The 104,996-nt window shown below is 60.9% G+C and carries 94 protein-coding genes, 4 pseudogenes and 1 riboswitch; of the genes and pseudogenes, 55 read left to right on the top strand and 43 right to left on the bottom strand.

Annotation, left to right across the window (positions count from 1 at the left end; translation table 11 throughout):
• Positions 1 to 517 (bottom strand): alpha/beta fold hydrolase (locus ATI14_RS31090; RefSeq protein WP_157814516.1); only part of this gene is annotated, 517 nt, incomplete at its 3' end.
• Between the two features lie 209 nt (positions 518 to 726).
• On the opposite strand from ATI14_RS31090, the pseudogene fadD2 reads away from it, so the two are divergent.
• Positions 727 to 2,415 (top strand): annotated as a pseudogene (gene fadD2, locus ATI14_RS31085) (long-chain-fatty-acid--CoA ligase FadD2).
• Between the two features lie 385 nt (positions 2,416 to 2,800).
• The gene (fadD1, locus tag ATI14_RS31080) at positions 2,801 to 4,492 is read left to right on the top strand and encodes a long-chain-fatty-acid--CoA ligase FadD1 (protein WP_016973104.1); all 1,692 of its coding nucleotides are present in this window, start codon (positions 2,801 to 2,803) and stop codon (positions 4,490 to 4,492) included.
• 164 nt (positions 4,493 to 4,656) lie between these two features.
• On the opposite strand, the gene ATI14_RS31075 is transcribed toward fadD1, so the two are convergent.
• A complete protein-coding gene (locus ATI14_RS31075) occupies positions 4,657 to 5,034 on the bottom strand; it encodes a hypothetical protein (RefSeq protein ID WP_016973105.1) in 378 nt (125 codons plus the stop codon).
• A gap of 199 nt (positions 5,035 to 5,233) precedes the next feature.
• Between ATI14_RS31075 and ATI14_RS31070 the strand changes: the two genes are divergently transcribed.
• The 3 genes from ATI14_RS31070 (at position 5,234) to def (ending at position 7,081) form a co-directional block, all read left to right on the top strand.
• On the top strand, positions 5,234 to 5,419 hold the full coding sequence (locus ATI14_RS31070) for a CsbD family protein (protein ID WP_016973106.1): 186 nt from the start codon (positions 5,234 to 5,236) through the stop codon (positions 5,417 to 5,419).
• A 168-nt stretch (positions 5,420 to 5,587) separates the two neighbouring features.
• A complete protein-coding gene (locus tag ATI14_RS31065; RefSeq protein ID WP_016973107.1) occupies positions 5,588 to 6,538 on the top strand; it encodes a YihY/virulence factor BrkB family protein in 951 nt (316 codons plus the stop codon).
• A gap of 3 nt (positions 6,539 to 6,541) precedes the next feature.
• On the top strand, positions 6,542 to 7,081 hold the full coding sequence (def, locus tag ATI14_RS31060) for a peptide deformylase (RefSeq protein WP_017255449.1): 540 nt from the start codon (positions 6,542 to 6,544) through the stop codon (positions 7,079 to 7,081).
• 133 nt (positions 7,082 to 7,214) lie between these two features.
• Here the strand turns inward: def and ATI14_RS31055 are convergent, their stop codons facing one another.
• Positions 7,215 to 8,033: a class I SAM-dependent methyltransferase gene (locus ATI14_RS31055; RefSeq protein WP_016973109.1), complete on the bottom strand. Its 819-nt coding sequence runs from the start codon at positions 8,031 to 8,033 to the stop codon at positions 7,215 to 7,217.
• A gap of 94 nt (positions 8,034 to 8,127) precedes the next feature.
• Entirely contained in the window at positions 8,128 to 8,544 is a 417-nt protein-coding gene (locus tag ATI14_RS31050) for a GNAT family N-acetyltransferase (RefSeq protein WP_031320201.1), read from the bottom strand.
• A 301-nt stretch (positions 8,545 to 8,845) separates the two neighbouring features.
• Between ATI14_RS31050 and ATI14_RS31045 the strand changes: the two genes are divergently transcribed.
• From ATI14_RS31045 to ATI14_RS31005, 9 genes are all read left to right on the top strand, one after another.
• Positions 8,846 to 9,775 carry a fatty acid desaturase gene (locus ATI14_RS31045; protein ID WP_016973111.1) on the top strand — a complete coding sequence of 310 codons (930 nt, stop codon included), beginning with the start codon at positions 8,846 to 8,848 and terminating at the stop codon, positions 9,773 to 9,775.
• A gap of 9 nt (positions 9,776 to 9,784) precedes the next feature.
• Positions 9,785 to 10,576, top strand: coding sequence for a phosphate/phosphite/phosphonate ABC transporter substrate-binding protein (locus ATI14_RS31040; protein WP_016973112.1), 792 nt, complete (start codon positions 9,785 to 9,787; stop codon positions 10,574 to 10,576).
• A 108-nt stretch (positions 10,577 to 10,684) separates the two neighbouring features.
• The gene (locus tag ATI14_RS31035; protein ID WP_016973113.1) at positions 10,685 to 11,194 is read left to right on the top strand and encodes a sigma-70 family RNA polymerase sigma factor; all 510 of its coding nucleotides are present in this window, start codon (positions 10,685 to 10,687) and stop codon (positions 11,192 to 11,194) included.
• Positions 11,191 to 12,129, top strand: coding sequence for a FecR domain-containing protein (locus tag ATI14_RS31030; protein WP_016973114.1), 939 nt, complete (start codon positions 11,191 to 11,193; stop codon positions 12,127 to 12,129). Before ATI14_RS31035 ends, ATI14_RS31030 begins: the two co-directional genes overlap by 4 nt.
• A gap of 241 nt (positions 12,130 to 12,370) precedes the next feature.
• Positions 12,371 to 15,007: a TonB-dependent receptor plug domain-containing protein gene (locus ATI14_RS31025; protein WP_080520195.1), complete on the top strand. Its 2,637-nt coding sequence runs from the start codon at positions 12,371 to 12,373 to the stop codon at positions 15,005 to 15,007.
• A 144-nt stretch (positions 15,008 to 15,151) separates the two neighbouring features.
• A complete protein-coding gene (locus ATI14_RS31020; RefSeq protein WP_016973116.1) occupies positions 15,152 to 16,165 on the top strand; it encodes an ABC transporter substrate-binding protein in 1,014 nt (337 codons plus the stop codon).
• A gap of 128 nt (positions 16,166 to 16,293) precedes the next feature.
• Complete coding sequence (locus tag ATI14_RS31015) at positions 16,294 to 17,223, top strand: aliphatic sulfonate ABC transporter substrate-binding protein (RefSeq protein WP_016973117.1); 930 nt, start codon at positions 16,294 to 16,296, stop codon at positions 17,221 to 17,223.
• 103 nt (positions 17,224 to 17,326) lie between these two features.
• Entirely contained in the window at positions 17,327 to 18,331 is a 1,005-nt protein-coding gene (locus tag ATI14_RS31010) for an ornithine cyclodeaminase family protein (protein ID WP_016973118.1), read from the top strand.
• Entirely contained in the window at positions 18,328 to 19,719 is a 1,392-nt protein-coding gene (locus tag ATI14_RS31005) for an aromatic amino acid lyase (protein ID WP_080520428.1), read from the top strand. The genes ATI14_RS31010 and ATI14_RS31005 overlap by 4 nt, the downstream gene beginning before the upstream one ends.
• 97 nt (positions 19,720 to 19,816) lie before the next feature.
• Here the strand turns inward: ATI14_RS31005 and gstA are convergent, their stop codons facing one another.
• Positions 19,817 to 20,419, bottom strand: coding sequence for a glutathione transferase GstA (gstA, locus tag ATI14_RS31000; protein ID WP_016973120.1), 603 nt, complete (start codon positions 20,417 to 20,419; stop codon positions 19,817 to 19,819).
• Positions 20,420 to 20,515: 96 nt separating this feature from the next.
• Here gstA and ATI14_RS30995 point away from each other — a divergent pair, with 96 nt between their 5' ends.
• The 3 genes and pseudogenes from ATI14_RS30995 to ATI14_RS32085 all read left to right on the top strand — a co-directional run bounded on the left by ATI14_RS30995 (position 20,516) and on the right by ATI14_RS32085 (position 22,872).
• Positions 20,516 to 21,385: a LysR family transcriptional regulator gene (locus ATI14_RS30995; RefSeq protein ID WP_016973121.1), complete on the top strand. Its 870-nt coding sequence runs from the start codon at positions 20,516 to 20,518 to the stop codon at positions 21,383 to 21,385.
• Between the two features lie 122 nt (positions 21,386 to 21,507).
• Positions 21,508 to 22,329: pseudogene (locus ATI14_RS32090) on the top strand (PAS domain-containing protein); the annotation flags it as partial.
• Positions 22,303 to 22,872: a methyl-accepting chemotaxis protein gene (locus ATI14_RS32085; protein ID WP_370589146.1), complete on the top strand. Its 570-nt coding sequence runs from the start codon at positions 22,303 to 22,305 to the stop codon at positions 22,870 to 22,872. The pseudogene ATI14_RS32090 and the gene ATI14_RS32085, both read left to right, overlap by 27 nt.
• Before the next feature lie 149 nt (positions 22,873 to 23,021).
• Here the strand turns inward: ATI14_RS32085 and ATI14_RS30985 are convergent, their stop codons facing one another.
• The 5 genes from ATI14_RS30985 to ATI14_RS30965 all read right to left on the bottom strand — a co-directional run bounded on the left by ATI14_RS30985 (position 23,022) and on the right by ATI14_RS30965 (position 26,977).
• Entirely contained in the window at positions 23,022 to 23,546 is a 525-nt protein-coding gene (locus ATI14_RS30985) for a hypothetical protein (RefSeq protein ID WP_016973123.1), read from the bottom strand.
• Positions 23,547 to 23,678: 132 nt separating this feature from the next.
• Positions 23,679 to 25,088, bottom strand: coding sequence for an MFS transporter (locus ATI14_RS30980; RefSeq protein ID WP_017255813.1), 1,410 nt, complete (start codon positions 25,086 to 25,088; stop codon positions 23,679 to 23,681).
• A gap of 11 nt (positions 25,089 to 25,099) precedes the next feature.
• Positions 25,100 to 25,837 carry an NAD-dependent epimerase/dehydratase family protein gene (locus ATI14_RS30975; protein ID WP_080520429.1) on the bottom strand — a complete coding sequence of 246 codons (738 nt, stop codon included), beginning with the start codon at positions 25,835 to 25,837 and terminating at the stop codon, positions 25,100 to 25,102.
• 13 nt (positions 25,838 to 25,850) lie between these two features.
• Positions 25,851 to 26,483, bottom strand: a complete 633-nt coding sequence (locus tag ATI14_RS30970) for a glutathione S-transferase family protein (protein WP_016973125.1) — start codon at positions 26,481 to 26,483, stop codon at positions 25,851 to 25,853.
• A 59-nt stretch (positions 26,484 to 26,542) separates the two neighbouring features.
• Positions 26,543 to 26,977, bottom strand: coding sequence for a PACE efflux transporter (locus ATI14_RS30965; RefSeq protein ID WP_016973126.1), 435 nt, complete (start codon positions 26,975 to 26,977; stop codon positions 26,543 to 26,545).
• A gap of 110 nt (positions 26,978 to 27,087) precedes the next feature.
• Here ATI14_RS30965 and ATI14_RS30960 point away from each other — a divergent pair, with 110 nt between their 5' ends.
• The gene (locus tag ATI14_RS30960) at positions 27,088 to 27,963 is read left to right on the top strand and encodes a LysR family transcriptional regulator (protein WP_016973127.1); all 876 of its coding nucleotides are present in this window, start codon (positions 27,088 to 27,090) and stop codon (positions 27,961 to 27,963) included.
• Positions 27,964 to 28,329: 366 nt separating this feature from the next.
• Here the strand turns inward: ATI14_RS30960 and gntR are convergent, their stop codons facing one another.
• Positions 28,330 to 29,361, bottom strand: coding sequence for an HTH-type transcriptional regulator GntR (gene gntR, locus ATI14_RS30955; protein WP_165448245.1), 1,032 nt, complete (start codon positions 29,359 to 29,361; stop codon positions 28,330 to 28,332).
• Between the two features lie 213 nt (positions 29,362 to 29,574).
• On the opposite strand from gntR, the gene ATI14_RS30950 reads away from it, so the two are divergent.
• Entirely contained in the window at positions 29,575 to 30,108 is a 534-nt protein-coding gene (locus ATI14_RS30950) for a gluconokinase (protein ID WP_016973129.1), read from the top strand.
• Positions 30,109 to 30,192: 84 nt separating this feature from the next.
• Positions 30,193 to 31,545: a GntP family permease gene (locus tag ATI14_RS30945; RefSeq protein ID WP_016973130.1), complete on the top strand. Its 1,353-nt coding sequence runs from the start codon at positions 30,193 to 30,195 to the stop codon at positions 31,543 to 31,545.
• 134 nt (positions 31,546 to 31,679) lie between these two features.
• Here the strand turns inward: ATI14_RS30945 and alaC are convergent, their stop codons facing one another.
• The gene (alaC, locus tag ATI14_RS30940; protein ID WP_080520430.1) at positions 31,680 to 32,891 is read right to left on the bottom strand and encodes an alanine transaminase; all 1,212 of its coding nucleotides are present in this window, start codon (positions 32,889 to 32,891) and stop codon (positions 31,680 to 31,682) included.
• Positions 32,892 to 33,086: 195 nt separating this feature from the next.
• Between alaC and ATI14_RS30935 the strand changes: the two genes are divergently transcribed.
• Entirely contained in the window at positions 33,087 to 33,569 is a 483-nt protein-coding gene (locus tag ATI14_RS30935) for a GyrI-like domain-containing protein (RefSeq protein ID WP_016973132.1), read from the top strand.
• 62 nt (positions 33,570 to 33,631) lie between these two features.
• On the opposite strand, the gene ATI14_RS30930 is transcribed toward ATI14_RS30935, so the two are convergent.
• A complete protein-coding gene (locus ATI14_RS30930; RefSeq protein ID WP_016973133.1) occupies positions 33,632 to 34,135 on the bottom strand; it encodes a GNAT family N-acetyltransferase in 504 nt (167 codons plus the stop codon).
• Positions 34,136 to 34,282: 147 nt separating this feature from the next.
• Here ATI14_RS30930 and ATI14_RS30925 point away from each other — a divergent pair, with 147 nt between their 5' ends.
• From ATI14_RS30925 to ATI14_RS30910, 4 genes are read left to right on the top strand one after another with little or no spacing between them, the layout of a single operon-like run.
• The gene (locus tag ATI14_RS30925) at positions 34,283 to 34,702 is read left to right on the top strand and encodes a YybH family protein (protein ID WP_016973134.1); all 420 of its coding nucleotides are present in this window, start codon (positions 34,283 to 34,285) and stop codon (positions 34,700 to 34,702) included.
• A 42-nt stretch (positions 34,703 to 34,744) separates the two neighbouring features.
• Positions 34,745 to 35,089 (top strand): YciI family protein, encoded by a 345-nt coding sequence (locus ATI14_RS30920; RefSeq protein ID WP_016973135.1) that lies wholly within the window; start codon positions 34,745 to 34,747, stop codon positions 35,087 to 35,089.
• Between the two features lie 34 nt (positions 35,090 to 35,123).
• Entirely contained in the window at positions 35,124 to 35,600 is a 477-nt protein-coding gene (locus ATI14_RS30915) for an SRPBCC family protein (protein WP_016973136.1), read from the top strand.
• The gene (locus tag ATI14_RS30910) at positions 35,597 to 36,820 is read left to right on the top strand and encodes an RNA polymerase sigma factor (protein WP_016973137.1); all 1,224 of its coding nucleotides are present in this window, start codon (positions 35,597 to 35,599) and stop codon (positions 36,818 to 36,820) included. The genes ATI14_RS30915 and ATI14_RS30910 overlap by 4 nt, the downstream gene beginning before the upstream one ends.
• A 126-nt stretch (positions 36,821 to 36,946) precedes the next feature.
• Here ATI14_RS30910 and ATI14_RS30905 read toward each other — a convergent pair whose 3' ends face one another.
• Complete coding sequence (locus ATI14_RS30905; RefSeq protein ID WP_016973138.1) at positions 36,947 to 37,672, bottom strand: SDR family oxidoreductase; 726 nt, start codon at positions 37,670 to 37,672, stop codon at positions 36,947 to 36,949.
• Between the two features lie 111 nt (positions 37,673 to 37,783).
• On the opposite strand from ATI14_RS30905, the gene ATI14_RS30900 reads away from it, so the two are divergent.
• The gene (locus ATI14_RS30900; RefSeq protein ID WP_016973139.1) at positions 37,784 to 38,665 is read left to right on the top strand and encodes a LysR family transcriptional regulator; all 882 of its coding nucleotides are present in this window, start codon (positions 37,784 to 37,786) and stop codon (positions 38,663 to 38,665) included.
• Between the two features lie 68 nt (positions 38,666 to 38,733).
• Here ATI14_RS30900 and ATI14_RS30895 read toward each other — a convergent pair whose 3' ends face one another.
• Positions 38,734 to 39,591 carry a LysR family transcriptional regulator gene (locus ATI14_RS30895; protein WP_016973140.1) on the bottom strand — a complete coding sequence of 286 codons (858 nt, stop codon included), beginning with the start codon at positions 39,589 to 39,591 and terminating at the stop codon, positions 38,734 to 38,736.
• 89 nt (positions 39,592 to 39,680) lie between these two features.
• On the opposite strand from ATI14_RS30895, the gene ATI14_RS30890 reads away from it, so the two are divergent.
• Entirely contained in the window at positions 39,681 to 40,121 is a 441-nt protein-coding gene (locus ATI14_RS30890; protein WP_016973141.1) for a multidrug/biocide efflux PACE transporter, read from the top strand.
• Here ATI14_RS30890 and ATI14_RS30885 read toward each other — a convergent pair.
• Together ATI14_RS30885 and ATI14_RS30880 are read right to left on the bottom strand one after the other, a co-directional pair.
• The gene (locus tag ATI14_RS30885; RefSeq protein ID WP_016973142.1) at positions 40,108 to 41,013 is read right to left on the bottom strand and encodes a LysR family transcriptional regulator; all 906 of its coding nucleotides are present in this window, start codon (positions 41,011 to 41,013) and stop codon (positions 40,108 to 40,110) included. The two genes, ATI14_RS30890 and ATI14_RS30885, sit on opposite strands and share 14 nt — an antisense overlap.
• 50 nt (positions 41,014 to 41,063) lie before the next feature.
• Complete coding sequence (locus ATI14_RS30880; protein WP_080520040.1) at positions 41,064 to 41,822, bottom strand: SDR family NAD(P)-dependent oxidoreductase; 759 nt, start codon at positions 41,820 to 41,822, stop codon at positions 41,064 to 41,066.
• A 103-nt stretch (positions 41,823 to 41,925) separates the two neighbouring features.
• On the opposite strand from ATI14_RS30880, the gene ATI14_RS30875 reads away from it, so the two are divergent.
• The gene (locus tag ATI14_RS30875) at positions 41,926 to 42,822 is read left to right on the top strand and encodes a LysR family transcriptional regulator (protein ID WP_016974722.1); all 897 of its coding nucleotides are present in this window, start codon (positions 41,926 to 41,928) and stop codon (positions 42,820 to 42,822) included.
• A gap of 63 nt (positions 42,823 to 42,885) precedes the next feature.
• Here ATI14_RS30875 and ATI14_RS30870 read toward each other — a convergent pair whose 3' ends face one another.
• A complete protein-coding gene (locus tag ATI14_RS30870) occupies positions 42,886 to 43,803 on the bottom strand; it encodes a LysR family transcriptional regulator (protein WP_016974721.1) in 918 nt (305 codons plus the stop codon).
• 221 nt (positions 43,804 to 44,024) lie between these two features.
• On the opposite strand from ATI14_RS30870, the gene ATI14_RS30865 reads away from it, so the two are divergent.
• The 3 genes from ATI14_RS30865 to ATI14_RS30855 are packed head-to-tail and all read left to right on the top strand — an operon-like array spanning position 44,025 to position 46,688.
• Complete coding sequence (locus ATI14_RS30865) at positions 44,025 to 44,783, top strand: 5-oxoprolinase subunit PxpA (RefSeq protein ID WP_016974720.1); 759 nt, start codon at positions 44,025 to 44,027, stop codon at positions 44,781 to 44,783.
• 55 nt (positions 44,784 to 44,838) lie between these two features.
• Positions 44,839 to 45,717 (top strand): 5-oxoprolinase subunit B family protein, encoded by an 879-nt coding sequence (locus ATI14_RS30860; RefSeq protein WP_016974719.1) that lies wholly within the window; start codon positions 44,839 to 44,841, stop codon positions 45,715 to 45,717.
• On the top strand, positions 45,714 to 46,688 hold the full coding sequence (locus tag ATI14_RS30855; protein WP_016974718.1) for a 5-oxoprolinase subunit C family protein: 975 nt from the start codon (positions 45,714 to 45,716) through the stop codon (positions 46,686 to 46,688). Before ATI14_RS30860 ends, ATI14_RS30855 begins: the two co-directional genes overlap by 4 nt.
• Positions 46,689 to 46,797: 109 nt before the next feature.
• Here the strand turns inward: ATI14_RS30855 and ATI14_RS30850 are convergent, their stop codons facing one another.
• The 4 genes from ATI14_RS30850 to ATI14_RS30835 form a co-directional block, all read right to left on the bottom strand.
• Positions 46,798 to 48,414 carry an inorganic phosphate transporter gene (locus tag ATI14_RS30850; RefSeq protein WP_016974717.1) on the bottom strand — a complete coding sequence of 539 codons (1,617 nt, stop codon included), beginning with the start codon at positions 48,412 to 48,414 and terminating at the stop codon, positions 46,798 to 46,800.
• 233 nt (positions 48,415 to 48,647) lie between these two features.
• Positions 48,648 to 49,670: a transporter gene (locus ATI14_RS30845; RefSeq protein WP_016974716.1), complete on the bottom strand. Its 1,023-nt coding sequence runs from the start codon at positions 49,668 to 49,670 to the stop codon at positions 48,648 to 48,650.
• Between the two features lie 150 nt (positions 49,671 to 49,820).
• A complete protein-coding gene (locus tag ATI14_RS30840) occupies positions 49,821 to 50,126 on the bottom strand; it encodes a PepSY domain-containing protein (RefSeq protein ID WP_016974715.1) in 306 nt (101 codons plus the stop codon).
• A gap of 81 nt (positions 50,127 to 50,207) precedes the next feature.
• Positions 50,208 to 51,335, bottom strand: coding sequence for a glycerophosphodiester phosphodiesterase (locus ATI14_RS30835; RefSeq protein WP_016974714.1), 1,128 nt, complete (start codon positions 51,333 to 51,335; stop codon positions 50,208 to 50,210).
• Positions 51,336 to 51,567: 232 nt separating this feature from the next.
• Between ATI14_RS30835 and ATI14_RS30830 the strand changes: the two genes are divergently transcribed.
• On the top strand, positions 51,568 to 51,891 hold the full coding sequence (locus ATI14_RS30830) for a DUF2025 family protein (RefSeq protein ID WP_016974713.1): 324 nt from the start codon (positions 51,568 to 51,570) through the stop codon (positions 51,889 to 51,891).
• 68 nt (positions 51,892 to 51,959) lie between these two features.
• Here the strand turns inward: ATI14_RS30830 and ATI14_RS30825 are convergent, their stop codons facing one another.
• The gene (locus ATI14_RS30825) at positions 51,960 to 52,655 is read right to left on the bottom strand and encodes a CTP synthase C-terminal region-related (seleno)protein (RefSeq protein ID WP_165448244.1); all 696 of its coding nucleotides are present in this window, start codon (positions 52,653 to 52,655) and stop codon (positions 51,960 to 51,962) included.
• 80 nt (positions 52,656 to 52,735) lie between these two features.
• Here ATI14_RS30825 and ATI14_RS30820 point away from each other — a divergent pair, with 80 nt between their 5' ends.
• A complete protein-coding gene (locus ATI14_RS30820) occupies positions 52,736 to 53,617 on the top strand; it encodes a LysR family transcriptional regulator (RefSeq protein ID WP_080520038.1) in 882 nt (293 codons plus the stop codon).
• Positions 53,618 to 53,738: 121 nt separating this feature from the next.
• Here ATI14_RS30820 and ATI14_RS30815 read toward each other — a convergent pair whose 3' ends face one another.
• The 5 genes and pseudogenes from ATI14_RS30815 to ATI14_RS30800 form a co-directional block, all read right to left on the bottom strand.
• On the bottom strand, positions 53,739 to 54,257 hold the full coding sequence (locus ATI14_RS30815) for a DUF1003 domain-containing protein (RefSeq protein WP_016974710.1): 519 nt from the start codon (positions 54,255 to 54,257) through the stop codon (positions 53,739 to 53,741).
• Between the two features lie 76 nt (positions 54,258 to 54,333).
• Positions 54,334 to 54,768, bottom strand: a pseudogene (locus ATI14_RS32120) (methyl-accepting chemotaxis protein); the annotation flags it as partial.
• A gap of 114 nt (positions 54,769 to 54,882) precedes the next feature.
• Positions 54,883 to 55,653, bottom strand: a pseudogene (locus ATI14_RS32115) (PAS domain-containing protein); the annotation flags it as partial.
• 264 nt (positions 55,654 to 55,917) lie between these two features.
• Entirely contained in the window at positions 55,918 to 56,976 is a 1,059-nt protein-coding gene (locus tag ATI14_RS30805; RefSeq protein WP_080520037.1) for a diguanylate cyclase, read from the bottom strand.
• Between the two features lie 190 nt (positions 56,977 to 57,166).
• Positions 57,167 to 57,793 carry a TetR/AcrR family transcriptional regulator gene (locus tag ATI14_RS30800; RefSeq protein WP_016974707.1) on the bottom strand — a complete coding sequence of 209 codons (627 nt, stop codon included), beginning with the start codon at positions 57,791 to 57,793 and terminating at the stop codon, positions 57,167 to 57,169.
• A 132-nt stretch (positions 57,794 to 57,925) separates the two neighbouring features.
• Here ATI14_RS30800 and ATI14_RS30795 point away from each other — a divergent pair, with 132 nt between their 5' ends.
• The 4 genes from ATI14_RS30795 to ATI14_RS30780 all read left to right on the top strand — a co-directional run bounded on the left by ATI14_RS30795 (position 57,926) and on the right by ATI14_RS30780 (position 62,034).
• Positions 57,926 to 58,984, top strand: a complete 1,059-nt coding sequence (locus tag ATI14_RS30795) for an MBL fold metallo-hydrolase (protein WP_016974706.1) — start codon at positions 57,926 to 57,928, stop codon at positions 58,982 to 58,984.
• Between the two features lie 144 nt (positions 58,985 to 59,128).
• Positions 59,129 to 59,836, top strand: a complete 708-nt coding sequence (locus ATI14_RS30790; protein ID WP_016974705.1) for a hypothetical protein — start codon at positions 59,129 to 59,131, stop codon at positions 59,834 to 59,836.
• A 99-nt stretch (positions 59,837 to 59,935) separates the two neighbouring features.
• Positions 59,936 to 61,435 (top strand): amidase family protein, encoded by a 1,500-nt coding sequence (locus tag ATI14_RS30785; protein WP_016974704.1) that lies wholly within the window; start codon positions 59,936 to 59,938, stop codon positions 61,433 to 61,435.
• 41 nt (positions 61,436 to 61,476) lie between these two features.
• A complete protein-coding gene (locus tag ATI14_RS30780; protein ID WP_016974703.1) occupies positions 61,477 to 62,034 on the top strand; it encodes an AAA family ATPase in 558 nt (185 codons plus the stop codon).
• On the opposite strand, the gene ATI14_RS30775 is transcribed toward ATI14_RS30780, so the two are convergent.
• The 7 genes from ATI14_RS30775 to argH form a co-directional block, all read right to left on the bottom strand.
• Positions 61,964 to 62,344 carry a helix-turn-helix domain-containing protein gene (locus tag ATI14_RS30775; protein ID WP_031320525.1) on the bottom strand — a complete coding sequence of 127 codons (381 nt, stop codon included), beginning with the start codon at positions 62,342 to 62,344 and terminating at the stop codon, positions 61,964 to 61,966. The genes ATI14_RS30780 and ATI14_RS30775 overlap by 71 nt on opposite strands.
• A 94-nt stretch (positions 62,345 to 62,438) precedes the next feature.
• Positions 62,439 to 63,386 carry a hypothetical protein gene (locus tag ATI14_RS30770; RefSeq protein ID WP_080520036.1) on the bottom strand — a complete coding sequence of 316 codons (948 nt, stop codon included), beginning with the start codon at positions 63,384 to 63,386 and terminating at the stop codon, positions 62,439 to 62,441.
• Between the two features lie 156 nt (positions 63,387 to 63,542).
• Positions 63,543 to 64,724, bottom strand: a complete 1,182-nt coding sequence (locus ATI14_RS30765) for an MFS transporter (protein WP_026082969.1) — start codon at positions 64,722 to 64,724, stop codon at positions 63,543 to 63,545.
• Positions 64,725 to 64,888: 164 nt separating this feature from the next.
• Positions 64,889 to 65,710, bottom strand: coding sequence for an ABC transporter substrate-binding protein (locus tag ATI14_RS30760; protein ID WP_016974700.1), 822 nt, complete (start codon positions 65,708 to 65,710; stop codon positions 64,889 to 64,891).
• Positions 65,711 to 65,735: 25 nt separating this feature from the next.
• The gene (locus ATI14_RS30755; protein WP_016974699.1) at positions 65,736 to 66,500 is read right to left on the bottom strand and encodes an amino acid ABC transporter ATP-binding protein; all 765 of its coding nucleotides are present in this window, start codon (positions 66,498 to 66,500) and stop codon (positions 65,736 to 65,738) included.
• Between the two features lie 24 nt (positions 66,501 to 66,524).
• The gene (locus ATI14_RS30750; protein WP_016974698.1) at positions 66,525 to 67,403 is read right to left on the bottom strand and encodes an amino acid ABC transporter permease; all 879 of its coding nucleotides are present in this window, start codon (positions 67,401 to 67,403) and stop codon (positions 66,525 to 66,527) included.
• Between the two features lie 247 nt (positions 67,404 to 67,650).
• Complete coding sequence (gene argH / locus ATI14_RS30745) at positions 67,651 to 69,078, bottom strand: argininosuccinate lyase (RefSeq protein ID WP_016974697.1); 1,428 nt, start codon at positions 69,076 to 69,078, stop codon at positions 67,651 to 67,653.
• 228 nt (positions 69,079 to 69,306) lie between these two features.
• Here argH and ATI14_RS30740 point away from each other — a divergent pair, with 228 nt between their 5' ends.
• Positions 69,307 to 70,266 carry a LysR family transcriptional regulator gene (locus ATI14_RS30740; protein ID WP_016974696.1) on the top strand — a complete coding sequence of 320 codons (960 nt, stop codon included), beginning with the start codon at positions 69,307 to 69,309 and terminating at the stop codon, positions 70,264 to 70,266.
• Between the two features lie 97 nt (positions 70,267 to 70,363).
• On the opposite strand, the gene ATI14_RS30735 is transcribed toward ATI14_RS30740, so the two are convergent.
• The 5 genes from ATI14_RS30735 to ATI14_RS30715 form a co-directional block, all read right to left on the bottom strand.
• Complete coding sequence (locus ATI14_RS30735) at positions 70,364 to 71,008, bottom strand: HAD-IB family hydrolase (RefSeq protein ID WP_031320524.1); 645 nt, start codon at positions 71,006 to 71,008, stop codon at positions 70,364 to 70,366.
• A 71-nt stretch (positions 71,009 to 71,079) separates the two neighbouring features.
• Positions 71,080 to 71,796: an HNH endonuclease gene (locus tag ATI14_RS30730; protein WP_080520041.1), complete on the bottom strand. Its 717-nt coding sequence runs from the start codon at positions 71,794 to 71,796 to the stop codon at positions 71,080 to 71,082.
• Between the two features lie 99 nt (positions 71,797 to 71,895).
• The gene (locus ATI14_RS30725) at positions 71,896 to 72,474 is read right to left on the bottom strand and encodes a BRO-N domain-containing protein (RefSeq protein WP_016974693.1); all 579 of its coding nucleotides are present in this window, start codon (positions 72,472 to 72,474) and stop codon (positions 71,896 to 71,898) included.
• Between the two features lie 314 nt (positions 72,475 to 72,788).
• The gene (locus ATI14_RS30720) at positions 72,789 to 74,042 is read right to left on the bottom strand and encodes a ribonucleotide-diphosphate reductase subunit beta (RefSeq protein WP_100831545.1); all 1,254 of its coding nucleotides are present in this window, start codon (positions 74,040 to 74,042) and stop codon (positions 72,789 to 72,791) included.
• 560 nt (positions 74,043 to 74,602) lie between these two features.
• A complete protein-coding gene (locus ATI14_RS30715; protein WP_016973729.1) occupies positions 74,603 to 74,872 on the bottom strand; it encodes a DUF2790 domain-containing protein in 270 nt (89 codons plus the stop codon).
• Between the two features lie 396 nt (positions 74,873 to 75,268).
• Here ATI14_RS30715 and acs point away from each other — a divergent pair, with 396 nt between their 5' ends.
• The 7 genes from acs (at position 75,269) to ATI14_RS30680 (ending at position 83,180) form a co-directional block, all read left to right on the top strand.
• Positions 75,269 to 77,224, top strand: coding sequence for an acetate--CoA ligase (gene acs / locus ATI14_RS30710; protein WP_016973728.1), 1,956 nt, complete (start codon positions 75,269 to 75,271; stop codon positions 77,222 to 77,224).
• A 562-nt stretch (positions 77,225 to 77,786) separates the two neighbouring features.
• Positions 77,787 to 78,572, top strand: a complete 786-nt coding sequence (locus tag ATI14_RS30705; protein ID WP_016973727.1) for an ABC transporter substrate-binding protein — start codon at positions 77,787 to 77,789, stop codon at positions 78,570 to 78,572.
• A 91-nt stretch (positions 78,573 to 78,663) separates the two neighbouring features.
• Positions 78,664 to 79,353, top strand: coding sequence for an ABC transporter permease (locus ATI14_RS30700; protein WP_016973726.1), 690 nt, complete (start codon positions 78,664 to 78,666; stop codon positions 79,351 to 79,353).
• A complete protein-coding gene (locus tag ATI14_RS30695; RefSeq protein ID WP_016973725.1) occupies positions 79,350 to 80,048 on the top strand; it encodes an ABC transporter permease in 699 nt (232 codons plus the stop codon). The genes ATI14_RS30700 and ATI14_RS30695 overlap by 4 nt, the downstream gene beginning before the upstream one ends.
• Position 80,049: 1 nt before the next feature.
• Positions 80,050 to 81,162, top strand: coding sequence for a succinylglutamate desuccinylase/aspartoacylase family protein (locus ATI14_RS30690; protein ID WP_016973724.1), 1,113 nt, complete (start codon positions 80,050 to 80,052; stop codon positions 81,160 to 81,162).
• Between the two features lie 27 nt (positions 81,163 to 81,189).
• Positions 81,190 to 81,954 (top strand): ABC transporter ATP-binding protein, encoded by a 765-nt coding sequence (locus ATI14_RS30685; RefSeq protein ID WP_016973723.1) that lies wholly within the window; start codon positions 81,190 to 81,192, stop codon positions 81,952 to 81,954.
• 245 nt (positions 81,955 to 82,199) lie between these two features.
• Positions 82,200 to 83,180, top strand: a complete 981-nt coding sequence (locus tag ATI14_RS30680; RefSeq protein WP_016973722.1) for a GlxA family transcriptional regulator — start codon at positions 82,200 to 82,202, stop codon at positions 83,178 to 83,180.
• Between the two features lie 6 nt (positions 83,181 to 83,186).
• Here the strand turns inward: ATI14_RS30680 and ATI14_RS30675 are convergent, their stop codons facing one another.
• Positions 83,187 to 89,054, bottom strand: coding sequence for a leucine-rich repeat domain-containing protein (locus ATI14_RS30675; protein ID WP_080519889.1), 5,868 nt, complete (start codon positions 89,052 to 89,054; stop codon positions 83,187 to 83,189).
• Positions 89,055 to 89,298: 244 nt separating this feature from the next.
• Between ATI14_RS30675 and ATI14_RS30670 the strand changes: the two genes are divergently transcribed.
• The 7 genes from ATI14_RS30670 to astE all read left to right on the top strand — a co-directional run bounded on the left by ATI14_RS30670 (position 89,299) and on the right by astE (position 97,134).
• Positions 89,299 to 90,519, top strand: coding sequence for an aspartate aminotransferase family protein (locus ATI14_RS30670; RefSeq protein WP_016973721.1), 1,221 nt, complete (start codon positions 89,299 to 89,301; stop codon positions 90,517 to 90,519).
• 214 nt (positions 90,520 to 90,733) lie between these two features.
• Positions 90,734 to 91,753, top strand: a complete 1,020-nt coding sequence (aruF, locus tag ATI14_RS30665; protein ID WP_016973720.1) for an arginine/ornithine succinyltransferase subunit alpha — start codon at positions 90,734 to 90,736, stop codon at positions 91,751 to 91,753.
• Positions 91,754 to 91,802: 49 nt separating this feature from the next.
• On the top strand, positions 91,803 to 92,828 hold the full coding sequence (gene astA, locus ATI14_RS30660; RefSeq protein ID WP_016973719.1) for an arginine N-succinyltransferase: 1,026 nt from the start codon (positions 91,803 to 91,805) through the stop codon (positions 92,826 to 92,828).
• Positions 92,825 to 94,294 (top strand): succinylglutamate-semialdehyde dehydrogenase, encoded by a 1,470-nt coding sequence (gene astD, locus ATI14_RS30655; protein ID WP_165448271.1) that lies wholly within the window; start codon positions 92,825 to 92,827, stop codon positions 94,292 to 94,294. Before astA ends, astD begins: the two co-directional genes overlap by 4 nt.
• A 161-nt stretch (positions 94,295 to 94,455) precedes the next feature.
• Entirely contained in the window at positions 94,456 to 95,802 is a 1,347-nt protein-coding gene (gene astB, locus ATI14_RS30650; RefSeq protein WP_016973717.1) for an N-succinylarginine dihydrolase, read from the top strand.
• 25 nt (positions 95,803 to 95,827) lie between these two features.
• Positions 95,828 to 96,118 carry a hypothetical protein gene (locus ATI14_RS30645; protein WP_003214319.1) on the top strand — a complete coding sequence of 97 codons (291 nt, stop codon included), beginning with the start codon at positions 95,828 to 95,830 and terminating at the stop codon, positions 96,116 to 96,118.
• An 11-nt stretch (positions 96,119 to 96,129) separates the two neighbouring features.
• Complete coding sequence (gene astE, locus ATI14_RS30640) at positions 96,130 to 97,134, top strand: succinylglutamate desuccinylase (protein ID WP_017254719.1); 1,005 nt, start codon at positions 96,130 to 96,132, stop codon at positions 97,132 to 97,134.
• Here the strand turns inward: astE and ATI14_RS30635 are convergent.
• Positions 97,131 to 98,606 carry a M91 family zinc metallopeptidase gene (locus tag ATI14_RS30635; RefSeq protein WP_016973716.1) on the bottom strand — a complete coding sequence of 492 codons (1,476 nt, stop codon included), beginning with the start codon at positions 98,604 to 98,606 and terminating at the stop codon, positions 97,131 to 97,133. The two genes, astE and ATI14_RS30635, sit on opposite strands and share 4 nt — an antisense overlap.
• A gap of 145 nt (positions 98,607 to 98,751) precedes the next feature.
• Positions 98,752 to 99,258: a 6,7-dimethyl-8-ribityllumazine synthase gene (locus tag ATI14_RS30630; protein ID WP_016973715.1), complete on the bottom strand. Its 507-nt coding sequence runs from the start codon at positions 99,256 to 99,258 to the stop codon at positions 98,752 to 98,754.
• A 115-nt stretch (positions 99,259 to 99,373) separates the two neighbouring features.
• Positions 99,374 to 99,543: riboswitch (FMN riboswitch) on the bottom strand.
• A 192-nt stretch (positions 99,544 to 99,735) separates the two neighbouring features.
• Between ATI14_RS30630 and ltaE the strand changes: the two genes are divergently transcribed.
• From ltaE to ATI14_RS30615, 3 genes are all read left to right on the top strand, one after another.
• Positions 99,736 to 100,740 carry a low-specificity L-threonine aldolase gene (ltaE, locus tag ATI14_RS30625; RefSeq protein WP_080519890.1) on the top strand — a complete coding sequence of 335 codons (1,005 nt, stop codon included), beginning with the start codon at positions 99,736 to 99,738 and terminating at the stop codon, positions 100,738 to 100,740.
• 146 nt (positions 100,741 to 100,886) lie between these two features.
• Complete coding sequence (alaS, locus tag ATI14_RS30620; protein WP_016973713.1) at positions 100,887 to 103,505, top strand: alanine--tRNA ligase; 2,619 nt, start codon at positions 100,887 to 100,889, stop codon at positions 103,503 to 103,505.
• A 95-nt stretch (positions 103,506 to 103,600) separates the two neighbouring features.
• A complete protein-coding gene (locus ATI14_RS30615; protein WP_016973712.1) occupies positions 103,601 to 104,842 on the top strand; it encodes an aspartate kinase in 1,242 nt (413 codons plus the stop codon).
• Positions 104,843 to 104,996 lie beyond the last annotated feature (154 nt).

Raw genomic sequence — 104,996 nt, 5'->3', positions numbered from 1 at the left:
ACAGAAAGTCGATCAGCGCACTGCGCCCGCGCAACCCCTGGCGTGCGCGCTCAATGCGGGCAATCAACTCGGCTGCGCGGTACAGCGCGACCGGCTGGAAATTCGAACCGCTCAGGATCGCCCCGTTCAGGCTGGCGCTGTGGTGCAGCAAATACGCCTGGGCGATATAGCTGCCCATGCTGTGCCCCAGCAGGATGATCGGCAGGCCAGGCGCTTGGTGCGCGATGTGCTGGTTGAGGCTGGCGAGGTCGCCCACGACTTTGTTCCAGCCATCCTTTTCAGCGTACAACCCCAGCGTGCCTTCGTCGGCGGTGCGGCCATGGCCACGCTGGTCCAGCGCATACAAGCCGTAACCGGCAGCACACAGCGCCTCGGCCAGACGCCCATAGCGGCCACTGTGCTCGGCCATACCGTGGGACAGCATGATCATCGCCCTGGCAGGGCCTTCCGGCAGCCATTGATTGACGTACAGCCGGGTGTGGTCGTTCGCGGTCAGCCAGAAGGTGCTGTGGTTCATGGCGCTTCCTTTGCTCGGGGTCGATGCAGTGTATAGCTCATCCGTCAGGGGGCGGGGTATCTGCCTACACGTTAGGGCAAGATTCATACAATAAATGACACAGTTGGGCGTATTTGCCTGTTTGGTGATAGCTGCTAACGTCCCAAAGCTCCGCTTTTTATAGCGGACGAAAAAGCGGCCGGACACACTCAGGTAAGAGGACAAGAATAATGCAACCTGATTTTTGGAATGACAAACGCGCCCGCGGGCGTTCCCAATGACATCGACCTGAGCACCTACAAGTCCGTCATCGAAGTGTTCCGAGCGTTCCTGCAAGGCCTTTGCCGACCGTCCGGCGTTCAGCAACATGGGCATCACCTGACCTACGCCGAGCTTGAGCGCCAGAGTGCGGCGTTCGCCGGTTACCTGCAAAATCACACGACCTCAAGCCGGGCGAGCGCATCGCGGTCCAGATGCCCAATGTGCTGCATTACCCGATTGCCGTGTTCGGCGCGCTGCGCGCCGGGCTGATCGTGGTCAACACCAACCCGCTGTACACCCCGCGCGAGATGCGCCACCAGTTCAAGGACGCCGGGGTGCGTGCGCTGGTGTACCTCAACCTGTTCGGTTCACGGGTGCAGGAAGTGTGTGCCGACACCGAGATCGACTACCTGATCGAAGCCAAAATGGGCGACTTCATGCCCGCCGCCAAAGGCTGGCTGATCAACACGGTGGTCGACAAGGTCAAGAAAATGGTCCCTGCCTACAGCCTGCCACGCGCCGTGTCGTTCAAGCGCGCCCTGCGCATGGGGGCAGGCCTGGCCGTGACCCGCCACCCGGTGACCCTGGATGATATCGCCGTGCTGCAATACACCGGCGGCACCACGGGCCTGGCCAAGGGCGCGATGCTCACCCACGGCAACCTTGTGGCCAATATGCAGCAGGCGCGAGCGTGCATGTCCCAGGTCGCCGACGACGGCCAGCCGCTCGTGAGGGAAGGGCAGGAGGTGATGATCGCGCCGCTGCCGCTGTACCACATCTATGCCTTCACGGCGAATTGCATGTGCATGATGGTGACCGGCAACCACAACGTGCTGATCACCAACCCGCGGGACATCGGCGGCTTTATCAAGGAACTGAAAAAGTGGCGGTTCTCTGGCCTGCTCGGGCTGAATACGCTGTTCGTCGCGCTGATGGATCACCCGGATTTCAAGACCCTGGATTTTTCCCACCTCAAAATCACCAACTCCGGCGGCACGGCGTTGGTCAAGGCCACGGCTGAGCGCTGGAAGGCGGTGACCGGTTGCTCCATTGGCGAAGGCTACGGCCTGACTGAAACCTCGCCGGTGGCCAGCACCAACCCTTACGGCAGTCAATCACGGCTGGGAACGGTGGGCCTTCCGGTGCCGGGCACGGCGATGAAGGTTATCGATGATGAAGGCCGCGAGTTGCCTTTGGGCGAGCGTGGCGAGCTGTGCATCAAGGGGCCGCAGGTGATGAAGGGCTACTGGCAGCAACCGGTGGCCACCGCCGAAACCCTGGACGACGAAGGCTGGCTCAAGACCGGCGACATTGCGGTGATCGATGTCGATGGTTTTGTCAGCATTGTCGATCGCAAGAAAGACTTGATCATCGTGTCGGGCTTCAACGTGTACCCCAACGAAATCGAAGACGTGGTGATGGCGCACCCGGCCGTAGCCAACTGCGCCGTGATCGGCGTGCCGGATGAGCGCACGGGCGAAGCGGTGAAGCTGTTTGTCGTGGCGCGGGCCCAGGGCGTGAGCCTTGAGGAGTTGAAGACGTACTGCAAGGCCAACTTCACCGGCTATAAAGTGCCCAAGCATATCGTGCTGCGCGAGTCGTTGCCGATGACGCCGGTGGGCAAGATTTTGCGCAGGGAATTGCGCGACATCGCCTGACATAAAACACCGTCAAAAATGTGGGAGCTGGCTTAACTGCGATAGCGATCTTTCAGTCACCGGATATATCGACTGAAGGTCCGCTATCGCAGGCAAGCCAGCTCCCACATTCGTGATCTGTGGTCCTCAAAGCCTTATTCCAGAGCCTTTTGCTGGGTTATCCTGGCCTGATTTAAAGTGTGACCAAATATTGTAGGACAGTCATGATTATGACTGTAGGGCCCTCTTTTGGCTCTAGGCGGCCCTTGGCAAAGCTGCTACTCTCGGCGCGCTTTGTGACTTCTAGGCCTGCTTTAAAGCGCCAGATTCACCTTAAAAAAACATACACCAATAATAATCGCATCAAATGCGATGATGAATTCGCGTCGCTGAGGAGTGGGCTTCCATGAACGAAGACTTTTGGAAGGATAAGTACCCCGCCGGGATTGCTGCCGACATCAATCCAGACGAGTATCCGAATATTCAGGCGGTACTGAAGCAGTCCTGCCAGCGCTTCGCCAACAAACCGGCTTTCAGCAACCTGGGCAAGACCATCACCTACGGTGAGTTGTACGAATTGTCCGGCGCCTTCGCCGCGTACCTGCAACAGCACACCGATTTGAAGCCCGGCGACCGCATCGCCGTGCAACTGCCCAACGTCCTGCAATACCCGGTCGCCGTGTTCGGTGCCATCCGCGCCGGCCTGATCGTGGTCAACACCAACCCGCTGTACACCGCGCGGGAAATGGAACACCAATTCAACGACTCCGGTGCCAAGGCCCTGGTCTGCCTGGCCAACATGGCCCACCTGGCGGAAAAGGTCGTGCCCAAAACCGGCGTCAGGCACGTTATCGTCACCGAAGTCGCCGACCTGTTGCCGCCCCTCAAGCGCCTGCTGATCAACAGCGTCATCAAGTACGTGAAGAAAATGGTCCCGGCTTACCATTTGCCGAAGGCGATCAAATTCAACGACGTGCTGGCCAAGGGGCACGGCCAACCGGTCAACGATGCCAGCCCTGCCAGCAGCGATGTAGCCGTGCTGCAATACACCGGCGGCACTACCGGCGTGGCGAAAGGCGCGATGCTCACCCACCGCAACCTGGTCGCCAACATGCTGCAGTGCAAGGCGCTGATGGGCTCGAACCTCAATGAAGGCTGCGAGATCCTGATCACGCCGCTGCCGCTGTACCACATCTATGCGTTCACCTTTCATTGCATGGCGATGATGCTGATCGGCAACCACAACATCCTGATCAGTAACCCGCGTGACCTGCCCGCCATGGTCAAGGAACTGTCGAAGTGGAAGTTCAGCGGGTTCGTTGGCCTGAACACCCTGTTCGTGGCGCTGTGCAACAACGAAGGTTTCCGCAAGCTGGATTTCTCTGCGCTGAAAGTCACCCTGTCGGGCGGCATGGCCCTGCAACTGGCGGCCGCCGAGCGCTGGAAAGACGTGACCGGCTGTGGCATCTGCGAAGGTTACGGCATGACCGAAACCAGCCCCGTGGCCACTGTGAACCCGATCCAGTACACCCAGATCGGCACTATCGGTATTCCGGTGCCCTCGACCCTGTGCAAAGTCATCGCCGATGACGGCACCGAGCTGCCCCTGGGCGAAATCGGCGAGCTGTGCATCAAGGGCCCGCAAGTGATGAAGGGCTACTGGCAGCGCGAAGACGCCACCGCCGAAATCCTCGACAGCGAAGGCTGGCTGAAGACCGGCGACATCGCGATCATCCAGCAAGATGGCTACATGCGCATCGTTGATCGCAAGAAAGACATGATTCTGGTCTCCGGTTTCAACGTCTACCCGAACGAACTCGAAGACGTGCTGGCGACCCTGCCGGGCGTGCTGCAATGCGCCGCCATCGGCGTGCCGGACGACAAGTCCGGCGAGCACATCAAGATCTTCATCGTGGTCAAGCCGGGGGCCACCCTGACCAAAGACCAGGTGATGGAGCACATGCGCGCCAACGTCACCGGCTACAAGGTGCCCAAGGCCGTGGAGTTCCGCGATGCCTTGCCGACTACCAACGTGGGCAAGATCCTGCGGCGTGAGTTGCGTGATGAAGAGCTGAAGAAGCTCGGTCTTAAAAAATAACCCCATAAAAAACCCGCGATTGCGGGTTTTTTTATGGGCTGGATTGAAATGCAATCCACTGTGGGAGCTGGCTTGCCGGCGATAGCGGCACATCAGTTACACCCGTGTTGACTGGCCCATCGCTATCGCAGGCAAGCCAGCTCCCACAATTTTTAACCGCGTGCTTACAGGGCAAACTGCGCGAAGCTCACGCCCGCACCCGCCGGGCGTACATCCTTGAGGAACGAATCCTTGTCCGCGCTCAGCTCCAGGGTGATCTCCGGCTTGCGCTTGCCCGCGTTGCGTACCACCAGCCCTTCGAGTTTCTCGCGCAGGAACACGGTTGGCACCTTCAGGTGCAGCAACTGGTCAGTCTCGGCGTTATGCATCAACAGGTGGATCCACTCGTACTGGCCCACGGCAATGCGGCCCACCGGCAGGTCGAACCACCAGATGTTGCGCTTGCGGTCCAGGTCGGTGAAATGGCAGTTGTTGACGCCGAGTACGGCACCGCCCAGTTCGGTGTTTCTGCGGGCGATGGCCTGTGCTTTATTGAGTTTCATAACCTTCCTACGGGATCTGTTATTCAGCGTTATAGCCTGAATGTGCCGCGCATTCTCATGGGTTGGCTGCAAAACATAAAGCCAAACCTGCGAGCGACGATGAAATGCAGCCTGAAAATAATTGAAACTCTGCCGAACCGGCCCGGGTCAATCTTTACGTAATGACCAAAACCCTTGATTGTTCTTCTGGAGAAATACCATGGGCAGCACAGCGGATAAGGCAAAAGGTTTGAAAGACGAAGCCGTCGGCAACATCAAGCAAGGCGTCGGCAAAGTCACCGGCAACGACAAACTGCGCGCTGAAGGCGTGGTGCAGGAAAAGAAAGGCCAGGTCGAAAAGGCCGTAGGCGATACCAAGGATGCAGTCAAGAAAGCCACCAAATAGGCTTTCCACCTGCAGCCAGCGGCCATCCACGGATGGCCGTTTTTATGTCGCACGCTGCAACTAAAACCCTGTCATTGTTTCAAAGTCGCCAAGTAGGCTACTTTTGATGTAGAAAACGGCCCCTGAGTCGCCCACGACCTCATCCTCTTTGCGGCGAAAGGAGACGCTATGATTTTTCCGGTTCTAGACGGGCTCAAGCTACACCAGGTGCTGATACGCACCGTCAAGGAATTCGTCGATGACGAAATGCCTACCTACGCCTCGGCACTGGCCTACCAGATGCTGTTCTCGCTGTTCCCCTTCCTGCTGTTCCTGATTGCCCTGATCGGTTTCCTGCACCTGCCGGACTTCTTCACCTGGCTGCGCATGCAATCGGAGCTGGTGTTGCCACCCCAGGCGCTAGAGCAGGTCAACCCGGTGATCGACCAGTTGCAGCAATCCAAGGGTGGCTTGCTCTCGGTGGGTATCGTCATCGCCCTGTGGACTGCCTCCGCGGGCGTGCGCCTGATGATGAGCGCGATGAATGCCGCTTATGACGTGGTGGAAGGCCGACCGATCTGGAAGCGTTTTCCGCTGTCGATTTTCTACACCGTCGGCATCGCCGGCATGTTGCTCGCCGCTGCGGCGCTGATGGTACTCGGCCCGCAGGTCATGGAGTGGCTGGCCGGACAGATCGGCATGCAGGAATTCGTGGTTACGCTGTGGACCATCCTGCGCTGGCCGCTGATCGTGATTCTGCTGATGTTCGCCGTGGCCCTCATGTACTACGTGATGCCTGACGTAGAGCAGAAATTCCGCTTCATCACCCCGGGCTCGGTGCTGGCCGTGGTGGTCTGGATTGTCGCCTCCCTGGGCTTCGGTTATTACGTAAAAACCTTCGCCGATTACAACGCCATGTATGGCAGTATCGGTGCGATCATCGTCCTGCTCCTGTACTTCTATATTTCTGCCGCCGTGTTACTGCTGGGTGCAGAAATGAATGCCGTGATCGAACACATGTCGGCTGAAGGCAAGGACCCGGGGGAAAAGGAGTTCGATGAACATGCAGGCATGGATGAGAAACAGCACGTCTCAGGCCTGGGCCGGGACCACTCCAAACCCACTACCGACGAAGTCTGATCGATGATCCGTGAAATCCTGAAAATGGGCGACGAGCGCCTGCTGCGTATCGCGCCACCGGTTCCGCCGGAAATGTTCGACAGCCCCGAGCTGTGGCAATTGATTGATGACATGTTCCAGACCATGGAGCACGTGGGCGGCGTGGGCCTGGCCGCTCCGCAGATCGGCGTTGACCTGCAACTGGTGATCTTCGGCTTTGAGGCCAGCGAACGCTACCCGGATGCGCCGCCGGTGCCGCAGACCATTTTGATCAACCCTTTGATTACGCCACTGAGCCCGGTGCTGGAAGAGGGCTTTGAAGGCTGCCTGTCCGTGCCCGGCCTGCGTGGCGCGGTGAACCGCTATCAGCAGATTCGCTACGAGGGTTTTGACCCCAAGGGCGAGCCGATTGTGCGGGTGGCCGAGGGTTTCCACGCGCGGGTGGTGCAGCATGAGTGCGACCACCTGATCGGCCGGTTGTACCCCTCGCGGATTACCGACTTCAGCAAGTTCGGGTTTATTGAAGTCATGTTTCCGGACATGGACCCCACTGCCGACGAATAACCCCCTGACACAATGAAGTCAAAAATGTGGGAGCTGGCTTGCCTGCGATAGCATCCCCTCGGTCTGCCTGACACACCGAGGTGCCCGCATCGCAGGCCAGCCAGCTCCCACACTCGTTTTGCGTTGAGCCTGCTTACCTTGCAGGTTTGACGAACCGCAACGTCATCCGGTCCGACTCCCCAATCGCCAAATACTTCGCCTTATCCTGCTCGCCCAACCTCAGCGACGGCGGCAACGTCCACACCCCGCCCGGATAATCCTTGGTGTCTTTCGGGTTGGCATTCACCTCACTTTGCCCGGCCAGCTTGAACCCGGCGTCCGTTGCCAGTTTCACCACCTGCGCGGTGGTCAGGTAGCCGCTGTCCTTGATCGCTTGCAAATCCGCCCCGTCCTTGGCCCGGTGGTCTTCCACACCCAGCACGCCGCCCGGTTTCAGCACTTGGTAAAACGCGTTGAAGGTGGCCGGCGCGGTGCCAGCCTCGACCCAGTTATGCACATTGCGAAAGGTCAGCACGGCATCCGCTGATGCGGGTTTGCCGAATACCGGCGCCTTGGGATCAAACTCCACAACTTCAGCCTTGCCGTAACGCAGCGGGTCGGCGGCGAATTTCTTTTTCAGGTTCTGTTCGGACGTCGCGGCATACGCGCTGGTGCTGGCGGCCTGAACGGCAGCGATGTAATGCCCGTGGTCCTTGAGCAGCGGCGCCAGCACTTCGCTATACCAGCCGCCGCCGGGGGTGATCTCGATCACGCGTTGTTTGGCGCCCAGGCCGAAGAACTCCAGGGTTTGCTGCGGGTGACGGTAGCCATCACGCGCGCTGTTGGCCGGGTCGCGCCAACTGCCCGCGAGCACGCTGGCGTATTGCTGGGCGGTAATCGGCGCATCCGCTGCCTGGCTCAAGGCCGGGACGAGGAGGGCAGTGAGGGACAGAGCTGCAAGCGTCTTTTTCATGATCGTCCTGTAAGGGGCCACTGTGCCAGCGAGGCTAGCACGGGCCCTGTTCGGGCCGATCACACATTATCCGCAGTGGTCCTAACCAACGGTTCTAAGCACTGGTTTTCAGGCCCATGGCGATCATCGGCTTGTTGCGTTTATAGCGGACCAGACGCTCGCTGAGCGATTGAGGCAGCACCGTGTTCTGGGTGAAGCCCATGCGCTGATACATACCTTCCAGGTCCGGATGGCACAACAGCCAGACCGTGCCTTCCACCTCCGCCACGGCCGCGTCAATCAACCGCCCGGCCAGCCCCCGGCCGCGATACGCCGGGTCCACAAACACCCCGGTCAACCACTGTCCGCCGACCACCGGCGTCAGGCACAGCCCGGCGATAATCTCGCCATCGCGCGCCACCCACAAACGCCCGCCCTTGAGCGCCTTCATCGACGAATCATGGCGGCGATAAAACTTGTTCAGCAGCGGCCACAGGGGCTCTGCCAACAGATCGAGAGTCAATTCAGGCATGGTGTTCAGCAGGTGCGTTGACGGGTCGGGGATTATAAGCGCCTTCTGCCGCCCAATAGGTGGTATACCCAATGCTACATCCCGTTTAAGTGGAGTACGCATCATGGCCAAAGGTATGGATTCAAAGAAAGCCGCGAAGAAGAAACCGGCCAAGACCGCCGATGAAAAACGCGCCGACAAGAAAGCCAAGAAGTCCGAAACCGGCTTGTTCGGTCACTGAGTTACAAGCTTAGAACCAAACGATCTGCAAGATTTTCCGGCCTCATTGCACAGAGCAGGAAACACCTGCTCTGAGCTGCCGATGGCCAACTACCTTGATCTGACCCAACGCCGGGAAATCGAAGCCCTGGCCGACTGTTTTATGGCCCGTACCGAGTGGCCGACCTGGCTGTTGTTGATCGGCGTGTATGCCGGTTGGTTCGCCGTGATGCTTGGCAGCCACTGGCTGGGTCTGTGGCTGAGCACGCTGTTGCTGATCCCGCTGGTGACACTTTGGCTGTCGGTGCAGCATGAATTGCTCCACGGCCACCCCACGCGATCCCTTCTGATCAACAAACTGCTCGGCTACGCGCCGTTTGCCGTGTGGTATCCGTACACCCTGTACCGTGACAGCCACTTGCTGCACCACAACGACGAAGACCTGACCCTGCCGGGCGTCGACCCGGAAAGCCGTTACCTGACCCAGCTGCAGTGGAACAACAGTTCATTGTTTGAACGTGGCGTGCACTGGCTGACCAAAACCGTGCTCGGCCGCTTCCTGCTCGCTGCGCCCCTGGCGATCAGCCGCCTGGCGCGCCACGAATTCCAGCGCCTGCCCCAGGTGTGGCCGATGTGGCTGACCCACGGCGCGGTCACCGTGCTGATGTTGTGCTTCATCGCCCACTACAGCGTCTTGCCCGTGTGGCATTACCTGCTGCTGGTCACCGCGCCGGCCTTGTCCCTGGCGTCGATCCGTTCCTACTATGAACACCGCCCGCACCCGCAGCCGGAACAGCGCACTGTGCTCAACGAAGCGTCCTGGCCGTGGACCTGGCTGTTCCTCAACAACAACCTGCACCTGGTGCACCACGATTTGCCCAAACTGCCCTGGTACTTACTGCCCACGGTCTACCACGCGCGCCGCGAACAGTGGGTGGCGCGCAGCGGTGGTTTCCTGGTGCAGGGTTACGGGCAGTTGATCGGCCGCCATGGCCTCAAGGCCATCGACAGCCCCCGGCACCCTTTTGCGTGAGAAATGAGCATGACCGACCATTACGCCGAGCTGTTGATGTACGTCGCGCCCGAGCCCGTCCTGCAGGCCAACGCGCTGTGGCTGGCGCGTATCTTCGAGCATTTGAACCTGCGCCGCCGCGACGCCGGCCACCTCGACCTGCACGGCCTGTGGCTCGCCCCCGAATTGCTCGTCACCCAAACCTGCGGCTACCCGCTGATGACCCAACTGCGCGGCCAGGTACGCGTGATCGGCCGCCCGCGCTACGAACTGGCCCACAGCAGCGGCGGTGAACATTGCAGCCTGTTGCTGACCCGCGACGACAACCCGCGCACCGCACTGCCCGAGTTCTACAACAGCCGCGGCGTGATCAACGGCCACGATTCCAACAGCGGCATGAACCTGCTGCGCGAACGCCTTGCGCCGTTGCAGCGCGACGGGCGTTTCTTTGCCAGCGTCGGCATCAGCGGCGCCCACCGCGAAAGCCTGCGCTGGCTGCGTGAGGGCCTTGCCGACATGGCGGCCATCGATAGCGTGACCTTCGACTACCTCGCGCGGTTCGCCCCGCAGGAAGTCGCAGGGCTGCGCGTCGTCACCCGCAGCGCGCCGAGCCCGACCTTGCCCTACATCGGCCCGCTGCATTTGACTGATGAACAGGCTGCAAGCATTCGTGGGGCGATGAACCAGGCCTTGCAGGATTTGCCGCAGGTGGCTCAAACCCTGGGCGTGCGTGAAGTTCTTCCCGCCAATGAGGACGACTATCACGTATTGCTGGGCTACCAGAGGCAAGCTGCCGACGCAGGTTATCCGGTTCTTCAATAAGGTTATATAAAAATACCTTTTAAATATTATTAAAGAATAAGAGGCCTTGCTAGGATCGCCCCACCGGAACACCGGACATAACGCGCAACCAACTCAGATGGAGCCACTATGTCCGGCGCCGACACTTCTCACAGCGATTACGTGGGCGGATTGTTCCGCAGTCATTACGACTGGCTGTGCAGCCGCTTGCACCGCCACCTCGATTCCCGTGCGCATGCTGAAGACATTGCCGCCGACACCTTTGTCCAACTGCTGAGTTCGCCGGGCGTACAGCCGATCCGGCAACCCCGCGCCTTGCTCACCACCATCGCCCAGCGCCTGATGTACCAACTGTGGCGGCGCCGTGATCTGGAACGTGCCTACCTAGACGCCCTGGACAACGACGAAACCGCTGCCGCGCCCTCGCCCGAAGACCTGGCGCAAATGCTCGAAGCGCTGCAAGCCATCGACCACTTGCTCGACGGCTTGCCGGCCAAGGTCAAGGCGACCTTTTTACTCTCCCAGCTCAACGGCCTGACCTACCCGCAAATCGCCGCCGAACTGGGCATATCCCAGCGCTCGGTCAGCGACTACATGGCCCGTGCCCTCAACCGTTGCCTGCGGCTGTGCCTGGAATGAACGACGAACTGATCGACAGCGCCACGCGCTGGTACGTGCTGTTGCGCTCGGGCCAGGCCACGGCGACGGACTGGCAGCGCTACCACCAATGGCGCGCAGCTGACCCGCGCCACGATGCGCTGTGCCAGCAACTGGAAACCCGGCTGGGTGTGTTTCAGATTCCCCAGGCCCAAGGCGTCAGCGGCCAAGTGTTGCAGCAGGCGCTGGATGCGCCAGCGAGCCGCCGCCACGTCTTGCAGATCGCCTTGGCGGGCGCGGGTGTGGCTGTCGGCGCCGCTTTTTTAGCCAAACCCATGGGCTTGTCCGAGCTGACGGCCGATATCCATACCGGTACCGGCGAGCGCCGCAGCGTCACGCTGGCCGATGGCAGCGAGCTGTTGCTCAATGCGCAAAGCGCCGCCGACATCCAGTTCAACCCGCAGCAGCGCCTGGTGCGCCTGCGTGAAGGCGAGTTGCTGGCCAACGTGGCCAGCGATCGCAACCGCCCGTTTTTGATTCAGACCGACCAGACCCGGCTGCGCGCCTACGGCAACCGCTTTTTGGTGCGCGAGCGGGAAGGGCAGGGCCAGGTCGTGGCGCTCAATGGCGCGGTTGATATTGACGACCAGCGCGGCGAACGCTTGCAGCTCGCCGCCGGCCATGAAGTGCATTACGACCGCTCGGGCTTCGGTCCGGTCGAAGCCAGTTCCTCCGGCGCCACCGCGTGGGTCGATGGCTTCCTGCAAGTGCGCGACCGCCCCCTGGCTGAAGTCATCGAAGCCCTGCGCCCGTATCACAGTGGCGTCTTGCGCCTCGACCCCGCCGTGGCCGGCCTGCGTGTGAGCGGTCTGTATCGTCTCGACAACCCCCAGCAAATCCTCGACACCCTGGCGCGCACCTTGCCGATCCACATTACCCGCCGCACTGGCTTGTGGGTGACCGTCAATGCCGCCTGACGGATTCACTCAGCCTCTGTGGGAGCTGGCTTGCCTGCGATGGGATCGACTCGGTTCAGCTGTCAGCCCGAGTCGCCTGCATCGCAGGCAAGCCAGCTCCCACATTGAACGGGTTTCCATTTCAAAACCGGGTTCTAAGGACATAACCAAACGATCTGCAAGTTTTCCCCCGGCCGGCCCACATCACTCCCGTAAGCGCTGCGGGGAGCAGCGTTCAGGAGTTTCCTTGGGGGGAGCCAATGTGAGTCAGTTCAACCGTGTGCCGCTTCGAACCTTTGCCCTGGTGCCGTTGGCCAGCCTGTTTTTTTCGTTTGCCGCCAGCGCTGAAGAGGTGCGGCAGGTCTACCACATCGCCCCCGGCCCGCTGGATGAGGTGCTGCTGAACATCAGCCGCCAAAGCGGCCAGGTGATTTCCTTCACGCCGCAACTGGGCAATTACTCGTCGGCCACGGTGGATGGCTCGCTGTCCGCGCACCAGGCCGTGGACGCCGCGCTCAAGGGCACCGGCCTGCACGTGCAGGTCAGCCCGGACGGCGCGTTCATCATCAAGGAAGGCGCAAGCAACGCAGCCACCAGCGACGTAAAAGCCCAAACCAGCGCCGCCCAGGCACCGACCCTCGACCGCGTGGTCGCCATCGGTACCCGACGCAGCAACGCCACCGCGCTCACCAGCAGCGCGCCGGTGGACGTGATCAACGCCGACGAACTCAAGCAAACCGGCGCCACCAGCCTGAACCAGGCGTTGTTCCAGCTGCTGCCGTCGTTCAACTTTCCACAGAACAACAGCGCCACGCGCGGGCAGGACCCGAAGGGCGCGTCCCTGCGCGGCTTGTCGCCCGACCAGACGCTGGTGCTGATCAACGGCAAGCGCCGCCACACCTCGGCAGTGGTGAACATCTCCGGCGGCGTGCCGTTCATTGGCGCCCAGCCGGTGGACCTGGACATGATCCCCATCAGCGCCATCGACCACGTCGAAGTGCTGCGTGACGGCGCCTCGGCGCAGTACGGCTCCGACGCGGTGGCCGGGGTGGTCAACATCGTGCTCAAGGAGCGCGACAGCGGTGGGGGTATCAACACCCAACTGGGCAAATACGCCCAGGGCGACGGTTTCAGCAAGACCACCGATGGCTGGTACGGCATTGGCCTGCCGGGCGATGGTTTCCTGACCCTGAGCTTCAACACCCTGAACAACAAACCCGACGACATCGGCGACAAATACGTCGCCGACGGCCAGACGCAAGACCCGCGCTGGGGCGGTGCCGGCCGCGACAAATACAACCTGGCCGCCAACGCCGAGATCGGCCTCAACGATAAATGGCGCCTGTACAGCTTCGCCACGTTCGGCCAGGACACCTCGGTCAACAACACTCCGCCGTTGCTGGCGAGCAGCCCGAACAACGTGGCCTCGATCTACCCCGGCGGCACCATTCCGAAATACCGCTACCGCTACGAAGACGGCGCCGTCACCGTGGGCACCCGCTACGAAGACGACAGCATCGGCCGCTTCGACTTGAGCGCAACCTATGGCCGCGACGAGCACGACGAGTTGGCCTTCAACACGGTCAACCCGAGTTACGGCGCCAACAGCCCGACCAAATTCAACGTGGCCACGCTGGTCAACGACCAGACCAACATCACCCTGGACTACGCCAAGGACCTCGACGTGAGCTGGTCCAGCCACCCGCTGACCGTGTCGGGTGGCGTGGCTTATCGTCACGAGCAATACCGTCTGGAAGCCGGCGATTTCGACTCGTATTCCTTCGGCGGTATCGACGGCGTGCAAGTCGGCGCGGTGCAAGCATCCGGCCTGACCCCGGACGATGCCGGCACCTTCAAGCGTGATGTGGGCGGCGTGTATTTCGGCCTGGAAAACCAGGTCACCGACAAGCTGCAAGTCGGCGTTGCCGGGCGCACCGAGCACTACTCGGACTTCGGTTCGGCCACCACCGGCAAGCTGTCGGCGCGCTATGACTTCACGCCGCAAGTGGGCGTGCGCGCCACGGTCAACAACGCTTATCACGCGCCAAGCCTGGGCCAGATCGGTACCTCGTGGACCACCACCACCAACCTCGACGCCAACGGCAACCCGGTGCTGACCCGCATGCTGCCCGCCGACAACCCGGCGGCCCGTGCCCTCGGCGCGCAACCCCTGAAGCCGGAAAAATCCACCAACTACTCGCTGGGCCTGGTGCTGCGCCCGGCTGAAAACGCCTCGCTGACCATCGACGCTTACCAGATCTCAATCCGCGACCGGCTGCTGTTCAGCGGCGGGATTTCCGGACCCTTGGCTGAGCAGATCCTTACCAATGCCGGTTACGGCCAGTATTCCTGGGCGCAGTTCATGACCAACGCCGCCGATACCCGCACCCGCGGCGTCGACATCGTCGGCAAGTACAACCTGGACCTCGCGCAATTCGGCAACCTGGCGCTGTCGGCCGGCTACACCAAGGCGCGCACCACCATCGAGAAAATCCACGAAAACCCCAATGGTTTTGAAGTGCTGACCCGCGAAGCCCGTGGCTTTATCGAGCACGGCTACCCCGAAGACAAACTGGTGTTCGGCGCGGTGCACAAGCTCAACCAGTGGACGATTTCCCTCAACGAAACCCGCTACGGCAAATACCGCAAATACGCGGCCAGCGAGACCAACGCCCAGTACGACCAGGAGTTCAGCGCGCAATGGACCACCGACCTGGACGTGAACTACGCCTTCACCAGGCAACTGCGCGTGTCGGTGGGCGTGAACAACCTGTTCGACAGCAAACCCGACGACTTCAACAGCCGCCTGCGCCAGACGCCAGGCCAGCAATACAGCTACCTCTCACCGACCGCGCCGGAAGGGGCGTTCTACTACACGCGGCTCAGTTATGACTTTTAAGAACATGGCGTAGATCAACTGTGGGAGCTGGCTTGCCTGCGATGGCGGTGGTGGCTTCAACATCGCTATCGCAGGCAAGCCAGCTCCCACATTGACCGTGCCCACTTTGAATGTGTTGTGAATCGAATCTCCAAGAGGCTACTCATGAGAACACTAAAAAACCTGCTCGGTGGCTCGCTCCTGGCACTGGCCCTGGTGGCCCAACAAACGCCCGCTGCGGAGGCGGTCAAACCCATCCACTTCGGCGACATCACCTGGGAAAGCGGCAGCCTGATCACCGAAGTGCTGCGTGTGATCGTCGAGAAAGGCTACGGCCTGCCCACCGACACCTTGCCCGGCAGCACCGTAAGTCTGGAAGCCGCACTGGCCAAGGACGACATTCAAGTGATCGGCGAAGAATGGGCCGGGCGCAGCCCCGCGTGGGTCAAGGCTGAAAGTGAAGGCAAGGTCTTCGGCCTGGGCGACACCGTCAAAGGCGCCACCGAAGGCTGGTGGGTGCCTGAATACGTGATCAAGGGCGACGCCGAACGCGGCATCAAACCGCTGGCGCCGGAGTTGAAATCGGTAGCCGACCTGGCGCGCTACAAGGACGTGTTCCGCGACCCCGAAGACCCAAGCAAAGGCCGCTTCCTCAACAGCCCCACCGGCTGGACCTCGGAGATCGTCAACAGTCAGAAGCTCAAGGCCTATGGCCTGACCGACACCTTCGTCAATTTCCGCACCGGCTCCGGCGCGGCGCTGGATGCCGAAGTGGCCTCGTCGATCCGTCGCGGCAAGCCGGTGCTGTTCTACTACTGGTCGCCGACGCCGCTGCTCGGCCGCTTCAAACTGGTCAAACTGGAAGAGCCGCCGTTCAACGCCGATGCCTGGAAAACCCTGGCCGACGCCAACAACCCGCACCCCATCGGCACCCGTTCGCTGGCGGCACACCTGGCGATTGGCGTGTCGGCGCCGTTCAAGGCGCAATACCCGCAGTTGGTGAGCTTCTTTGAAAAAGTCGACCTGCCGATCGACCTGCTCAACACCACCCTCGCGCACATGGCCGAGAAACGTGAACAACCACGCGAGGTCGCGCTGGCGTTCCTCAAAGCGCAGCCGCAAGTCTGGCAACAATGGGTGCCGGCGGACGTGGCGGCCAAGGTCAAGGGAGCGCTCTGATTGATCGTTCCCACGCTCCGCGTGGGAATGCATCCTGTGACGCTCCGCGTCACGTTGTTAAAGCGGGACGCAGAGCGTCCCTGGCGGCATTCCCACGCAGAGCGTGGGAACGATCGGAGGTGGTAGAAATGGTTAAGTTTTTAAGCGCGATTCTGGCTTCACTGGTGTTCAGCGGGGTGGCATCAGCGGCCGAACCGGCCACGTTGCGCATCGGCTACCAGAAAAGCTCGGTGAGCATGGTGCTCGCCCGCGAGCACAAACTCTTCGAAGCCGCGCTGCCCGGCACTCAGGTGCAGTGGATCGAGTTTCTCGGCGGCCCGCCGCTGATTGAAGCGCTCAATGGCGGCAGCCTGGACATCGGCAATATCGGTGACATCCCGCCGATCTTCGCCCAGGCCGCCGGCATCGATTTGCAGTACTTCGCCGTGGAGCCCAACGAGGGCAAAACCGAAGCGGTGCTGGTGCCCAACGCCAGCACGATTCACAGCGTGGCCGAGCTCAAGGGCAAGCGCGTGGCGCTGCTCAAGGGTTCCAGTGCACACAACCTGTTCCTCAAAAGCCTGCTTCGCGCGGGCTTGCAGTGGAAGGACGTGAACGTGGTCTACCTGTCACCTTCGGACGGCCGTGCGGCGTTTGAGCAAGGCAAGGTCGATGCGTGGGTGGTGTGGGACCCGTACTACTCGGCCGCCGTGGTCGACGGTTCCGCCCGTGTGCTGGGTGACGGTCAGGGCCTCAACCCGGCGGGCAGTTTCTTTGTGGTCAGCAGCCCATTTGCCAAACAGCATCCGCAGGCCATCGCCACGATCATCCAGACCCTGGCCAAGGCGCAACGCCTGTCCCTCGACCAACCCGAAGAAAGCATCGCCTTGATGGCCAAGACCCTCGGCCTGCAACCGGCGGTGGTGAAAAGCTATTTCGAACACCGCTCACCTGCGCCGATCCGCCCGCTGGAAGCCGTGGATGTCGCCAACCAGCAACGCACCGCCGACCTGTTTTTCGCCAACGGCCTGATTCCGAAGAAGGTTGATGTGCAGCAGGCCGTGTTCAAGGCCCCCTGACACTGCACTTCTGTAGCGAACGGGCGTGTTGTGGCGAGCCCGCTCGCCACAGGAAGCGGGCTTGCCACAAAAATCGCTAAAACCTTTAATCAGTGAGCAGACCATGCAACCGATCTACATCGACTTTCTCAACGGCCTCGACATCAATGAGTTAAACCTGGGCAACGACGAAATCCTCAATGCCATCGAAGCCAGCCTGGCGATTCAGGGCCGTGGCGAGGCGGTGATCGAGCCGCGCACTCACCTGATTCCCGGCGGGGATATCAACGGCCACTTCAACGTCTTACGCGGCGTGCTGGGCGGCGACATTGGCTATGCGGGCGTCAAGGTGGTGGGGGATTTCGTCGACAACTACCGCCAGGGCTTGCCGTCTGAACTGGCGATTCTCAACCTGCTCGACCCTGCCACCGGCATTCCCGAAGCGATCCTCGACGCCTCGGCGATCACCGACATGCGCACCGGCGCCGTCACCGCCATCGGCGCCAAATACCTCGCCAACCCCGACAGCAAAGTGCTGGCGCATATTGGCGCGCGCGGCACGGCGTACTGGAATGTGCGCCTGCTCGATCACCTGTTCGACTTCGAGGAAATCCGCGTGCACTCGCGTCGCAGCGAAAGCCGTGAAGCCTTCGCTGAACGCCTGCGCCGGGACCTGGGCAAACCGGTGATCGTCACCCACGATTGGGAAAGCACCGTGCGCGGCGCCGACATCGTGGTCGAAGCCTCGCGCCTGGATCAGCCCGAGCCGTTACTGCGCACCGACTGGATCAAACCCGGCGCCTTTGTGGTGCCCTACGGCACCATGAGCGCGGTGGAACTGTCACTCACCGACATCATGAGCAAGCTCGTGGTGGACGATTGGGGCCAGTGCAAAGGCGGGATGTTTGGCGCATTGCGAGCCCATGTCGATGCCGGAAAACTCAGCGCCGACACCTTGCATGCCGAGCTGGGGCAAATCGTTGCCGGGCTGAAAAACGGCCGGGAAAACCCCGAAGAAACCATCCTGTTCTGGCACCGTGGCCTGAGCCTCAGCGACATCGCCCTGGGCCACGCGCTGCTGGAAAAAGCCAAGCGGTTGGGGATTGGCCAGCGGCTGCGTTGGGCATGATTCACCTCGACCCGCAAGGCCTGACGCTGGCGGATTTGCTGGCGATTGCACAGCAAGACGCGCCGGCAGATTTCACCGCGCAGGCGCGCCAGCGTATCGACGAAGGCCACCAGTTGTTGCTGACGCTCGCCGCCGGCGGCACACCGATTTATGGCGTGACCACGGGCCTCGGGGCGGCGGTGGATACGTCGGTGGCGCCGGTGCAGGAGAGCATTCCACTGGGGCGCGCGGTGGGTGTGGGCCGCCTGGCCAATCGGCAGGAGTTGCGGGCGATCACGGCCGCGCGTTTGGCCGGGTTGGCTCAGGGGCGCTCGGGTATTTCACCGCAGGCGGCACAGGCTCTGCTGGATTTGCTCAATTCGGGCGTCGAGCCTGCGGTGCCGTTGCTGGGCTCGCTGGGCGAAAGTGATTTGGCGCCTCTGGCGCACCTGAGCCTGGCGTTGACCGTGCCATTGACCGGCAAGGACGGCCTGGCACTGGTCTCGGCCAATGCGGCCAGTGTCGGCCTTGGTGCATTGCTGGTGGCGCAAGCGCAGCAAGTGCTGCATGCCTTGTTGTCGGCATTGGCATTGTCGTGCGAAGGCTATCGCGCCAACCTCAGCCCGTTCCAGCCGTGGGCTTCGCGCTTGCGCCCGGCGCCTGGGCAAACCGAGCAATCGGCAGCGTTGTTGGCGTTGCTTGACGGTGGCGAGTTGGCGGGCAGCCCACGCCGCCTGCAAGACCCGTTGAGCTTTCGCTGTGCCACGGTGGTTCAGGGCGCGGCGCAACAGGCGTTGCAGCAACTGCAGGAACTGGTCGAACTGGAGCTGCGCAGCGGTGCCGATAACCCGGCGCTGATCAGCGAAGAGTCGCTGGTGCTGGCGACGGCGAATTTCGACAGCACGCATCTGGCGCATGCGGCTGAGGGACTGGGGCTGGCCTTGAGCCGGGTCGCCGCCTGCAGTGCCGAACGCATTGCCAAGTTGTTGTCGCCAGCCTCCAGCGATTTACCGCGTTTTCTGAGTACCCGGCCTGGGCATGTCGGCATGGCGGCCTTGCAGCGCACCAGTTCGGCGCTGGTCGCGGAGATCGGGCATCTGGCCAACCCACTGCCGGCCGTCAGCGTGCCGGTGGCGGATCGGGTGGAAGACTACGCGGGGCAAGCGCTGGCCGTGGTCGACAAAACCCGCCGGTTGACCGAACGGGTGTTGTGGTTGGCCAGCATCGAGTTGATTGTCGCCGCGCAGGCGGTGGACCTGCGAGGAACCGTGAAGCTGGGGCAGGGCGCCCGGCAGATCCACGAGGCGGTGCGCAGCCAGGTGGCGCATCTGGATCAGGACCGTTCGGGTTCGGTGGATGTGTTGGCGTTGAGTGCCTTTATCGCCAGTAATCGCCTTTCAATCCACTGAAGATCAACTGTGGGAGCTGGCTTGCCTGCGATAGCGGTCTGTCTGATGTACCGCCATCGCAGGCAAGCCAGCTCCCACAAGTTAATTGCATTTCAGGTCAGGCGGCTTCGGTGGCCAGTGCTGCAACGACCGCAGCCCGTTCACCCACGCGTTGCTGAAACGCCGTCAGCGCCGGCCAATCACCCAGATCAATGTCGTTGAAAGCCGCCCAGCGCAGCACCACAAACAAATACGCATCCGCCACCGAATACGCCGAACCCAACAGATAATCCTGCCGCTCCAGCGTCTGCACCAGCACCGCAAAGCGCTTGAACAGCGTGGCCAGGAACATCGCCCGCACTTCCCCTTGAATCACCGGGTTGAAGAAAATCGCCAGCCCGCCATGGATTTCACTGGCGATGAAGTTCAACCATTCCTGCAAACGCACGCGCTCCCAGCTGCCGTTGGCCGGGGCCAGGCCCGCCTCGGGTTTTTGGTCGGCCAGAAATTGCAGGATCGCACTGGCCTCGGTCAGCACCTGGCCATTGTCCAGTTGCAGCGCCGCCACGTAGCCCTTGGGGTTGATCTGCAAGAAGTTCTCGCCATCGGCGGTGGTTTTGGTCTGGTTATCCACCCGCACGAGTTCGAACGGCAATGCCAATTCCCGCAGCACGATGTGGGGGGCAAGGGAGCAGGCGTGGGGGAAGAAATACAGTTTCATCTAAAGGTACTCCGTTGAATTTGCGCCAGTCTCGTGGGCATGGCACCGTGCGTAAAATTAAACCTTCAGACCCTATCCATAAGGACAGCTACTGCCATGATGAACCTGATGCACTGGCGCTTGCTGGTGGCCGTGGCCGATCACGGCAGCATTACCGCCGCCGCCGAGCAGGTGGGCATGACCCAATCCGCCGCCAGCCAGGCCATGGCGTCCATGGAAAGCACGCTGGGTGCGCAACTGTTTACCCGCGAACCGCGCAAGACCTTGCCCACCGCGTTGGGGTTGACTGTGATTGAGCAGGCGCGGGTGATGATGGCGGCCCTGCAGACGATTCGCACCACCGTGGACGAAGCGCGACCTTCGTTGCGTGGGAGCATTCGCATTGCCAGCTTCCCGATGGTGCTGGCGACGTTTCTGACGCCCTTGCTGCAACGTTTCCGCCAGCTGCACCCGGGTATCGACGTCACCACCCTGGATGTGACCGACAGCGAAGTGCATGCCTTGCTCGACGCCGACCTGATCGATCTGGGCGTCGTACTCAACCCCAAGCCCGAGCGCAACGCCACGGTGCTGGGCCGCGACTTCTGGATGGCCGTGTTGCCCGTCGGTCACCCCATCGCCCAACGCCCGGCCGACGCAACCGTGACCCTGGCCGAACTGCTGGAGCAACCCTTCGTGCTTGCCACCGGCGGCTGTACCGCCAACGCCCGCAGCCTGGGCACCGCAGCAGGCCTGGCCCTGCGCGATGTTCGCGTGGAGGTGCGGGAATTCAACAGCGCCTACAGCCTGGTGCGCGAAGGCGTCGGCGTGACGCTGGTGCCGGAAATGGCCCTGCCCACCCAACGCAACGGCCTGCGCGTGATGCCGCTGACGGAGCCGTTGCATCGTGAGTTTGCCTTGGTCGGTTCACAAACCCGCCCGCCTTCTGCGGCGGTTAATGCATTGTTAAAAATGCTCGCTGACTAGTGGCCTTGCATAGCGTCAAGCCCTGTCTATGCTGACTCAGAACCGTTGATGACGTTTGGCATTTAAAGCGTTTCGGATGGTTATTTCCCCATGAAGGTTTGCCAGCACTATCCAAAAAATGAATGGAATGCGCCTTCAAGGCGCCGGGAATCAAGGGTGATCTGACCATGTTTAACCGCCAGCACAAATCCGACCTGCTAGAAATCGAACGTTTCTCCTGTGCCCTCACCGAAGCCAACGCCAAACTCGCCGCCATCAGCCGTTCCATGGCAATGATCGAGTTCGACCGCAACGGCGTGATTCTCGATGCCAACGAAAATTTCTGCAAAGCGATGGGGTATAGCGCCGAGGAGATTCGTGGCAAACATCACCGGATCTTCTGCGACGAGGCCTACACCCATACCGAGGCCTACGCCAAGCTATGGCGTGACCTGGCGCGGGGCGAGGCGCTCAGCGGCACGTTCATGCGCCTGAACAAGCGCGGTGAGGAAGTGTGGCTTGAAGCCAGTTACATGCCGGTGCGGGGCAGCGACAACCAGGTGCAGAGCGTGATCAAGGTGGCGTCGGACATTTCCGCCCGCGTGCACCACGAACATGAAAACCAGAGCCTGATCGACGCCATCAGCCGTTCCATGGCGGTTATCGAGTTCACGCCTCAGGGCCAGATCATCAACGCCAACGAGAATTTCCTGCGCACCGTGCAGTACTCGCGTGAAGAAATCATCGGCCAGCACCACAGCATGTTTTGCCATCGCGCCGAGGTTGAATCGCCGGCGTACAAGGCTTTCTGGGCCTCGCTCAACCGTGGCGAATATCACTCCCACCGTTTTGAGCGCAAAAACAAATACGGCAAAACCCTGTTTCTGGAAGCGTCCTACAACCCGATCTTCGACACCAACGGGCGCCTGTACAAAGTGGTGAAGTTCGCCAGTGATATCACCGACCAAGTCACTACGTTGCGCACCGCCGCCGACTCTGCCCACGCTACGTCGGTACAAAACGACGCTTGCGCGCGCAAGGGCTCGGAGGTGGTGCAGCAAACCGTGCAGATCATCGAGGAAATTTCCCACGACCTGAATCAGGCTGCCCAGAGCATTGACGCGGTGAGCAAACAGTCGGACATCATCGGCGCCATCGTGCAGACCATCCGCAGCATTGCCGAGCAAACCAACATGCTGGCGCTCAACGCAGCGATTGAAGCGGCGCGGGCCGGCGAACACGGGCGTGGCTTTGCGGTGGTGGCCGACGAAGTGCGCAGCCTTGCGGCTCGGACGAGCCAGGCGACGGTGGAGATTGTGGACGTGGTGCGCAAGAACCACGACCTGTCGCTGAGCGCGGTGTCGAGCATGCAGTCGAGCTTGAGCCGCACGGGGCTGGGGGTGGAATTGGCGAACGAGGCGGGGCAGGTGATCCAGGAGATTCAGCAAGGGTCACGGCATGTGGTGGATGCTATCAGCCAGTTCAACTCGACGTTGCAACTGCAATAAACCCAAGGCTTATGTGACAACCGAAGTCATGTGGGAGCTGGCTTGCCTGCGATGCAGACACCTCGGTAAAACAGGTAGACCGAGTTGATGCTATCGCAGGCAAGCCAGCTCCCACACAAGCCGGTCCTGCATCTTTATTGCGGTGTGGCTTAGATCGCCGCCAGGGTTTCTTTCACCGCCTGCGCCGGGTCGCTGGTTTTCGCGGCGACCTGCTGCTCTTGCTGCTGCTTCACCCGGTCAGCCACTTCCTTGGCGATCGCGTCCTGCTTTTCCTTCGGCATTGCCTGCACTTCGGCTTCCGTCAAACCCTGTTCCTTGAGCAGTTGTTCGCGAATGCGTTCGGCGGGCGATTTGTTCATGTAATCGGTGAAATCAGCCCGCGCGGTGCTGGAAGACGAACCGTTGGCCGGTACATCCGTGGCCGGTGGGGTCGCCGGCGCAGAGGCTGCCGTGGTGGCTTGCAACTGAACGCGAGTCTTGGCAAACGCTTCGTCGATACGGTCGTTGGCCTTGTCCAGTTGGGTTTGCGCCGTCGGCACCGTAACCGATTGTTGCGCCGCTTGCAGGGCGCCGCTGTACAGCGTGCTGGCGGCAGCGTTGGCCGGGTCCAGGTCGGGGCGCTTGAGCTGTTGCACAGTGGAGGATGCGGCTTGGGTGTTGTTGTTGATCAGCATGATTGCTCACCTGGGATGTGTTCGGTCCGACAGGAGGAGCAAATAGCATGCCGGGTGCGCCACCCCCGGTTTTATTGGGGATGGCCAGGCCAGCGCGGCAATGATTGTCCCGCCGGCGGCTAACCCTTGCCGTCAGTGGGCGATGTTTTCCAGCGCCAGGTTGCGCGTGCGCGGCCCGAACCAGCTGATGGTGACCATCACGATCAACATGCTGCTGGCAATAAACGCCAGTACACCCGGCGTGCCCAGGTGTTCGAGGATAAAACCGATCAACAAACTGCTGAACACCGTGGACAAGCGGCTGAACGAATAACAGAACCCCACCGCCCGCGCGCGGATGTTGGTGGGGAACAGTTCGCTCTGGTAGGAGTGATAACTGAAGCTCAGCCAGGCATTGCAGAACGTGATCATCACCCCGCAAATCACCAGCCCCACCGCCGTGGTTTGCAACGCGAACAAGCTGCCGAACACCATCGCGCCCAACGCCGAGCCGACAATCTGCCATTTGTTTTCAAAGCGGTTGGCCACCTTCACAAACAGCAACGGCCCGAGCGGGTAGGCGAGGGTGATGATGAAGGCGTAAAGCAAACTGTGGGTCACGCTCACGCCCTGGCCCGACAGCAGCGCCGGCAACCAGTTGCCGAAGCCGAAAAAGCCGATGGCCTGGAACACATGGAACACAATCAGCATCAATGCGCGACGGCGGTACGGCGGTTGCCAGATATCGGCAAAGCGCCCGCTGCCCTGCACGCTGACAGCTTCCGGTTCGGGGGCGTCCAGCGGCTTGCCATGATCCTGCTCACAGCGTGCCTCCAGGCGGTTCATGATCACATCGGCTTCGTCAAAGCGGCCTTTTTGCGCCAGCCAGCGCGGTGACTCCGGCAAGCGTTTGCGCAGTTGCCAGATAAACAGCGCAAACACCGCACTGCTCAACACCACCAGGCGCCAGCCGGAAATGCCGAACGGCGATTGGGGCACCAGCCACCACGACATCAACGCCACCGCCGGCACCGACAGAAACTGGATGAAAAACGCGAAGGCAAACGCCGAGCTGCGCATGCGTTTGGGCACCAGTTCCGAGAGGTAGGCGTCGATGGTCACCAGCTCGATGCCCAGGCCGATGCCCACCAGAAAACGCATGCAGATAATGCCCAGTGCGGAGGTCTGAATGCCCATCAGTACCGTGGCGACCGTGTACCAGATCAGCGCAAAGGTGAAGATCGCGCGGCGCCCGAAGCGGTCGGCAATCGGGCTGAGCAGGCTGGCGCCGAGGAACAGGCCGAGAAAGGTTGCCGAGGCGAAGGCGGCCTGGTCGGAGAAGCCGAACACGCCCTCGCTGCCGGTGTGAAAGAGCCCGTCGCTGATCAGGCCGGGGCTGATGTAGGCGGTCTGGAACAGGTCATACAGTTCGAAAAAACCGCCAATCGACAGCAGCGCCACCAGGCGCCAGAGGGTCGCCACGGCGGGCAGGCGGTCGATGCGTGCGCTGATATGGGCGGCGCGGACCGGGTCGATGCCATCGGCGGCAGAGAGTACGGGCATGAAGGTCAGGCTCAGTAGGTGATCGGGATTTCGAAGGTCTGGAAGGCATCGTCCACGGGTTGGTAGCCCAACACGCGGGTGGTTTCGCTCAGGTCCAGGCGCTTGAAACGGTTATTCGAAATGCCGTGGGCGATCAGGTGTTTTACGCCTTCGGCTTCCACGGAACGCTGCAGCAGTTGCACGGCATCACGCGGGCTGAGCCAGGCGCTGAGGTCGCGGGCGTTATTCAGGTCGGGGGTTTCAGGGAATTCGAAGGCGCCGATGCGCAGGGCAATCGTCGACAAGGACGTTTTCGCCGCGTAATAGCTGCACAGCGCCTCGCCGTAGCATTTGCTCACGCCGTACAGGTTGGCGGGCATCACCTGCATGCCCGGTGTGATCTGGCGGTCCACCGGGTAGCCTTCAATGGTTTGCGCGCTGCTGGCAAACACCAAACGGTTCACGCCGGCGGCCACGGCGGCTTCGAACAGGTAGGTGGTGGCGAGGATGTTGTTGGGCAACAATTCGTCGAACGCGGCGCTGGCGTGGGGGATGCCCGAGAGGTGCACGATCACGTCGATGCCGTCGAGCAGGGCCGCAAGGCTGGATTTGTCACTGAGATCGGCGCTGACAAAGCGGTGCTCGCCCAGGGCGAAATCCGGCGCAACGCGGTCGGTGAGGGTGAAGCGGTAGCGGTCTTTCGAGGCTTCGAAAAACGTCTTGCCGATTCTGCCGCAGGTACCGGTAAGCAGTACGTTGAGTCCTTTCACGGTGAGTCCTGTTTTAGTTATGGCCGTCGAGGGCAAAAGTCTTGAAGCCTTGGCGCCCGCTCAGGCGTTGGTAATAGGCTTCAACGGCGGGGTAGGGCGGATGCTCCAGCGGCGCATTGCGCCAGCGGTGTACCGAGAGGCCGACGAGGATGTCGGCCAGGGTGAATTCGTTGCCGGCCACGTAGGCGCCGGTCTTGAGCAACTGCTGTTCGAGCAGGCCCATCTTGTCATTCCAGGCTTGCACGCCCGCTTTCAGCCGTTGCGGGTCCTGGTAATCCGGGTTTTGGCGCACCAACGCGTGAAAGGCATAACCCCACGAAGGGTTGAGTTCGGTGGCTTGCCAGTCCATCCACTGCTCCACCTTCGCCCGGGGCGCGGGTTCGGCGGGCAGCAGGTCGTGGCGTTGGTAAAGGCTGACGAGGTAGCGGCAAATGGTGTTGGATTCCCACAGCACACCGTGGTCGTCGATCAGCACCGGCACCTGGGCGTTGGGGTTCAGGGCCAGGAATTCCGGCGACTGGGTGGGGCTGAACCCCATGCCCCAGTCTTCGCGGGTGTAGTCGATGCCCAGTTCCTGGCAGGTCCAAAGGACTTTTCGTACGTTTATGGAGGAGGTGCGACCCAAGATTTTCAGAGAATGTCCCATGGTGCTTTCCTGGCAAAGGAGATGACCCATGGGAATCTAACAGCGGTGCCCGGTTGGCGCTACGCAGATGTTGCTGGCAGCGCCGAGGCGGGCAGGCCGAAAGTGCGGTCGAACAGCCAGTTGAAAACAAAGGTGTAGCAGGGGATGAACAGGATCAGCGCCAGGTCGAGGAGGAAGGCCTGCGCCAGGCTCACGTTCATCCACCAGGCGATCAGCGGAATCAGGAACACGATCAACGTCAGCTGGAACCCCACGGCGTGGGCAATACGGCGTTTGACCGTGCGCGTGCGGTCACGCTGGCGGCTTTCCCAGCGCTCGAACAGCGAGGTGTAGATGAAGTTCCAGGTCACGGCGATGGTGGTGATCACCACGGCCAGTGGCCCGGTGCTGGACGGGTGCGCGCCGGACAGCAGCGCCAGGCCGAGGGCCGAAAAGGTCATGCCGATCAGCTCGAACAGCGACACATACACCAGCTTGCGTTTCACGCCTTGCATACCATTTCCTCTTTTTTCGGGTGACAGGAACGTCTGATGGCGCGGAAGATAGCGTCAATGTGGCTGACACAAAAAGCCAGCAGCTTTCAGTTTTATTGACAGGTGGCGTGATGAGTTTTTCCAGCGACAGCGTTGAAGTGTTCCTGGCGGTGGTCGAGCGCGGCTCGTTCTCGGCGGCGGCGCGGGCCTTGGGCAAGGTGCCTTCGGCGGTGAGCATGGGCATTGCCAACCTTGAGGCTGAGTTGGGTTACGCCTTGTTTGATCGCAGCCATCGCGAGCCGGTGCCGACTGATTTGGCGCTGGCGCTGATTCCTCACGCGCGCTTGATGGCCGAGCAACTCAAGCAGTTGCAAGTGCATGCGTTGCAGCTGTCTCAGGGGCTTGAGAGCAAGCTGTCGATTGGTGTGGGGGTGGACATCAATACCCGCCGTTTACTGGCCGCCATCGGTGACATCTGCGAGCAATTCCCGCTGCTGGAAATCGAAGTGCTGACCGCCCCGCAGGATGATGTGTTGCAACTGCTTCACAGCGGGCGTGTGCAGGTTTGCGTGGTGTTTGCCGGGTTGCGGGTCAATGTGCTGGAACGGTTTCAGTTTGTTGGCAGCGAGCAGTTGATCGCGTGCATCGGCCCGCAACATCCGCAGGCCGGTGGTGAGCCCTTTCTGGAAGACCTGGTGCGGGTACGGCAGATTCTGGTGGCCGGGCGGGACATGCCCCTCAGTGATCGTCGGCCGCTCGTGGGGCAGTCTTATTGGCGCACCGACAGCCTGGGCATGGCGCTGGACATGGTCGAAGCGGGCCTGGGCTGGGGCAATTTCCCGCAGTCAGTGGTGGCACCGCTGCTGACGGCAGGGCGGCTGCGGCGGTTGAATTTCAAGAACATCGAAAACGGGTTGGCGATGGTGGTGAATGCGGTGTGGTTGAAGAACCAGCCGTTGCAAAAGGGGGCGTCGGCGCTGGTAGCGCGGCTGGCTTCAGCACCTTAATTGAGCACAGTAACTGTGGGGCTGGCTTGCCTGCGATAGCCATAGGGATCTACACAACGTTCACAGGCTACCGAATCCCTCTGTGGCGAGCGGGCTTGCCCCGCGTTGGGCTGCGTAGCAGCCCCAAAACCAGCCTCTGCGGAGTACCTGATACTCCGCATTTTTCTTATTGGGGCTGCTGCGCAGCCCAACGCGGGGCAAGCCCGCTCGCCACAACAGCTATATTTCCTGCAGTTTAAGCGCCGTCTAAAGTGTGTAGATGTCTATGCTCGGATAACGGCAGATCAGTCAGCCCATCACTGCCAGATACACCGCCATCGCAGGCAAGCCAGCTCCCACAGGTTGACTGGGGTTGGCCCTGGAAGGTCAGGTGCTCTCGCGCACCTGCAACTCAAACCCCATGTCCACCACCGGCTTGGCGATTTTGTTGCCGGCCATGATCGTCAACAAATGCTCCGCCGAGCGCCGCCCGATCGCTTCGCGCGGGGTGCTGATGCTGCTCAAGCGCGGCACCATAAACGAAGAGGCGGGCAAGTCGTTAAAGCCCAGCACGGCCACCTGCTCCGGCACTTTGATGCCGTGGCGCAACGCTTCCAGCAGGGCGCCCTGGGCCAGGTCGTCGTTGCCGAAGAAGATCGCATCCACATCCGGATGCGCCGCCAGCAGTTGCAAGAACAACTCGCCACCCAGGCCCACGGAAGAGGGGCGCGGCGTCAGCAATTCCAGCGCCGGGTCATACAGGCCCGCCTGTTGCAACGCGCGACGGAAACCCTCGCCACGCAGCAAGGTGCGCTGATCCAGCTGCGCGCCGATATACGCCAGGCGTTTGCGCCCACGGGACAGCAAATGCGCCGCCGCCGTTTCGCCCGCGTTCAACTGCGAGAACCCCACGCAGTTCACCCCGGCATTCGGGTCCAGGTCCATCATGTACACGCACGGCACATTACTGGCCTCGACCATCCGTCGTGCGCTTTCAGTCCGGTCAAACCCGGTCAGCAGCAAACCACGCGGCTGATACGCCATGTAATTGCGCAGCAGGTTTTCTTCCTCGTCGCGCGAATAGTGGGAATTGCCGATCAGCACTTCAAAGCCTTTCGGGCGAAGCACCTGGTGGATGGCTTCCAGGGTTTCGATAAACAACAGGTTCGACAGTGACGGCACAATCACCACCACCGAATGGCTCTGCGCCGACGCCAGCGCGCGGGCGGCGGGGTTGACCACGTAGTTCAGTTCGGCAGCGGCGTGCTGCACTTTTTCCACCAGTTCGGTGGCCACCGTGCTGATGCCGCGCAAGGCGCGGGAGGCGGTAATCGGGCTGACGCCGGCCAGGCGGGCGACTTCGTTGAGGGTCGGGCGACCCGTGGTGCGCAATTTTTTATCGTTCTTGGAGGTCATCAGGCGGCTTGCCAAACAAAAATCGAGGCACTAAGGTAGCGCTGTCTCCAAACGGCTGCAAATGCTTGAACGTTGGGTTGCCTGATCCCGTTCAAATGATTGGAGCGGATGCACGCGTCACTCCATAAAAAAAGACAAGACGGCGCGGGAAAAGCCTGTTTTTGCACTAGCCTTACAGCGTGCAAAGGTAGCGCTATCTGCGTCCTGAGGTGTTTCATGAGTCAACCTGTTACCGCCCTGGTCATCATGGGTGTTTCCGGCTGTGGCAAGTCCAGCGTGAGCGAGGCCTTGTGCCGTCTGAACGGCGCCACCGCCATTGAAGGCGACAGCTTTCACCCTGCCGCGAACATCGAAAAGATGAGCGCCGGCCACCCCCTCAACGACGACGACCGCGCCGGCTGGCTCGACATCCTCTGCGATGAACTGCGCCGCTCGCTCAAAGCCGGCGAGCACCCGGTGCTCACCTGTTCCGCCCTGAAAAAGAAATACCGCGACCACCTGCGCGAAGCTGCGCCAGGCCTGGGGTTCGTGTTTCTGGAGCTGACCCGCGCCGTGGCCGCCGACCGCGTGTCCCATCGCCCCGGCCATTTCATGCCCGCAAGCCTGATCGACAGCCAGTTCGCCACCCTTGAATCGCCCGTGGGCGAGCCGCTGACCCTGGCCCTCAATGCCAGCGAAGACAGCGTCGAGGAGCTGGCCGAGCAAACCCATGCCTGGTGGCTGCAACACGGCTTTGAACCAACCCATTAATTTTTTGCCGGAAAAGATAGCGCTATCCCCGGCGAAAGATTCAACACCGGCTTTAATAACAACAACAAACAGGAGAGACCCCCCATGTTTGGCATGTCCCACGAGTCCTACCTGCTGCTAGACGCAGTGGTCACAATCATCGGGCTGATCTTTTTGATCACCAAGTTCAAGGTGCACCCGTTCATCGCGCTGATCATTGCGGCCGGTTTCCTCGGCCTGACCTCGGGCATGCCCGTGGACAAGATCATCAAGGCGTTCCAGGACGGCTTCGGCGGCGTGCTCGGCTTTGTCGGCATCATCCTTGCGCTGGGTACGATGCTCGGCAAGATGATGGCCGAATCCGGCGGCGCCGATCAGATCGCCCAGACCCTGATCCGCGCCTTCGGCAAAGAGAAAGTCCAGTGGGCCATGATGTTCGCCGCATTCCTGGTGGGCATTCCGCTGTTCTTCGAGATCGGCTTTGTATTGCTGATTCCGCTGGTGTTTATCGTGGCGCGCCGCACCGGCGTGTCGCTGATCAAAATCGGCATCCCGCTGCTCGCCGGCTTGTCAGCGGTGCACGGCCTGGTGCCGCCGCACCCGGGCCCGCTGCTGGCCATCGGCGTGTTTGGCGCTGATATCGGCAAGACCATTCTCTACGGGCTGATCGTCGCGCTGCCGACCGCCATCATCGCCGGGCCGATCTTCGGTACGTTTATCGCCAAGTACATTCCGGGCAACCCGTCCCAGGAACTGGTCGACCAACTGGCCCGCGAGCCGGAAAACAAAGACCTGCCCAGCTTCAGCGTGACCCTGATCACCGTGCTGCTGCCGGTGTTCCTGATGCTGCTCAAAACCTTCGCCGACATCGCCCTGCCGGACGGCCACGCCATTCGCAACTGGATGGACATGATCGGCCACCCGATCACCGCGCTGCTGCTGGCGTTGCTGTTGTCGCTGTACACCTTTGGCCATCGCCAGGGCATCGGCTCCAAGCAAATCCTCAAGCTGCTCGACGCCAGCCTGGCGCCGACCGCCGCGATCATCCTGATCATCGGCGCCGGCGGTGGCTTCAAACAGATGCTGGTTACCAGCGGCGTGGGTGACGTGATCGGCCACATGGCGGTGAACGCACAGATCAACCCGATTCTGCTGGCGTGGCTGGTGGCGGCGGTGATTCGTGTGGCCACCGGTTCAGCCACCGTGGCGACCATTACCGGTGCAGGCATTGTGGTGCCGGTGGTGGGGATGATTCCGGGGGTTAACCGTGAGCTGCTGGTGCTGGCGACGGGGGCGGGTTCGTTGATCCTGTCTCACGTCAACGATGCGGGGTTCTGGCTGGTGAAGCAGTACTTCAACATGACCGTGGCCGAGACGTTCAAGACCTGGACGGCGATGGAGACGATTCTGTCCGTAGTGGCGCTGATCTTCATCATGCTGTTGTCGTTGGTGGTGTAATCACCGACTGATCGTTCCCAATGTGGGAGCTGGCTTGCCTGCGATAGCATCACCTCGGTACATCAGAAACACCGAGGTGTCTGCATCGCAGGCAAGCCAGCTCCCACTAATCCGGTTTCTTCAGTTACTTAGAGTCAGGCCTTGGGGCCGAGACCATCCGCGCGGAACATTGTCCGAATCCCGCGCACCGCCTGACGAATCCGGTCCTGGTTCTCGATCAGCGCAAAGCGCACGTGGTCATCGCCATACTCGCCAAAGCCGATCCCCGGCGACACACACACCTTGGCTTCCAACAGCAGCTTCTTGGCAAATTCCAGCGAACCCAGGGCGGCGTATGCCTCGGGGATCTTCGCCCAGACGTACATCGACGCCTTCGGGTTCTCGACCATCCAGCCCAGCTCATGCAGACCCTTGACCAGCACGTTGCGGCGCTGGCGGTATTGTTCGGCGATGTCTTTCACGCACTGCTGGTCGCCTTCCAGTGCCGCAATCGCGGCCACTTGCAGCGGGGTGAAAGTGCCGTAATCGTGGTAACTCTTGATGCGCGCCAGGGCGTTGACCAGTTCCGGGTTGCCCACCATAAAGCCAATGCGCCAGCCGGCCATGTTGTAGCTCTTGGACAGGGTGAAAAACTCCACCGCAATGTCCTTGGCGCCCGGCACCTGCATGATCGACGGGGCTTTCCAGCCGTCGTAGACGATGTCGGCGTACGCCAGGTCATGCACCACCAGCACGTCGTACTGTTTGGCCAGGGCAATCACGCGCTCGAAGAAATCCAGCTCCACGCACTGCGCGGTGGGGTTGGACGGAAAACCCAGAATCATCATTTTCGGCTTGGGGATCGAGCCGCGAATCGCCCGCTCCAGCTCGGCGAAGAAGTCCACGCCGGGCACCAGCGGCACCGAACGCACCTGGGCGCCGGCAATCACGGCACCGTAGATGTGAATCGGGTAGCTGGGGTTGGGCACCAATACGGTGTCACCCTGGTCGAGGGTGGCCAGCATCAAGTGCGCCAGGCCTTCCTTGGAACCGATGGTGACGATGGCTTCCGACTCGGGGTCGATGTCCACTTCGTAACGGTCCTTGTACCAGCGCGAAATCGCCCGGCGCAGGCGCGGAATGCCTTTGGAGGTGGAGTAGCCGTGGGTGTCTTCGCGCTGGGCGACGGTCACCAGTTTTTCCACGATGTGCGGTGGCGTGGGGCCGTCAGGGTTACCCATGCTCAAGTCGATGATGTCTTCGCCGCGCCGACGCGCAGCCATCTTCAGCTCGGCAGTGATATTGAAAACGTAAGGGGGGAGTCGATCTATGCGCGCAAAGCGGCGCGGCGAACCTTGGTCTGCCATTGTGGCCTCGAAGTACGTAAGCGCCCGGAACCGTCCGAGCGACGTCGGCCACTGCGGTGGCCTGCGGGGCAGACAATACGGTCGATGATGGCCAGTTGTCCAGATACGTAGGAAAAATTTCTGCTTGGAGTAACGCGTGGATATCCCCCTATACTCGATGCGGGTTTGTTCCCTCATAAGAAGGAGACTGTTCGTATGGATCAGCAGACAAAACAACCGTTAGAGCCACGCATGGAAGCAGGCAAGGCACTGGTGATCGCCGGTGTACAAGGGCGTTACTCGAAGGCCACCATCGGCGATATTCCCAAGCTGTGGGAGCTGTTCGACACCTGCATCAAAGACATCAAAAACCGCGTCGGCGGTGTGACTTACGGCGTGTGCCATAACCCCCATCACGGCGAATTCGATTACCTGGCCGGGGTTGAAGTACCGGGCAAGGGCGACGTACCGCGCAACTTCGAATTCATCGAAATCCCGCCGCTCAACTATGCCGTGTTTCACCATTACGGGCCGGTGCAGGCGCTGGAGCAAACCTACGAGCGCATCATGTTCGAGTGGCTGCCGCACTCGGGCTACAAGGTGATGGGCGCGGATTTCGAGCGCTACAGCGCCGACTTTGACGGGCGCAAGGGCACCGGGACCGTGGAAATCTGGTTGCCGGTGGGAGAGCGCGGCTGACGGCGGTTTCTGGCAAGAGCCGGCTGGCCGGCTCTTGTTGTCATCTCAAACCCCCCAGGTGCTCATTTCCCGGCTGAACTCACCACCAGCGCCAGCCGGCGTTCGTAACCGATACGCCCCTTATACGCCTCCCCGCTATCCACCCATCCCGCCCCAAGATACAACCCCATCGCCGCCACATTCTCCGCGTCCACCGACAATTCCAGCGCCTTGATCTCTGGCCAGGCTTGGCGCGCCGCCTCCGGCAGCGCCTGCAAACACGCCTTGCCAAACCCTCGGCCCTGCTGCGCGCGATCCACTTGCAGCGCGTGCAGCGTGGCGCTGTGTGCATCCGCCCAGTGGGGCAGGCACGGCGGGCGTTTGAGCAGCAGGAAGGCCACGGGGGTTTCATCGGCGAGCAGGGCGAAGCCCTTGACGGCGGCGGGGTTGGGGTTGACCAGCAGGCTGTTCAGCGCGCAGTGGATATCGCCGGAATACGCCAGTTGCTCGGCGTGCACTTGCAGGGTGTCGAGTTGCTGTTTTTGCACAAGGCTCAGCGTCTCATAGGGGACGAGGCGGGTTTCCATCGGGGGTACATCCCAAATCCTACAAAGAGGCGTGGATTCTAGCGGCTTTGCCAGGGGCGAAATTATTTTTCAACGGGCTGTCGATTGGCCGGTGGGCCATTCGACCAAGGGTGTCTTCCGTGATTTTCCACCCAAAGGAGTACCGCCATGAGCACTGCCATCAACACCCTGATCGAGCAATGGAAACAAGCCGTACTGGCCCGCGACATCGACAAGATTGTCAGCTATTACGCCGACGATATCGTCTCGTTCGACGCGGTGACCGCGCTGCAATTCAAGGGCAAGGCGGCCTACCGCGCGCATTGGGACGCCTGCATGAAGCATTGCCCCGGCCCCGGTATTTTCGAGTTTCACGAGCTGCACATCGTTGAAGCGCCAGACAGCGCCTTCGCCCACTGGCTGGCCCATTGCGGCGGCGCCGGGCCGGATGGCGTGGTGAATGCCTGCTGGATGCGCGTGACCGCCGGTTATCAACGCATCGATGGCCAGTGGAAAGTGGTGCATGAGCACTGGTCGGCGCCGTTCGACATGGAAAGCGGCACCGCGCTGTTCGGGCTGGAACCCTGAACGCGCAGGACTATAGTTGATAAGCCGAAAACGGAGCCTCCCATGAAATACCTCTGCCTGATCTACAGCAACGAACAGGTGCTGCACACCTCGCCCGACAGCCCGGCAGATCCGGAATGTTTTGCCTACGCCGAGGCCATTGCGGCCAGCGGGCGCATGCTCGCAGCCGAGCCGCTGGAGTCGGTGAGCACCGCCACCACCGTGCGCATGCGCAATGGCAAGTTGTCGATCACCGACGGGCCGTTCGCCGAAACCAAGGAGCAGCTCGCCGGGTTTTACCTGATCGAGGCCAAGGACTTGAACGAAGCGATCCAGGTGGCCGGTGGCATTCCGGCCGCCCGGGTCGGCAGTGTGGAAGTGCGCCCCGTGCGCGAATTGAATCTCTGACCCCAATAATCATAAGACTCAGGAGGTTGACCCCATGACCCCGCAAACTGCCGAATTTGAACTGTCCATCAGCCGCGTGATCGACGCCCCGCGCGCCCGCGTTTTCCGTGCCTGGACCACCCCCGAGCTGTTGCAAGAATGGTGGGGCCCCCACGGCATGACCACCCCCGAGTGCGAAATGAACCTGTGGGTTGGCGGCCTGTTTCGCACCCTGATGCGCGCGCCGGATGGCGCGGAATACCCGACGTCTGGGGTGTTTCTGGAAATCGACGCGCCGAACCGTCTGGTATTTACCGACGCCTTCGCGCCCGGCTGGATTCCGTCCGGCAAGCCGTTTATGACCGCCGAAGTGACCTTTGAGGAAGTCGACGGCAAAACCCTCTACACCGCCCGCGCCCGGCACTGGAGCGCCGAAGACAAAGCCGCCCACGAGGCCATGGGTTTCCATGATGGCTGGGGCCAGAGCCTGGACCGCCTGGTGACGCTGGTGACCGAGCGTATGCGCGATTGAAGTCCCGGCTCGAGGCGATTTACCGCAGCGAATCACGGCGCGTATTGGCGACGCTGATTCGCTTGCTCGGTGATTTCGATTTGGCCGAAGAGGCGCTGCACGAGGCATTTTTCATCGCAGTACAGCGCTGGCCGCAAGACGGCGTGCCCGATAACCCACGGGCGTGGCTGGTCTCCACCGGCCGCTTCAAAGCCATCGACCGTCTGCGCCGCCAGGCGCGGTTCACCCCGCTATTGCAGGAACAGGCCGACGCGCTGGAAGCGGCTGACTGGAGTGAAGACGACGTGGAAGACGACCGCCTGCGCCTGATCTTCACCTGCTGCCACCCGGCACTGGCCGCCGACGCCCAGGCGGCGCTGACCCTGCGCGAGATCTGCGACCTCACCACCGAGGAAATCGCCCGCGCGTTTCTGGCCAGCCCCACCACCATCGCCCAACGCATCGTGCGCGCCAAGGGCAAGATCCGCGAGGCGAAAATCCCCTATCAAGTGCCGTCCCGTGCCGAGTTGCCCGAACGCCTCGACAGCGTGCTGCGCGTGATTTACCTGGTGTTCAACGAGGGCTATTCGGCGTCCCTCGGCGCCGACGTAACCCGCGGAGAGTTGACCGGCGAAGCGATTCGCCTCGGCCGCCTGCTTGTGGAGTTGCTCCCCGAGCCTGAAGTCATGGGGCTGCTGGCGCTGATGCTGCTGCACGAATCCCGCCGCACCGCGCGCACCTCGGCTGACGGAGAGCTGGTGTTGCTGGAGAAACAGGACCGCAGCCTGTGGGACGCCGCCTCGATTGTTGAAGGCTGCACGCTGGTGGAACAGGCGCTGACCACCGGGCGGTACGGCCCGTATTGCCTGCAAGCGGCCATTGCCGCGGTGCATGCCGAGGCGGCCAGTGCCGAGGAAACGGACTGGCAGGAAATCGTCGGGCTTTATGATGTGCTGCTGGGGCAAATGCCCTCGCCGGTGATCGAACTGAACCGCGCCGTGGCGGTGGCGATGGGGCAGGGCGCGCTGGCGGGGTTGCAGTTGGTGGAGGGGCTTTTGCTGCGGGGTGAGTTGCAGGATTACCACCTGGCACATTCGGCGCGCGGGGAATTTTGCCGGCAGTTGGGGCGGGTTGACGAGGCGCGGGACGCCTATGAAAAAGCCCTGTCACTGACCGGGCAAGCGCCAGAGCAACGCTTTTTAGAGCGGCGCCTGGCCGAGCTCAACCCCCCCAGACAATGAAGATCACCTGTGGGAGCTGGCTTGCCTGCGATGGCGGTCGGTCAGCCAATACACTTTCAGGCTGACCCACCGCCATCGCAGGCAAGCCAGCTCCCACATTGGAAGGCGTTATCAGCAGGTTTTTGGTTACGGCTGCTGGCGCGTCGCCGCCAACACAATCTCGCGAATGCACACATGCTGCGGCTGTTGGTAGGCATAGGCAATCGCCGACGCCACATCATCAGCGCTGAGCACCGTGCCGCCCATGTCCTGCTTCCAGGCCTGATACCCGGTTTTGATCGCCTCATCCGTGGTGTGGCTGAGCAACTCAGTCTCCACCGCGCCCGGCGCAATGGTGATTACGCGCACATTGCTGGGGGACAATTCCTCGCGCAGGTTTTCCGAAATCCCGTGCACCGCGAATTTGGTGCCGACATAAGCGACGTGGTTGGGGAAGGTCTTGCGCCCGGCCACCGAGCTGACGTTGATGATGGTGCCGCCCTTGCGCGCGACCATGCTGCCGGCCACCGCGTGGATGCCGTTGAGCAGGCCCTTCACGTTGACGTCGAGCATCTGCTCCCACTGTGCCGGGTCTTGCTCGCTGACCGCGCCCAGCAGCATCACACCGGCGTTGTTGATCAGTGCATCGGCCGGGCCGAATTGGGCTTCGGCTTCTTTCACGGCTGCGACCAGGGCGGCGCGGTCGGTGATGTCCACGCCACGGTTGAGGGTGTTCGGCAGGGCCAGTTTTTCAAGGCGGTCGATACGGCGCGCCAACAGCAGCAGCGGGTGACCGGCCGCCGACAACCGGCGGGCGGTGGCTTCGCCGATACCGGAACTGGCGCCGGTGATGATGATCAGTGGCTTGCTCATACATGCACTCCTGGAATAAGAAAAATCGATAACGGGATCGTGATCGCAGTATATTGACCCCCGCCAAGGCTGAAAAATGCCTTATTTCTCTGTCTGCCATCGGATCTAGCTATGGATGTGCGTCACCTCAAAGCCTTTCTCGCAGTGTTCGAAGAACGCAATATCACCGGGGCGGCCCAGCGTTTGTTTATCAGCCAGCCGACCTTGTCGGTGACCATCAAGCAGTTGGAAGACGAGCTGGGCGTGGCGCTGTTTGTGCGTCAGCCGCGAGGTGTGGAGGTGAGCGCCGAAGCGCGGGTGCTGTACCCGCAAGCACGGCGCATGGTGGCCGAAGCGGAGGCGCTGAGCCGGCTGTTTCGCGGACGCGAAAACCGCATCGCCCTGGAGCTGGGCGTGGAAGGTGATATTGCCGACAGCCAGATCGAAACGTTCCTGCGCATGGCGCACCAGGGGCTGCCGGGTTTGCTGCTGACCTTGCAGGAGGGCTGTGAAGGGCAAGGCCGTCTGGCGGTGGAGGAAATGTGCTGCGAGGACGAATTATTCCTGCCGCTTTGGGAAGAGTCCTACGTGATGGCGCTGCCCCAGGCGCATCCCATGGCGCTGGCAGGCAAGGAGCAGGCGTGGGCGCCGATTGAAGACTGGATCACCTGCCCGCAACACGATTCCCATCAGCGTCTGATGGCGCTGTATGGCCGCTCGCCGCAAGCGGTGGCCGGGCATGCCGGGTCGTTGACCCAAGCCCTGCACATGGTGGCTGCCGGAGTGGGGGTGGCGATGTTGCCGCAGTCGATGGCGGCCGAGCGTGCCGGCGTAGTGATCCGCGAGTGGCATTTGCCCGCGCCGACGCGTCGGGTGGGCCTGTGTTTTGCCGCGCAGGCCCTGGAGTTACCCGCACTGCGCGCCTTGCACGAATACTTTCAAAACAATCGTCCGCCGCAGCTTTCATATATGGGAGCTGGCTTGCCTGCGATGGCATCACCTCGGTACATCTGAAACACCGAGGTGTCTGCATCGCAGGCAAGCCAGCTCCCACACAAGCCAGTTCCCACAGGTTTGATCAGTCATCCTTCGAGCATCTTGGCCAATAACCAACTCCCCGCCGGCCCCGGCGGGTGGTGCCGTGACCACAGCGCATCCACCGCCACCGAGCGCGGCCAGCTGCGGGCCTTGAGTTCCACCAGATGCCCGCCGCCAAAACGTTCCACCAGCCAGCGCGGAATCGGTGCCCAGCCAAACCCCAACTGAGCCATTTCCATCAGCATCAAATAACTCGGCGCCGACCACACCCGGCCGGTGGGGCGCGTTTCCGTCGGGTTGATGATGCTGGCCAGGCGCAGTTCGCGGTGCTGTTGCAGGGTGTCGGCCGAAATATTTTTCAGGCTCGCCAGCGGGTGTTTCGGTGCAACGAACAACGCGATTTCCGTGCGTTCCTCCACCGGTGCGCCGGTGAGGTCGGGCGGGTAGACGTCCTGCTTTTCGATAAAGGCGATTTGCGCGCGGCCACTCTGCACCAGGGCAATCAAGTCTTCGCATTCGGCGATCAGGCACTCCAGCTCCAGGTCCGGGTAGCGCTGCTCGAAGGCTTTGAGGGCGATTTCAAAGCGGTCGGACTGGTAGGTGTCCGACATGGCGATGGTCAACCTGGGTTCCAGCCCCCGGGACAACTGGCTCGCCGCCAACTCCAGCCGGCTGCTGGCCTCCAGCACCTGCTCGGCGCGCTGCAGCAACACATGCCCGGCGGGAGTGAGGGTGGGTTTGCGGCTGCTGCGGTCGAACAGCTCCACATCCAGATCAATCTCCAGGCTCGCCACGGCCGCGCTGACCGTGGACTGGCTTTTGCCCAGTTTGCGCGCCGCCGCAGAAAACGAGCCTTGGGTGGCTGCCTGCACAAACGCCTGCAGCACTTCGTTTGAGGCCATGACTATCGCCTTGGTCGATGGTTATTAGTTATGAAGTATCGATCGAGAGGGTAATGATGGCAACCATCGTCACTCACGGAGCACGGGTTATGAACCCTACCAAGTCGATTACTGAACGTGTTGGCCAAGCCCTGGGGTTTGAAGGGCTGGCCTTGTTGATCTGCACGCCGTTGTTGGTGTGGATCACCGGTCGCCCTGCTTTGGAAATGGGCGCGGTAACCCTGGGGCTCAGCCTGCTGGCGCTGACCTGGAACATTATTTTCAACAGTTTGTTTGACCGCCTGAAAGTCCGCCTGCAATTGTCCGGCGGCGTGTGGACTCGCGTGTTGCATGCGTTGATGTTTGAAGGTGGACTCATCCTCGTTGCCGTGCCGTTGATCGCGGCCTGGATGAACATCAGCCTGATGCAGGCGTTTATCCTCGACATCGGCGTGTTGCTGTTTTTCCTGCCCTACACCTATGTGTATCACTGGGGGTACGACGTGATTCGGGAAAAAATCGTACAGCAACGCCTGCCTAGTCAAGCTTGAGCGAGGCGACGAAATCCAGAAACGCCCGCACCTTGGCGGCGGGCAAATGCCGCGACGGGTAGTAGGCGTACAACGGAAAACGCTCGTCGGGCCAGTCCGGAAACAACTCCACCAAGCCGCCGGCTTTCAGTGCCGGCGTCAGGCCCAGGTCAAGCATCTGCGCCACCGCATGCCCGTGTTCACACACGCTGTACAAGGTGCTGGCGTCGTTGACCACCAGGCGGCCACTGGTGCGCACGGTGATTTGTTCGCCGGGGCGGTGGAATTCCCAGGCAAACGGGCGGCCGGTTTGCGAGTCGCGAAAGTCCAGGCACATGTGCCCGCTTTCCAGGTCCTGCGGCACGGCAGGCCTGCCGTAGTGTTCAAGGTAGGCGGGGGAGGCGACGGTGAGCACGCGCACTTCCATCAATTTGCGCGCGATCAGCGATGAGGATTGCGGAATGCCGAAGCGGATGGCCAGGTCGAAACCGTCGGCCACCAGGTCGCCAAGTTGGTCGCGGGTATGCAGGTCCAGTTGCAGTTGCGGGTAGCGGCGCATGAACTCGCCGAGCACCGGGCCCAGCACCAGCCGGGAAAAGTACGGGTCGATATTCACCCGCAAACGCCCGCGCACGGTGAGGGCGCTGTCGGCCGCCGAGTTGGCGGCCTCTTCGAGACCGGCGAGCAGCGGGGCGATTTCCTCATAGAAACGGCGCCCCTCGTCGGTCAGTTGCACCGAGCGCGTGGTGCGGTCGAACAGGCGGATTCCCAGTCGTTTTTCCAGGCGGGAAATGGCGCGGCTCACGCCCGAGGGCGTCATGTCCAGGCTGTCGGCGGCGCGGGCAAAGCTGCCACAGTCCACCACTGCCGCCAAAACGCCCATGCCGCCGGCCAAACCTGGATCAAAACTCATGAGTGGTTGCCTGTCAGTGATCTGAGGGCATGAATGCTAACGCAGAATGTTTAAAGAAACATGCCGCCTGAGGCTTCGATGCGTTGCCCGGTGATCCAGTGGCTGCCGTCGGCCAGCAGCGTTGAGATGGCGCCGCCAATGTCGTCCGGCAAACCGGCGCGGCCCAGGGCGGTATTGTTGGCCACCATCGCATTCACATCCGGGTTGTCGCGCACCACGCCGCCGCTGAAGTCGGTGGCAATCGCGCCGGGTGCCAGGGTGTTGACGCTGATGCCGCGTGGGCCCAGTTCCCTGGCCTGGTAGCGCGACAGCACTTCCACCGCGCCTTTCATCGAGGCATACGCCGAGTAACCCGGCCGGCTGAACCGCGCCAGACCGCTGGAAATATTGATGATGCGCCCGCCATCGCTGATCAATGGCAGCAGCTTTTGCGTGAGGAAAAACGGCGCCTTGAAGTGGATCGCCACCAGTTGGTCGAACTGTGCCTCGGTGGTGTCGGCAAAGCTGGCGTGGGCGCCGATGCCGGCGTTGTTGATCAGAAAATTGAAGTGGTCCTGTGCGAAAACATCCTTGAGCACGCCGGCGACTTCGCTGACGAAATGATCGAAGCGGGCACTCTGGCTCACATCCAGTTGCAGCATGGCGGCGCGGCCACCCAGGGCTTCAATCTGCGCGACCACGGCTTGCGCCTCGGTGGCTGCGCTGTGGTAAGTGCCGATGATGTCGACGCCCTGAGCTGCCAGGTGCAGTGCGGCGCTTTTGCCCAGGCCGCGGCTGGCGCCGGTGATGAGTGCGATTTTGCGGGTCATGGTGAAGTCCTCGGATTGATCGTGGGACTGAGTGTATTTATTCGTCCATAACGTGATAAACAGCGCTATGCCGGAATCACTGGCCGGAAAAGGCGAACAATCCATGAACAAGCTTGAGCTGTTGCGCACCTTCGTGCGGGTCACCGAATTGTCGAGTTTTACCCAGGCGGGCGAGAGCCTGGGCCTGCCGCGCTCCACCGTGTCCGAGCATGTGCAGGCGCTGGAAGAGCTGCTCGGCGCCCGCCTGTTGCAGCGCACCACGCGCAAAGTGCAGGCAACCCAGGACGGGCGCGTGTTGTACGAGCGCAGCAAGGATTTGCTGGCGCACATGGAAGAACTGGAAGGCCTGTTTCGCCAGGATGAGGCGCAGCTCACAGGGCGTATTCGCGTCGACATGCCCCACGTCATGGCGCGGGAATTGATCCTGCCGCGCCTGCCCGAATTCATGGACGCGCACCCGCTGATCGAACTGGAAATCAGCAGCACCGACCGCCAGGTGGACCTGCTTGCCGAAGGCTTCGACTGCGTACTGCGCGTGGGCGCGCAACCGGACCAGTCGGTGGTCGCGCGGTGGCTGTGCAGCCTGTCGATGATCAACTGTGTGAGTGCCGGCTACGTTCAGCGCTATGGCAAGCCCGAAACCCTGGACGACCTGGCGCAGCATTATCTGGTGCATTACGTGCGGCCACTGGGCTCGCGCTCGCCGGGGTTTGAATACGTGCAAGGCAACAAGGTGCTGCGGGTGCCGATGGCCGGGCGGATCACAGTCAACAGCACCGATGCTTACAGAGCCGCTTGCCTGGGCGGGTTTGGCATCACTCAGGTGCCGATACTGGGCATACGCGAGTTGCTCGACAGCGGTGAGCTGGTGGAAGTGTTGCCCGGTTACGTCCCTCCGGCGTTGGACGTGTCCATGCTGTTTGCGGGCCAGCGCCATTTACCTCTGCGGGTGCGGGTGTTCATGGACTGGCTGGCGGCCACGCTGCAATCACGCCTGTAACGTGAAGGGGAAGCAGGTTCCCTGTGGCAAGCCCGCTCGCCACAGGCAGGGATGGGTTTGTTTTTAACGCCGTGCCGACAGCTGCTGCGGCGCGAGAAACGCGTCGTGGAAGTAATCCCGAAACGCCTGCATCGCCGGGGTAAACGTGCGTTCGCGGTGCCAGGCCAGGCCGACGCTCATGGGTGTGACCGGGTCGGTAACCGTCAGGGTTTCGATGCGCTTGCCTTCAAGGGACCAGGGCCGGTGCACCAGGTCCGACAGAATCGCCACGCCGCTGCCATTGGCGACCATGCTGCGCACGGCTTCCACCGAGCTGGTGCGCAGCCGCACATGGGGTGTCTGCCCGGCCTGTTCCCAATAGCGCATGGCGCTGTGTTCGGCTTCATCGACGGTGAGCAGGATGTAGGGCTCCTGCGCCACATCCGCCAGGCTCACGGCGCCGCGCTCGCACAAAGGGTGATGGCTGGGCAGCCACAGGCGGCGTTCGGAGTTGAACAGGATTTCCGAGACGATATCCGGGTGAGTGAGGTTGGCGGTGAGCACCACGGCCATGTCGAACTGACCGTCGAGCAAGCCATGCTCGATGGCCTGGCGTTCCTGCTCGAACACCTCGATGGTCACGTCCGGGTGCCAGTGCTCCATGCGTTGCAGGTGGTGGGGCAGGAAATAACCCAACACCGTGTAGCTGGCCGCCACCCGCAACACGCCACTGGCGCGGTAGTCGGGCAGGGGGCTGTTGAGCGCGTCTTCCACACTGCGCGCGATCACGTAGGCGCGGTTGAGAAAGTGCCGCCCGGCGTCGGTCAGGTTCATGCCCTGGGCTGAACGCACAAACAGCTGCACGCCAAGCATGGCTTCCAGTTCCTTGATCGCCGTGGTCACCGCCGACTGGGAGATATTCAGGTGAATCGCGGCCTGGGAAATCTGGCCGATCTCGGCGGTGGCGATGAAGTAACGCACCTGGCGCAACGTTAATGACATACACACTCCACTCGTTCCCACGCTCTGCGTGGGAATGCATCTTGTGACGCTCCGCGTCACGCTTTGGGACGCGGAGCGTCCCGGCCGGCATTCCCACGCTGAGCGTGGGAACGATCTTAAGGTATCTGTTTTTCAGAAGATGGGTCATCTGATAATAGATCTTCCCAAGGGGTCAAGCCGCAGCCTACTTTCAGCCATCACTTTTTTGGCGGAGCCGTTCGATGCAGGCAGTGGATTTCAATTCAGACATGGGCGAAAGCTTCGGCCCCTGGACCATCGGCGACGGCGTAGACGCCGAACTGATGGCCCATATCAGCTCGGCCAATATCGCCACCGGCTTCCATGCCGGTGACCCCGGCACCATGCGCCGCACGGTCGAGCGCGCCAAGCAATTGGGCGTCGCCATCGGCGCGCACCCAGGCTTTCGTGACCTGGTAGGGTTTGGTCGTCGACACATCAATGCACCGGCGCAGGAGCTGGTGGACGACATGCTCTACCAACTCGGCGCCCTGCGTGAAATCGCCCGCGCCCAGGGCATGAACCTGCAACACATCAAACCCCACGGCGCGCTCTACATGCACCTGGCCCGCGACGAAGAGGCCGCGCGGCTGCTGGTGCACAACCTGCAACTCATTGAGCCGACGCTGTTGCTGTACTGCATGCCCGACTCGGTAATCTGGCGCGTGGCCAAAGAACTGGGGCAGCCGGTGGTGCGCGAGTTTTATGCCGACCGTGAGTACGATCTCAGCGGCTCCATCGTGTTTACCCGCAACGTGCGGGCGCTGGATCCTGCGACTGTGGCGGCGCGTGTCCTGCGCGCCTGTCAGACCGGGCGTGTACGAACCGTGGAAGGCGAAGACCTGCTGATCGAGTTCGACTCCATCTGCCTGCACAGCGACACCCCCGGCGCGCTGGACCTGGTGGAAGCCACCCGCGAAGCGTTGGACCGGGCGGGCATTACCGTCAGCACACCCCGATAAGATCGATTCCTTAATTTTTGCCTGCCTTTCTACAATGATTCCAAGAGGAACAGACATGGCTCAAATGTCCCCCATTCGCTACAGCTTCGGCGGTGATGAACACCTGTTTGCCGAGGTCAGCGACAGCATGTCCCTGGAGGCGTTTTTCAAGGGCATGGCCGTGACCCGCGCCGTGGAGCGTCTGGCCCTGGAGGGCGTGCTGGATGTGTGCCTGGCCAATGCGTCCTTCCAGATTCGTTTCGACCCTGACCGCATCGCGCCCCACGTGTTACTCGACGCCGTGCAAGGCGCCGAAGCCCAGGCTGTGGCCGAGCGCACGCTGCACACGCGCATCATCGAAATCCCGGTGCTCTACAACGACCCGTGGACCCATGAAACCCTGATGCGTTTTCGCGACCGTCATCAAGACCCCACGGGCACCGACCTGGAGTACGCCGCGCGCATCAACGGCCTGGCCGACGTGGACGCGTTTATCGCCGCCCACAGCGGCGCGCCATGGTTTGTGTCGATGGTCGGGTTTGTGGCGGGCCTGCCCTTCATGTTCCAGATGGTCGAGCGTGAACGGCAGTTGCAGGTGCCCAAATACCTGCGCCCACGCACCGACACCCCCAAACTGACCCTGGGCCATGGCGGCTGTTTCGGCTGCATCTACTCGGTGCGCGGCGCGGGCGGTTACCAGATGTTCGGCGTGACCCCGGCGCCTATTTACGACCCGGCGCAGCAACTGGCTTATCTCAAGGAACACATGGTGTTCTTCCGCCCCGGCGACATCGTGCAGTTCAAACCCATGGACCGTGACGCCTACGACCTTGCGGTGGCCGAGGTGGACGCTGGGCGTTTCGACCTGCGCATCCGCCCGGTGGAGTTTTCCCTCGACGCCTTTCTCGCCGACCCCACCGGTTACCCGAAAACCCTGCAGGAGGCGCTGGCATGATCAAGGTGCTCAAACCCGGCCTCGCCACCTCGGTGCAAGACCTTGGCCGCGAAGGCTATTACCACCTGGGCATTCCGCCGTCGGGCGCGCTGGACCAATACGCCCTCAGTGCGGCCAACCATCTGGTGGGCAACCCGGTGAGCGCGGCGGGCCTGGAATGCACGCTGATCGGGCCGGAGCTGGAATTTAAACAGGACGCGCTGGTGGCGATCAGCGGCGCGTTGATGTCACCGCGCCTGGACGGTGAAGTGGTGCATCAGGACACCGCCTTTCAAGTGCGCGCCGGGCAGGTGTTGCGGTTTGAATTTCCGCTGGCGGGCGCGCGGGCCTACCTGGCCGTGGCCGGTGGCATTGATGTACCGCTGGTGCTTGGCAGCCGCTCGACCTACACGCTGGGCGCCGTCGGCGGGTTCGATGGGCGACGTTTGCAGGAAGGCGATGAATTGCCCATCGGCGAGGCCAGGGGCCAGAGCCGCGCAGGTAACAGCTTGCCCATGGCACTGCGTCGCTCGGTGGGCGGCGACGTGACCCTGCGCGTGGTGCCGGGGTTGTATTACGAACGCCTGACGGACGCCGCCAAAAGCAGCTTTTTCGCCGAACCCTGGACAGTGGGCTCCGAGGCGGACCGCATTGGCTATCGGTTCAAGGGCGGCAGCGCGTTGAGCTTTCAGCCACGGGAGCAGCCGTTTGGGGCAGGGTCGGATCCGTCGAACATCGTCGACAGTTGCTACCCCATCGGCTCGATTCAGGTGCCGGCGGGGCTGGAGCCAATTGTGCTGCACCGTGACGCGGTGTCGGGGGGCGGTTACGCAATGATTGGCACGGTGATCAGTGCGGACCTGGACTTGATTGGGCAGATGCAGCCGAATCAGCGGGCGGGGTTTGTGGCGGTGACGCTGGAGGAGGCGTTGGAGGCCAGGCGTATCTACAAAAAGCGGCTCAAAGCGATGGCCGAACTCTTCACTCACTGAAGGAATACAAAACCACTGTGGGAGCTGGCTTGCCTGCGATGGCGGCGGATCAGTCAACATCTGCGTTGAATGTTAATCCGTTATCGCAGGCAAGCCAGCTCCCACATGTTTAGAACAGTTTGGTGAACAGCCAGTAGAGGCTGCCCGACAGCAGAATCGCCGCCGGCAATGTCAGCACCCACGCCATCACCAGGTTGCGGATAGTGCGCATCTGCAACCCACCGCCGTTGGCCACCATGGTCCCGGCCACACCCGAGGACAGCACATGGGTGGTCGACACCGGCAACCCGTACATGTCCGCCGCGCCAATGGTCAGCATCGCCACCATTTCGGCCGAAGCGCCTTGGGCGTAAGTCAGGTGAGTCTTGCCAATCTTCTCGCCCACCGTGACCACGATGCGCTTCCAGCCCACCATGGTGCCGAGGCCCAAGGCGATGGCCACGGCGATCTTCACCCACAGCGGGATAAAGCGCGTGGAGTTGTCGATTTGGTCCTTGAACAGCTTGAGCTTGCCCTGGGTGTCGGCGTCGAAGTTGCCGACTTTGTCCTTGTCCATCAGGCGGATGGTTTCGCTGGTCAGGTACATGTCGTTACGCACGTTGCCTACAGCCTCGGCGGGCACTTTGGCCAGGGAACCGTAGCCTTTTACTTCGTCGCCGATCTGGCCGGCGAGCGCGGCCAGGGCCGGAACGAGTTCCGGGGTGGCTTCCTTGGTGCGCACATAGGTCGAGAGAATGGGGCGCGGGTCGCCGGGCAACACTTGCGGCGCGCTTTTCACCAGCGCGACCTGGGTCACCTCGGCGACGGCGGCAAATTGCAGTGACTGCTCGGCCGGCGTGGTGCGGTTCAGCGCGTAGGCCATCGGCAGGGTGCCGACCAGAATCAACATGATCAGGCCCATGCCTTTCTGGCCGTCGTTGGAACCGTGGGCAAACGACACGCCGGTGCAGGTGGCGATCAGCATGCCGCGAATCCACCAGGGCGGCGGGGTGTCGCCTTTCGGCGCCTTGTACAGCGAGCGGTTTTTCACAAAGGCGCGCAGGGCCAGCAACAGCAACGCGGCAAACACGAAGCCAATCAGCGGCGACAGCAACAGCGCGTAACCAATTTTGATCGCCTGGCCCCAGTCCACACCGCTGGTGCCGTCACGCCCGTGCATCAAGGCGTTGGCCACGCCCACGCCGATGATCGAGCCGATCAGGGTGTGGGACGACGACGCCGGCAAGCCCAGCCACCAGGTGCCGAGGTTCCACAAAATGGCGGCGATCAACAGGGCGAAGATCATCGCGAAACCGGCCGACGAACCCACCTGCAAAATCAGCTCCACCGGCAGCAAGGCGATGATGCCGAACGCCACCGCGCCGCTGGAGAGCAGCACACCGAGGAAGTTGAAGAAGCCCGACCACACCACCGCGAAGTGCGGCGGCAGCGAGTTGGTGTAGATCACCGTGGCGACGGCGTTGGCGGTGTCGTGAAAGCCGTTGACGAACTCGAAACCCAGGGCGATCAACAGTGCCACGCCCAGCAACAGGAACGGCGTCCAAGTGGTCACCACCGTGCCCAGTTCGTGCATGTCGTGCATCAGGCTGTAGGCGGTGAACAACAGGCCCATGGCGAGCACGGCGAAGAAAATGATCACCGTCAGCAGGCCGGGTTTCTTGTCCAACCGGGGTTTGGGGTCTGCAGGTGAGGCGGTGGTGGAGGCAGTCAGGGAAGGGGTGGCCATGCCGGAGCATCCAGTGTGGGGAGGATGACGTTCATGATCATTGCAGAATGTTACAGAGATGCTGCGGTAAGTCAGTGTTTGGGAGATTGAAGTTGCCGCTGGTCCAATAAACATCGCGGATCCAACTGTGGGAGCTGGCTTGCCTGCGATGGCTGAGTGTCAGGCACTGAAAAAGTGACTGATGAAGGGTTATCGCAGGCAAGCCAGCTCCCACAGTTTGACTGCATTCCAGATCAGTAGTCTTTGCGCTTTCTGAAGGCCCAGCGCCCGGCAATCAAGGTAAACGTCGCCACCAGCGCCACCAGAATCCAGAAGCCTTCCGGGTCGGTGGAAAGCGGCACGCCGCCTACGTTCATGCCGAAAAAACCGGCGATGATGTTGATCGGCAGCGCCAGCACCGTCACCACGGTCAGGGTGAACAGCGTGCGGTTGCTTTGTTCGTTGAGGTTGGCGGCGATCTCTTCCTGCAACAACTTGATGCGTTCGCCCAGGGCCATCAGGTCGTTGATGATCAGCGCAAACTCCTCGGTGGATTTGCGCAACTCCTTCACGTCTTCCTTTTGCAGCCATTGCGGCGGGCGGTTGAGCAGACGCAGCAGCGAGCCCGGCTCCAGCGCCAGCAGGCGTTGAAGGCGCACCAGCACCCGGCGCGCCGCACCCAGTTCGGCGCGGTTGGTGGACAAGCGCGAGGACAGCAACTGGTCTTCGATCTGGTCCACGCTGATGCTGGTTTTGCGCACGATTTGCGTGAGCACTTCGCCCTGGTCGCGCAACAAATGCACCAGCAATTCCAGCGGCGAGCGGAAGCGTTCGCCGGCCTTCACCGACGAGCGCAGTTTATCCACCGAGTGCAAGGGTTGCAGGCGCGCGCTTACCAGCAGGCGGCTGCGGGCGCACACCCACAGCGTGGAAATATCCGACGACACCATGCTGCTGAAGTTGAACACCACGTCGTTGACCACCGCCAGCAAGGCCGAGTCCACGTGTTCGATACGCGTGGAGCGCGAGCCTTCGTGCAGCGCTTCAAAAAACTCGTCGGGCAATGACAAATGCGCCTGCATCCAGCGCTCGCAGGCCGCGTGGGCGAGGTTCAGGTGCAGCCACAGGAATTCTTCCGGGTCGGCCGGTGCTTGCAAGGCCTTGAGGGCGGTGGCCGAGTCAATCTGCTCACCTTTTTCGCCGGGGCGAAAGCGGAAACCGTAAAGCAAGCCAAACAGATCGGGATCCTGATGGCTGTGATCAATGCTGTGGTTCATGGAGGCTCGCAGACAAAGCGCCTGTAGGACGTTTCACAGGTTCGCGTGGGCGAATCATTGCAAGCGTGTATGACGATTTTGTGACGGTTTATCGGCGCCCACAAAAAAACCGCGCCACTTGCAGGGGGCGCGGTTTTTTGAGGGTTCAACTCAAGTGTCTTGCTTGTTTTCCAGCACCGCGCCGGTCTTGGCGTCGAGCTTCACTTCAAAGCGTTTGCCGGCGGTGTCGGTGAGGTCCACTTCGTAAACCAGCACACCGTTTTTGTGGTCCAGCTCGGTGTCGGTGATGCTGGCGCCGGCGTGGGTGGCCACGGCGGCGGCGTTGAGTTTCTCGAATGGCATGACGGCGCCGGATTTGAGCAGGCCTTCGATGTGGTCCGGGCGAACATCCGCCTGGGCCAGGCCGGCAGTCAGGGTCAGGGCAGTAGCGGCGAACAGGGCGGTCAGGGTTTTCATATCAAGCATCCTTCTGGTGAGCTGTTTAAGTGGCGCCAGATTAACCAGCGCAACTTAACTCATCCTTAATGGCCCTTTGACTCAGTAGCCGTTGTCCGTCAGCAGTTGCTGCACGCTCGAAGACGGGTAGCGCTTGTAGAACTTCAGCAGCTCGGCGGCGCGATTGGTGAAGATGCCATCGACGCCGGCTTTCATCACTTTTTCGAAGTCCACCGGTTCGTCCACGGTGTAGACGTGCACCAGCAGGCCTTTGTCGTGAGTCAGCTTGTTCATTTCAGGCTTCACCAGGTCGGTGTAGCTCTGGTCGCCATGGTTGGTCAGCTCGGCCGAAGGACCGGTGCCGATGGCGCCGAGGCTTTTGGCTTCGTCGACCCATTTTTCGAATTCGGCGGCATCTTTCGGCTCTTGCTTGGCGTAGTAGGCGGCCTTGGTCGGTTCGCCGGATTCGGCAAACGTCTGGGTGGATTTCGGCTCGATGCTGCCCGCGCCGACCCACAACAGCAGGATTTTCGGTGTGTTGGGCATTTCCTTTTGCAGCTCTTTCAAGCTGTCTTTCTCGAAGGTTTGCAGCACCACGCGGCCTCGACCCTGGCCGACACCGGTGTTGCTCTTGCCCAGCTTGGAGCCGGCGGAGCTCAACCAGCCCTTGTCCAGCAGCTTGTTTTTCAGGTCGGCTTCGATGCCCGGGAACTGCTTGGGCTCCTTGGTCTCGATGTACAGGCCGGGTTTGTGCTGCGGGTTGCCTTCGGCGATCTTGATGATTTCGTCCAGGCTCTGGATTTTCAGGCCGACGAACGACGGGCGGGCGCGGTCCGGGTAGGCGGCGTTGAACCAGCTGCCGGCGTCCAGGGTGCGCAGTTCGGCCCAGGTGAACTCGTTGGCCGGCGCGTCTTTGCGCTCGGGGAACTTGGTGGCCACGTCGGTGGTGCGCTGCAGGTTGTTGTCGTGCAAGGCGAAGAGCACGCCGTCCTTGCTGCGCTGCAGGTCCATTTCCAGGTAGTCGGCACCCAAGTCGCGCGCGGCCTTGTAAGCGGCGGCGGTGGATTCCGGCGCGTCATAGGACGCACCACGGTGAGCGATGACGGCGGGGTACGGAATGCCTTCGTTTGTCGCCAATTCAGCCGGGCTGATCGGATCGGCAGCCTGCGCCTGGCCAAGGCCGAGCATCAGTGCGAGCAGCAGGGCGCTCTTGGTAAACGTGACAGGCATATGCGAAGTCCTTTCGTGGAGGTAACTTTGAGAAGGCATCCTTTTTAACAATTGATTGCGAAAGGCGCCATCACCAAACCGACATTAACGTGCGCACGGCCCATATTTCTTGGTTTTTTTGTGCAGTGTTGCAGTACTCTTGCCCGAAGCTGCCCCGTTAGAGGGCGGTAATTTCCGCCACGCGTGTAAACCATCTTTCCAGTCCCGGTGGGACTTTTCAGTGAGGTTTACCATGCGCATCACTTCCGAGCTTATCTGCCAGGCCGCCGACAGACTCCACGGTTTTGTCGGCCTGAACCGCAAAACCGGCCATTACATCGTGCGTTTCAGCGAAGACGCGTTCGGTATGGACGTGGCCGATGACGGCATCATCCCCGCCGCCGAATTTGTCTGGTTACCGGCCACCGGGCAGACCATGACCCTGTCGCGCGAGCGGCTTCAATTGTTGCTGGACCAGCATATCGACGATCGCCTCAACATCACCGAGCCGTTACGCGTGTACATGCGCCGGGTGGAGATTCCGCCGATCAATGCGTTGCGCAGTTTGGTCAGCTAGAGCGGCAGCGGTTCGAGCCAATGAAGATCAAAATGTGGGAGCTGGCTCTGTGGCTCACAGGCAGCATTTCAACCCTGGCAGGCCTTGAGCAGCGCAACCGCCAGCGGCGGCGTGATGCCTTTGAGTGCCGCGCGTTCCGGCTGGAACAGCGTGGCGACGAAGAACGGGTGGTCGAGCAGCTCGACAGCGCGCAGGTCGCCGGTTGAATCATGGCCGCTGGGAATCAGGTCGGCTTCGAGCAGCGCGCCGGCAAACTCGGGGTTTATGCCGTAGCTGCAACGATAACCTTCGTGAAGGTCCAGGGCGCCATAGGCTTCGGCGATGCGGGTGTAGGGCGCCAGGCGCACGGTGTCGGTGGTGTCCACGAGCGCACAGCTCAGGGGCGTGATGACGGCACGCGTGGCAGCCGGGGCGAGTTCGCCGTGTTCGGCATCCTTCCAGCCCAGCACATTGCGGGCATATTCCAGAACCGCGTGTTGAAAACCACCGCACGTGCCGAGGAAAGGACGCTTGTGTTCGCGGGCAAAACGGATTGCCCGCAGTGCGCCGTCGGTGTCGCGGTAAGGGCTGGCAGGCACGCACCAGAAACCGTCGAAGGCGTGTAATGGCGTGGTGGACGTGAGGGTGTCGGTGTCGAGCCATTGCAGGTGCACTCGCAGGCCGAGCTCGTCGGCCGCTTGTTGCAAGGCGAGGGGAATGGCCTGGTGGGCCGTCACGGCAGGGTTGTAGTCGCCGATCAGGGCGAGGTGCAGCGGGGTGTTCATCGTGTGCATCCCATGGCTTGTGGTGTCCTGGTGCGCACTATAGATTGGCGTTCACGCAATCAATATTGGCATTTGCACATATGCTTAATGCAGCCACGCACTATCAACTGGACTACGCCGACCTGTCGCTGATTCTTGCGCTGGTGCGCGGCGGCACCCTGGCGCGGGCGGCGGCGCTGTTGCGTGTGGATGTGTCGACGGTGTTTCGTGCCGTGCGGCGGCTGGAGGCTTCGCTGGGCCAGACGCTGTTCGAGAAAAGCCGCGCCGGCTATCTGCCCACCGGCCTGGCCGGCAACCTGGCGCAACAGGCCGAACGCGCCGAGCAGGCCCTGGAGGCCGCGCGCATCGGCGTGGAACAGGGCGGCGAAGTGATCAGCGGCACCGTGCGCCTGACTTGCACCGACTCAGTATTGCAAGGCCTGCTGCTGCCGGCGCTGGCGCAATTCATGCCGTCCTACCCAGCCTTGACCCTGGAACTGACCACCTCCAATGACTTCGCCAACCTCAGCCGTCGCGATGCGGACATCGCACTGCGCCTGACCAAGACGCCGCCCGAGCACCTTGTAGGACGCTGCCTCGGTACCGTGACCTATCAAGTGTGCGCCAGCGCAGCATTTGCCCGGCAACACGATGGCCGCGAACTGGCCGAGCTGCCGTGGATCGCGCCGGATGACTTCCTGCCCGACCACCCTACCGTGGTGTGGCGCCGTGAGCACTTGCCCGGTGTGCGCCCCAGTTACCGTTGCAACAGCATGTTTTCGGTCACCGAGCTGGTGCGCGCAGGTTTGGGCGTGGCGGCATTGCCGGATTTTCTATTGGCCGAAGGTTTGCAGACGATGGGCCCCGCGTTGCCCGGGCGGGACACCGCGCTGTGGTTGCTGACACGCCCGGACTGCCGCGCGCTGCGCTCGGTGGTGACGTTGTTTGATGAGTTGGGGCGGCATGTGCACCTGAAAACCTGAGCATTCCACTGTTCAAGGTGGGAGCTGGCTTGCCTGCGATAGCGGTGTGTCAGCCACTGAATAATTCACTGATATACCGCCATCGCAGGCAAGCCAGCTCCCACAAGGGATTGCCTTATGTTCAGGTTTTTCTTACGAACTGGTCATGCATTTCGCACGTCAGGGTTTCGATACGCTCGGTCAGTTGTTTGGTCATTTCCGTCAGACGGGTGTTCTGTTCCAGCAATTCCAGTAACTGTTTGGTGGTCTGCTCTGCCTGGGCCTGGCGCTGGGTGTTGGCGATGGCCAAGGCTTCGCGGTGCTGGGCGTCCGCATCCGACTGGGCTTTATCGCGCGCGGCCTGGCGGGTCTGGGCCAGCAGAATCAAGGGCGCGGCGTAGGCCGATTGCAGGCTGAAGGCCAGGTTGAGCAGGATGAACGGGTACACGTCAAAATGCGTGATGCCGGTCATGTTCAACACCACCCACAACACCACGATGGCGGTTTGCGCGCCGAGGAAGGTCGGCGTGCCGAAGAAGCGCGCAAAGGCTTCGGCCTTGAGTGCGAAGGTGTCGTTGCCAAACGTCGGCGCCAGGTGGGCGTGGCCTCGGTGGAAGCGCAGGTGGTCAGCGGGGGCAGCGTCGGGTTTGTCTGGGGTCATGGCGGGCTCGAATCCTAAGCGTGAAGTCAGTCAGCACTATAGACCGAGCCCTCCGGGGGCATACATGAAGATCGGGTCAGCTGTTGCCGCGCTCATTGGCAAAGGCGCTGACTGCCTGCACGGCCTCACCGGTGCCTTCACGAATCTGCAGGATCACCGTGCCGGCCTGGTTGGCCAGTTCTACCCCCTGGGCGGCGCGGTCGCGGGTGCCGTCCATGCTGTCGATGGCCTGGCGGGTTTCCTCCTGGATCATCGCGATCATGCTGGAGATCTCCGCCGTCGAGCCGCTGGTGCGCGCCGCCAGTTGTCGCACTTCATCGGCCACCACGGCAAAGCCACGGCCTTGCTCACCTGCGCGAGCGGCTTCGATGGCCGCGTTGAGGGCCAGCAGGTTGGTCTGGTCAGCGATCCCGCGAATGGTGTTGACGATGGCGGTGATCTGCTGCGAACGCTCGCCCAGCTTGGCGATCAACTGCGATGAGCCGTCAATGTCGGCGGCAATTTCGCGCATGCCGCTGGCGGTTTGCTGAATCACCTCGGCGCCTTTTTCAGCAATGTCCCGGGTGTTCAGGGAGATGTGATAGGCCTGCGCCGCGCTCTGGGCGTCGGCGGCGTGTTGCTGCACGCGGGCGGTGACGTCGGAGGCGAACTTGACCACTTTGCACAAGCGCCCGCTGGCGTCGTACACCGGGTTGTAGTTGGCCTCCAGCCACAGCGTCTGGCCGTGTTTGTCGACGCGTTCGAATTGGCCGTTGAACAGTTGGCCCTGGTTCAGGCGTTTCCAGAACTCGCTGTACGCCGAACTGTTGGCCAGCTCCGGCTTGCAGAACAGACGGTGATGCTTGCCCTGAATCTGCGCCAGGGTGTACCCCATGCGCTGCAGGAAATTCGCATTGGCGGTAATGATGGTGCCGTCGAGGTTGAACTCGATCACTGCCATGGCGCGGTCGATGGCGCCGAGCTTGGCGTTGGCCTCGCTTTCGGCCTGCAGGCGCGGGGTGACGTCCATGGCGTACTTCACCACTTTGATCACCTGGCCTGTGTCATCGCGCACCGGGTTGTAGCTGGCTTCCAGCCACACCGATTGGCCGTCGCCCGCCACACGTTCGAAGGTACCCGACTGAAACTGGCCGTTGCGCAATTGCGTCCACAGCTGGTTGTACTCGGCGCTGCGGACGAAAGCGGGTGTGCAAAACATCCGGTGAGGCTGGCCGACCACCTGGTCGGCGCGGTAGCCCATGGCCTCGAGAAAGTTGGCGTTGGCGCGCAGCACGTTGCCTTGCAGGTCGAATTCAATCACTGCCATGGAGCGCTCGATGGCGTCCAGCAGGCTGGCTTGCTGAGCATTGGTGTGTTGCAGGGCATTGAGGGTTTTTTTGTGGGCGTTGAATAGCATGTTCGGGTGCTCGGTCAAGCAAGCGACTGGGTTTTCCATATAAAAAGCGCCTGCCCCCGTAAGGTGCTGGCCCTTACGGTTGACGTGCTCATTGTCAGCTTCCTGGTGCTGACAGAGGAAGGGTGGAACAACGGGTGAGAGTCGCGCGTTATGCAAGAAGTTCGGCCCCGGAGGGGACCTTTTCGAAGCGGGCGACCAATGGCGGCATTATGCTATCCCCGCGTGTTTCAGTCGGAGATTTCAGACGAGATGTCGTCGGACAACTCAGGCGGAGTGGGCGACGACGTAATCGCTCACGTTGACACGGTTGCGGCCCGTGTCTTTGGCGGCGTACAGCGCGCGGTCCGCGGCGTTGAGCCACATGGCCGCGTCACTGTAGGACGGTTGGAAGTCCGCCAGGCCGATGCTCAGGCTTACGCGTAATTCAGGGATATGCGGGTTGCGGTAGTTGCTGAAGGTTTCGCGCATCTGCTCCATGATTCGCGCGGCTTCTTCCAGGGGCATTTGCGGAAGAATCACACAGAACTCGTCGCCGCCATAACGCCCGGCCAGGTCATTTTCCCGCAGGTGGTGGCGCAACTCCTGGGCCAGTTGGCGCAGGACCGCATCGCCGACGATGTGGCCATAGCTGTCGTTGATCTGTTTGAAGTGATCGATATCGATCAAGGCAATCGTGGCCTGGCCGTCTTGCTGCTGGCATTTGTGGAATTTGAGGTTGAGCAGGTCTTTCCACGAGCCGTGGTTGAGCAGGCCGGTCAGGCTGTCGATGCGGCTCAAGGCGCTGAGGGCACGCTTGTGTTCCGACAGTTTGATCGCCAGTTGGTAACAGACCATGCCGATGGCCATCGGGTAAGGCGTCAGCATCGGCAGGCAGGTGTAGACCTGAGTGAGGCTGACGTTGGGGTTGAATTTGATCCCGAACAACCCCCACGCCACGGCCACACCGGCGGCCTGTGCCAGCACGCCGCGCAGGAACAGGCGCTTGCCGCCGGCTGCGACGTTGTTCATGGTCATCATCGACAGAATGGTCACGGCCGTCAGCGGCGTGAATTGTGTGGCCGCCGCCCAAAAGCCGCCGAACAGCGAGTCATAGAGCAGGTTGCGTTGCTCGGCCTGGTAGGGAAACTGCGAGCGGACGGAGAGCTGGTAGGCCACATGTGCCCAGGCGTACCCGTTAAACAGCAGAAATGCCCAGACCCAGGTTGGCATCGCCAATGGATAAAGCGCGCCGGTGACACTGATGCAACCGATACCCAGGCCGATGATCCTTGGCTTGTAGATGCGCCTGGCAAATGAAAGCCCTTTGCCTCGTCTGTTTTCCATAGTGTTCCGAGTAGCTCTTTTTTGCAGGTACGACAGCGTGCGTCAGCGGGTGAGACCGTTGATCGGATAGTAATTGTGAATATTGTCAGTTATTCGCGTGGGAATAATCAGTGTCCTTCCAAGCCATTTGCGCAGTGCGAGGGGCGAATACGCGAAAAACGACCTGGAATGTCGTGCATGCAACAGGTTTTTACTGGGGGAGAGGCGTGCGCACTTCGTAACCGGCGAGGAACAAGTCGATGGCAGACTCGATGACACCGGCCTGGGCTGTGGCGTCGAGGGTGGGTTGCCCCAGGGTAATCTGGGGCCAGAACGCAAAAGCCTTGAGCAGGCTTTGAATCTGGTGGGCGGCGAACGCCGGGTCGGTGCAGGACAATCGCCCGTCTTCCTGGGCGGCGCGCACCCACTGGGTAAAACCTTCCTCGCGTTTGCTCAGGCGGTTGACCATGTCTTGCGCACGTTCCGGCGAATGGATGGTGGCGGCGATGGCCACGCGGGCGAGGTCGAGGAAATTGGCGTCCGACATCATCTGCATCTTGGCCTCCAGCAACCCGCGCAATTGGTCACGCAGAGGGAGCTCGTGGGTGTAACTCACGTCAAGCTGGGCGGCGCTGCTGGCCCACAATTGGTGGAGAATTTCTGCGAACAACTCTTCCTTGCTGGGAAAGTGGTTGTACACCGTGCGCTTGGACACCCCGGCGGTGGCCGCGATTTTGTCCATGCTGGTGACCTCGAAACCGTTGGCCCGAAACTCGGTGATGGCGGCGGCCACAATGGCTCCGCGTTTACGGTCGGTGAGGCGCAGAGGTGCTGTCATGTTGGGCTCTAAAGGTAAATTACACTCGGTAGTTTACTTGCTCCGGATTTTGTTGCAATCTAGAAACTACACTGTGCAGTGTAATTCAGCGCGCCGTGTAATTCATGAGCGGACCCCAGGAGTCACTCTGCAATGGCCACCATCTCAACCCGCCTCGACCCGGCACCTGCGGCGCTCAAGCCTGCCGAACAGGACCAGGGACATTTCACCAACGATGCCCCGGTACAACACGGCGGCTTCGGCAAAACGTTGCGCATATTCTGGAACATGCTGTTCAACAAACCGCGCACCACACGCCCGGTAGGCAACATCCCGGTACAACCTTTGACCCGCGAGCATCTGATGGCCGCTCCTGATCACAGCGTGTTCCGCCTGGGCCATTCCACCGTCCTGCTGAAAATGCGCGGCAAATTCTGGATCACCGATCCAGTGTTCGCCGAACGTGCCTCGCCATTCAGCTGGGCCGGCCCCAAACGTTTTCATCAGCCGCCCATCAGCCTTGAGGAATTGCCGGCGCTTGAAGCGGTGATTCTTTCCCACAACCATTACGACCATCTCGACCGTAACGCCGTGGTCCAATTGGCCGACAAGACGCGTTATTTTCTCGCCCCTTTGGGCGTGGGCGACACCCTGGTCAAATGGGGCGTGGACGCCAGCAAAGTGCGCCAGCTGGACTGGTGGCAGGGCACCGAGGTCGATGGCATTCGCTTTGTCGCCACGCCGGCCCAGCATTTCTCCGGGCGCGGCCTGTTCGACGGCAACCAGACGTTGTGGTGTTCCTGGGTGATGATCGATGCGGGGCGGCGGATTTTTTTCAGCGGCGACACCGGGTATTTCGACGGTTTCAAACGCATCGGCGAGCAGTACGGCCCATTTGATCTGACGCTGATGGAAACAGGTGCTTACAACGTCGATTGGCCCCATGTGCACATGCAGCCGGAGCAGACCCTGCAGGCTCACATCGACCTCAGGGGGCGCTGGTTGCTGCCGATTCACAACGGCACGTTCGATCTGGCCTTTCACGCCTGGCACGAACCCTTCGACCGCATCATGGCGCTGGCCTGGGAGCGCAATGTGTCGATTACCACCCCGGCGATGGGGCAGGCGTTCAGCCTGAACCAGCCCGATCGCGGGCATGCGTGGTGGCTGGACGTGGAAACTCAAGGTGTGAAAGATCACGTTGCGGGCTGAAATAAGGCCATCCTGAAAAAAGGAGTTTTCAGGGTGTTTCCGCCCTGCGACAAACGTCGGACGAGAGTGCGATGATCCCGCGAATTTTAATTTCGGGGGGGCGTTCCGATGGACAGCACCTGTAGGAAATATTGGCATTTGGGCATGCCTTGCGCTTCCGGGCATTCGCACCTTTTGACCGGGGATACGGCGGTTCCGGCGACCGCTGCGAGCCACGCAAACCCATGCAGTATCATCTTTGGTGCCGATCGGCCCGAGAGCGCTGCGCCCATTCCCGGCTACAACGCACTCGCGCCCCACCTCAAAACCGTGCGCGACCCGGCGCTATCACTGATTGCCTTGAGTGGTATCGAGCCCACCGAACCGGTGATGGTGGAAGTCCCTTTGGTGCTGAACAACACCACCTTCACCGAGTCACAGACGCTTTCGGAGTGGCGTATCGGTTTCGCCGAGCGCTATGTGAGGGGCGATCAAGTGACTACCGTCGAACATGCGGCGGTATTTATCCACGCCCTGGAGGTTTTTCGCCACGCCGGTGCGCAATTGGTGCCGGTGAACGCGAGACGCGGGGATGAAGCCTTTCAATTCGACCTTCAAACACACAATGAAATCGATGAACTGGTCAGTACGCATCGGCTTGATGCTCTGGTGTCTGACGGTCGCAGTGTTGCCTTTCACAATGCGTGCAGAAGCGGCTACCCCTCGCTGTGTGAAGCATTGGAGGAGGGTACGAAACTCTGGATGTATGGCGCGCGGTGGTCACGGGATGCATTGCCGACGTTGTTGGAGGTTTACCGAAAGGCACGTACCAGTGCACCGCTACAGGGTGTGTTGAACGCTCTTACACAATGAATGGCAGCGTGCTGAAAGCCGGCGGCGGGCGGGGTTCTTAGACTGGCGTATGGGATCAATCCTGATCCTGCGTTGTTCCAGACTCCAGGGAGAGGCCCGATGGTCATTGGTTATGGTGTGCATTCAATCATTCGGCAGGCGATGCAGGCTTTGGTGCCGGGCGCGAAGCCCGTCCCGCCTGGCACTGAATATGCCAGTGTTCGCGAACTGAGCGATCAATTGGCCAGGCCCGGGGGGATAACCTCAGCGGATCTGATTCATTTTTTTCTGGCTCGCATCGGCACGTTGAATCCCCAGCTGAATGCTGTGATCGAACTCAACCCCGAGGCTTTGCAGGTGGCTCTTGAACGCGACCGTGAGCGTGCTGCGGGCGCGGTCCGCGGGCCGTTGCATGGCATTCCGGTTTTACTCAAAGACACGCTTGAAACGAAAAACATGCAAACCAGCGCGGGCGCTTTCGGGCTTGTCGGCGACTCTGCGGGCAATGACGCGCCTATCGTTCAGCGCTTGATAGAGCAGGGCGCGATCATCCTGGGCAAAACTAATATGAGCGAGTTGGCGGGTTTTCGTGGTGGCGACCATCCTGATGGTTGGAGCAGCCGTGGCGGGCAAACGCTTAACCCCTACAAGCACGATGCGGATGTTGGCGGCTCAAGCTCCGGCTCGGCCGTGGCGCTTGCAGCGGGGTTTGCACCCGTGGCAGTGGGCACTGAAACCAGTGGATCCATTATTGTACCGGCAGCCCTTAATGGCGTGGTGGGGCTCAAACCCAGCGTAGGCTTGCTGAACCGCAACGGGATCATTCCCGCCAGCCGTCGACAGGACACTCCCGGCCCAATGGCCCGCTCGGTGTATGACGTGGCGCTGATGCTCAATGCGCTGGCGGGAGGTGATGCGCAAGATCCTTATAGCCTGGGCGCTCCCTCTTGTGTCGACTATGTATCGTGGCTTGTCCCCGCTGCTCTGAAAGGCAAGCGTATTGGCTACCCCGAAACGTTTGCCGAGAACGGAGAAAAACAACCGGTAGTGAACAGCGCGCGCTTCACCGAGGTGTTGACGGTGCTTCGCGGGCAGGGGGCGGTTCTGGTGCCGGTGGATCTGCGGCTGGCAGAGGCCTCAGGTTATAAAGCGCTGCTGCTGGCGGACGTGAAAGAGGAATTGAATACCTATTTGGCCAAACGCACCGGGTTACCCGCCAAGTCATTATCCGAATTGCTCCGCTTTAACGAAGATCGCGATGGAACCGAGTCGGATCACCAACCGGTACTCAAACAAGTCATCGCCTCCACGTTGACGCCCGAGCTGCGCGAGACGGCCTGGAGCACGCTTATCCAGGACTTTCGCAATTCCATCGATGAACCCCTCCATGAGCACAATCTTGACGTAATGGTTTCCGACTTCGAAACCTATAGTTACTTTGGCGTCGCAGCGGCAGGTTACCCCGGAATCACCGTACCTTGCGGCACGAATGAGGATGGGCTGCCTGTTAGTGCCTATTTCTACGGCACCCGCTGGTCCGAACAAATTTTGCTGGAAGTGGCCTACGGGTACGAGCAAGCAGCACAACCCGTGACTCGGCCAGTGCTTGAAATGCCTTAATGTGCAACGGGTTGTCGTGCGACAGAATCAGGAAAGCGGCCATGACTTACAAAATTCACATTCTGGGCGCTGCCGGAGCTGGCACCACGACCTTGGGCAAAGCGTTGGCCGAGCGTCTGAACGTCGCCTATTTCGATTCCGACTATTTTTTCTGGCAACAAACGCCAGACCCTTTCACCGTCGCCCGACCAAAGGAAGAGCGCATTCGCCTGCTGCAAGAGCAGAGCGCCGGCCATAACGGCTGGGTACTGTCGGGCTCACTCTGTGGCTGGGGCGACGCCATGATCGAGCAATTCACCCAAGTGGTGTTTCTGCGCCTTGATCCTGCGATACGCCTGCACCGCCTGCAATTGCGGGAGGTGGAGCGCTACGGCGACCAGATACTGGAAGGCGGCAGCCGCCATGAAAACAGCGTTGCGTTTCTGGCTTGGGCAGCGCGTTATGACGCAGGCAACCACAGCCTGCGTAGCTTGCGTCGGCATGAAAGCTGGCTGAAACCGCTGACCTGTCCGGTTATCCGGCTGGACTCTACGCACCATTCGGCTGAGGCGTTGGTGAGTCAATTGTTGCCGCTGTTGAGCCCATCAGGCGCGAGATGATGCCTTGTGCGGCGGGTTCTGGCGGGGAGGTATCAAACCTGCGCACACTCATGCCCCACCCCGGCGCAAACCCCGGGAAAAACACCAGCCCTTCAGCCTCCAGGCGAAACGCCAGGGTTAAACGGGTTTCGTCTGCCACGTCGGCATTACTTTCAAAACGCTGAACCGCTTCCACCGTCACGCCTGCCTGGCGGGCCAGGTCTTCATGGCTCCAACCCAGCATCGCGCGGGCCTGGACGCTGTGTTTGGCGGTGAATTGATGCAGGACGATCTGCCGTTCTACGAAAGAGCTCATTGCCAGGGAGGACATGGGGTTTCTCCAGGATTCGACGAGGGAAGCAAAACTATACTGTGTTTTTGTACAGTTGTTTTGACCGTTCATCAACTGGGTGTCTGGCGACCCCTTATTCCACCCCCGGCGCCTCACGAATAATCAGATGGTCCAGGTTCTCGATATTGGCGCTGAATACTCCAAACGTCTGCTCGGGATGCTTCTTGCTCGGCACCTGTTTCAGTTCCGGCGTCACCCCGTAGAAGAAGCAATACAGCGTCTTTTCACTGTCCACTGCCGCCTTGATCTGCTCCAGAAACGCCGTGCGTTTACGGTAGTTCTCAATGAGCTTTTTACTCAGGTAGACGTTGACCGAGTAAGGCTTCTTGTCGAGCCACACCTTTTTTTCGAAGTCGATGCGAAAGCTCGCGGTGTAGTCTTTGATCGCTTTGATCTTGCCCCAGTAGATCAGGCCCTTGTTGTCTTGCAGGTATTCGATCTTCTTGAAAAACGTCCAGTAGGTGGCCGTGTGATCGCCGATCTTCAACGGCATGCGCTTGAGCTTGTCCTTGTCGTCGATGTTGGACACGTAGCACTCCACCGGATGGGCAAACACGCTGGTTTTGTCCGGGGTGGTGTCGCTGGCGCTGTGGGAAGAGGCGACGCGATTTGACGGCGTTTTCGCTGGACCCTGTGGGGTAGACTCCGCAGTACTGGCCGCGTTTTTTTTGCGCTCATACTGACGCCGTGTCAGTACAAATTCCGATGGGAAATTTTCCTCGCGCTCGTCGTCACGCTCACCGGTCGCGGTTTTATGGGGGCTGGCATAGCGGCAGCCGTCGATATGGCGGGTGCCGGTTTTGTTCTTGAAGTGGGGCGTGCGCAGGTAGTTGACGTTTTTCGCGTTGAAAGTGCTCAGCGTATTGCCGGTATCGAACGCGGCGCGGCAGGCGTCGTTGGGGCAGAGGAAGCTGTCCTTGTCGGAGTCGAAATCGGCGGTTTCGTCGAAATTCAGGTCTCGTACGTCGTAGATCGACAACTTGTCATCGAGACTCAGGCTGTAGGCCGTGTCGAATTTCATGGGCTCGGGTCCGTGAGATGAATAGCCGGATAGTACGCAAATATTCGCCCGAATGGAGCGCAAACGTGTGGGAGCTGGCTTGCCTGCGATCGCGGTGGGTCAGACAGCTGCAATGCTGAATGTGCCAAGGCTATCGCAGGCAAGCCAGCTCCCACATTAGATGTGCGGCGCAGGGTTTGCAGCTACCCGCCGCCCGGCCAGAAAACACAACGTGCCGCCCACCGCCGTGAGCGCGCTCAACGCAAAGAACATCGCTGTCGGCGCGGCATTGATCAACAGATAACCACAAATCACCGGGCTCAACGCCCCGCCAAAGGCGGCCAGGTTCTGCGCGCCGTAGTAACTGCCGCGCAGCGATTCGGGGGCGAGGGTGTCGATGAACAGGAACTCCGAGGGGAAGATGATCATTTCGCCCAGGGTGAACACGAACATCGCCACGCACCACGACAGCAAACCGTCGGCCTGGCTGAAACCGATCAGCCCGCACACGAACAACGCGGTGCCCAGCAGCATCCAGTAGCGCAATTGTTCGCGCTTGAGGAACCGGCCGATCTGGTATTGCAGCAACATCACCGTGATAGCGTTACAGGCCAGGATCGCGGACAGAATCTTCAGCGCGTCATCCGGGTTGTGCACCACCAGCAGAAATTGCGACAGGTACAAGGTGTAGCGGCCATACACAATGGTGCTCAACAGGCTGCCACCGGTGAACAGCACCAGGCTGCGGTCGTTGCGCAGGGTTTTCAGGGTGGTCAAAAAACTTAAAGGCTTGCTGCTTTCATCGCGCCGGGTGGGCGGGATGCCAATCATCAGAAACACGCTGACAAACGCGATGGCGCTGGACAGCATGAATGGCAGGAGCGGCATCTGCCCGGCAATCACCACGCCGACCATGGGGCCGGTGGCATAGCCGATATTGGTGAGGGTGTAGCGCAGGGAAAACACCTTGGCGCGCTGGTCCACCGGCAGGTTCTCGCTGATGATCGCTTTGGAGCCGATCAGGAACAGCGCCGACGCCGACTCGGTGATCACGAGGGTCAAGGTGGTGAGGTAGAGGTTGGTGGCAAAGGTCAGTAACAGAAAACCGATGGAGCTGGAGAGCATGGCCAGGATCAGCAGCTTGCGTTTCTCCATGCGGTCGATGACGTAGCCGCCATACAGGCCCATCAAGGTGGCGGTGAACACCGCGATGCCCATCAGCAAACCAATGTCCTGCTGGTTGAGGCCCAGGCGTTTGCTCAGCAGCAGGGTCATCAGCGGGCTGGTCATGGCCCGGCTGATCACGATGGTCAGCGAGCAGATCATCAGGCGGCGGATTACCAGGGAGTAGGTGGCCACGGTGGGGCGAGCGTCCTTGTTATTTTTCAATACAACCCAAATCAGATGTGAACACCGCTCAAATGTGGGAGCTGGCTTGCCTGCGATAGCAGTGGTTCAGGCAATGAATATGCAAGCTGACCTGCCGCCATCGCAGGCAAGCCAGCTCCCACATTTAGATCGGGTTATTGACCGGAATTGATGGTGATTTTTTCTACCGCACCTTGCTCCAGGTCCCACTTCTTCAGGATCTTGCCGTAGGTGCCATCATCAATCATGCCCTGCAACGCCTCGCTGATCGCGGTGACCAACTCAGTGTTGCTCTTCTCGATCCCCAATCCGGTGAACTGCTTGGAAATCGCCAGGCCCACCGGCTTGTACTTGCCCTTGTCCAGCGACATCAAGTAAGGAATGGTCTCGCTGCCCTGCATCGCCGCATCCAGGCGGTTTTGCTGCAACTGTGCCCGCGCATCCGCCGAACCTTCAGTACCGATGACCACGATCGCCGGCTTACCCGCCGCTTCGCAGTTTTCCTTGCTCCACGCGGCAATTTCCGACGGCCAGGTGGTACGGCGGCTGGTGCCGACTTTTTTACCGCACAGGTCAGTCAATTCCCTGAGGTCTTCACGCTTGGCCATCGTGTACAGCTGCGGGCCGCTGGTGAAGTAGTCGATGAAAGTCACGGCTTTCTGGCGTTCGGCGGTGTCGGTCATGCCCGAGAGCACGATGTCCACGCGCTTGGTGGTCAGGCCGCTGAGCATCTGCTCGAAGCCGGTTTCCTGCCATTTGATCTTCACGCCCAGGCGCTCGGCCAGGGCGTTGCCCAGGTCGAAGTCCAGGCCGGTGAGTTGATTGGTGGCGGTGTCCTTGAAATCCATCGGCGGATAGTTCGGCACGATGGCCGCGCTGATCTCACCCTTGTCCTTGATTGCTGCCGGCAATGCCGCGAAAACAGCGGAGGAGGCCATCAGGCCTGCGAGCAACGTTGGGATAAACAATTTTTTCATGGGGGCGTTCTCGTTTGTTTTTTAGTTAAGTGCGAACGGCAGAAATAAAGCTTTGGGTACGCGGGTTTTGTGGGCTTATTAGAATTTCTTCGGGGCTGCCGGCTTCCACAATCTGGCCGGCATCCATGAACACCATGCGGTTGGACACTTCGCGGGCAAAGCCCAATTCATGGGTAACCACGATCATGGTCATGCCGGTGGTGGCCAAATCACGCATCACCGACAGCACTTCGCCTACAAGCTCCGGGTCGAGGGCTGACGTAGGTTCGTCAAACAGCATCAACTTGGGGCGCATCGCCAATGCACGGGCAATCGCTACACGTTGTTGCTGGCCGCCCGACAACTCGACCGGGTAGGCATTGCGCTTGTCTGCCAGACCGACGCGGGCCAACAGTTCCAGCGCGTCTTCGGTGGCTTCCTTGGGCGAGCGCTTGAGCACCTGGCACGGGCCTTCGATGATGTTCTGCAGCACGGTCATGTGCGGGAACAAATTAAACCGCTGGAACACCATGCCGGTCGCCAACCGCTGGCGGGCAATCTGCGATTCATTCATCTCATGCAGCTTGTTGCCGACGACGCGGTAACCCACCAGTTCGCCGTCGACCCACAGGCCGCCCTTGTCGATCTTTTCCAACTGGTTGACGCAGCGCAGCAGGGTGCTTTTACCGGAGCCCGACGGGCCGATGATGCACATCACTTCGCCTTGCTCGACCTCGATATTGATGTCACGCAGCGCGTGATACTGGTCGTAATACTTGTTCAGGTTGACGGCCTTGACGATGCTTCTCATGGGGCAAATCTCCTCAACCCAAACTTACGAACGCTTGCCGGCGCCGCGGGCAAAGCGACGCTCAAGGCGGCTTTGGCCAAATGAAAGAACAGTCACCACCGCCAGGTACCAGATGCCCGCCACAATCAGCAGCTCCATGACCCGCGCGTTGGCGTAGTAGATGTTTTGCGCGTTGTGCAGCAGCTCCGAGTACTGGATCACGCTGGCCAGGCTGGTCATTTTCACCATGCTGATGAACTCGTTGCCTACAGGCGGAATGATCACCCGCATGGCCTGCGGCAGAATCACCCTACGCAGCGCTTGCAGGCTCGGCATACCGATGGACTTGGCGGCCTCGTACTGGCCAGTGTCCACCGACAGCAAACCGGCACGGACCACCTCGGCGGTGTACGCGCCCTGGTTGATACTCAAGCCGAGCAGGGCGGCCACGAACGGCGTCATCAGGTCGACGGTGTCGATGCTGAACAGGCCGGGAATCGCAATCACCGGGAAGATCAACGCCAGGTTGAACCACAACAGCAGTTGCAAAATCAGCGGCGTGCCCCGGAACAGCCAGGTGTAGGTGATGGCCACATAGCGCAGGATCGGGTTGGCCGACATGCGCATGATCGCCGTGATCACCCCGATCACCACGCCCAGCGCCATGGCCAGGATCGACATGACGATGGTGTTCACCAGGCCCCAAAGGATGGCCTCAGACGTGAGGAACTGCCCGATGTAGGACCATTCGATCTGACCATTGGCAAACGCACGCAACAGCGCGGCCAGCACGATCACGATCAGCGTGGCAAAAAACATCCGCCCGTAATAGCGACGCGGCACGTGCTCGTACTGCGTGATATCGAACTGGTTCTCGGACAACTTGCGCTCGGCTTCCAAGCGCTCTGCCGGGGTTTGGTTCATGGTGTTACTCCAAAAAATAGAGGTGTTGCACGATCGTTCCCACGCTCTGCGTGGGAATGCATTCCGTGACGCTCCGCGTCACCATTGCGCAGAATTGGAGCCTGCAACGGGACGCGGAGCGTCCTGGGCGGCATTCCCACGCAGAGCGTGGGAACGATCAGATAACGCTTCTGCGGATTTACTCGGTCTAATGTGGGAGCTGGCTTGCCTGCGATAGCGCCAGCCAGCTCACCACAAAGACCCAGGTTTAAATCCGAAACCCCTGATAACTCTCTTCCCACTTTTGCTGTTCAGCCAAAGCGGTTTTCAATCGCGCAATCTGCTCCCGAACCCGCTCCGGCGCCGTCCCACCCCAACCACTGCGGGCCGCAATCGCTGCTTCCAGGGTCAGGCAGTCGCGCACCTCAGGCAACAGCCGAGCATCCACCTCCGCCAACATCGCCGGCGAGGCTTCCCACAGCTCAATCTCATGCTTCTCACAGGCCTGCACCAGGGCGCCGGTAATCTCGTGCGCCTCTTTAAACGGCACACCCCGGGTCGCCAACCAATCCGCCACCTCGGTCGCCAAGGTAAAGCCCATCGGCGCCTGACGCCGCAGCTCTTCCACCTGCACCTTCATGGTCGCCACCATCCCGGCCATCGCCGGCAGCACCAGCAGCAGGGTGTCCACACTGTCCAGTACGCTGTGCTTGTCTTCACTCAAATCGCGGTTGTAGGACAGTGGCAACGACTTGAGCGTCGACATCAACCCGGTCAGGTTGCCAATCAACCGGCCAGCCTTGCCTCGCGCCAGTTCGGCAATGTCCGGGTTCTTCTTCTGCGGCATGATCGAGCTGCCAGTGGCGTAGGCATCGTCCAGCACCACCCAGCGAAATTGCCGCGACGACCACAGGCAAAACTCTTCGGACAGGCGCGAAATATTCACCCCGAGCATGCCCGCCACAAACAGAAACTCCGCCACATGGTCACGGCTGGCGACGGCATCGATAGAGTTTTCGCACGGCCCGGTGTAGCCCATTTCCTTGGCCGAATGCTCAGGCATACGCGCAATCGCGGAACCGGCCATCGCGGCCGCACCCAACGGCGACAACGCCGTACGCGCATCCCAATCCACCAGGCGCTGCACATCGCGCAACATCGACTGGGCATGGGCCAGCAAGTGGTGGGCAAACACAATCGGCTGCGCCTGCTGCAAGTGCGTGAAGCCCGGGCAGATGCTTTCGACGTGTTGCTCGGCCTGCTCCACCAGCGCCTGCTGCAAACCCAGCACCTCGGTGGTGATGGTGCGCGCATGGTCGCGCAGGAACAGGCGCAGGTCGTTGGCGGTTTGATCATTACGCGAACGCCCGGCGCGCAGCTTGCCGCCGAGGGCGCCGAGGCGCTCGGTCAATACGCGTTCGATGAAGGTGTGCACGTCCTCGTCATCCAGGGTGGGATGCAGGCGGCCGGCGGCGAAGTCCTCGCCGATGCGGTCGAGGGTTTCGAGAGTGCGCAACGTTTCCGACTCATCCAGCAAACCGGCGCGCTGCAACTCACGGGCATGGGCACGGGAGCCGGCCAGGTCGTAGGGCGTCAGGCGGAAATAGCGCTCGGGGCAACGCGACAACGCGGCCAAAGCAGCAGACGGGCCGGTCTTGAAACGAGCGCCCCAAAGGCGGTCGGTGGGCTGTGACATCGGTATTCCTCACGCTTGTTTTTAGAAGAGTCGGAGGCAGTAAAAAACTAAAAAGACCTGATCGCAGTGTCAGGTTTCTACGGGTGTTAAATCAGCCTCTGTGTGCTGTTCAACCCGCTATATTCAAGGTTGCCAAGGGCGGATGTTTACGGCCATTATCGCCGCCTGGCTATGTTCAAGGATTGGGTTAAAGCCTGTTGAATATGGCACTTGAGGTCAACGCGTATTATGGAAACCCCACTTTCCACTTCTGGAAACATACCGCCAAAACCCGGCACACGACCGCCCCTGCAACTGAGCGGGCTGGACTTCAAATTGCTGCGCGTGTTCATGGCCGTGGTCGAAGCTGGTGGCTTCAGCGCTGCGCAAAACGAGCTGAACGTGGGCCTGGCGGCCATCAGCAAGCAGATTTCCGACCTGGAAATCCGTATCGGCATGCGCCTGTGTACACGGGGCCGGGAAGGCTTCGGGCTGACCGAAGAAGGTAAGCTGGTGTATCAGGCGTCCATCGAGTTATTTGCCTCGGTGGACAGTTTTCGCGACAAGCTTAGTTCGGCGCAAAACGAGCTTATTGGCGACCTTAGTGTGGGGGTTATTGATAACACCGTGTCCGACGTTAATTCCCCGCTCATTGCGGCGCTGGGGAAATTACATGGCGAGTCGCCGAAAATCAGATTGCGCTTACATGCCTCGCAACTGGACGAAGTTGAGCGTGGCGTAGTGGAAGGGCGCTTGATTGTCGGCATCGTGCCGGTTTATCAACGTCGCGAAGAGTTCGATTATTTTCCGCTGTACGAAGAAAAGGCCCACGCCTACTGCGCCGTAGGACATCCACTGTTCAACGCGAGCGAAATAACACCGGAAGTACTGCGCCAATACGAAGTGGTCAACCATCGCTATGCGATCCACCGCGACAAGGCCAACTTCGTCACCTACGACAGCCAATCCGCCTCGGCCTCACAAGTGGAAGCCGTCGCCATCCTGATCCTCACCGGCCGCTTCCTCGGCTTCCTGCCGGAACACTACGCCGCACCGCTGGTAAGAGAAGGGCGCCTGCGCGCACTGTGCCCGGAACAGGTTCAACTGAGCACCGCCTTCAACCTGATCCTGCGCCACAACGCCCCGAGAAGCCCGATGGTAAAAGCCTTCGCAACGGCGTTGGGTGTAGACCTCAAGGCCGCAACATAGCCCCCGCCGAACACCGATCAACATGTGGGAGCTCTCGAGCCCCAGCGAGGCAGCGAAGGGATCGCCTCGGTCTACCCGCCAACCCCACCCACCCGCATCACCGCTGCAACCGAGCCCGTTTCTTCTTCGAATGAAAATGCCGAAAATGCGCATCCTGCGCCGCCGCCAACAACTCCCGATCCCCACGCGTATCGCCCCAAGCCCTCAGCCGATACTCGCCCAAATCCCCATACACCGCCTCAAGCCGCAGCACCTTGTTCTCACAGCGGCAGTTATTCCCCGTGAGCTTGCCGGTCAACACCCCGTCCACCACCTCAAGCTCAGTTCCGATCAACTTGATCCCCAGCCGATCGGCAAACGGCTGCAACACCAACGCCGGCGACGCCGAACACAGCGTCACCACCGCCCCGGACTTCACCTCATCCGCCACCGACTGCAAGCCCGTCGGCCGCATCAACCGTGGCCACGTCTTCTGGCAATACGCCTGCGCCTTCTGCTGAACCCAAGCCTTCTCCACCCCCGTCATAAAGGTGCGGATCAACTGCGCCTTCAACTCATCCCGACTGATCTGCCGCACCAAAAAACGCAACCCCGGCACCGCCAGCTTGAGCATCCGGCCGTAAAACTCACCGGGGCCGAAGGCAAACTTAAGGAAGGGCACGAAACTGTCGTGGTGGGTCAGGGTGCCGTCGAAGTCAAAGACGGAGAGTACTTTGGCGTCAGCGGGGCCGGCTTCGAGCATGTCTGGGTTCACGGGTGGGCCTCGGTCCTATCTAATCAATGGGGTGATGCATCAACTGTGACAGCAGGCGTTTACTCGCGTATCAATCTTTCGATTTTAGAGTAAAGCGCGGCGGTGAAAGCCTCCCGATCGCTCGACCGGTGACAACGCTGATGGCAATTGGGGCACAAGGCTACAGCATTGCTCGTGCGATCCGAACCCTTCTGGGCGAGGTGCTTGACGTGATGTACTTCAAGAAATGGCTGGCCGTTATCTAGGTTGAACGGTGCATGTAAACCGCAACCTTCACAAATACCCGCCGCCTGCTGACGCACCCAAGCTCGTACTTCTGGATCGCGTACGTAGGACGTGCTGGTTGTGCTGACTTGCTGCGGCGTGGTGATGCCTTCGGGCTTAGTCTTGATGGGTTTGCTTTGAAGCTTTGCCGCGCGCCTTTCCAATAGTGCTTCATCAGAAGTGGGGGCGTTGTCTTGATATTCAACGATGCCGCGTTGTTCAAGCATTCTACGAATACGAGAGACGATTCCTGAGCCGACATTATTTGCAGCGGTGTAACCTGCAATTGGCGTGTGATTCAGCGTTTCAAATACAGCAGAAATATTGCGCATCCGGTAGTCGACCGACGCCAAAGACCGAGCGCCTAGAGCGCTTTCGCGCAGAAGCTCGTGCTCAGCTTTCTTGTTAAGCGGCTGGCCGAGGCTTTCCAATTTCAACATTTTAAGGTAGCCATCGACGGACGCTTCAAGCTCCTGATCGCTCCATCCGGTATTACTTTTTTTCGTGTCCATACAGCCGCCGAGGGTAGAAAACCCTCGGACGATACTGAGTAGCCAATATTGCGTCTACGAAATTTCCTACGCTTCAGCAGGAATTGGCTGTCGCTTACTTTATTGAGTTCGCTGCTTCATTCGGAAGCCCTGAGTGAGCTTTTTCCACCATGAAGCCCTTGGCGCTTCACTTCGATAGGTTCGGTTCACCAATAAATACGGCATATCCCGAAGCCGAATCCAGCCTTCATCCTGCCAATGCAACAGATTTAACGACATCTGCGGCCAATCCAACATGCTCAACAACGGCCGCTCTACTGCTTTTGCCTGGTGTTCGTCGCGCAATGTCGGAATAACTTCATGAGTGAGCCAATTTCGTAGCTGTCTGTTCTCTGGCGCGTAGTGATAGACCAGCAGCGCATAGGCGCCGGACTCGCTGATCATCAACATTTCTTCCGGTTGACCGTGGTACAGCAATCGCAGGGTTTGTTTCTGATCCTCGTCGAGCTTACGAGTCGTCCGTTCATCCAGGTAGTAGCCCATCAAACGTCCAAGGTCGCGCGCGCAGAACCATGCTTGGTTTTCTATAAGTAGGGCGTGAAGTTGAAGAGAGTGACGCGTGAATACAATGGCAATCGACGGCTCAGTCGTGCCTGCCTTCTTTGCAGTCAGCAAATCGAGCAAATATTGATTAGGCATTTCCTATGACCTCTACGTGATTTTCAGGAGGGCTAGAGCCCAACGTAGAGACGGATTAAGAAACTCCAACTGAGCTGGCCTCAAGACAGCATGCGCACCGCCTGACGGAGGTCAGATGGATGTTCAGCTGTGTGGTTGAGGCAACCGTCTACGTTGGGCGTTTCTTAGGCACCGGCGGACGAGGTTATTTAGCTATGCCATTTACATCAACCATCGATTGGACGATCTGAGTGTAAGAAGGCTCCCATCTGGATCAACGGGCATAAAAAAGCCCTGAGCGAGTCAGGGCTTCTTAATTGTACTCGGCTCAGGAATCAATCCCAGCTCAGCGCACCGCCAGTCTGATACTCAATAACCCGAGTCTCAAAGAAATTCTTCTCTTTCTTCAAGTCCATGATTTCGCTCATCCACGGGAACGGGTTGGTGGTCCCCGGATATTCTTCCTTCAAGCCAATCTGCGACAGACGACGGTTAGCGATGAACTTCAGATAGTCCTCCATCATCGCCGCATTCATGCCCAGCACCCCGCGCGGCATGGTATCCCGCGCGTATTCAATCTCCAGCTGCGTCCCCTGCAAAATCATCTGGGTCGCTTCTTCCTTCATCTCGGCATCCCACAAGTGCGGGTTTTCGATTTTGATCTGGTTGATCACATCGATACCGAAGTTCAGGTGCATCGACTCATCGCGCAGGATGTACTGGAACTGTTCGGCCACGCCGGTCATTTTGTTGCGGCGGCCCATGGACAGGATCTGGGTGAAGCCGCAGTAGAAGAAGATGCCTTCCAGCACGCAGTAGTAAGCGACCAGGTTGCGCAGCAGTTCTTTGTCGGTCTCAACGGTGCCGGTTTCGAACTTCGGATCGGAGATCGAGCGGGTGTACTTCAGGCCCCACGCCGCTTTCTTCGCGACCGATGGAATCTCGTGGTACATGTTGAAGATTTCGCCTTCGTCCATGGCCAGCGATTCGATGCAGTACTGGTAGGCGTGGGTGTGGATCGCTTCTTCGAAGGCCTGGCGCAGGATGTACTGGCGGCACTCCGGGTTGGTGATCAGGCGGTACACGGCCAGGACCAGGTTGTTGGCTACCAACGAGTCGGCGGTGGAGAAGAAGCCGAGGTTGCGCATGACGATGCGACGTTCGTCGTCGGTCAGGCCTTCGGGGTTTTTCCACAGGGCGATGTCGGCGGTCATGTTGACCTCTTGCGGCATCCAGTGGTTGGCGCAGCCGTCGAGGTACTTTTGCCAGGCCCAGTCGTACTTGAAGGGTACGAGTTGGTTGAGGTCGGCGCGGCAGTTGATCATGCGCTTTTCGTCGACGGCGACGCGGGCGGAAGCGCCTTCGAGTTCGGCGAGGCCTTCGGCGACGTCGAGGCTGTCGAGGGCGGCTTTGGCGCGGATGATGGCGGCGGAGTCACTGGCGGTGACGGCGCGGGCTTCGATGGCGGCAGCGGCGCCGGCACCGTCGAGGCGGTCCATGTTGGCTTCGGTGGCGTGGCCGGCGTTGGCGCCTTTGGTGGTGGCTACTTCGCCGTCTTCTTCTTTGTCGAATTCGTCCCAGCTCAGCATGACGTGTCGTCTCCTGCGTGAGGGCTCAAAGGTGCCCGTGTGAAACCGGATGGTTGGGTGTTCACACGGCCCTGAGGCCGCGGTGGATCTTAAGGAATCGTTTGTTGCAGCTAGCGCACGCATTAAACGTAATTGGGTTACGGGTGCTCTGCGTGAGGCTTGAGGTGCGCAGCGGTCGGTGCAAGCTTGCGCGGGAGGCCTCAGGTCTGGCTCTTCATCCCGGTGTAAAGGGATATTGCAGGCCCGATTTACCCGCGCATTGTAGGTGAAAAATTCGGGTTTGTGTTGGGGCGGATGGTCACGGATGACAGACAAAAAGCCTGCTATTTGAGCCAGAGTGAGGGTTTACAGGGGTTTGGCGGGGTGACGGGCGGTGGAGGTATTTTGTTGAGGCTGGGGAGGGGTGGCTGTTGCTGAGTGCGGTGGTGTGGCGGCTGTCGCTATCGCAGGCAAGCCAGCTCCCACATTTGGATTGGGGTGTGGCGGGGATGGGGCCTTGGCCGCAGGAACGATTTCCTGCGGCTACCAAGATCCGGGTTTGAAACTAACTTGATAAGTTATTAGCCGTTAGAGCAACCGTTGCCCATGACTTGATATTTAAGAATGTGGCGTTGGCCTTGCGAGTCTTCATATTCCATTTGTACGGGAACAACTTGGCAAACTTCCGGGATGGTACTCATGGACAATACTTTGGCCACGTCCAGGTGGGTGCTGTAAGTATAGTCTTCAACAATCGGGGTATTGCTGCCAGCTACGTCAGTCGCGGCCTCGTCGGCCAGGGCGGCGGTGGCGCACAGGCTGCTGAGGGCCATAACTACTAAAGCTTTCATTTCTCTATTTACCTTATTGAGGTCGAAGTGGGTCACGGGGCCCTTGTGAGGCCACGTGTGTAACTTGGGGTTGGAAAGTTCGGATTAACGTTGCCTTCGTGGGGGCTGTTACGTTGTTAATCACAGTGCCTTGTTGGCGGAGTTGATTTTAGGCCTGAGGGTTATATTCATATACCCGCACTTTTGATAAACACTATTGGCGGTTTTTGTAACAATCCCCTGGTAAAGCTTTTTTCATCAAGGCGCAAAGCGCCACGGGCCGCGGGCCAGAGCAGCAAAACCACATGGCATGGCATTTTGTAGGGGCTTGTTACTACCATCGTCGAATGGTTCTATGGGGGCGCCCCGGCTACAACAGGGCCTACAAAAACAACGATTGTCACCGAGGTAAGAAAGATGAGTGCGGCTTCCCTGTACCCCGTTCGCCCCGAAGTAGCAGCCAATACGCTGACCGACGAGGCGACCTACAAGGCCATGTACCAGCAGTCGGTGGTCAACCCCGATGGCTTCTGGCGTGAGCAAGCCAAGCGCCTTGACTGGGTCAAGCCTTTCACCGCGGTGAAGCAGACCTCTTTCGACGACCACCATGTCGACATCAAATGGTTTGCCGACGGCACCCTGAACGTTTCCTACAACTGCCTGGACCGCCACCTCGCCGAGCGTGGCGACCAGGCCGCCATCATCTGGGAGGGCGACGATCCTTCCGAAAGCCGCACCATCACCTACCGCGAACTGCATGAAGAAGTCTGCAAGTTCGCCAACGCCCTGCGCGGCCAGGATGTGCACCGCGGCGACGTGGTGACTATTTATATGCCGATGATCCCCGAAGCCGTGGTCGCCATGCTGGCGTGTACCCGTATCGGTGCGATTCACTCCGTGGTGTTTGGCGGTTTTTCCCCGGAAGCCCTGGCCGGTCGCATCATCGACTGTCGGTCAAAGGTGGTGATCACGGCTGACGAAGGTATCCGCGCCGGTAAGAAAATTCCGCTGAAGGCCAACGTCGATGACGCGCTGACCAACCCGGAAACCAGCAGCATTCAGAAAGTCATCGTGTGCAAGCGCACCAACGGCAACATCAAGTGGAACCAGCATCGCGACATCTGGTACGAAGACCTGATGAAAGTGGCGGGCACCGTGTGCGCGCCCAAAGAGATGGGCGCCGAAGAAGCGCTGTTCATCCTGTATACCTCCGGCTCCACCGGCAAGCCCAAGGGCGTGCAGCACACCACCGGCGGCTACCTGCTTTACGCGGCCCTGACTCATGAGCGCGTGTTCGACTACCGCCCGGGTGAAATCTACTGGTGCACCGCCGACGTAGGCTGGGTCACCGGCCACACTTATATCGTTTACGGCCCGCTGGCGAACGGCGCGACCACGCTGCTGTTCGAAGGCGTGCCGAACTACCCGGACATCACCCGCGTCGCCAAGATCGTCGACAAGCACAAGGTCAACATCCTCTACACCGCGCCGACCGCGATTCGCGCAATGATGGCGTCCGGCACCGCGGCCTGTGAGGGGGTGGACGGCAGCAGCTTGCGTCTGCTCGGTTCGGTGGGTGAGCCGATCAACCCGGAAGCGTGGGACTGGTACTACAAGAACGTCGGCCAATCCCGTTGCCCGATCGTCGACACCTGGTGGCAGACCGAAACCGGCGCGACCCTGATGAGCCCGCTGCCGGGCGCCCACGCGCTCAAGCCGGGTTCGGCTGCACGCCCGTTCTTCGGTGTGGTGCCAGCGCTGGTGGACAACCTGGGCAACATCATCGAAGGCGCTGCCGAAGGCAACCTGGTGATCCTCGATTCATGGCCGGGCCAGGCGCGTACGCTGTACGGCGACCATGACCGTTTCGTCGACACCTATTTCAAGACCTTCCGTGGCATGTACTTCACCGGTGACGGCGCGCGTCGTGATGAAGACGGTTACTGGTGGATCACCGGGCGTGTGGACGACGTGCTGAACGTGTCCGGCCACCGCATGGGCACTGCCGAGATAGAAAGTGCAATGGTTGCCCACCCGAAAGTCGCGGAAGCGGCGGTGGTGGGGGTGCCCCATGACATCAAGGGGCAGGGCATCTATGTGTACGTCACGCTGAAAAATGGCGAGGAACCGAACGAAGCGTTGCGCCTGGAGCTGAAAAACTGGGTGCGTAAAGAGATCGGGCCGATTGCTTCGCCGGATGTGATCCAGTGGGCGCCGGGGTTGCCGAAGACGCGTTCGGGGAAAATCATGCGCAGGATTTTGCGCAAGATTGCCACGGCTGAGTATGACGGGCTGGGGGATATCTCCACCCTGGCGGATCCGGGTGTGGTGGCGCATTTGATTGAGACGCACAAGACCATGAACGTCGCGTAAGGCCGCGTACAGAGCCCCATTCGGTGAAAGCCGGGTGGGGCTTTTTTGTGGGCTCTGCCGATCGTTCCCACGCAGAGCGTGGGAACGATCATTTCCAAACCAATAAATATCGGTTTTTCAGGTAGGGCATTTCCGAATGTTACCGCCCCTGCCAAATGTGTAACCCGCCGCCCGATCCTGAGGCAATGCGCTACGGCAGCGCCCCGAAAAACCCCATTCCAGACACCCCCGGAAATAAGATTAAACGCCAGACTTGCCGTGCCAGAAGGGTTTGCGAATAATAGGCCCGCTATTTGCAGCATCAACAGGTTTAATATCTTTTGTCTCTGCATAAAACTCAGAGGCTGTCAATGTGCTGGAACCGTTTTCTCGGTGCTTCTGTAAATTGTTGTCGCATTGAGGAAATATCGGCTTCCGGCCTGTCGTTAGAATGCCGATCACTCGCTCGTCGTCTCAGGTGTTGAACCTGTGTAGGACGCAGCACCGCTATTCGGTTTCACTTAAGTCGCATCGTGGGCCCTGGCTCATTCTGCTTTTTGCCCTATACCGATGGAGTCCCAAGATGAAGAAACTCGTGCTGTTGGGCGCCCTGGCGCTGTCCGTGCTGTCCATGCAGGCTTTCGCTGATGAGAAGCCCCTGAAGATTGGTATCGAAGCGGCTTACCCTCCGTTTGCCTCGAAGGCGCCGGATGGCAGCATCGTGGGTTTTGACTACGACATCGGTAACGCCCTGTGCGCAGAGATGAAGGTCAAGTGTGTGTGGGTCGAGCAAGAATTCGACGGCCTGATCCCGGCGCTGAAAGTGCGCAAGATCGACGCGATCCTGTCGTCCATGTCCATCACTGACGACCGCAAGAAGTCCGTGGACTTCACCACCCGCTACTACCTGACCCCGGCGCGCCTGGTCATGAAGGAAGGCACCACCGTCAGCGACAGCCTGGATGAACTCAAAGGCAAGAAAATCGGCGTGCAACGCGGCTCGATTCATGACCGTTTCGCCAAGGAAGTGCTGGCTCCCAAAGGCGCCACCGTCGTGCCTTACAGCTCGCAGAACGAAATCTACCTGGACGTGGAAGCCGGTCGCCTCGATGGCACCGTGGCTGACGCCACCCTGCTGCAAGACGGTTTCCTGAAGACGCCGGCCGGTAAAGGCTACGCGTTCGTGGGCCCACAGTTCACCGACGTCAAATACTTCGGCGACGGCGTAGGCATCGCGGTACGTAAAGGCGACAAGGCCGATCTGGACAAGATCAACGCGGCCATCGCGGCGATCCGTGCCAACGGCGAATACAAGAAAATCCAGGACAAATACTTCGACTTCGATATTTACGGCGCTGACCCTAAGTAACTCGTCGCAGCTGTCTGTCCGCAATGGCGCAAGCAACAGAATTCCTGAGGTTTGCGCCATTTTTTCATCCCCCTTTTCGAGGACCTGAATCATGTTGAAAGGCTACGGGGCCGTCATCCTCGATGGCGCATGGTTGACGCTTCAGCTCGCCTTGTCGTCCATGGCCTTGGCCATTGTTCTGGGTCTGATCGGGGTCGCGTTGCGCCTGTCGCCGGTGCGCTGGCTGGCCTGGCTGGGTGACTTGTACTCCACGGTGATCCGCGGGATTCCCGATTTGGTGCTGATCCTGCTGATTTTCTACGGCGGTCAGGACCTGCTCAACCGCGTCGCGCCGATGCTCGGCTACGACGACTATATCGACTTGAACCCCTTGGCCGCCGGCATCGGCACCCTGGGTTTCATCTTTGGCGCCTACCTTTCGGAAACCTTCCGTGGCGCCTTCATGGCCATTCCCAAGGGTCAGGCAGAAGCCGGCATGGCGTATGGCATGAGCCCGTTCCAGGTGTTTTTCCGGGTGATGGTGCCGCAGATGATCCGGCTGGCGATCCCCGGCTTTACCAACAACTGGCTGGTACTGACCAAGGCCACCGCGCTGATTTCGGTGGTGGGCCTGCAAGACATGATGTTCAAGGCCAAGCAGGCGGCAGACGCCACCCGCGAGCCTTTTACCTTCTTCCTCGCAGTGGCGGCGATGTACCTGGTGATCACCAGCGTCTCGTTGCTGGCCTTGCGTCATCTTGAGAAGCGCTACTCGGTAGGCGTAAGGGCGGCTGATCTATGATCTTCGACTACAACGTCATTTGGGATGCCATGCCGCTGTACCTTGGCGGCTTGTTGACCACCCTGAAACTGCTGGCCATCTCGCTGTTCTTCGGCCTGCTTGCCGCCTTGCCCCTGGGCTTGATGCGCGTGTCCAAGCAGCCGCTGGTCAATGGCGCGGCCTGGTTGTTCACCTATGTGATTCGCGGCACGCCGATGCTGGTGCAGCTGTTTTTGATCTACTACGGCCTGGCCCAGTTCGACGCCGTGCGCGAAAGCTTCCTGTGGCCGCTGCTGTCCAGCGCCACGTTCTGTGCGTGCCTGGCGTTTGCGATCAACACCAGCGCCTACACCGCCGAAATCATCGCCGGCAGCCTCAAGGCCACGCCCAATGGCGAGATCGAAGCGGCCAAGGCCATGGGCATGTCGCGCTACAAGCTGTACCGCCGCATTCTGCTGCCGTCGGCCCTGCGCCGGGCGCTGCCGCAGTACAGCAACGAAGTGATCATGATGCTGCAGACCACCAGCCTGGCCTCTATTGTCACCCTGATCGACATTACCGGCGCCGCGCGCACGGTGAATGCCCAGTTCTACCTGCCGTTCGAAGCCTACATCACCGCCGGCGCGTTTTACCTGTGCCTGACGTTCATCCTGGTGCGCTTGTTCAAGTTGGCCGAAGGCCGCTGGCTGAGCTACCTGGCTCCACGGAAGCATTGATATGGAACGTATCGATCATCTGTTGCCCTGGGGCCACCTGGGCTGCGAGCGCCAGCTGAGTGTCTTTCGCTTCGGCAAGGGCGAGCGCAAGGCCTACATCCAGGCCAGCCTGCACGCCGATGAATTGCCGGGGATGCGCGCCGCGTGGGAGCTGAAAAAGCGCCTCACCGAGCTGGAACAGCAAGGCGCCCTCAATGGCGTGATCGAGCTGGTGCCGGTGGCTAACCCGATGGGCCTGGGCCAGTTGCTGCAAGGCAGCCACCAGGGGCGTTTCGAGGTCGGCAGCGGCAAGAATTTCAACCGTGATTTTGTCGAGCTGAGCGAGCCGGTTGCCGAGTTGCTCAAGGGCAAACTGGGGGATGATTCGCACGCCAACGTGCGCATGATTCGCCAGGCAATGGCCGATACGCTCAACGCTTTGCCCGCGCCCGCCAGCCAGCTGCAAGGCATGCAGCGCCTGCTGCTGAGCCACGCTTGCACCGCCGACGTGGTGCTTGACCTGCATTGCGACGCCGAAGCCGCGCTGCACATGTATGCGCTGCCGCAGCACTGGCCGCAATGGCGCTCGCTGTCGGCACACTTGAATGTGAAAGTCGGCCTGCTGGCGGAAGATTCCGGCGGCAGTTCGTTCGACGAAGCCTGCTCGTTGCCGTGGCTGCGTTTGTCTCAGGCGTTCCCCGAGGCGCAGATTCCGCTGGCGTGTCTGGCGACGACGCTGGAGCTGGGCGGCCAGGCCGATACGGGCCGAGACGAAGCCATCTTCCACGCTGAAGGCATTCTGGCGTTCCTGGCCGAGCAGGGCTTGATCAAGGGCGAATGGCCCGCGCCACAATTCGAACCCTGTGAAGGCTTGCCTTTTGAAGGCACCGAATTGCTGTTCGCGCCCCACGCCGGGGTGATCAGTTACCTGCGAAAGGCGGGTGACCTGGTCGAAAAAGGCGAGCCGATTTTTGAAGTGATTGACCCCCTGACCGACCGCGTGAGCATTGTGCACGCGGGCACTTCAGGGGTGTTGTTTGCCGTTGAACGGCTACGTTATGCCCAAGCGGGTTTCTGGCTGGCCAAGGTGGCGGGGCGCGAAGCGCTGCGTCACGGGCGCTTGCTCAACGACTGACCACCTGTTTTTGTGAGAACCGACCGCATGTACAAACTTGAAGTCCAAGACCTGCATAAACGCTATGGCAGTCATGAAGTGCTTAAAGGGGTGTCCCTGGCCGCCGCGGCCGGTGATGTGATCAGCATCATCGGTTCCAGTGGTTCGGGCAAAAGTACCTTTTTGCGCTGCATCAACCTGCTGGAGCAACCCCACGCCGGCAAGATTCTGCTCAACAACGAAGAGCTGAAACTGGTGGCCAACAAGGACGGCGCCATGAAGGCCGCCGACCCGAAACAGCTGCAGCGCATGCGTTCGCGCCTGTCCATGGTGTTCCAGCATTTCAACCTGTGGTCCCACATGACCGCGCTGGAAAACGTGATGGAAGCGCCGGTGCATGTGCTGGGCGTGTCGAAGAAAGAAGCCCGTGAAAAGGCCGAGCATTACCTGGCCAAAGTCGGCGTCGGCCATCGCAAGGATGCGTTCCCCGGCCATATGTCCGGTGGCGAACAGCAGCGCGTAGCCATCGCTCGTGCCCTGGCGATGGAACCTGAGGTGATGCTGTTCGACGAACCGACCTCGGCGCTCGACCCGGAGCTGGTTGGCGAAGTGCTCAAGGTGATGCAGGACCTGGCCCAGGAAGGCCGCACCATGGTGGTGGTGACCCACGAAATGGGCTTTGCCCGTGAAGTGTCGAACCAGCTGGTGTTCCTGCACAAAGGTATCGTCGAAGAGCGCGGCAACCCGCGTGAAGTGCTGGTGAACCCGCAGTCCGAGCGTTTGCAGCAGTTCTTGTCCGGCAGTTTGAAATAATCAAGGCTGCTTTTGTGCACTGAAGTAGTGCATGCTCCACAGCTTTAAAGCTGGCCTCGATCCCTGTGGGAGCTGGCTTGCCTGCGATAGCGGTCTATCAGAAACAGATGTATCCACTGACCCACCGCTATCGCAGGCAAGCCAGCTCCCACCTTTGATCTCTGTTTGTTTTGAGATTTGTTTTGGTTTCCGGGCTAGCATTGGCCTTTGTCTTCATTACCGTTACTCGCTTCGGATAGCACTCCATGACCGCCCATAAAATTGGTTTCCTGATTTGGCCCAGCACAAAAGCCCTGACGCTTGCGCTGGCTGAGGAGGCCTTGCGCGTTGCTCAGCGGGTGCATCCGGACGTGGTCTACGAGCTGTCGTTCCTGCTCGCCGAGCCGGCCACCGACGGCGCCTGGCAACTGCCGGGCGAGCCGTGGGCCGGCAAGCTGGAAGGTTTCCAGAAGCTGTTCCTGCTGGCGGACGAACCGCCCACCGTCATCGCTTCGCAACTGAGCACCGCGCTCAAGCAGCTTGTCCGGGCAGGCTGCGTGATCGGTGGCCTGTCGGCGGGTGTGTACCCGTTGGCCCAGCTGGGTTTGCTCGACGGCTACCGCGCCGCCGTGCACTGGCGCTGGCAGGACGATTTCGCCGAGCGCTTCCCCAAGGTTATCGCCACCAGCCATCTGTTTGACTGGGACCGTGACCGTCTCACGGCTTGCGGCGGCATGTCGGTACTCGACCTGCTGCTGGCAGTGCTGGCCCGTGATCACGGCGCGGAATTGGCCGGGGCCGTCTCCGAAGAACTGGTGGTCGAGCGCATTCGCGAAGGCGGCGAGCGCCAGCGCATTCCGCTGCAAAACCGCCTGGGGTCCAGCCATCCGAAGCTGACCCAGGCTGTTCTGCTGATGGAAGCCAATATTGAAGAGCCGTTGACCACCGACGAAATCGCCCAGCACGTGTGCGTGTCGCGACGACAACTCGAGCGCATTTTCAAGCAATACCTCAACCGCGTCCCGAGCCAGTACTACCTGGAACTGCGCCTGAACAAGGCCCGCCAGATGCTCATGCAAACCAGCAAGTCGATCATCCAGATCGGCCTGTCGTGCGGCTTCTCCTCGGGACCGCACTTCTCCAGCGCCTACCGCAACTTCTTCGGCGCCACCCCCCGCGAAGACCGCAACCAGCGCCGCAGCAGCAGCCCGTTCGAACTGTCCTCGGTACCTGCCGAGCGCGGTTGAGCCGGTTCACTCCTCCTGGGGATGGGCCTGGGGAGACGGCAGCGGGTTGCCGAGTTCATCCTGAGTGGCTTCGATCACCTGAAACTCATTCCCCGTCCGTTCGTAGTAGCGCCTGAGGTAGTCCAGGCTTTCGGGTGACAGCGGGTTGCCGCTCAGGTCGCTGTCATCGTGAAACACCGGGATCATTTCCAGCAGGTCGGGCGGGATTTCCGTAATCAGGTTGTCGCTCAGGTCCAGGGTTTGCAGTTCTCCCAGTTGGAACACGCCCGTGGGCACCGTGCTGATCTGTGTGGCGCGCAAATGCAGCCCCACCAACTGGTTCATCCCGCTGACGTCGGGCGCCAGGGTCAGTGGGTTGTCGCTCAGGTCGAGAAACTCCATGGCGCTCAAGTCCGCGATGGCGCGTGCGCTGTCTGCCGTCAAGGTGATTTCGCACCTGTTCAGTTCCAGGCTGGACAGTTTTGGCAGGTTGAACAGCGCGTCGGGCAGGGTTTCCAGCCGGCAGCGACGCACGTTCAACGTCTGCAGGTTTGGAAAGCAGCGCAGCGTGCCGTCCACCGACGTTGTCGTGCCGTCCCCGGTAAATTCGAACCGGGAGATATGCTCAATACGTGCACTTAGTTCTGGTAGCGCGCCCATGATCGGCGTGTCGAGGCTCAGGCTGTGGGTGAGCTCATCGTCCAGGCTTTCATCGTCTTCTGCGCTTTCGCGGCGCCAGGCCTGCTCCACAAGTGTCTTGAAGTCACGTCGTTGCAGTTGTTCCCGGGCCTGTGTGTCTTCATCCAGCGGCACATCCAGCACGGGGTGGCGTTGCGGTACATCCAGGGCCCACTGCGTCAGGTCAGTCGTCAGTTGCTCATATTCCGCCTCAAGGCGGGCCAAGTGGGGGGCGACGTCAGCCATGTCACCGGGCAGGCCGAAAATAAAGCGTTCCGCCTCTTTTTCCAGCAACAGGGGGTAGAGCGCCTCAACCCTTTCCCGTTCCGCCACCGGGCTTTGCGCGTTGAAAAACTCCCCGGTGCGTTGGCAGTAGGCTTTGATCAGGTCCAGGCTGCGGCGTGACAGCGGGTTGGCGTAGAGGTTGAAACGATGGGTAGCGGTGACCGGCAGCCTGAAGCTGGCGTCGGGCAGTTCGACAATGTTGTTGTGGCTCAGGTTGATCGACATCGGGCGGTCCTGGGTCAGCAGGCCTGGAGGAACGTCCCGCAAACCGGTGTGTTGCAGAGCGACGCTGTTCAAATTGGCCAGGCCCTGAAAGTCCGCCGCAGCGCCCAGCGGATTGTTGGAAAGGTCCAGGTGTTCCAGGCGTGTCATGCCGGCAAGTGCGTTCCGGCTGGCTTGCGACAACGTGATGGCGCAGCGTGGCAGGTCCAGATGCGTGAGCATGGGAAGGTCGAACGCAGAGGTCGGGATGTCGCCCAATCGGGCGTCCTGAATACTGAGAATATCCAGTGCCGCAAAGCTCTTGAGAAACGCATCCGGCTGTAAGGCGGAACCGTTGCCTTCGATGCTCAGGTAACCAATGTGCTTGAACTGCGCACTCAGTGTCGGCAGCTCACCGGCCAGGGCTGAAGGCAGCTTCAATGCATGGATGAAGCGCGTCTCCTGAGGTATTTCCCTGCGCCAGCTGTTTTCCAGCAAACGGTGCAGTGCCTTGCGCCGGGCATGTTCCAGTGCGGACGGCTCGGCTTCGTTCGACCACGTGGTCAGTTCGCCTTGCAGGGTTTTCAGTTCCTCTGTCAACCGCGCCAGTTCGCGCCGGCCCGCTTCAATGTCCCCCGGCAGGCTGAAGATTAGTTTGTTGAGGTTGTCGTGAGTGAGCGAGGGATACAGCAGGCGCGCGTCTCGTTGGTCGACCTCGGCGGCGTCGGCTTCGAAGTGGCTGCCATGTTGCTGGTAATACGCTTTGATGCGCTCCAGCGTGGGCTGCGCGAACGGGTTGCCGGAGAGGTCGAAGCGTTGGCTGACCGAAGGAGGCAAGTCGAACAGGCTCGGCGGCAGCTCACGCATCTGGTTGTCGCTCAGAAAGACGCTGTCCAGTTCGGGCAGGTTGAGCAGGCCCGTGGGCATGTACTCAATGCCTGTGCGGGACAGGTCCAGGTCTTGCAGGTCGCGCATGGCTTGAAGATCCGGCACCCGCCCTAACGGGTTCTGGTGCAGGTTCAGCGCCTGAAGGTCGCTCAGGGCTGCGAGGCGCGCGGCGCTGTCGGTGCTGAGGGTGATGCGGCAGTTGTCCAGGCTTAAGGTACGCAAGTGGGGCAGGTTGTCGACGGAGGGCGGCAGGTCTGCGAGGGGGATGTCCCTGATTTCCAGGTGGCGCACACGGGGAAAGGCTTCGATAAATCGCGCCACGCCCCGGGTGCCTTCGGCGCCGATCACCGACAGAAACGAGACGTGTATCAACTCGTTGGCCAGCACAGGCAGGTCGCCCAGGATCGGCCACCCCAGGCGCAGCGTGAACCCATCGCGCGTCGGGTCTTCGTAGTAGTTGTCGATCTCGGTTTCCCGGCGCCAGCAGCGCCGCAGTTGCTCGGCGATATGGTCGCGGTTGCGCCGCTCGTAGCGGCGTTGGCCAGCGCTCAGAGGGGTGCCGGTGTCGGGATGTTGCGTGGCCAGGGTGCGTTGCCAGGTCGACAGCGAGGCGTCCAGGTGCTGATATTCGGACTCCAGCAAGGCGAGTGCCGCACTGGCGCCGCCGGGGTTGGGGGCCAGATGGTCGATTAACTGCTGCGCCTGAGGCTCGTTCAGAATTGGAAACAGGCTGCGAGCACGCTGCAGCGGAGTCGGCGGCTCGGCCGGGGCAACCGCTTCGGGCGCGTAGCCTTCCGTGTTGCCGAGCAGCCGCAGGGTTTCGAGGCGCAAGGGGCGTGAGTGAGGCATGTCACTTTGCGCGCGCACCACTTCGCGTGGCAGTGGGCGTTGCGCCAGACGCCTTCGCAGCTCGGGGCCGTCATGGATCTCGATGTTCAACGCCCGGCGTTGCGCGTCAGGCAGGGCATGGAGAATCGCGCTGTACAGGTCGGTCTCACCGCTCAACGCATGGCTGTCTTCATGGGGCACGTACAGGCCGGAATCGAGACGCACAAGGGTGCGGCGGATCGGTGCATCAGCCGGGCCGATGCTGTTCCACAAGGCGCCTTGAGGGTGGTGGTGGCGTGCATCGAGGCGGACCAGGTCCGACCAGCCGGGTTGCAGCCGCAGGGAGTTGAGCGCCAGCCGGTCGGTGTCGACACTGTGTTGCGAGTCCAGATACAGGCCTTCATAGGCACGGTTAAGGCGCACCTCTTCCAGCGCCGCGCGCGCCAGCTCAGCCAGGCGCGGGGGCGTGCGGCGCTGGTCCAGCATGTCCAGTTCGGCGCCGCTGGCGTCGCTCGCCAAGCGCTGCGCCACGCTGACGGGCAGGCCGGCGGTGGTGTGCAGGATCTGCCGGGTGTAAGGCGTCGGGGCAGAGGGCAGGGCGCCATAGCGGGAATCGAACAAGGCCGCACGTTGGCGTTCGGCGCTTTGCGCCAGTTGTTTACGCAGGTGCCGGGTGCGGGCGTCGAGGCTCAGTTGCGGGTCGCCGATGCGTTCATCGAATTGACGGCGCAGTTCATCCGGCGAAAGGCACTGGAGGACGGTCTTGAGCAAGTCGCCGTTATTCAACTGTGCTTCATGGATTTGCACCATGGGGTTGGCCGGGTCGCCAAAGGACCAGGTGACCTGGCCCTGGCTGTCAAGAAAGCGCAGTGACTTGTCTTTCGGCCAGTTGCCGTAAGTGGTCAACAGTTGCAGGACGTCCTGAGGGTCGATGCTGGCGTATTGCGCCGGGTCGTCGCTGCGCAGTTTGCCGATCAGTCGTGTGAGCTCGCGGTCGATGCGCAGGCGCGACAGGCTGTCGTCCAGCAGAGGCGGCAGCGGCAAGCTGTTGACGTGCATTCTGCGCAGCGCGTCTTCCTCTACACCACTGAGGCCCAAGGCCTGTTCGCGGTCCGCCTCACTCAAACCCTCGGCTTTGTGACCCAGGCGCTGCAACAGGGTGCTGCGGTCCCATTGCAGGGGGCGTTCCAGCTCGGTGTGCCAACTGCCCGTACCGTTATGGCGAACCACGGGTTGATAGGCCTGCGGGCGGGTGGAGTGTTTGAGCCGGTAGTGCGGGCTGTTTTCGATGGGTTCCACGGCGTACAGCTTGCCGTTCAGTGGCAGGATCGATTCGCCGCGCAGGGTGTGTAACCCATGTTCGTTGATGCCCAGGCGGGGCGGCAAAGTGATGTTGCGCTGATACTGTGACAAGTCAGGTTTCCAGTAACGTCGGCCGCCATTGGCCAGGGTCACGGGTTTGAAGCGCTCGATGAACGCCACCACCTGCGGCGGCAGCGCCTTGCGCATTTCGGCGATGCCGATGGTGCTGCCCACGCCAAAGGCACCCAGTTCCACCAGGGATTGCAGCACACCCATCAAGTGGGTAAAGGCCTCCTGCGTATGGTTTTCGGCCCAGTCGACGACGCCCTCGAAGACCTCATCGAGCAGTTGATAGGCCATGTAGCCCAGCATCAACTCTCCCAGCCCCGGAATAAACGGAGCGACTATGAGCAGCGCGGCGTTAAGGATGGACGACGCGACACTGACGAACGAGTCCCACAGCGCCCAGCGGGCATTGCGGTCGACGTTGGCCGTCGACACCGCCTGGGTTCGCGCATCGTTGAGAATCCGGTTGAGCCTTTGCTGATAGAAGTGTCGCCACGGCTCACCCTGAATCACCTCTGCGACAAATTGCAGTTTGGGGTCATCGGTCGGCTGAGTGCGCCAGGGCGCCAGGCCGCTGCCACGCTCCGGCGGGTGCCAGGTGATGCGGCCCAGGCGCTGACTCAGGTTGGCAAAAAACAGCCCGCGGTGTTCGTGGGCGACAAACCGGCTGAAAAACGCCTGATAGTCGGGGTCGCGCAACTGCCGGGTCAGGGCCTGTTTGAACGCCAGCGGCGAGGCATATTCCTTGAGTGGGTGCTGCGGATCATCCGGTACGTAGGCCAGCAGGCGCTGGACCGAGTGGGTGTTTTCCAGGTCGGGCGCGAGCAGCAGGATTCCGCTCAGCGGCACCTCCATCATCGTGAAGTCGTGGCAACGCAAGGGCAGCTTGCCGAGTGTGAGGGCAGGTCGGCCTTGCAGCAGCGCTTCCACCTGCTGCGCATAATCGACGCCGATATCGCCCCGTGTGCGCGCCAGTTCCAGGGCTGCGCGCAAGGCGGCTTTTTGGCTGACGGTCACCTTGTGTTCGAGCACAGCAGCACTGACCGGTTCGGTGAACCCCAGCTGTTCACGCAGATAAATTGTGTAGCGTGCGCCGATGTCCAGCTCGCGGCATAGCCGCGTGAAGGCCGCGATGCTGACCTTTTCCCGGATGGCGGGCAGCGTATCGAATTGGCCGCTGTCGGAGGGCGGCGTGATGAAAGTGGAGGCGGGCTCAAAGGCACCGTCGCGGGTTTCGTCGTGTTCGAAGTTATGCAGGGCCGCGTCCAGCAATGACACGGTCCAGGTGCGAGCGGCGCCGGAGGGGATCGAAAACCACGGAAGGTGCTGGGGAATATAAAGACGCAGGAACACGTTTTGACTGTCCAGCACCAGGCCGAAGCGCATCTTCAAGGCGTCTTCAAGCACTTCGCGGGCAAATTCCCTGGGGCCTTTCACCTGCTTGAGTGCCTCATCCACCGCATTTTGCGCGCTCCAGTGGTCGGCATTCAGGCGTTTGAGCCGCGGGTTGGCGGGTAACTGCTGCGGTTCGGCACGCAACAAGGCCTGCTGTTTGGCGGGGGAGGCTTTGCCTATCCAGCTCGGGATGGCGTTTCTCAGGAGCTGGTAATGGCTGTCGGGTTGGCTGGAGGGGGAGGGCGTACTCATGCTCAATCTCTGATAACAGGAAAGGGCACGAGTAGATCAGCTTGTTTCACGCCGCCTGCTCTAGATAGTTAGTTTAAACTGCGCCATTGCGATGCTATTTGTCGCATTGGCGTAAACCCGCCAAAATCGCGGGTTGGCGCTATAAGAAGTTGTCGCTTGGCGGCAAGGCCGCGCTGAAAACTGTCCTTACAATCCCTGCATCGCCCGCCAGTTCCAGGCAGGCGTTCCTCTTCAGGAGACTCCGATGTCCGTTGAGCAAGCCCCGGTGCAACGTGCCGATTTCGACCAGGTCATGGTGCCTAACTACGCACCGGCCGCATTCATTCCTGTGCGTGGCGAAGGTTCGCGCGTGTGGGACCAGGCGGGTCGCGAGCTGATCGACTTTGCCGGCGGCATCGCGGTCAACGTATTGGGTCACGCCCACCCGGCGCTGGTCGGTGCACTGACCGAACAGGCCAACAAGCTGTGGCATGTCTCCAACGTCTTCACCAACGAGCCGGCCCTGCGCCTGGCGCATAAACTGATCGACGCCACTTTTGCCGAGCGCGTGTTCTTCTGCAACTCCGGCGCCGAAGCCAACGAGGCCGCGTTCAAGCTGGCCCGTCGCGTCGCGTTTGACCGTTTCGGCACCGAGAAGTACGAGATCATCGCCGCGCTGAACAGCTTCCACGGCCGTACCCTGTTTACCGTCAACGTCGGTGGCCAGTCCAAGTACTCCGACGGTTTCGGGCCGAAAATTACCGGCATTACCCACGTGCCTTACAACGATCTGGAAGCGCTGAAAGCGGCTGTTTCGGACAAGACCTGTGCCGTGGTGCTGGAACCGATCCAGGGCGAAGGCGGCGTGCTGCCGGCCGAGCTGGCTTACCTGCAAGGCGCCCGCGAACTGTGCGACGCGAACAACGCGCTGCTGGTGTTCGACGAAGTGCAAACCGGCATGGGCCGCAGCGGCCACTTGTTCGCCTACCAGCATTACGGCGTGACGCCAGACATTCTTACCAGCGCCAAGAGCCTGGGCGGTGGTTTCCCGATCGCGGCCATGCTCACCCGTGAAGACCTGGCCAAGCACCTGGTGGTCGGCACCCACGGCACCACTTACGGCGGCAATCCGCTGGCGTGTGCGGTGGCAGAAGCCGTGATTGACGTGATCAACACCCCTGAAGTGCTGGCCGGCGTGAACGCCAAGCACGACCTGTTCAAGGCGCGCCTGGAACAGATCGGCAAGCAATACGGCATCTTCACCGAAGTGCGTGGCATGGGCCTGCTGCTCGGTTGCGTGCTGAGCGACGCGTTCAAAGGCAAGGCCAAGGACGTGTTCAACGCGGCCGAGAAAGAAAACCTGATGATCCTGCAAGCCGGCCCGGACGTGGTGCGTTTCGCCCCTAGCCTGGTGGTGGAAGAGGCGGACATCACTGAAGGTTTGGATCGTTTTGAGCGTGCCGTAAAAACGCTGACGCAAGGCTGATAGCGACACCTTTATTTGCCGCGACCTGGATCAAAAGTGGGAGCTGGCTTGCCTGCGATAGCATCAACTCGGTGCAACTGAAAAACCGAGTTGCCTGCATCGCAGGCAAGCCAGCTCCCACATGGAGCCTGCTTGCACATTGATATCCATGTGAACTCAGATCCTGTGCCCGGCATTTTTCCCTCTATGAGTTTTCGAGTTAAGGAGTGACACCATGCTGGTGATGCGCCCCGCGCAAATGGCTGATCTGGGCGAGGTACAGCGTCTGGCTGCGGACAGCCCGATTGGTGTCACGTCCTTGCCGGACGATGTGGAACGCCTGAGCGACAAGATCGCCGCCAGCGAAGCGTCCTTCGCGGCCGAGGTCAGTTTCAACGGTGAAGAAAGCTATTTCTTTGTGCTTGAAGACACCGAGACCGGCAAGCTCGCCGGCTGCTCGGCCATCGTCGCCTCGGCCGGTTACTCGGAGCCGTTCTACAGCTTCCGTAACGAGACCTTCGTGCACGCCTCCCGCGAGCTGAAGATCCACAACAAGATCCACGTGCTTTCCCAGTGCCACGACCTCACCGGCAACAGCCTGCTCACCAGTTTCTACGTGAAGCCCGAGCTGGTCGGTTCGCCGTGGTCGGAGCTCAACTCCCGTGGCCGCCTGTTGTTCGTCGCCAGCCACCCCGAGCGCTTTGCCGATTCGGTGGTGACCGAGATCGTCGGCTACAGCGACGAGAACGGTGACTCGCCGTTCTGGGACGCCATCGGCCGCAACTTCTTCGACCTCAATTACGCCGCCGCCGAGCGCTTGTGCGGGCTGAAAAGCCGCACCTTCCTCGCCGAGCTGATGCCGCATTACCCGATCTATGTGCCGCTGCTGCCCGACGAAGCCCAGGAAGCCATGGGCCAGGTGCACCCGCGTGCGCAGATCACCTTCGACATCCTGATGCGCGAAGGCTTTGAGACCGACCACTACATCGACATCTTCGACGGCGGCCCGACGCTGCACGCACGGGTTTCGGGCATTCGCTCCATCGCCCAGAGCCGCGTGGTGCCGGTGAAGATCGGCGAGATGGCCAAGGGCGCCGGTCGCCAGTACCTGGTGAGCAACGGGCAGTTGCAGGATTACCGCGCAGTGATGCTGGAGCTGGACTACGCACCCGGCAAACCGGTGACCCTGGACCTGGCAGCCGCCGAAGCCCTGGGCGTTGGCGAGGGCGCGAGTGTGCGCCTGGTCGCGGTCTAAAAATTGAGTGTAGCGGGTGGCTGCCAAGCGGCCCGTCTGAGGAGATAGCATGATCGTTCGTCCCGTACGCAGCAGCGATTTACCGGCCCTGATTGATCTGGCGCGCAGCACCGGCACCGGCCTGACCACCTTGCCGGCCAACGAAGAGCGCCTGACTCACCGGGTAGGCTGGGCCGAGAAAACCTTTCGCGGCGATGCCGGGCGTGGTGATGCCGACTACCTGTTTGTGCTGGAAAACGACGAAGGCCGCGTGGTGGGCATTTCCGCCATCGCCGGTGCCGTGGGCCTGCGTGAGCCCTGGTACAACTTCCGGGTGGGTCTGACCGTCAGCGCCTCCCAGGAGCTGAATATTTACCGCGAGATTCCGACGCTGTTTTTGGCCAACGACCTCACCGGCAATTCCGAATTGTGCTCGTTGTTCCTGCACGCCGATTACCGCACCGGCCTCAATGGCCGCATGCTGGCCAAGGCGCGCATGCTGTTCATCGCCGAATTCCCGCAACTGTTCGGCAACAAGATCATCGCCGAGATGCGTGGCGTGTCCAACGACGCCGGGCGTTCGCCGTTCTGGGAAAGCCTGGGCCGTCACTTCTTCAAGATGGAGTTCAGCCAGGCCGACTACCTGACCGGCGTGGGCAACAAGGCGTTTATCGCCGAGCTGATGCCGAAGTTTCCGCTGTACAGCTGCTTCCTGTCCGAAGACGCGCGCAACGTGATCGGCAAGGTCCACCCCGACACCGAGCCGGCGTTGAGCATGCTCAAGAGCGAGGGTTTCAGCTACCAGGGCTATGTCGACATCTTCGACGCCGGCCCGGCGGTGGAGTGTGAAACCACCAAAATCCGTGCCGTGCGCGACAGCCAGGCGCTGGTGTTGGCCATTGGCACGCCAGGGGACGACGCTACGCCGTTCCTGATCCATAACCGCAAGCGCGAAGAGTGCCGCATCACGGCCGCACCGGCCCGGCTGGCGGCAGGCACGTTGGTGGTCGACCCGCTGACCGCCAAACGCCTGCAACTGGTGGTGGGTGATCAAGTGCGTGCTGTTCCGTTGTCTGCTGCCCGGGAGTCGAAATAATGAATTCGTTGTATATCGCTGGTAGCTGGCTGGCTGGCCAGGGCGAACTGTTTGAATCGCGCAACCCGGTGACCCAGCAGGTGCTGTGGGCCGGCAATGGCGCCACGGCCGAACAAGTCGAGTCGGCCGTGCAGGCTGCGCGCCAGGCGTTTCCGGCCTGGGCCAGACGCCCGCTGGAAGAACGCATCGGCGTGCTGGAAGCCTTCGCCGCTACGCTCAAAGCCCGCGCCGATGAAATCGCCCGCTGCATCGGTGAGGAAACCGGCAAGCCCCTGTGGGAATCGGCGACTGAAGTCACCAGCATGGCCAACAAGATTGCCATCTCGGTACAGAGCTACCGCGAGCGCACCGGCGAGAAGAGCGGCCCGCTGGGCGACGCCACTGCCGTGCTGCGCCACAAGCCCCACGGCGTGGTGGCGGTGTTCGGCCCCTACAATTTCCCCGGCCACTTGCCGAACGGGCACATTGTGCCGGCCTTGCTGGCGGGTAATACCGTGCTGTTCAAGCCGAGCGAGCTGACCCCGAAAGTCGCCGAGCTGACCGTGCAATGCTGGATCGAAGCCGGCTTGCCCGCGGGCGTACTGAACTTGCTGCAGGGCGCGCGGGAAACCGGTATCGCGCTGGCGGCCAATCCAGGCATTGACGGGTTGTTCTTCACCGGTTCCAGCCGCACCGGCAATCACTTGCACCAGCAATTCTCCGGGCGCCCGGACAAGATCCTCGCTCTGGAAATGGGCGGCAACAACCCGCTGGTGGTGGACGAAGTGGCCGACGTGGACGCGGCGGTCTACACCATCATTCAGTCGGCGTTTATCTCGGCCGGCCAGCGTTGCACCTGTGCGCGCCGTCTGCTCGTGCCGGAAGGTGCCTGGGGCGATGCCCTGCTCGCGCGCCTGGTGGCGGTGAGCGCGACGATTGAAGTGGGCGCGTTCGACCAGCAGCCCGCACCGTTCATGGGCTCGGTGATTTCCCTCGGCGCCGCCAAGGCGTTGATGGAGGCTCAGGAGCTGATGCTCGCCAATGGCGCCGTGGCATTGCTGGAAATGACCCAGCCCCAGGATCAGGCCGCCCTGCTTACCCCCGGCATCATCGACGTGACCGGCGTGACCGAACGCGAAGACGAGGAATTGTTCGGCCCGCTGTTGCAGGTGATCCGCTACGCTGACTTTGCAGGGGCGATTGCCGAGGCCAATAACACCCAATATGGCCTGGCTGCGGGCTTGTTGTCGGACTCCGAAGCGCGTTACCAGCAATTCTGGCTGGAGAGCCGGGCGGGAATCGTCAACTGGAACAAACAGCTGACCGGCGCGGCGAGTACCGCGCCGTTTGGCGGGGTAGGGGCCTCGGGCAACCATCGCGCCAGTGCCTATTACGCGGCGGATTATTGCGCGTACCCGGTGGCCTCGCTTGAGACCCCGAGCCTGGTGGTGCCGGCGACGCTGACCCCCGGTGTAACACTCAAGTGAAGGTGGCACCGATCTAATGTGGGAGCTGGCTTGCCTGCGATAGCAGCCACTCGGTTGTACTGAAAGACCGAGTCGTCTGCATCGCAGGCAAGCCAGCTCCCACAGGTGATCGGGATGACAAGTTGAAGCCTATAAAAACAGATGTTCGTGGAGCCTCGCCGATGAAATCCTGTGAAGTCAATTTTGACGGTCTAGTGGGGCCGACCCATAACTACGGCGGTTTGTCCTACGGCAACGTCGCGTCCCAAAGCAACAGCCAGCAGTCTTCGAACCCGAAGGAAGCGGCGTTGCAGGGCCTGCAAAAAATGAAAGCCCTGATGGACATGGGCTTTGTACAAGGTGTGCTGGCGCCCCAGGAACGTCCTGATGTGGCTGCCTTGCGCAACCTGGGTTTCAGCGGCACCGACGCTCAAGTGATCCAGCAGGCCGCCAAGCAGGCCATGCCGTTGCTGGTGGCGAGTTGCTCGGCGTCAAGCATGTGGGTGGCCAACGCCGCCACCGTCAGCCCGAGCGCCGACACGTTTGACGGCCGTGTGCATTTCACCGCCGCCAACCTCAACTGCAAATACCACCGCAGCATTGAGCACCCGACTACCAGCCGCGTGCTGGGTGCGATGTTTGCCGATCAGAAGCACTTCGCTCACCACGCCGCCTTGCCGGCCGTGGCGCAGTTCGGTGACGAAGGCGCCGCCAACCATACGCGTTTCTGCCGTGAGTACGGCGAGGCGGGGGTGGAGTTTTTCGTGTTCGGCCGCAGTGCGTTCGACACCCGCTACCCGGCGCCGCAGAAATACCCGGCGCGCCAGACGCTGGAAGCCTCCCAGGCCGTCGCACGCCTGCACGGCCTGAAGGATGACGGCGTGGTCTACGCCCAGCAGAACCCGGCGGTGATCGATGCCGGTGTGTTCCACAACGACGTGATCGCAGTGGGCAATGGCGAGGTGCTGTTCTATCACGAGGACGCGTTCCTCAATACCGAGCAGATGCTCGGCGAATTGCAGGGCAAACTCGGCAAATTGGGTGGCAACTTCCAGTCGGTGTGCGTGCCGCGTGCCCAGGTCAGCGTTGAAGATGCGGTGCGTTCTTACCTGTTCAACAGCCAGTTGCTCAGCCGTCCTGACGGTTCGATGCTGCTGATCGTGCCGGAAGAGTGCCGCGCCAACGAACGCGTCTGGCAGTACCTGCAAAGCCTGACGGCCTCCGGCGGGTTGATCCGCGAGGTCAAAGTCTTCGACCTCAAGCAAAGCATGCAGAACGGCGGTGGCCCGGCGTGCCTGCGCTTGCGTGTGGCATTGAATGAAACGGAACTGGCGGCGGTGAACCCAGGCGTTATCATGACCGCGCCGTTGTACGAGACGCTGACCCAGTGGGTCGACAAGCACTACCGCGACAGCCTGCGCGAAAGCGACCTGGCTGACCCGCAATTGCTGCTTGAGTGCCGGACGGCACTGGATGAACTGACGCAAATCCTTAAACTGGGCTCGGTTTATCCTTTCCAGATCAATTAACGCCATACGGCTGAGAACTATTGTTATGACCACCGACACCCTGAAACTGATCCTTGAAGACACCGACGGCACTCAGCTGGAAACCTCCTGCACCCGCGTCGCCGTGGTCTGGCAGGGCAAGGAAATCTGGATCCAGCACGATGGCCGTGGCCAACTGCTGATCGGTGTGGATGTGGAAGAAGGCGACGCCGAGTACGCCAACCTGCTGATGCGCCCGCTGGCCACCAACCTGATGAGCCTGCAACTGGAAATGGAACCGGCCGACGTTGAAGGCGATGACGACGACCACGTCCACGGCCCAGGCTGCAACCACTAAGGAAGCTGCTTATGCTCGCCCTCGGCAAACTGCTTGAACTGACCCTCGCCGGTCGCGAACCGGCGCAAAAAATTCAACTGACTGTCGACGGCGTGCAGATGCGCTGGCTCAGCGAGGGCGCACTCGAAGTGCGCCCGCCGCAGGCCCGCGACAACGGCGGCGACCTGTTGCTGTCGTCCGGCATCCATGGCAACGAAACGGCGCCGATCGAACTGCTCGACCGCCTGTTGCACGGCATTGCCCGTGGGGAGATCAAACCCCGCACCCGCATTCTGTTCCTGTTCGGCAACCCCGAGGCCATGCGCCGCGGCGAGCGTTACCTGGAGCTGGACATCAACCGGCTGTTCAATGGCCGCCACGAACAAAATATCGGCCCGGAGGCCATGCGCGCCGCCGAGCTTGAGCAACTGGCCCGCACCTTCTTCAGTCAGGCTGGCCGTTCGCGCCTGCACTACGACCTGCACACCGCCATTCGCGGTTCGAAAATCGAACAGTTTGCCTTGTACCCGTGGAAAGACGGGCGCCAGCATTCACGCCGCGAACTGCAACGCTTGCGTGCCGCCGGCATGGAAGCGGTGTTGCTGCAGAACAAAACCTCGATCACCTTCAGCGCGTTTACTTACGAGCAGCTTGGCGCCGAGGCCTTTACCCTGGAACTGGGCAAGGCGCGACCCTTCGGGCAAAACCAGGGGGTGGACGTGTCCCGCCTGGAAACCCGCCTCAAGCAGATCATCGAAGGCACCGAGCCTGAGACGGACAGCCTTGACGGCTTGCAACTGTTTGCCGTGTCGCGCGAAGTCATCAAGCACAGTGACGCGTTCCTGCTGCACCTGCCAGCGGACGTGGAAAACTTCTCGCCGTTGGCCAAGGGGTATCTGCTGGCCGAGGATGTGGCCAAGACCCGTTGGGTCATCGAAGAGGATGGTGCGCGCATTATCTTTCCCAACCCGAAGGTGAAAAATGGCCTGCGCGCGGGAATTTTGATCGTGCCCACCACCGAGCACGGTCTGGTTTAATTATTCAGGTACTGTTTGCGCGGCGGTAACCCGAGTTCCTTGCGTAGCCCGTTTTCGCTGAATTCCTGCGGGTTGGTATTGGTGGGCGGGGTGCTCGGGTCGCGGTCAAAGTCGAACGGCGGTGCTGTCGTTGGCAGGCCCACGGCTTGCAGTTCGTGGTTGCTCACCGGATAGCGCGTTTTGTTGCCGTCAACGCCGTCGAGGCTCTCACCGCGCAACAGCGTGCCGCTGATGTGGTTCCAGGCGTGGCACAGCTCGTGGAACAGGTTAATGATGCTGGGCGTTCCGGGGATGATGTCTGTGGTGTTGTACCAAATCTTCCCGCCGAACGAGGGGCGGCCAGGTCTGTCATTGTCGATAAACGGCCAGTCACGGGTGCCGGGCGCCGGGACGAATTGCCCGTTGAGCTTTGGGTAGAACTCATGAATGGTGATGGGCTGTCCGCTGTCGCGCGCGGCACGCTCCAGTTGCGCGAGCAAGCGTTGCCCGGTCGGAGAGCCAAGCAGCAGACGTAAATCGTCATGGACCCGCTGGACGAATTGCGCACTGCCTTGCACAACAAGTCCGCTCTGGTCCAAGGGTTTGGGCTCCAGATGAACCGCGTGAGAAGCCAATTGGCCCGCAGGAAGGTCATCCGGCACGTCCGGGTGCATCATCAAGGCACAGTCAACTGTCAGGCTGCTCTTGAAGTTGTAGTACGTGACGTCGTCTGCCTTGAGGCGTGTGACGTCGTTGAAGCCATCGCCCGTATAGATGACGTTGCTGGCGGGGCCCGCCTTGATCCGGTCGTTACCGGGGCCGCCGCTGAGGATGTTCAGCCCGCGCCCGCCGACAATATGATCATCGCCCTGGCCTCCATCCAGGAAGCATGAGCCGCTGCCACCGCTGATTTGATCTGCACCGGGGCCGCCATACACGGTCATGTGAGTGTCTTGAAACCCGTGCACCTCATCGTCTCCTTCGCCGGCTTCGACATGGCAGGCGCCGTTGACGACAGCGATGAAGTCATCACCGGGGCCGGTGTACAGGCTTGCCGCTCGGGCGGCGCTGAGCACTCGGTCGTCGCCCTCACCGCTGTAAACAAAGACCGGCACTATCACGTTGTCTTCGATATGAATGCGGTCATTGCCCCCGCGGGTGTCCAGCACCAGGGTTTGTGCGCGCCAGTCGAGGGTGATTTCGTAGCGGGACTGGTTGATTTGCACGGTCAGCGTCAACTGGGTGTCGATGTGAGGGGCGGCGAAAATATTGATGTTGTCGGATGTATCGAAGGTGCTGAGGCACAGTTGATCAACGTCCTCATCCCTGAACAGCTTGCGTTCGATGCGCACATTTTCATTTTCAAGGATGTCATGGATTTCGATAAAGCCCGGGCCGCCAGGACGCTCGTTGGTGGGTTCGCGTCTCGGGGTGGGGGTGAGTGTGCGTGCATCGATGACGTAGACGCCTTCGGCATTTTGATGGGGGAGCATGTCGCAGTTCCTTGCGTTGGAGGTAAGGGATCAGGCCTTACTAAACCGCAGGGGCGCGCGCTTGAGGCGGTAGATATGCAGACGACAAAAAAAATGCCCCGGCAAAGACTTGCCGGGGCATTTTTGATCACGGACCGAGGCGCTTTCAGACCGCCAGTTTTTGCTCGCTGCGGCGGATCGCACGCACTTTGTGCAGGGTATCGGCGCAGGTACGCGCTGCTTCCTGACCTTTGTGTACGAAGTGATCGAAGAAGAAGGTGTGGTGCTCGCTGCCTGCATGGAAGTGATGCGGAGTCAGGGACACCGAGAACACCGGCACTTCGGTTTCCAGCTGCACTTGCATCAGGCCGCTGACCACCGATTGGGCCACGAACTCGTGACGGTAGATGCCGCCGTCCACCACCAGCGCGGCGGCGACGATACCGGCGTAACGGCCGGTCTTGGCCAGCAGTTTGGCGTGCAGGGGCATTTCAAAGGCGCCGCCGACTTCGAAGAAATCAATGTCCGATTCCTGGTAGCCCTGGGCGATCATTTCGGCGAGGAAGCCTTTACGGGATTGGTCGACAATATCCTTGTGCCAGCAGGCCTGGATAAACGCGACGCGCTCGCCGTGATGGTTTTTGCTTTTGCTGTCGATGGCGGTAGGTTGCATGTTCTGACTCCTGTTTAAGAAAAAAACAGGGCGTTATGAATCGAATGGGATTTCAAGGGTACGCATAGCTACATCATGCAAGGCATGTGGTGAGCGCGCGGCCCCTGGGTGCCAATCCCGTTCTCTCTTCATCCGGACTATGACCGTCGGCCCCGGGATCACACCGGGTCTGCTGACCTTGCCGCCGTCCTGCCTGAGCAGTTCGAGGCGCCAAGCGCTCGCGGGCTATACACATTGCGTGTAATTACCGCCGGTGGGGAATTACACCCCGCCCTGAGAACGTTACCGCCAGAACCCCGGCGGCGGAGAGTTTTTAACATGGTTTTTCAGAAACTGCACGGTCGTCGTATCGATAAGCTATATCGGTTTGTTTGGTTGGTATTCGATTGATGGTGCGAGGGGGCTTGATATTCCGCGGCTTTGCCCGCAGTAATCATCCATAAAAGGAACTGACTTAGCCCTCTGGAGGCGTGTTTCATGTCTGTGATCGACCTGCGCAGCGACACCGTGACCCAACCCACCCCCGGCATGCTCGACGCGATGGCCAACGCCGTCAGCGGCGACGACGTGTATGGCGAAGACCCCAGCGTCAACCAGTTGGAGGCCGAACTCGCCAAGCGCCTGGGGTTCGCTGCGGCGCTGTTCGTGCCCACCGGCACCATGAGCAACTTGCTGGCGCTGATGGCGCACTGTGAGCGTGGCGAGGAATACATCGTCGGCCAGCAGGCCCACACCTACAAATACGAAGGGGGCGGTGCGGCGGTGCTCGGGTCGATCCAGCCGCAACCGCTGGAAGTTCAGGCGGACGGCTCGCTGGACCTGGATCACGTTCTGGCAGCGATCAAACCCGACGATTTCCACTTCGCCCGCACGCGTTTGCTGGCGCTGGAAAACACCATGCAAGGCAAAGTACTGCCGCTGGATTATCTGGTTAAGGCACGCGCATTCACCCGTGAACACGGGCTGGCACTGCACCTGGATGGCGCGCGGATCTACAACGCGGCGGTCAAGCTGGGGGTGGATGTGCGCGAGATCGCGCAGCATTTCGACTCGGTGTCGGTGTGCTTGTCCAAGGGCCTCGGCGCGCCGATCGGATCGGTGCTGTGCGGCTCCACGGCGCTGATCGCCAAGGCGCGGCGCCTGCGCAAAATGGTCGGCGGCGGAATGCGCCAGGCCGGTTCGCTGGCGGCGGCGGGGCTGTATGCGCTGGATCATCAGGTGCAGCGCCTGGCCGAGGACCATGCCAATGCCCAATGGCTGGGGGATGCATTGCGCGAGGCCGGTTACGAGATCGAGCCGGTGCAGACCAACATGGTCTACGTGCAGATCGGTGACCGGGCCCAGGCCCTGAAGGCGTTCGCCGCCGAGCGCGGGATCAAGTTGAGCGCCGCGCCACGCCTGCGTATGGTCACCCACCTGGACGTCAACCGGGCGCAGATCGAGCGCGTGCTTGAGACATTCGTCGAGTTTTCCCGAAAATGACAGTGCAGACCGTCTAATTGACGGTTTCTATCGCATAAACACGCTGTACCACCGGCAAAGGGCCGATATAATGCGGCCCTTTGCCGTCGCTCCGTCTGATGATGTTGCGCACTGGCCTTTGGCCGCAGCCTCCGTGGAAGAACCTAATGAAAAGCGCAGAAATCCGTGAAGCCTTCCTTCGCTTCTTCGAAGAGCAAGGCCACACCCGTGTAGCCTCCAGCTCCTTGATCCCAGGCAATGACCCAACCCTGCTGTTCACCAACGCGGGCATGAACCAGTTCAAGGACTGCTTCCTGGGCCAGGAAAAGCGCGCCTATACCCGCGCCACCAGCAGCCAGAAGTGCGTACGCGCCGGCGGCAAGAACAGTGACCTGGAAAACGTGGGTTACACCGCGCGCCACCACACCTTCTTCGAAATGCTGGGCAACTTCAGCTTCGGCGACTATTTCAAGAAAGACGCGATCACCTTCGCCTGGACCTTCCTGACCGGCGTGCTGAAACTGCCGAAGGAAAAACTCTGGGTCACCGTGTATGCCACCGACGACGAAGCGTATGACATCTGGACCCAGGAAATTGGGGTGCCGGTCGAGCGCATGATCCGCATCGGCGACAACAAGGGCGCGCCGTACGCCTCCGACAACTTCTGGACCATGGGCGATACCGGCCCGTGCGGTCCTTGCACCGAGATTTTCTACGATCACGGCGCCGACATCTGGGGCGGCCCGCCGGGCTCGCCGGAAGAAGACGGCGACCGTTACATCGAGATCTGGAACAACGTGTTCATGCAGTTCAATCGCACCGCCGATGGCGTGTTGCATCCGCTGCCGGCGCCGTCGGTGGACACCGGCATGGGCCTGGAGCGGATCAGTGCGGTGATGCAGCACGTTCACTCCAACTACGAAATCGACCTGTTCACCAACCTGCTGAGCGCCTCGGCCGCCGCGATTGGCTGCGCCAACGAAAACCAGTCGTCGCTCAAGGTGGTGTCGGACCACATCCGTTCCTGTGGCTTCCTGATCGCCGACGGCGTACTGCCGTCGAACGAAGGTCGCGGTTACGTGCTGCGCCGTATCATCCGTCGCGCCTGCCGCCACGGTAACAAGCTGGGCGCGACCGGCAGCTTCTTCTACAAGATCGTCGCCGCGCTGGTGGCGGAGATGGGCGATGCTTTCCCGGAGCTCAAGCAGCAACAGGACAACATCGAACGTGTGCTCAAGGCTGAAGAAGAGCAGTTCTCCAAGACCCTGGAGCACGGCCTGAAAATCCTGGAGCAGGACCTGGCCGGGCTCAAAGGCACCGTGGTGCCGGGCGACGTGGTGTTCAAGCTGTATGACACCTACGGCTTCCCGATGGACCTGACTGCCGACATCGCCCGCGAGCGCGAGCTGACCATCGATGAGGCCGGCTTCGAGCGTGAGATGGAAGCCCAGCGCGTACGGGCGCGTTCCGCCAGCTCCTTTGGTCTGGATTACAACACCCTGGTCAAGGTTGATGTGCCGACCGAGTTCATCGGTTATCAAGCGACCGTTGGCTCGGCCAAAATTGTTGCCCTCTATAAAGATGGCAAGTCGGTCGACGTATTGAATGAAGGCGATGAGGCTGTTGTGGTCCTGGACCAGACGCCGTTCTACGCCGAGTCCGGCGGCCAGATTGGCGACTGCGGTTTCCTCAGCTCGACCTCCGGCCGCTTTGAAGTGCGCGACACCACCAAGACCGGCGGTGCCTTCCTGCACCACGGGGTGCTGGTGCTGGGCAACCTGACCGTCGGTGCGCCGGTGGATACCCAGGTCGATGCCGACGTACGGCATGCAACCGCTTTGAACCACTCGGCCACTCACCTGCTGCACGCTGCGTTGCGCCAGGTATTGGGTGAGCACGTCCAGCAGAAAGGTTCGTTGGTGGACAGCCAGCGCCTGCGTTTCGACTTCAGCCACTTCGAAGCGATCAAGCCCGAGCAGATCAAGGCCCTGGAAGACATCGTCAACGCCGAGATTCGCAAGAACACCGCGGTTGAAACCGAAGAAACCGACATCGAGACAGCCAAGAAGAAAGGCGCCATGGCGCTGTTTGGCGAGAAATACGGCGACGAAGTGCGCGTGCTGAGCATGGGCGGCAGCTTCTCGGTGGAGCTGTGTGGCGGCATTCACGCCAGCCGTACCGGCGACATCGGCGTGCTGAAAATCATCAGCGAAGGCGGTGTGGCTTCCGGCGTGCGCCGTATTGAAGCGGTGACCGGTGCTGCAGCCCTGGCCTACCTCAATGCGGCAGAAGAGCAACTCAAGGAAGCGGCCGGCCTGGTCAAGGGCAGCCGCGACAACCTGATCGACAAGCTGTCGGCGGTTCTCGAGCGCAACCGTGCGCTGGAGAAACAGCTGGAGCAACTGCAAGCCAAGGCAGCCAGTGCGGCGGGCGACGATCTGTCGGCCAGCGCGCTGGACGTCAAAGGTGTGAAAGTGCTGGCCGTGCGCCTGGACGGTCAGGACGGCAAGGCGCTGTTGGCCTTGGTCGATCAGTTGAAGAACAAGCTCGGCCGCGCAGTGATCCTGCTCGGCGGTGTCCATGAGGAAAAGGTCGTTCTGGTTGCCGGTGTAACCAAAGACCTGACTGGCCAACTCAAGGCCGGTGATTTGATGAAGCAAGCCGCCGCGGCAGTGGGCGGGAAGGGCGGCGGTCGTCCGGACATGGCGCAAGGCGGTGGTGTAGACGCAGGCGCCCTGGACGCGGCCCTGGCCCTGACCGTGCCGTTTGTCGAGGCAAGCATTTAAGGCGCCGTTAATAAGCCCTTGGTCTAGTCACGGGCTTGTGCGGTTGCTGGAAGATTTTTATTGGGCGCCCCTTTACGGGCTGAGGCGGCTTAGAAATGGCTTTGATCGTACAGAAATTTGGAGGCACCTCGGTCGGCTCTGTCGAAAGAATCGAGCAGGTCGCCGACAAGGTTAAGAAATTCCGCGATGCCGGCGACGACCTGGTGGTGGTGCTGTCGGCCATGAGCGGCGAGACCAATCGCCTGATCGATCTGGCCAAGGCAATCAGCGGCGATCAACAACCGCTGCCGCGTGAGCTGGATGTGATCGTGTCCACCGGCGAGCAGGTGACCATCGCCTTGCTGGCCATGGCGCTGAACAAGCGGGGTGTGCCGGCGGTGTCCTACACTGGCAGTCAGGTGCGCATCCTGACCGACAGCGCGCACACCAAGGCGCGCATCCTGCAAATCGACGATCAGAAAATCCGTACGGATCTGAAAGCCGGGCGCGTGGTAGTTGTAGCAGGGTTCCAGGGTGTGGACGAGCAGGGCAACATCACGACCCTGGGGCGTGGCGGTTCGGACACCACCGGCGTGGCGCTGGCAGCGGCCCTGAAGGCCGATGAATGCCAGATCTACACCGATGTGGACGGCGTCTACACCACTGACCCGCGTGTTGTTTCCGTGGCTCAGCGCCTGGAAAAAATCACCTTTGAAGAGATGCTGGAAATGGCCAGCCTCGGTTCCAAGGTGCTGCAGATCCGCGCGGTGGAGTTCGCCGGCAAGTACAACGTTCCGCTGCGCGTATTGCACAGCTTCAAAGAGGGTCCGGGTACCCTCATTACTATTGATGAAGAGGAATCCATGGAACAGCCGATCATTTCCGGCATCGCTTTCAACCGCGATGAAGCCAAGCTGACGATCCGTGGCGTGCCGGATACTCCGGGCGTGGCGTTCAAGATCCTCGGCCCTATCAGTAGCGCCAATATTGAAGTCGACATGATCGTGCAGAACGTTTCGCACGATAACACCACCGATTTCACCTTCACCGTGCACCGCAACGAGTACGATGCGGCGGAGCGGATCCTGCAGAACACCGCGAGCGAGATTGGCGCCCGTGAAGTGGTCGGCGATACCAAGATTGCCAAGGTGTCGATCGTGGGCGTGGGCATGCGTTCCCATGCCGGCGTTGCCAGCCGCATGTTCGAGGCTCTGGCCAAGGAAAGCATCAACATCCAGATGATCTCCACCTCGGAAATCAAAGTCTCGGTGGTGATCGAAGAGAAGTACCTGGAACTGGCTGTACGCGCACTGCATACCGCTTTTGAGCTGGACGCTCCGGCCCGACAGGGCGAGTGACGCAATGCCAGGAAGGCGCGGTTTACCGCGCCTTTCATTTTTTTGTGGGGCGCATGTTCTTTTGCGTGGGCTCGACAATACTTAGGCGGTAGGACTACGGCCCTTGGCCGTAGGTCGAAGGCCTTTTTTTTGCAGACTGTTGTTCCTGAACTGA

Origin of the sequence: Pseudomonas tolaasii NCPPB 2192 (genome assembly GCF_002813445.1) — a bacterium.
GTDB classification, from domain to species: domain Bacteria; phylum Pseudomonadota; class Gammaproteobacteria; order Pseudomonadales; family Pseudomonadaceae; genus Aquipseudomonas; species Aquipseudomonas tolaasii.
The sequence above is the reverse complement of the archived record's forward strand: the minus strand, read 5'-3'. Positions and strand labels throughout refer to the sequence as shown.

What these genes read in the sequence shown, in the direction of transcription:
- ATI14_RS30685 (WP_016973723.1), top strand. Translation starts at nt 81,190, where the DNA reads ATGTACAAACTTGAAGTCCAAGACCTGCATAAACGCTATGGCAGTCAT.
- def (WP_017255449.1), top strand. Translation starts at nt 6,542, where the DNA reads ATGATCCGTGAAATCCTGAAAATGGGCGACGAGCGCCTGCTGCGTATC.
- ATI14_RS30915 (WP_016973136.1), top strand. Translation starts at nt 35,124, where the DNA reads ATGACCCCGCAAACTGCCGAATTTGAACTGTCCATCAGCCGCGTGATC.
- ATI14_RS31040 (WP_016973112.1), top strand. Translation starts at nt 9,785, where the DNA reads ATGACCGACCATTACGCCGAGCTGTTGATGTACGTCGCGCCCGAGCCC.
- ATI14_RS30735 (WP_031320524.1), bottom strand. Translation starts at nt 71,008, where the DNA reads ATGCTCGAAGCCGGCCCCGCTGACGCCAAAGTACTCTCCGTCTTTGAC.
- ATI14_RS30645 (WP_003214319.1), top strand. Translation starts at nt 95,828, where the DNA reads ATGACCACCGACACCCTGAAACTGATCCTTGAAGACACCGACGGCACT.
- argH (WP_016974697.1), bottom strand. Translation starts at nt 69,078, where the DNA reads ATGTCACAGCCCACCGACCGCCTTTGGGGCGCTCGTTTCAAGACCGGC.
- aruF (WP_016973720.1), top strand. Translation starts at nt 90,734, where the DNA reads ATGCTGGTGATGCGCCCCGCGCAAATGGCTGATCTGGGCGAGGTACAG.
- ATI14_RS30705 (WP_016973727.1), top strand. Translation starts at nt 77,787, where the DNA reads ATGAAGAAACTCGTGCTGTTGGGCGCCCTGGCGCTGTCCGTGCTGTCC.
- acs (WP_016973728.1), top strand. Translation starts at nt 75,269, where the DNA reads ATGAGTGCGGCTTCCCTGTACCCCGTTCGCCCCGAAGTAGCAGCCAAT.
- ATI14_RS30635 (WP_016973716.1), bottom strand. Translation starts at nt 98,606, where the DNA reads ATGCTCCCCCATCAAAATGCCGAAGGCGTCTACGTCATCGATGCACGC.
- ATI14_RS30970 (WP_016973125.1), bottom strand. Translation starts at nt 26,483, where the DNA reads ATGGGACATTCTCTGAAAATCTTGGGTCGCACCTCCTCCATAAACGTA.
- ATI14_RS31015 (WP_016973117.1), top strand. Translation starts at nt 16,294, where the DNA reads ATGGTTAAGTTTTTAAGCGCGATTCTGGCTTCACTGGTGTTCAGCGGG.
- ATI14_RS30950 (WP_016973129.1), top strand. Translation starts at nt 29,575, where the DNA reads ATGAGTCAACCTGTTACCGCCCTGGTCATCATGGGTGTTTCCGGCTGT.
- ATI14_RS30820 (WP_080520038.1), top strand. Translation starts at nt 52,736, where the DNA reads ATGCTTAATGCAGCCACGCACTATCAACTGGACTACGCCGACCTGTCG.
- ATI14_RS31045 (WP_016973111.1), top strand. Translation starts at nt 8,846, where the DNA reads ATGGCCAACTACCTTGATCTGACCCAACGCCGGGAAATCGAAGCCCTG.
- ATI14_RS31065 (WP_016973107.1), top strand. Translation starts at nt 5,588, where the DNA reads ATGATTTTTCCGGTTCTAGACGGGCTCAAGCTACACCAGGTGCTGATA.
- ATI14_RS30675 (WP_080519889.1), bottom strand. Translation starts at nt 89,054, where the DNA reads ATGAGTACGCCCTCCCCCTCCAGCCAACCCGACAGCCATTACCAGCTC.
- ATI14_RS30895 (WP_016973140.1), bottom strand. Translation starts at nt 39,591, where the DNA reads ATGGCCTCAAACGAAGTGCTGCAGGCGTTTGTGCAGGCAGCCACCCAA.
- ATI14_RS30875 (WP_016974722.1), top strand. Translation starts at nt 41,926, where the DNA reads ATGAACAAGCTTGAGCTGTTGCGCACCTTCGTGCGGGTCACCGAATTG.
- ATI14_RS30615 (WP_016973712.1), top strand. Translation starts at nt 103,601, where the DNA reads ATGGCTTTGATCGTACAGAAATTTGGAGGCACCTCGGTCGGCTCTGTC.
- alaC (WP_080520430.1), bottom strand. Translation starts at nt 32,891, where the DNA reads ATGGCAGACCAAGGTTCGCCGCGCCGCTTTGCGCGCATAGATCGACTC.
- astE (WP_017254719.1), top strand. Translation starts at nt 96,130, where the DNA reads ATGCTCGCCCTCGGCAAACTGCTTGAACTGACCCTCGCCGGTCGCGAA.
- ATI14_RS31075 (WP_016973105.1), bottom strand. Translation starts at nt 5,034, where the DNA reads ATGAAACTCAATAAAGCACAGGCCATCGCCCGCAGAAACACCGAACTG.
- ATI14_RS30945 (WP_016973130.1), top strand. Translation starts at nt 30,193, where the DNA reads ATGTTTGGCATGTCCCACGAGTCCTACCTGCTGCTAGACGCAGTGGTC.
- ATI14_RS30900 (WP_016973139.1), top strand. Translation starts at nt 37,784, where the DNA reads ATGGATGTGCGTCACCTCAAAGCCTTTCTCGCAGTGTTCGAAGAACGC.
- ATI14_RS30870 (WP_016974721.1), bottom strand. Translation starts at nt 43,803, where the DNA reads ATGTCATTAACGTTGCGCCAGGTGCGTTACTTCATCGCCACCGCCGAG.
- ATI14_RS30770 (WP_080520036.1), bottom strand. Translation starts at nt 63,386, where the DNA reads ATGAAATTCGACACGGCCTACAGCCTGAGTCTCGATGACAAGTTGTCG.
- ATI14_RS31050 (WP_031320201.1), bottom strand. Translation starts at nt 8,544, where the DNA reads ATGCCTGAATTGACTCTCGATCTGTTGGCAGAGCCCCTGTGGCCGCTG.
- ATI14_RS30985 (WP_016973123.1), bottom strand. Translation starts at nt 23,546, where the DNA reads ATGCTGATCAACAACAACACCCAAGCCGCATCCTCCACTGTGCAACAG.
- ATI14_RS31010 (WP_016973118.1), top strand. Translation starts at nt 17,327, where the DNA reads ATGCAACCGATCTACATCGACTTTCTCAACGGCCTCGACATCAATGAG.
- ATI14_RS30750 (WP_016974698.1), bottom strand. Translation starts at nt 67,403, where the DNA reads ATGAACCAAACCCCGGCAGAGCGCTTGGAAGCCGAGCGCAAGTTGTCC.
- ATI14_RS30880 (WP_080520040.1), bottom strand. Translation starts at nt 41,822, where the DNA reads ATGACCCGCAAAATCGCACTCATCACCGGCGCCAGCCGCGGCCTGGGC.
- ATI14_RS30825 (WP_165448244.1), bottom strand. Translation starts at nt 52,655, where the DNA reads ATGAACACCCCGCTGCACCTCGCCCTGATCGGCGACTACAACCCTGCC.
- ATI14_RS30775 (WP_031320525.1), bottom strand. Translation starts at nt 62,344, where the DNA reads ATGTCCTCCCTGGCAATGAGCTCTTTCGTAGAACGGCAGATCGTCCTG.
- ATI14_RS30725 (WP_016974693.1), bottom strand. Translation starts at nt 72,474, where the DNA reads ATGCCTAATCAATATTTGCTCGATTTGCTGACTGCAAAGAAGGCAGGC.
- ATI14_RS30720 (WP_100831545.1), bottom strand. Translation starts at nt 74,042, where the DNA reads ATGCTGAGCTGGGACGAATTCGACAAAGAAGAAGACGGCGAAGTAGCC.
- ATI14_RS30670 (WP_016973721.1), top strand. Translation starts at nt 89,299, where the DNA reads ATGTCCGTTGAGCAAGCCCCGGTGCAACGTGCCGATTTCGACCAGGTC.
- ATI14_RS30700 (WP_016973726.1), top strand. Translation starts at nt 78,664, where the DNA reads ATGTTGAAAGGCTACGGGGCCGTCATCCTCGATGGCGCATGGTTGACG.
- ATI14_RS30790 (WP_016974705.1), top strand. Translation starts at nt 59,129, where the DNA reads ATGCCTTGCGCTTCCGGGCATTCGCACCTTTTGACCGGGGATACGGCG.
- ATI14_RS31030 (WP_016973114.1), top strand. Translation starts at nt 11,191, where the DNA reads ATGAACGACGAACTGATCGACAGCGCCACGCGCTGGTACGTGCTGTTG.
- fadD1 (WP_016973104.1), top strand. Translation starts at nt 2,801, where the DNA reads ATGAACGAAGACTTTTGGAAGGATAAGTACCCCGCCGGGATTGCTGCC.
- ATI14_RS30865 (WP_016974720.1), top strand. Translation starts at nt 44,025, where the DNA reads ATGCAGGCAGTGGATTTCAATTCAGACATGGGCGAAAGCTTCGGCCCC.
- ATI14_RS30850 (WP_016974717.1), bottom strand. Translation starts at nt 48,414, where the DNA reads ATGGCCACCCCTTCCCTGACTGCCTCCACCACCGCCTCACCTGCAGAC.
- astA (WP_016973719.1), top strand. Translation starts at nt 91,803, where the DNA reads ATGATCGTTCGTCCCGTACGCAGCAGCGATTTACCGGCCCTGATTGAT.
- ATI14_RS30680 (WP_016973722.1), top strand. Translation starts at nt 82,200, where the DNA reads ATGACCGCCCATAAAATTGGTTTCCTGATTTGGCCCAGCACAAAAGCC.
- ATI14_RS31035 (WP_016973113.1), top strand. Translation starts at nt 10,685, where the DNA reads ATGTCCGGCGCCGACACTTCTCACAGCGATTACGTGGGCGGATTGTTC.
- ATI14_RS30715 (WP_016973729.1), bottom strand. Translation starts at nt 74,872, where the DNA reads ATGAAAGCTTTAGTAGTTATGGCCCTCAGCAGCCTGTGCGCCACCGCC.
- ATI14_RS30755 (WP_016974699.1), bottom strand. Translation starts at nt 66,500, where the DNA reads ATGAGAAGCATCGTCAAGGCCGTCAACCTGAACAAGTATTACGACCAG.
- ATI14_RS30845 (WP_016974716.1), bottom strand. Translation starts at nt 49,670, where the DNA reads ATGAACCACAGCATTGATCACAGCCATCAGGATCCCGATCTGTTTGGC.
- ATI14_RS30630 (WP_016973715.1), bottom strand. Translation starts at nt 99,258, where the DNA reads ATGCAACCTACCGCCATCGACAGCAAAAGCAAAAACCATCACGGCGAG.
- gstA (WP_016973120.1), bottom strand. Translation starts at nt 20,419, where the DNA reads ATGAAACTGTATTTCTTCCCCCACGCCTGCTCCCTTGCCCCCCACATC.
- ATI14_RS30885 (WP_016973142.1), bottom strand. Translation starts at nt 41,013, where the DNA reads ATGAGTTTTGATCCAGGTTTGGCCGGCGGCATGGGCGTTTTGGCGGCA.
- ATI14_RS30905 (WP_016973138.1), bottom strand. Translation starts at nt 37,672, where the DNA reads ATGAGCAAGCCACTGATCATCATCACCGGCGCCAGTTCCGGTATCGGC.
- ATI14_RS30960 (WP_016973127.1), top strand. Translation starts at nt 27,088, where the DNA reads ATGAGTTTTTCCAGCGACAGCGTTGAAGTGTTCCTGGCGGTGGTCGAG.
- ATI14_RS30840 (WP_016974715.1), bottom strand. Translation starts at nt 50,126, where the DNA reads ATGAAAACCCTGACCGCCCTGTTCGCCGCTACTGCCCTGACCCTGACT.
- ATI14_RS30780 (WP_016974703.1), top strand. Translation starts at nt 61,477, where the DNA reads ATGACTTACAAAATTCACATTCTGGGCGCTGCCGGAGCTGGCACCACG.
- ATI14_RS30930 (WP_016973133.1), bottom strand. Translation starts at nt 34,135, where the DNA reads ATGGAAACCCGCCTCGTCCCCTATGAGACGCTGAGCCTTGTGCAAAAA.
- ATI14_RS30760 (WP_016974700.1), bottom strand. Translation starts at nt 65,710, where the DNA reads ATGAAAAAATTGTTTATCCCAACGTTGCTCGCAGGCCTGATGGCCTCC.
- ATI14_RS30695 (WP_016973725.1), top strand. Translation starts at nt 79,350, where the DNA reads ATGATCTTCGACTACAACGTCATTTGGGATGCCATGCCGCTGTACCTT.
- ATI14_RS30965 (WP_016973126.1), bottom strand. Translation starts at nt 26,977, where the DNA reads ATGCAAGGCGTGAAACGCAAGCTGGTGTATGTGTCGCTGTTCGAGCTG.
- ATI14_RS30815 (WP_016974710.1), bottom strand. Translation starts at nt 54,257, where the DNA reads ATGACCCCAGACAAACCCGACGCTGCCCCCGCTGACCACCTGCGCTTC.
- ATI14_RS30690 (WP_016973724.1), top strand. Translation starts at nt 80,050, where the DNA reads ATGGAACGTATCGATCATCTGTTGCCCTGGGGCCACCTGGGCTGCGAG.
- ATI14_RS31070 (WP_016973106.1), top strand. Translation starts at nt 5,234, where the DNA reads ATGGGCAGCACAGCGGATAAGGCAAAAGGTTTGAAAGACGAAGCCGTC.
- ATI14_RS30795 (WP_016974706.1), top strand. Translation starts at nt 57,926, where the DNA reads ATGGCCACCATCTCAACCCGCCTCGACCCGGCACCTGCGGCGCTCAAG.
- ATI14_RS31055 (WP_016973109.1), bottom strand. Translation starts at nt 8,033, where the DNA reads ATGAAAAAGACGCTTGCAGCTCTGTCCCTCACTGCCCTCCTCGTCCCG.
- ATI14_RS30835 (WP_016974714.1), bottom strand. Translation starts at nt 51,335, where the DNA reads ATGCCTGTCACGTTTACCAAGAGCGCCCTGCTGCTCGCACTGATGCTC.
- ATI14_RS30890 (WP_016973141.1), top strand. Translation starts at nt 39,681, where the DNA reads ATGAACCCTACCAAGTCGATTACTGAACGTGTTGGCCAAGCCCTGGGG.
- ATI14_RS30740 (WP_016974696.1), top strand. Translation starts at nt 69,307, where the DNA reads ATGGAAACCCCACTTTCCACTTCTGGAAACATACCGCCAAAACCCGGC.
- alaS (WP_016973713.1), top strand. Translation starts at nt 100,887, where the DNA reads ATGAAAAGCGCAGAAATCCGTGAAGCCTTCCTTCGCTTCTTCGAAGAG.
- ATI14_RS30925 (WP_016973134.1), top strand. Translation starts at nt 34,283, where the DNA reads ATGAGCACTGCCATCAACACCCTGATCGAGCAATGGAAACAAGCCGTA.
- ATI14_RS30830 (WP_016974713.1), top strand. Translation starts at nt 51,568, where the DNA reads ATGCGCATCACTTCCGAGCTTATCTGCCAGGCCGCCGACAGACTCCAC.
- ATI14_RS30805 (WP_080520037.1), bottom strand. Translation starts at nt 56,976, where the DNA reads ATGGAAAACAGACGAGGCAAAGGGCTTTCATTTGCCAGGCGCATCTAC.
- astB (WP_016973717.1), top strand. Translation starts at nt 94,456, where the DNA reads ATGAAATCCTGTGAAGTCAATTTTGACGGTCTAGTGGGGCCGACCCAT.
- ATI14_RS30730 (WP_080520041.1), bottom strand. Translation starts at nt 71,796, where the DNA reads ATGGACACGAAAAAAAGTAATACCGGATGGAGCGATCAGGAGCTTGAA.
- ltaE (WP_080519890.1), top strand. Translation starts at nt 99,736, where the DNA reads ATGTCTGTGATCGACCTGCGCAGCGACACCGTGACCCAACCCACCCCC.
- ATI14_RS31005 (WP_080520428.1), top strand. Translation starts at nt 18,328, where the DNA reads ATGATTCACCTCGACCCGCAAGGCCTGACGCTGGCGGATTTGCTGGCG.
- ATI14_RS30995 (WP_016973121.1), top strand. Translation starts at nt 20,516, where the DNA reads ATGATGAACCTGATGCACTGGCGCTTGCTGGTGGCCGTGGCCGATCAC.
- ATI14_RS30935 (WP_016973132.1), top strand. Translation starts at nt 33,087, where the DNA reads ATGGATCAGCAGACAAAACAACCGTTAGAGCCACGCATGGAAGCAGGC.
- ATI14_RS31020 (WP_016973116.1), top strand. Translation starts at nt 15,152, where the DNA reads ATGAGAACACTAAAAAACCTGCTCGGTGGCTCGCTCCTGGCACTGGCC.
- ATI14_RS30980 (WP_017255813.1), bottom strand. Translation starts at nt 25,088, where the DNA reads ATGCCCGTACTCTCTGCCGCCGATGGCATCGACCCGGTCCGCGCCGCC.
- ATI14_RS30785 (WP_016974704.1), top strand. Translation starts at nt 59,936, where the DNA reads ATGGTCATTGGTTATGGTGTGCATTCAATCATTCGGCAGGCGATGCAG.
- ATI14_RS30855 (WP_016974718.1), top strand. Translation starts at nt 45,714, where the DNA reads ATGATCAAGGTGCTCAAACCCGGCCTCGCCACCTCGGTGCAAGACCTT.
- ATI14_RS30800 (WP_016974707.1), bottom strand. Translation starts at nt 57,793, where the DNA reads ATGACAGCACCTCTGCGCCTCACCGACCGTAAACGCGGAGCCATTGTG.
- ATI14_RS30860 (WP_016974719.1), top strand. Translation starts at nt 44,839, where the DNA reads ATGGCTCAAATGTCCCCCATTCGCTACAGCTTCGGCGGTGATGAACAC.
- ATI14_RS30920 (WP_016973135.1), top strand. Translation starts at nt 34,745, where the DNA reads ATGAAATACCTCTGCCTGATCTACAGCAACGAACAGGTGCTGCACACC.